Genomic DNA, 84,974 nt, shown 5'->3' on the forward strand with positions numbered 1-84,974 from the left:
TACGAGCCGCGCAGCGAGCCGCGTCCGGCACCGACGCCGCGTTACGAGCCGCGCAGCGAGCCGCGTCCGGCACCGACACCGGCGCCGACACCACGCTACGAACCGCGCTCCACGCCGACGCCGGCGCCGGCACCGACGCCGCGTTACGAGCCGCCGCGGCGTGAATCGGGAGGTGAAACGAGACGTGGGTCACAGAATCGGGAACGCGAGGACTGAGCGGCTCGCGATGGCCTCGTTTCGTATTGCGAAGCGTATCCGTGCGGCGCATTCTTGGGCCGCCAACTGACCTTATGCGTCGCTAAGTGACGCTGGCGCGCCGCCCCCCTTTGGCGCGCACCCTGTTCGGCGCCCGGCATCAGGTCCCCTGGATTCCCCCTGTTCCAAGACCCGCCGGGCGCCGACTTTTTTCGAGTCGCGGCACCGCCGACACGCCACCGACGCACGACGCGCAACGCCCGTCGAGGCGACAGCGCTGCTTACCGTTGCGCGAGGCGACGCGGGCACGCGTTCGCGGCGAGAATAAAAAAGGGCCGGCAATTCCCCCCGGAATTGCCGGCCCCAGGCGACCCTGCCACGCGCCTGACCAGCCCCTGTTCAGTCTGGTCGACGCCCCCCGGCGTTGGCCGTGGCAGGTGCCCTCTTGGGAATGCAGGAAGCGTGCCAAGCTCTGCACGTCGTCTTCACGCCGATCCGCGCAGGCGACGCAGTCACCGATAATCACCCCGGTTCCAGGGATCGAGTCATGCAGGAATACGACGTCATCGTCATCGGCGGGGGGCATGCCGGTACCGAGGCTGCGCTCGCCGCGGCGCGTGCCGGCGCGCGCACGCTGCTGCTGACGCACAGCATCGAGACGATCGGGCAGATGAGCTGCAACCCGGCGATCGGTGGCATCGGCAAGGGCCACCTGGTGCGCGAGATCGACGCCCTCGGCGGGGCGATGGGGCGCGCCGCCGACCGCGCCGGCATCCAGTGGCGCACGCTCAATGCCAGCAAGGGGCCGGCGGTGCGCGCGACCCGCGCCCAGTGCGACCGCGTGCTCTACAAGGCCGCGATCCGCCGGATCGTCGAGAACCAGCCGAAGCTGCAGCTGTTCCAGCAGGCGGTCGACGACCTGCTGATCGAGGGTGACCGCGTCGCCGGCGTGGTGACGCAGAGCGGGCTGAGCTTCCGCGCGCCGGCGGTGGTGCTGACCGCCGGCACCTTCCTCGCCGGCCGTATCCACGTCGGCCTGACGAACTACGCCGGCGGCCGTGCCGGCGACCCGCCGGCGACGACGCTGGCGCAGCGCCTGCGCGACCGCGCCGGCGACGGCCTGTTCGCGGTCGACCGCCTGAAAACCGGCACGCCGCCACGCATCGACGGCCGCACGATCGACTACACCGGCCTCGCCGAACAGCCCGGCGACACGCCGATGCCGGTGTTCTCCTTCCTCGGCAGCACCGCCGAACATCCGCGCCAGATCTCGTGCTGGATCACCCATACCAGCGAGCGCACGCATGAGATCATCCGCGGCGCGCTCGACCGCTCGCCGATGTATTCCGGCGTGATCGAAGGCGTCGGCCCGCGCTACTGCCCGTCGATCGAGGACAAGGTCGTGCGCTTCGCCGAGAAGGCCTCGCACCAGATCTTCATCGAGCCGGAAGGACTCGACACCCACGAGATCTATCCGAACGGCATCTCGACCTCGCTGCCCTTCGACGTGCAGCTGGAGCTCGTGCGCTCGATCCGCGGCTTCGAGCACGCGCACATCACCCGCCCGGGTTACGCGATCGAATACGACTATTTCGATCCGCGCGGGCTGAAGGCCTCGCTGGAGACCAAGTCGGTCGCCGGCCTGTTCTTCGCCGGCCAGATCAACGGCACCACCGGCTACGAGGAAGCGGCGGCGCAGGGCCTGCTCGCCGGCCTGAATGCCGCGCGCTTCGTGCAGCAGCGCGAGGCCTGGTGCCCGCGCCGCGACGAGGCCTATCTCGGCGTGCTGGTCGACGACCTCGTCACCCACGGCACCACCGAGCCCTATCGCATGTTCACCAGCCGCGCCGAATACCGGCTGCAGCTGCGCGAGGACAATGCCGATGCGCGCCTGACCCCGGTCGGGCGCGAGCTCGGTGTCGTCGACGACGCACGCTGGGCGGCGTTCGCGCGCAAGTGCGACGCGGTCGAGGCCGAGCGCGCGCGCCTGCAGGCGATCTGGATCAGTCCCGGTTCGCCGGCCGCGCGCGACCTCGAGGCCGCGACCGGCGTGACGCTGAGCCGCGAAGCGACCGCGCTCGACCTGATGAAGCGGCCGGAGCTGGACTACGCCACGATCACCGCGCTGCCCGCGCTGCAGCCGGCGGTGGCCGATGCCGCGGTCGCCGAGCAGGTCGAGATCGGCGTGAAGTATTCCGGCTACGTCGAGCGCCAGCGCGAGGAGATCGAGCGCCAGCGCCGGCACGAGGCGACGCGCATTCCGGCCGATTTCGAATACGCCGGCGTGCCCGGCCTGTCCGCCGAGCTGCAGGACAAGCTCGCGCGCGTGCGTCCGGAAACGATCGGCCAGGCGCAGCGCATTCCCGGCATGACGCCGGCAGCGATCTCGCTGCTGCTGGTGCGGCTGGCGAAGCAGCGCGGCCGCCAGGTCGCCTGAACCGGTGACGCCCCACCGTCCCTGGCAGGCGCGGCGGCTGGCGCGCCGGCGCCGCCTGCGCCGCTGGCTGCGCAGGCTGCCGCGGCGGGCCACGGTCGGCCGCTACCCGGTGATCCGCCGCTTCGCCGACGCCGCCCGCGCGCGGCCCTGGCTGTGGTCGTTCCGGCACCGCGAGGTGATGGTGTCGATCTACGCCGGTTCGGTGCTGGCGCTGCTACCGACCTATGGCTTCCAACTGCTGCTCGGCTTCGCGCTCGCGGTGTGGCTGCGCGGCAATCTCACGGTGATGACGGCGCTGCAGATGGTCGTCAACCCGCTGACGATCGCGCCGATCTACGCCGGGACCTGGGCGCTCGGTTCCTGGCTCGCCGGCGCCGCCGGCGTCGACCTCGGCGACGGCGGCGATCCGCGCACGCATGCCGCGGCGCTGGTGATCGGTGGCATCGTGGCGGGGCTGGGGTTTGCGCTCGTGCTCGATGTGCTCTGGCGGATTGGTGCGTGGGAGGCGGCGGTGTTTCGGGAGCGGGTGCGGGCGGAGGCGGGGGGAGCGTTTGAATCTGAAGGCAAGTAGTGGATAACAAACAGCAAGTAGCAGGCGGGCGGCGCGGCCGCGCCGGGGGGGGGAGAATGAAAGAAAGAAATTCGATGACGTGGCAGGCGCCCGCGACCCGTTCGCCGCGCACCCGCTCACTACTTCTTATTTGTTATCCCTTACTTTTCCTTCTCAACAGCCCCGAAGCCGCCGCCGCCGAGCCCGCCCCCTGGCCACTCCCCGCCCCGGCCACCGCCTCCGCCCCCAACCTCACGCTCACCTCCGACAACGGCCTGCTGCTGAGCTGGCTCGAGCCGTTCGGCAACGGCCACCGGCTGCGCTACGCGATCCATCGCGGCGACGACGCCGGTGCCGGCTGGAGCGACGTCGCCACCGCGGCGGCGGGCGAGGACTGGTTCGTGAACTGGGCCGACGTGCCGTCGATGCTCGCCACCGACGACGGCGCGCTCTGGGCGCACGTGCTGGTGCGCAACGGCAGCGCCACCTACGCCTACGACACCCGCCTGTTCCGCAGCGACGACGGCGTCGCGTGGCAGGCGCTGGGGCCGGTGCACGACGACGGCACCGCGACCGAACACGGCTTCGCGACGCTGTGGCCGCGCCCCGGTGGCGGCCTCGGCATCGCCTGGCTCGACGGCCGCGAAACCCGCGCGGGTAGCGGCCACGACGGCGCCGACGCGCATGCCGGCCACGGCGAAGGCGGCGGCCTCGAACGCGCGATGACGCTGCGCGCCGCCAGCTATCGCGGCGCCGCGAAGCTCGGCGACGTACGCCTGGACGCCGCCACCTGCGACTGCTGCCAGACCGACAGCGCGGTCGACGGCGATACCGTCTGGCTCGCGTGGCGCGATCGTGCCGAAGGCGAGGTGCGCGACATCCTCGTGATCCGCAACGACGACGGCCGCTGGGACGCGCCGGTCGTGGTGCACGCCGACGGCTGGGTGACCCCGGGCTGCCCGGTGAACGGGCCGGCGGTGACCGCCCGCGACGGCACTGCCTGGGTCGGCTGGTACACCGAAGCCGGCGGCGAGCCCGAGCTGCGCGTCGCCCGCAGCGCCGACGGCGAAACCTTCGCGCCGCCGCGCACGGTGACCGCCGGCGCGCATGTGCTCGGCCGCGTCGACATCGCCGCGGATGCCGACGGCGTCTGGTTCGCGTGGCTCGAGGAAGAGGCCGGCGCGCAGTCGCTGTGGCTCGCGCGCTTCGACCCCGCGCTCGGTAGCGAAACCTTGCGCGTGAAGGTCGCCGACATCGCCGGCCGCGGCCGCGCCACCGGTGTGCCGCGGCTGCAGGTACGCGACGGCGCGGCGTGGCTGGCTTGGACCGAGGTGGTCGACGGCAAGCCGCGCCTGCGCGGCGCCCGCGTGCGTCCCTGAGCCGTACCCGCTAGTACGGTTTCGGGCTTTGTTTTAAGGTGACGCGGTTCCGCAGGGACCCAACAAGGAGTTACCGATGCCCCGCTTCCACCGTCTGGCCGGCGCCGTCGCGCTCGCCCTCGCCTGTGCCGGCACTGCCCAGGCGCAGCAGTTCAGCAGCTTCGTCGTGTTCGGCGACAGCCTCAGCGATTCCGGCAACATCGCCGCGTTCCAGGGCCTGCCGCCGGGCAACAGCTTCACGACCAATCCGGACGCGGTCGCGGCCGAACTGATCGCCGCCGCCTACGGCCTGCCGGGCGGCCCGTCGCTGGCGGGTGGTCCGAACTTCGCCTGGGGCGGTTCCTGCGTGAATCCGGTCGGCCCCTGCCTCAACCCGGTGCCGCGCATCCCGACCCAGATCGACCAGTACCTGGGCCTGACCGGCGGCCGCGCCGACCCGAACGCGCTCTACAGCATCTGGGGCGGTGCCAACGACATCTTCGCGACGCTCGCGCTGGATCCGCTGAATGCGCAGGCGAACACGCTGGCGGCGGCCTCGGCCTACGTCGGCCAGATCGCCCGCCTGCAGGCGGCCGGCGCCAACTACGTGATCGTCTACAACCTGCCGAACCTCGGCATCACCCCGCAGTTCGGTCCGACGGCGAATGCCGCCGCGGTCACCCAGATCACCTACCTGTACAACACCGCGGTGAACACCGGCCTCGCCCAGCTCGGCGACGGCATCATCCCGATCAACACGTTCGGGCTGATCGAGGAGATCGTCGCGAACCCGTCGCTGTACGGCTTCACCAACGTCACCGGCCAGGCCTGCGGCGCCGGCTCGAGCTCGGTGGCCTGCGGCCCGGCCGGTTCCGGCCTGCCGTACACCTACGCCCCGGGCAGCGCCACCTGGCTGTTCGCCGACGGCGTGCATCCGACCGGTTACGCGCACCGCATCCTCGCCAGCGTCGTCGTCTCGACGATCGCCGCGCCGATCCAGGTCTCCTACGCCGGCGAAGCGGGCGTGCAGGCGGCCGACGACCATTCGCGTGCCGTCAGCGACGAGCTGATGGCCGACTTCGCCCTCGACCTCGAGGTCGGCAGCGTGCGTGGTTACGCCACCGCGCAGTTCGGCGAGCAGGACTTCGAAGGCCAGCCGGGCGTGAGCGCCGGCAGCGCCGACATCGTCTCGCTGACCCTCGGCGCCAACCAGCGCATCAGCGAGAACGCGTGGTGGGGCGCGGCGCTGACGATGGGCCGTCACGACAACGACATCGCCGGTGCCAACCTCGACAGCCGGCCGGTGATCGCCTCGCTGCACGGCGCCCTGCAGTTCGGCGGCGGCGGCTGGGTCAGCGGCTCGATCGGTGGTGGCAGCACCGACATCGACATCAGCCGCTTCATCGAGATGGGCGCCACCGTGCGCACCGAGCGCGGCTCGACGAGCGCCTCGCAGTGGAATGCCGAGATCGGCCTCGGCTGGCTGTTCGGCCAGCCCGGCGGCTTCCAGCACGGTCCGTTCATCGCCGGCCGCTGGGTGAACCAGGACATCGACGGCTACGCCGAGGAAGCGGCGACCTCGACCTCGCTGAACTACGCCGAGTTCAGCCGTGACTCGATGGTCACCTCGTTCGGCTACCAGCTGTTCGGTGGCGGCAACAGCACGGTGCGCCCGTACCTGCGCGTCGCCCACAACGAGGAATCGGAAGACGGCCAGATCTGGGTCAACGCCGGTTCGAACTCGATGAACGGTCGTTTCACGATGCCCGGCTTCACCCCGACCCAGGACTGGATCAGCGCCGACCTCGGCCTGAACTGGGCCTTCGGCGAGTCGTCGTCCTTCTTCGCGTCCTACAGCGGCATCTTCAGCAACGACGATCAGGACCGCTCCAGCATCAGCATCGGTCTGCGCACCACGTTCTGACCGCTGCGGGTTCGTGTCTCATCGGAAAGGCCGCCTCCGGGCGGCCTTTCTCTTTGCCCTTCGCGTGTGGTGCGTCCCGCGCGTGCGGCCGCTCCGGTGCATCGGCGGCGTCGCCGCGCTGCAGGGCAGCTTCCGGCGGATGCGGACGCCGGGGTGAGGGTTCTCGCGCCGGCCTCGCCGAGGACCACGAGCTCGTTTCCTCCTCGCGGCTCGGAAAGCGACTCGTGGCCCTCGACGAGGCCGGCCCGGAATCGCGTCACCCGGCGACGGCTTCGCCGGAAGCCGCCACGCAGCGCCGCCACGCCTCGATGCCCGGCCGTGGCCGCAAGCGCGGGAGATCCGCAGGCGAAGGACAAAGCGAAACGCCGTCCGCATGCGCCTTCGCGCGCACGCGCAGCAGCGCCCGGAACGTCGTGCAGTCTTGTGGTCGTTCGTCCGCGCGGTTCGTCATTCGCGTGTCGCGGGACGATTTGCGACATCGCGATCGCGAGCGTCGTCACGACCGAACGGCGGCTCGCTCGGCTGGTGACGTGAGTTCGGGTGTACACGTGCTCTTGCGTGGCCGTCTGGCTGTTTTCCGGGCGGGATGACCGCCGGGGGAAATCGGGGCGCCGCCGTGATGCATGGTCGTTGCCTTGAGCGGAGGCAGGATGCCGGAGCGCACCCGCCTGAGCTGGCCAGGGATGGCGCTCGCGACGGCGGGGCAAGGTAACGAGCATGCAGCGCGGTGGCGCGGCCTCGGATGTCGCTGCGGTCGCGCCCGCCCGGAAAACAGCCGGACGGCCACGCAAGCCGCAGCGGGGGCTAGCGTTCGCGGCGCCAGTTGAGGGAGGCGGCGTTTTCGGCGCCGGATTCGATGCTGATGTCGAAGTCGCGCGTGAGCAGGTATTTGAGCGTGACGACCTGCCCCGTCCCGATCAGCGACACCCCGTAACTGAGGAAGAGCCGCGGCGACACGTACTTGCCGACCGTCAGCGTGGCGCCGCCGAGGTTGCGCGAATCGGCGACACCGGCCTCGTCGAGGCCGAGCTTGGCGCCGAGCTGCTGGGCGACGAGGTTGCCGCCGGCGCCCAGCGCCAGCGCGGCGGCGCCGAGCTGTTCGCTCTCGCCGCTGGTCGTGGTGCGCAGCGGCCGGCCGAACACCAGCCAGCTCAGTGCCTCGCTGGTCGACATCGCCGGCGTCGAGGTGATCGTCGTCTGCGGCCGGCGCGCGGTGCCGCGCACCTGCACGCCGACGGTGACGCTGTCGAACTCGCGCTCGGCGCGGATGTCGAGGGTCGGATCGTCGTAGGGCGAATCGGCGAATCCGAGGCGGGCCTGGGTGATGCGCAGCGACTGGCCGTAGGCGCGGTAGTCGCCGCTGACGGTCAGCGTGCCGGAAGCGGTGGCGCGGCGGCCCGGGCGCTCGCTGAGCGCGAGGTTGCCGGCGATGCGGCCGTCGAGGCCGAAGCCGAGCAGTTTCACGTCGTCGCCGAGACGCACCTGGAACTGCAGGTCGAGCGGGCGGCTGCGTTCCCCGGCCGGATCCACCGGGTCGACCACGATGACGTCGGCCGAGGTGCCGACGCTGCCGTCGAGCGCCTCGAGGTCGATTCGGGCTTCCGGCACCGTCAGCGAGCCGCGCACTTCCAGCCGGTCCGGCAGCCAGCGCAGCGCCAGGTCCGGGGCCGCGACCGCGTACAGCTCGGCGGTGCTGGCCAGGGTCACATTCTCGCCGCGCAGCGTGAGCACCAGCGGCACGGTGTCGTCGTCGACATCGAGGCTGCCGCCGACGTGCAGCACACCTTCGCCCGAGCTCACCCGGCCGTCGAGCACGACGCTGCCGTCGGGGGCGCCGGTCAGGCGGATATCGCCGTCGTGCAGCTTCACGCCCAGCGCCGGCAGTTCGGCGGCGAAGCCGGCGAGGCGGGCATCGCCGGACAGCAGCGGCGTGGCGCGCGTGCCGGCGAGGCGCAGCTGCCCGCTCAGCGTGCCGACCGGTACCGCGACGTCCTCCGAGAACAGTTCCAGCCAGGTGAGGTCGCGCACGTCGAGGTTGAACTCGCCGGTGAGCGCCGCGTCGTCGGCGAGGCCGGCGCTGAGGTCCGCGCCGAGGCTGCCGTCGTCGGCGAGGCCGGCGCGCAACCCGGCCTGCAGGCGGCCGCCGCCGTCCGGGCTCAGTTCGGCGGTGAGCACGAGGTCGCGCCAGCCGAAGACTTCGCGCTCCAGGTCCTCGGCCAGACGCAGGCCGGCGCTTGCGGACGTGAGCGTCAGGCGGCCACCCCAGCCGGCGGCGGTCTGCTGCAGCCGACCCTCGAGGTCGAGCGTGCCGACCGCCTGCAGGGCCACGCCGGTGTCGTCCGGCAGCCAGGGCTGGACCAGCGCCAGCGGCAGACCGTCGCCGTCGACGTCGATGACGCGGCCCTCGGCGCGCGCGCACAGGCGGCCGCCGGGGTCGGAGGCGAGCAGGCAGGTGCGCTCGAGCTGGACCTGGTCGCCCGCGAACCGGAAGCCGGCTGGTGCTTCCAGACGCAGGCTCGGTCCGCGCTGCGGGACCAGCTGCAGGCGGTCGAGGCGGCCGCGCCAGCCGTCGGCGGCATCGACGAGCAGGCCGGCGAGGGCCAGCCGGCCGGCGGCCGCTTCGGCTTCCGCGGCCAGTTGCAGTTCGGCGCGGCTGCCGCGGCCTTCGACGTGCAGGCGCTCGACGGCGGTGCCGGCCAGCTGGAGACCTTCACCATCGAGGCGGAGCTGGCCGTCGCCGCCGCGGGCGGGCAGGGTCCCGGCCAGGCGCAGGGCCGTGGCGCGGTGGTCGCCGAAGGCCAGGTCCTGCGCCTGCAGGTCGGCGTCGATCGCCAGCGCCGCGCTGGCGCCGTGCAGGCGGAGATCGCCTTCGAGCCGGCCGGCGAGGTCGCCACGCGCGTCGACGAGCTGCAGCGGCGACGCGCTGATCGCCAGGTCCCAGCGCGCACCGAAGACGCCGCGCGCCCGCAGCTGCGAGTCGCCCAGACGCAGGTCGGCCTCGCCCTCGCCGCGGTCGCCCCGCCAGTCGACGTGGACGTGGCCGGCGAGCGGGCGCTCGCGCAGCGTGCCGCCGAGATCGTCGAGGCGCAGCGTGGCAGCCCAGTCGCCGCCGGCGTCCTGCTGCATGCGCAGCTGCGCCCGGCCGTCGACGTGGCCGGGGAAGTCGGGCGCGAAGAAGCCGGGGTCGAAGCCCGCCAGGCCGGCCTCCAGCGCGATCTCCGGTGCCGGTGCCCAGCGGTAGCCGCCGCTGCCGTCGAGGCGGCCGTCCGGGGTCGTCGCGCGCAGGGTGTCGAGGCGCAGGTGCTCGCGGTCGCCTTCGCCCGCGGCGACGACCTCGGCGCGCAGGCCGGCGCGCGCGGCGACGAGTTCGGCCTGCAGGGTCCAGGCATCGAGCGTGCCCTGCACGTTCGCGCTGCCGGCCAGGTCGACGGCGGGCTGCGCCGGATCCCCCGGCTGCAAGTGCAGGCCGGGCGTCGTCGCGCGCAGGTCGACGACGCCGGCATCGGCGAAGGCCAGGGTGCCGGCGATTTCGAGCGGCCCCTGCGCCAGTTCCAGCGCCAGCGGCGCGGCGGTCACCGCGGTTTCGGCCAGCACCAGGCGCGAAGGCGCGATGCCCGCGACGAAGCCGCCGAGGTCGACGTCGCCGTGCAGGTCGAGCGCGGCGCCGGTCCCGTCGACGGTCAGGTGGCCGCGCCAGCGCGTCGCTTCCGAAGGCTCGCCGGTCGGGTCGAGCAGCGCCGGGTCGAGGCCCTCGACATCGGCGCGCAGGGTCCAGCGCGGTGCGTCGCTGTCGCCGTCGCGCACGACCGCCTGCAGCACGACCGGCTCCGGCAGGGCGCCGCCGATGTCCAGTTGCAGCGCGCTGTCGAGGTCGCCATGCAGGCGCAGGTGCAGTTCCGGCGCCGTCGTGCCGTCGCCGGCCGGCAGCCTGAGGTCGACCTGCAGGTCGCTGGCGAAGCGGCGTGCCGGCCGGTAGTGGCCACGCAGCACGGCGTCGCCGCGGTCGCTCGCCAGCCGTGCTTCCTCCAGTTCGAAGCCGTCGTCGCGCAGGCGCACCGCGCGGGCGTCGAGGCGGCGGATGTCGACCAGCTCGTCGTCGCCGCGGCGCACGGCGAGGCCGTCGATCGCCAGTACCGTGGTGTCGATGGCCAGGGGCATCGGCAGGCGCGGCAGCAGGTCCGGCCAGGTCGGCAGCGTGAACGGCGCGGGTTCGGCCTCCGGCGGCAGCACGAGTTCGGCGTCCTCGACTTCGAGCCGGTCGAGCTGCAGGCGGCGGCCGAGCACCGGCAGCAGGTCGGGGTCGAGCAGCAGGCGCTCGGCACGGAAGACCACGCCGTCGTGGTCCCAGACCACGCCGCGCAGTTCCAACGGGCCGCTGACGACGCCTTCCGCGGATTCCCAGCGCAGCGCCCCGGGTGGCAGCCGGGAAACAATCTGGCCGAGCAGGGTGTCGCGGCCACCGGTGGTCGCCAGCAGCCAGAACAGCAGCGCGCAGGCCAGTACCAGCACGCCGCCGACGAAGACCGCCGCCCAGTTCAGGCCACGGCGCAGGCGGCTGCGCGGCGGCCGCGGGGCAGGGGCGGGGGCGGTGTTCGCGGCGTTCACAGGTCCGGCCCGATGTTCAGGTGCAGCTGGATCGCGCCCTGCGCCTGGTCGCCGAAACCGTGCGCGATGTCGATGCGCACCGGCCCGACCGGCGAGCGCCAGCGCAGGCCGATGCCCGCCGCCGGCTGCACGTCGAACGCCTCGTCCCAGGCGCTGCCGGCGTCGACGAAGACCGCGCCGCCCCAGGAGCGGTTGAACATGCGCTCGAACTCGACGCTGGCGACGAACAGGTGCTTGCCGCCGAGCACGTAGCGGCGCTGGTCGGCCGGGTCGGTCACCGATTCGCCGATCTCGCGCCAGCCGTAGCCGCGCACGCTGCGGTCGCCGCCGGCGTAGAAGCGCAGCGACGGCGGGAAGGCCGCGAAGTCGTCGCTGAGCGTGGTGCCGGCCTCGGCGCGCAGCAGCAGGCGGTCGCGGCGGCCGAAGGCGTGGATCCAGCGGCCTTCGGCGCGCAGCTGCACGAAATCGATGTCGGAGCCGATGCCGGTGTGGCCGGCGCGCAGCTCGACGGTCAGGGCGCGGGCGTTGCGCGGGTAGAGGATGTCGTCGCTCTCCGACCACTGCGCCAGCAGCGACGGGAACACCAGCGAGCTGTAGCGGGTCTCGAAGCCGGTGCTGAAGTCGGCCCAGCGCTCGCGGCGCAGGTTCAGCGCCGCGCTCAGGGTCCAGTCGCCGAGCTTGCCGCTGCGGCCGCCGACCACTTCCAGCAGTTCGGTGTCGAGGCCGTCGATCTGTTCCTGGCGCAGGCTCAGGCCGAAGGTGTACCAGCCGTCGAGCCAGGTGAAGGCCGGGATCCGGTACTGCGCGCTGAGGTCGTTGCGGCGCTCGGCGAGGCTGGCCTGGGCACGCAGCTTGTGCCCACGCGCATTCACCCAGCGCCGCTCCAGGCCGCCGGTCAGGCCCAGGCCGGTGTCGGTGCCGTAGCGCACGCCGGCGCTCCAGATGTCGCGCCTGGCCGGCGCCAGCTCGACCCGTATCGGCACCTGGCGATCGGCGCCGGCGTTCCCGGGTTCGGCGTGGATGTCGATCGCGCCGAAGTAGTCGAGCTCGGCCAGCGAGGTGTGCAGGCGCAGCAGTTCGCCCTGGTCGAACAGTTCGCCGGGCGTCCACGGCACCAGCTTCTCCAGCAGCTCGGGCACGAAGGGATGGCCGCTGAAATGCGCCTCGCCGAGCCGGTAGCGCTCGCCGCTGGTCCAGGTCAGGGCGATGTCGGCGCGGTGGTCGGCGCGGGTGACCCGGACCTCGTGCACGGTCTGTTCGGCGTCGAAATAGCCGCGTTCGGCCAGCGCGCGGTCGATCGCCGCCTTGCTGTCCTCGTACTGGCCGTGGTGGAAGGGCTGGCCGATGCCCGGGCGGAAGCGCTGCAGGCGGCGTTGCAGGGCCGCGTCCCCGCCGGCGGCGCCGAGCAGGTGCAGGTCGTGCGCGGCCACCCGCACCGGTTCACCGGGGTCGACGGTGACGACGACATCGACCGCGTCGCCGTCGCGGACCACCTCCGGGGTGACCACCGGGTCGTAGTAGCCGAATGGTTCGAGCGCCCGCCGGGCCTCGTCAGGGGCCTGCCGCAGCAGGAAGGCCAGGCGGCTTTCGGTGAGCTGGCGGCGGCGGGCCGGGTTCAGGCGCTGCAGGGACAGGGCGTCGTCGACGTTGTCGAGCATCGCCTCGTCCTCCAGCCCACGGACCTCGACCGTGCGCAGTTCCAGCGCGGCGGCCGGCAGCGGCGCCAGCAGGAGGACGAGGGCGACGGCGGCCGGGGCGGAGGCGGGGGCGGGGGCGGGGGACGGCATCGGCAGCAGGATAACCGCTGCGGTGGTTGCTCCAGATGAGAAAGGTTCTTGTCATTCGGGTGGCATGCCAATAAGATTGATTCGCATTAGCCAGTCGCCCCGACCGAGCGAACAACAACAACAAGGGTTTCCCCATGCCTTCCGTCCCGTCTGCCGGCCGCGCGCCGGCGCGTCGCCTCGTGTGCCTCTCGATCGCCGCCGCCCTGGCCGGCGCCGCCGTACCGGCCTTCGCCGCCACTGGAACCTGGGACGAGGCCTACGCCGGGCTGGCCCCCGACGGCGCCGACCGCGCCACCCGCCTGGACGGGGTGGAGGTCACCGGCGACCGCGTCGACGGCCCGAGCAGCGTGAAGTACACCGAGCCGCTGCTCGACACCCCGCAGACGATCACCGTCGTCGACCGCCAGACGATGGACCAGCAGGGCCTGCTGTCGCTCAACGACATCCTGTCGACCCTGCCGGGCATCACCTTCGGCGCCGGCGAAGGCGGCGGCGGCTATGGCGACAGCATCAACCTGCGCGGCTTCAACGCCAACGCCGACATCACCGTCGACGGCGTGCGCGACGCGGCGCAATACTCGCGCACCGACAACTTCAACCTCGAGTCGCTGGAGCTGGTGAACGGCGCCAACTCGGTGCACTCCGGCGCCGGCGCGGTCGGCGGCAACATCAACCTCGTGAGCAAGGCGGCGCAGCTGGCCGAGTTCCACCAGCTGCAGCTCGGCGCCGGCAGCGACGACTACGGCCGCGCGACGGTCGATTCGAACTGGGTGCTGGGCGACGGCGAGGCGCTGCGCCTGAACGCGATGGTCCACCGCAACGACGTGCCGGGCCGCGACCACGAGCGCTTCGAGCGCTGGGGCGTGGCGCCGTCGTTCGGCTTCAACCTCGACGGCGACACCCGGCTGACGCTGTCGGCGTTCGTGCAGCGCGACGACAACGTGCCGCAGTACGGCGTGCCGTACTTCCCGCTCGTCGGCGGCCTGCCGGCCGGCGCGCGCATGGATGCCTACTACGGCTACCGCAACGTCGACACCCAGGAAGTCGACGCCGACATCGCCACCGCGGTGCTCGAGCACGACTTCTCCGACGCGGCGACGCTGCGCTCGCTGCTGCGCTGGTCCGACATCTCGCAGCACCTGATCGTCAATCCGCCGCAGGGCACGTTCTGCACCGTCGACGGCATCAACCCGGCCACCGGTGGTGCCTGCACCGGCGGCCTGCTGCCGGGCCAGTACCAGCCGAGCGGTCCGCGCGGCACCCTGCGCGACACCGACACCACCCAGCTGGCCAGCCAGACCGACCTGGTCGTCGACTTTTCCACCGGCGGCGTCGAGCACGCGCTGGTCGCCGGCGTGTCGCTGAACCGCGAGGACTACGCGCTCGACAACGGCAACGTGCAGCGCAACGCCGACGGCAGCACGCCGGTGTATCCGGTGATGGATCTTGCCGATCCGGACAATGTGTACACCGGCCCGCTGAACTACATCCGCAGCGGCCGCACCGAAGGGTCGCTCGACACCACCGCGCTGTACGTATTCGACACCCTGAAGTTCTCCGGCCGCTGGCACGTGAACCTCGGCGCGCGCTGGGAGAACGTCGACGGCGACCTGCGCGTGCGCACCTTCGCCGCCGACGGCACGGTCACCGCCGACACCCGCTTCGAGACCGACGAGGACCTGTTCTCGTGGCGCGCCGGCGTCGTCTTCAAGCCGGCGGCGCAGGGCACGATCTACCTGGCGTGGTCGAACGCGCTGGTGCCGTCGCGCGCCGCCGCCAACGGCAGCTGCACGGCGCTGACCTGCGCGACCGATCCGGAAGAATCCGGGCTGGTCGAGCTCGGCACCAAGTGGGAACTGCTCGACGGCCACCTGGCGCTCACCGCCTCGGCGTTCCGCAACGAGCGCGAGAACTATCGCGTGCGCGCCTGGGACCCGGTGAGCGGGCTGGAGATCGAGCAGCAGAACGACGGCCGCGCCCGCGTCGACGGCGTGAGCCTCGGCCTCGCCGGCAACCTCGGCGAGCGCTGGTCGGTTTTCGCGAACGCCACCTGGCTCGACAGCGAGGTGCTGCAGGGCGTCTCCGACGAATGCCTGGCGAACCCCGGCACCGGCGCCTGCGGCAATACCCCGGCCGATCCCGACCCGACCCGCGGCGACCGCATCGAGAACACCCCGGAACGCGCCGCCAGCCTGTGGACGACCTATGCCGTCTCCGACGCCTGGACCATCGGCTACGGCATCACCTACCAGGGCAGCTTCAACGGCGGCCGCGGCGCCTATCCCGACGTGCCTTCGTACACCACGCACCGGGCGATGGTCGCCTGGCAGGCCGGCGACCGCCTGACCCTGCAGCTGAACATCGACAACCTCACCGACGCCGAATACTTCACCCGCGTGCGCAACAACGGCTGGGCCACCCCCGGCGAGGCGCGCTCGGTGACGCTCACCGCCAACTGGCTCTTCTGACCTTCCACCGATGACCACCGGAACCAGGAATCCGTCCCGCGGGCGGGCGACAACGGCGCGCCTGCCGGCCGCCCTGCTGCTCGCCCTCGCCAGCGCGGCCCAGGCCGCGCCGGATCCGGCGGGCGACACGACCGAACTCGACGAGATCGTCGTCACCGCCGCCGGCTTCGCGCAGGTGATCCGCGAGGCGCCGGCGAGCATCTCGATCATCACCCGCGCCGAACTCGAGGCGAAGCCCTACCACGGCCTCGCCGAGGCGCTGGCCGACGTCGAAGGCGTCGACGTCGGCGATGCCGTCGACAAGACCGGTGCGCCGAGCATCGCGATCCGCGGCATGCCGGCCGAGTACACGCTGATCCTGATCGACGGCCGCCGCCAGAACGCCGCCGGCAACGTCACCCCCAATGGTTTCGGCGGCACCGCCAACAACTTCATCCCGCCGCTGTCGGCGATCGAGCGCATCGAGGTGATCCGTGGCCCGATGTCGACGCTCTACGGTTCGGATGCGATGGGCGGCGTGGTCAACATCATCACCCGCAAGGTCGCCGACGACTGGGGCGGCAGCGTCGGCGCCGACCTCACCGTGCAGCAGCACGGCGAATTCGGCGACATGGGCAGCGCGACCTTCTACGCGAATGGCCCGCTCTCCGCCGACCGCCTCGGCCTGGCGCTGTGGGGCGGCTACTTCACCCGCCGCCCGACCGACATCACGTATGTCGAGGACGACGGCGACGAAGTCTTCCCGTGGATGGGCGGCAATCCGGTCGCCTACGACAACTTCAACCTCGGCGCCCGCCTGAGCCTGCGCGCCGGCGACTACCACGACCTCTGGCTCGAGGCGACGACGAACCGGCAGAAGTACGACAACCGCGCCGGCCAGGTCGGCACGCTCGGCAGTGGCGGCTATGCGGAGGAACAGCGCTACGACCGCGACCAGGCGACGCTGGCGTGGACCGGCCGCTTCGAGGCGGTGACCGTCGACGCCAGCTGGATGGACAGCCGCACCGAAACCATCGGCCGGCTGATCCCGCCGGGCGTGCCGGGCGCGGGCGCGCCTCGACGGCTCGAAACACAGAACCGGGTGTTCGACCTCAAGGCGGTGACCGGCTTCGCCGACCACACGCTGTCGGTCGGTGGCCAGCACTGGGACGCGGAAATGGTCGACGGCGTCGCGCCGGCGCCGTTCGCGTTCACGCAATGGGCGCTGTTCGCGGAAGACGAATGGCGCTTCCACGAGGACTTCAACCTGACCCTGGGCCTGCGCCACGACGACCACAGCACCTTCGGTTCGCAGCTGAGCCCGCGCGCCTACCTGGTCTGGAACGTTTCGGCGCACTGGGTGGTCAAGGGCGGCGTCAGCCAGGGTTACAAGACGCCGCGGCTGGAACAGCTGGCCGAGGGCATCAACGGTTTCGGCCAGCAGGGCCGGCTGCCGCTGATCGGTACCCCGGGCCTGAAGCCGGAAACCAGCCGCACCGCCGAGATCGGTGTGTACTACGCGGCCGACGACGGCTTCAGCGCCAGCGCGGGCCTGTTCCACAACACCTTCGAGGACAAGATCGCCACCGGCGTGCCGGTGCCGAACTGTACGTTCGCGGCCTCGCCGAACCGTCCGGGCTGTGTCGACGTCGGCTGGTGGCCGCTGGTCGACAGCTTCGGGCAGAGCGTCAACATCGACGAGGCGGTGACCCGCGGCGGCGAGTTCTCGCTGCGCCTGCCCTTCGCCGACGTCTGGTCGTGGTCGGCGAACTTCACCTACACCGACAGCGAGCAGAAGTCCGGCGCCGCCGCCGGCCAGCCGCTGACCAATACCCCGGCGCGGATGCTCAACAGTGCGCTGGAGTGGCGACCCGACGCGGCGTGGTCGTTCTACCTGCGCGGTGAATACCGCAGCGCGCGCTACCGCGGCGTCGGCCCGGCCCAGGACCAGCTCGGCGACTACGCGGCGTACTCGGTCTTCCATCTGGGTGCCCAGTTCCGGGTGAACGAGCGCCTTCGCTTCGGCGCCGCGATCTACAATCTGCTCGACCGCGACTTCATCGATTACCGGCCCTACGTCAGCAATCCGGCGACGGGCGAGGTCGCCTACAGCAACACCTACGTCAACAACGAGGACGGCCGCCGGCTCTGGCTGTCGGTCAATATGGACTTCTGATGCCCGTGGATCCGCGCCGTCGCGCCTGGTGGCTGAAACAGCTGCACCAGTGGCACTGGATCAGTGCCGCGGTGTGCCTGGTCGCGATGCTCGGCTTCAGCATCACCGGCATCACCCTGAACCACGCCGGGCAGATCCCGGCGCGTCCGGCGGTGACCGAACGGAGCGCGACCGTGCCGGCGGAACTGCTGCGGTCTTTCGCCGATATCGCCGTCGAAGACGATGTGCAGGCACCGCTGCCGCCGGCGCTGCGCGACTGGATCGCCGACGCGCTCGACGTGCGCACCGGCGCGGGTGCGGCGGAATGGAGCGCGGAGGAGATCTACCTGTCGCTGCCGCGCCCCGGCGGCGATGCCTGGCTGAGCATCGACCGCGATACCGGCGCGCTGGTCTACGAGCGCACCGACCGCGGCTGGATCGCCTACTTCAACGACCTGCACAAGGGCCGCCACACCGGCGCGGCCTGGGTGTGGTTCATCGACGTGTTCGCGCTGGCCTGCATCGTGTTCACCGTCACCGGTCTGTTCCTGCTGCAGCTGCATGCGCGGCAGCGGCCCTCGACCTGGCCGATGGTCGGCCTCGGCCTGGTACTGCCGGCGGTGCTGGCCCTGATCTTCATCCACTGACCCGAGCGAGAAGCCCATGTCCCGGAAGTTCCTGCTGTCCGCCGCCGCGCTCGCGGCCGCATTCGCCGCCGGCAACGCCGCCGCGGCCGATGTGCGCGTCGAGGTCGAGATCCCGCGCCTGGACGTCGCCGAATACCACCGCCCCTACGTCGCGGTCTGGCTCGAGACCGCCGACGGCCAGGTCGTCGCCGACCTCGCGCACTGGTACCAGCAGGAGAACGGCCGCGAGGACGGCCGCAAGTGGCTCAAGGACGTGCGCCAGTGGTGGCGGCGCAGCGGCCGTGCCCAGGAATTCCCCGTCGACGGCGTCAGCGGCGCGACCCGGCCGGCCGGCCGGCACACGCTGCGCTTCGACGATCGCAGCGGCCCGTTCGCGAGCCTCGCCGCCGGCGACTACCGCCTGGTGGTCGAAGCCGCGCGCGAAGTCGGCGGCCGTGAACTGCTGCAGCTCGACTTCGCCTGGCCGGGCAGCGCGGCGCAGCACGCGGAGGCCGCCGGCGGCAGCGAGCTCGGCAAGATCACTCTCGACATCACCCCCTGAGGACTCCGCGCATGAAGACGTCACTGAAGCTCGCCACGCTGGTGCTCGCCGCCGCGCTGCCGTTCGCCGCCCAGGCGCACAAGGCCTGGCTGCATCCTTCGGCGACGGTGCTGTCGTCGAACGACTGGATCACCGTCGATGCCGCGGTCTCCAACGACCTGTTCCATTTCAACCACGTGCCGCTGCGCGCCGAATCGCTGCGGATCACCGCGCCCGACGGCAGCACGGTGCCGGCGCAGAACCTGCAGACGGGCCAGCTGCGCACGGTATTCGACCTGCAGCTGGTGCAGGACGGTACCTGGCGCATCGCTTCGGTGAACCAGGGCCTGTTCGCGAGCTGGGAGGAGAACGGCCAGCCGAAGCGCTGGCGCGGCCATGCCGAGGCGTTCGCGCGCGAGGTGCCGGCGAATGCCGAGAAGCTGCAGGTCGTACAGTCCGCCGGCCGCAACGAGACCTATGTGACCGCCGGCGCGCCGACGACGGCGGTGTTCGCGCCGACCGGTGTCGGCCTCGAGCTGCAGCCGGTCACGCATCCGAACGACCTGTACGCCGGCGAGGAAGCGCGCTTCCGCCTGCTGATCGACGGCGCGCCGGCGGCCGACCTCGAGGTCACCGCGATCCGCGGCGCCCAGCGTTACCGCGACGGCCAGGACGAGATCGTCGTGCGCACCGGCGCCGACGGCGAATTCCGCATCACCTGGCCGGCGCCGGGCATGTACTGGCTCGAAGCGACGCTGCAGGACGACAAGGCATCGCTGCCGCAGGCGAGCCAGCGCCGCGCCAGCTACGTCGTGACCCTGGAAGTGCTGCCGCAGTAAGTCGATGCGCGCCCTTTCCCCGCGGCCGGACGCGACGGACCGGCGCCGGCCGCGGTGGTTCATCGTTTCCGCGTGCCTGTTGCTGGCAGCGCTGCTCGCCGGCTGCGCCTCGTTGCCGCCGGCGCCGGCGACGCTGCAGGGCGAGAGCATGGGCAGCGTCTGGACGGTGAAGCTCGCCGCCGACCTCGACGACGCGACGCGCGCGCGGCTGCAGCGGGCGATCCAGCAGGAGCTCGACCGCGTCGTCGCGCAGATGAGTCCCTGGGAAGCGGATTCCGACATCAGCCGCTTCAACCGCGCCCCGGCCGGCAGCGTGCAGGTGCTGGCGCCCGGGTTCGCCCACGTGCTGGCGGCGGCCCTCGAACTGGCGCGCGACACCGGCGGCGCCTACGACCCGACGATCGGGCCGCTGGTCGACCTGTGGGGCTTCGGCCCGGCGGGGCGGCGCTCGGCGCCGCCCCCGGAAGACGAGATCGCCGCCGCGCGCGCCCGCGTCGGCTGGCAGCGCCTCGCCTTCGATCCGGCGACGCGTGAGCTGGGGCAGCCCGGCGGTGTCGGTCTCGACCTGTCCTCGATCGCCACCGGCTTCGGCGTCGACCAGGTGGCGCGGCGGCTGCAGGCCGAAGGCTTCGCCGATTTCCTGATCGAACTCGGTGGCGAGCTGCGCGCGGCCGGCACGCGAGGCGGTGCGCCATGGACAGTCGGCATCGAGCGGCCGCCGCTCGACCTCACCGCCGGTGCCGACGATGCGGCGGCGTTGCTCACGGCGATCCCGCTGCGCGACATGGCGATCGGCAACTCCGGCGATGCCCGCAACTTCTTCGTGCGCGACGGCGCGCGTTATTCGCATCACCTCGATCCGCGCACCGGTGTGCCGGTCGACAGCCGGCTGGCGATGGTCACCGTGCTGCATCCCGAATGCATGCAGGCCGACGCGCTGGCGATGGCGATCACCGCGCTCGGCGCCGATGCCGGCTATGCATGGGCGGAGGCGCGCGGGCTCGCGGCGCTGCTGGTCGTGCGCGAGGGCGATCGCCTGGTCGAACGCGCGACCCCGGCCTTCGCGGCGGTGCTGCCGCGGTGACCGACCTGCGCGCCCTCGCCGGCAATCTCGCGGTCGGCGTGCTGCTGCTGGCCGCGGCGCTGGCGCTCGCTGCCTGGCAGGCGCAGCCCTGGGCCTGGACCGCGCCGGCGCCGGCACGGCTCGCCGCCGCGATCGTGCTGGTCGCGTGCTATGCCGGCGCGGTGGTGCTTGCCGTGCACCGGCGGCGTGCGCGGCGCACGGCCGCCGTCGCCACCGATGTCATGCCGGTCGTGCATGCCAGCCAGACGGGTTTCGCGCTGCAGCTCGCCGAGCGCACGGCCGAGGCACTGACGCGGGCCGGCTTGCCGGCGCGGCCACTGGCGATCGCCGACCTCGATGCCGCGACGCTCGCGGAGCATCCGCGGCTGCTGTTCATCGCCGCGACCACCGGCGAGGGCGACGCGCCCGACACCGCCGCCGCCTTCCTGCAGCGGGTGATGGCGGCGGCGCCGTCGCTGGCGCCGCTGCAGTACGGCCTGCTCGCGCTCGGCGACCGCAGCTATGCGGAGTTCTGCGCGTTCGGTCGCCAGCTCGACCACTGGCTGCAGCAGCAGGGCGCGACGCCGCTGTTCGACCGCATCGACGTCGACGACGGCGACCCCGGCGCCCTGCGCCACTGGCAGCACCATCTGCGCCAGCTCACCGGCGGCGAGATGGCCGACTGGGAAGCGCCGGCCTACGCGGCGTGGACGCTGCGCGCGCGCCGCCTGCTGAATCCCGGTAGCGCCGGCGGCCCCTGCTTCCACCTCGAACTCGCGCCGCCGCCGGGCGCCATGCCGCAGTGGGAGGCCGGCGACATCGCCGAGATCGGCCCGCGCGATCCGGCGGATCCACAGGCGCCGCCGCTGCCGCACCGCGAGTACTCGATCGCCTCGCTGCCGGCCGATGGCGCCGTGCATCTGCTGGTGCGCCTGCAGCGGCATCCCGACGGCCGCCCCGGCGCCGGTTCCGGCTGGCTGTGCGACTACGCGCCGATCGGGGGCCGTATCGACCTGCGCCTGCGCAGCAATCCCGGTTTCCATCCGCCGGCCGACGACCGCCCGCTGCTGCTGATCGGCAACGGCACCGGCCTGGCCGGCCTGCGCGCGCTGCTGAAGGCGCGCGTCGCCGCCGGCCACCGGCGCAACTGGCTGCTGTTCGGCGAGCGCCATGCCGCCCACGACGCCTTCCACGGCGACGAACTCGAGGTCTGGCGGAGCCAGGGGTGGATCGAACGCCTCGACCGCGTCTGGTCGCGCGACCTCGGCGGCCCGCGTTACGTGCAGGACCGCCTGCGCGAATGCGCGCCGGAACTGCGGGCCTGGGTCGAGGACGGCGCCGCGGTCTACGTCTGCGGCAGCCTCACCGGCATGGCGCCGGGCGTCGATGCGACGCTGCGCGGGATCCTCGGCGACGCGGAGATCGCGGCGATGCTGGCCGAAGGCCGCTACCGCCGCGACGTCTACTGACCTCCCCTTCCCCTGTAGGAGCGCCTTCAGGCGCGATCCGGATCCGGATGGCCGGGCCGGCGCGGTTCGGGATCGCGCCTGAAGGCGCTCCTACAGCGGAGGGGGCTCAGGCGCTCAGCTGTTCGACGGCGGCGACTGCGGCGAAACGATCGGCGATCTGCTGCAGCAGGGCGAGGCGGTTGTCGCGCACCCCGGGGTCGTCGGCCATCACCATCACGTCGCGGAAGAAGCCGTCGACCGCCAGCTGCAGCGAGGCGAGGCGCTTCAGCGTGCCGACGTAGTCGCGCCTGGCCAGCAGCGGCGCGGTGTCGGCGAGCACGGTCTCGAGTTCGCCGTGCAGGCGCTTCTCGGCGTCCTCGTCGAGGCGGTTCGGATCGACCGCCGCCGGCACCTTGCCCTCGACCTTGCGCAGGATGTTGCGGATGCGCTTGTTCGCGGCGGCCAGCGCGGTCGACTCGCGCATGCGCGCGAACTCGGCGATGGCCTTCAGGCGGCGATCGAAGTCGAGCAGCGAACTCGGGTTCACCGCCGCGACGGCCTCGAAGTGGCTCGCCGGCACCCCGCGGTCGGCGTAGTAGCCGCGCAGGCGATCGGTGATGAATTCGCGCAGCTCGCGCACGTCGAGGTTCAGGCCTTCCGGCAGCGCACGGCCGGCGGCGACCAGCAGGGCGACGAGGTCGAGTTCCAGCCCGCCCTCGATGATCGTGCGCGCCAGGCCGAGCGCGGCGCGGCGCAGCGCGAACGGATCCTTGTTGCCGGTCGGCTTCAGGCCGGCGGCGAACCCGCCCGCCAGCGTGTCGATGCGCTCGGCGACGGCCAGCACCTGGCCCAGCTTCGACGGCGCGATCGCGTCGGCGGCGAAGCGCGGCATCCAGGCCTCGTCGATCGCCGCGGCGATCTCGGCCGGCTGGCCACCGGCGGCGGCGTAGTGGCGACCGGCGATGCCCTGCAGTTCCGGGAACTCGCCGACCAGGCGGCTCTGCAGGTCGGCCTTGCCGAGCTCGGCGGCGGTACGCGCCTGGCCGGCGTCGACGCCAACCTGGCCGGCGATCTGCTGCGCCAGCACGGCGACACGCGCCGACTTGTCGGCCAGGGTGCCGAGCTTGCCGTGGTAGGTCACCGAGGCGAGGCCTTCGGCCATCGCCGCCAAGCCCTGCTTCAGGTCCTCGTCGAAGAAGAAGCGGGCATCGGCGAAGCGCGGGCGGATCACCCGCTCGTAGCCCTTGCGGATCTCGTCCGGGTCCCTGCTCTCGAGATTGGCGATGCCGATGAAGCGGCTGGTCAGCCGGCCGTCGTTGTCGAGCACCGGGAAGAACTTCTGGTTGCCTTCCATCGTCGAGATCAGCGCTTCCTGCGGCAAGCGCAGGAACTCTTCCTCGAAACCGCAGAGGATCGCCTTCGGCCACTCGACCAGGCAGTTGACCTCGGCGAGCAGCTCGTCGCGCACGCGCGCCTGGCCGCCGGCCTGGCGGGCGGCGCCGGCGATCTCGCTGCGGATCGTGTCGATGCGCTCGCGCGGGTCGACGAGCACGAAGGCGCCGCGCAGGGCCTCGACGTATTCGCCGGCGTGGTTGAGCCACACGCCCTTGTCGTGGTGGAAGCGGTGGCCGCGGCTCATGCGGTCGGACTTCAGGCCGAGCACTTCGCCGGGGGCGACCTCGCGGCCGAACAGGATCACCAGCCAGTGCGCCGGGCGCACGAAGGCGACATCGCGGTCGCCCCAGCGCATCGGCTTCGGGATCGGCAGCGCCGCGACCGCCTCGGCGACGATCTCGGCGAGCAGTTCGCGGGTGGCCGCGCCCGGCTTCGTGCTGCGGGCGACGAAGCGCATGCCCTTGGCGTCGGTGACGCGGTCGAGCTTCTCCCAGTCGATGCCGTTCTTCTGCGCGAAGCCGAGCAGGGCTTGGGTCGGCTGCTTCTTCTCGTCGAGGGCGATGTTGACGTAGGGCCCCATCACCTCGACGTGCTGGATCGGCTGCTGCACGGCCACCGCCGGCAGGTAGCTGGCCAGGCGCCGCGGCGAGTACAGCGGTCGCGCGGGCAGGTCGCCGGCGGTTTCCTGCACCTGGATCCGGCGGGCCGCCAGGCCCTTCAGGATGCCGTCGTGGAAGGCCTGGGCCAGCTCGGGGAGGGCCTTCGGCGGCAGCTCCTCGGTTCCCAGTTCGATCAGCAGCGGCAGGAAGTCAGCCATGGGACGTTGCCTCGGTGGTCTTCAGTCCGGGGAATCCCAGCTTCTCACGCTGGGCGAAATAGGCTTCGGCCACGCTGCGCGACAGCGTGCGCACGCGCAGGATGTAGCGCTGGCGCTCGGTGACGCCGATCGCGCGACGGGCATCGAGCAGGTTGAAGCTGTGCGAGGCCTTGCAGACCTGGTCGTAGGCCGGCAGAGGCAGCCCGAGTTCGACCAGCTTCTGCGCCTCGGCCTCGCAGGCGTCGAAACGGTGGCGCAGCTCGGCGACGTCGGCGTGCTCGAAGTTGTAGGCGCTCTGCTCGACCTCGTTCTGGTGGTAGACGTCGCGGTAGGTGACGGTGCCGCGCGGGCCGCGCGTCCACACCAGGTCGAACACGTCGTCGACGTTCTGCAGGTACATGCACAGGCGCTCGAGACCATAGGTGATCTCGCCGGTGACCGGCCGGCACTCGAGGCCGCCGGCCTGCTGGAAATAGGTGAACTGGGTGACTTCCATGCCGTTGAGCCAGACCTCCCAGCCCAGGCCCCAGGCGCCGAGGGTCGGCGATTCCCAGTTGTCCTCGACGAAGCGCAGGTCGTGCACCAGCGGGTCGATGCCCAGCGCCTTCAGCGAGCCGAGGTAGCGCTCGAGGATGTCGTCCGGGTTCGGCTTCAGCACCACCTGGTACTGGTAATAGCGCTGCAGGCGGTTGGGGTTCTCGCCGTAGCGGCCGTCGGTCGGGCGGCGGCAGGGCTGCACGTAGGCGGCGCTCCACGGCTCGGGGCCGAGCGCGCGCAGGAACGTGGCGGGATGGAAGGTGCCGGCGCCGACCTCGAGGTCGAGCGGCTGGATCAGCACGCAGCCCTGTTCCCCCCAGTACGCATTGAGTCGCTGGATCAGTTCCTGGAAGGTCGGGGCGGTCATGCGCGGGGCCGTGATTTCGGAAGCGGGGTAGTATAGCCGGCCGTTTTCAGCCCCGACCCGCCGATGCCCAGCGCCCTGCCCGTGACGATGTCGTCCCCGTTCCAGTGGCTGCTCGCCGGCTTCGCGAGCCTGCGCCGCGACCCGCGCACGGCGATCGGCGCCTTCCTGCTGATCGCCGTGGTCGTGCTGGTGCCGAGTGCGCTGCAGCTGATCGCGACGATCGTACTGCCCGGCAGTCACGACGCGACGATGGTCGCGATGGGCCTCGGCCTGCTGTACGCGATGCTGGTCGTGCCCCCGGTCTTCGGCGCCGGCTTCCGGCTGGTGCACGCGTTGCAGGTCGGCGCGCCGGCGCGCGCCGGCGACGTGCTCGCGGCCTGGCGCGACGGCGACCATGCGCGGCGGATGATCCTGACCTCGCTACTGCTGACCGTGGTGCAGCTGGTGCTGCTGCTGGTGCTCTACGTGCTGATGCCGGGCAGGGATTTCCTGGTCGAGGTCTTCCAGCGCGCGCTGGCGACGCCGCCCGGCACGCCGATGGACGTCACCGGCCTGCCGCCGGTGCCGCCGCCGGGCTTCCTGCTGTGGCTGCTCGCGGTCGCTTTCGTGCTGTTCGTGCTCGGCAATGCCTGGAGCTTCGCGAGCGCGCGCGCGGCGCTGGACCGGCGCCCGCCGGTGGCCGCGTGCATCGACGGTCTCGCCGCGACCTTCCGCTGCTTCCTGCCGCTGTGCGGCTTCGCGATCGTCGGCAGCGTGTTCATGTGCCTGTTGGGCGCCGTGCTGGGCATGGTCTTCGCGGTCGTCATCGCGGTGGCCAGCCTGGTCGGACCGGACGCGGTGCAGCTGGCGACGCTGCCGCTGAACCTGCTGGTCGCGGTGCCGATGTACGCGGTCGTGTTCGGCTTCTACTACCACGGCTCGCGGCAGGTGTTCGGCGCCGCGCCGGAGCCGCCGGAAGACGCGATCGCCGTCTGAGCCCGGCCTCAGCCGGCGACCAGCGCCGCCGCCTCGGCGTAGCGGTACATCACGAAGGCGAGCAGCGCGAAGAACGCCGCGCCCTGCAGCAGCAGCCACGACACCGCCCAGCGCGGCAGCGTCGCGGGCGCGTCCTCGGCGAGCACCACCCGGGTGCCGGCGACGAAGTCGTGGAAGGCGCGGCGGTCGCGGTTCCAGCCGGCGAGCGCATGGCCGAGGTGCAGCAGCAGCCACGAGGGGATGCCGGCGGCGAAGCGCAGGCCGATGCGCCACGCCGGCGCCTTCGCGAAGTCGGTCCCGGTGACGCGCAGACCGAGCAGGCGCTTGCCGGGCGTCGCCTGCAGGCGCGAGGCCTCGAAGCCGACGAACCACAGCGCACCGGCGACCAGCAGCAGGCCCGCGGCCGCCAGCAGGGTCACCAGCAGCGTCGACGCCAGCGCCGCGATGCCGGCCTGCAGCTGCGGGTCGCCGGCCCAGTCGCGGGCCATCGCCAGCGGGTCGGGCAGGGCCAGGGAGTCATCGGTGGCGATCGCGGCGTCGAACAGTTCGAGCATCCGTGCCTGCAGCCCGGCCATCCCGCGTTCGAGTTCGTCCCAGCCGCGCCGCAGCCGCGGCAGCAGCAGCGGCGAGGCCAGCACCGTCACCGCCAGCGCATCGATGCTGTAGGCGGCGTAGCGGCGCCAGAAGCCGGCCGGGCGCATCAGCGCGCCTCCGCCGCCCCGCGCCGCAGCAGGGCGCCGGCGACGATGCCGAGTTCGTAGAGCAGGCACATCGGGATCGCCAGCATCAGCTGCGACAGCACGTCCGGCGGCGTGATGATCGCGGCGACGATGAACACGCCGACGATCACGTAACCGCGGAACTCGCGCAGCTGCGCCGGCGTCGCGACCCCCGTCAGCACCAGCACGACCACCGCCACCGGCAGTTCGAAGCTCAGCCCGAACGCCAGCAGGATCACCATCACGAAGTCGAGCACCCCGGCGACGTCGGGCAGCAGCGTGACGACGTCGGACGCGAAGTTCGCCAGGAAGCCGAACACCGTCGGCAACACGAGGAACCAGGCGAAGGCGCCGCCGAGATAGAACAGCACCACCGCCGCCAGCAGCAGCGGCAGCGCCAGCCGCTTCTCGTTGCGGTACAGGCCCGGCGCGACGAAGGCCCAGGCCTGGTAGAGCAGGTAGGGCATCGTGATGAACAGGGCCACGAAGAACGCCAGCTTCATCAGCGTGAAGAACGGCGACACCATCTGGGTCGCGATGATCTCGCTGTTGCCCTGCAGCTTCTCGACCAGCGGCGCCGCGAAACGGGTGAACATCGTCTTCGCCAGCGGCACCAGCGCGAAGAAGACCAGCAGCAGCACGACCACGCCGCGCAGCAGGCGCGTGCGCAGTTCGAGCAGGTGGCCCATCAGGGTCTCGGGCGGATCGACCTCGCTCATCGCGGGTCCGCCGACGGGTCACTGGGCAGCGGCGGCGCCGGGTCGGCAGCAGCCGGGCCGGTGGGGGCCGGGGTTTCGTCCGGGGCCGGAGCGGACGTGGCGCCGTCGACGCCGGCGCGTGTCGCCGCGGCGAGGTCCTGGCCGGCCTGCGCGACCTCGCGGCCGGCGTCGGCGATGTCCGTGCGCACGCCGTCGAGGTCGCGGCGGACCTCGTCCGCCTGCGCCAGCAGGCTGCGCCGCAGTTCGTCGGCGGCCATCTCGCGCTCGAATTCCGACTTCACCGAATACCACTGCGCGCGGGCGCGCCGCACCCACAGGCCGGCGAAGCGGGCCGCCTTCGGCAGCCGCTCGGGCCCGAGCACGATCAGGGCGACGATGGCGATGACCGCCATCTCGAAAATGCCGACGTCGAACATCGCGCTGGCTCCGGACGCGCGGCCCGGTCAGCCGTCCTTGCGCCGGGCTTCCTCACGCGCGGCTTCGGCGGCGTCTTCCCGCTTCTCGCTGCCGAGCTGGCCGGGCTTCTCGTCGCCCTTCAGGCCTTCCTTGAAGCCCTTGATGCCTTCGCCGAGGTCCTTGCCGACGTTGCGCAGCTTGCTGGTGCCGAACACGACGACGACGACAACCAGGACGATGATCCAGTGCCAGATGCTGAAGCTGCCCATTGCGAGGCGTCCTGCGTGAATGCGATGCGGCAGGATAACGCAGGCGGCCGCGGGCCGCCCTGCGCCATCAGTCCTGCGGCACCGTGTTCTCTTCGAGGCGGTCGCGGAAATCGACCAGCGGCGACGGCGGCGCCTCGGTGCGGCCCTCGAAGATCGCCCGCGGCGTGGTGTTGCGGCCGTAGACGGACTGGTTGGCGCGGTGGTCGATGCGCAGCACCGTGCCGTCGAGCGCGACGCCGGCGAACAGGCCGCGCGAGCGCGAATAGCTGTAGATCTCGGCCTGCAGCTGGCCGTCGGTCGCGGCCTGGGCGGTGCGGCCGACCGGGCCGGCGGCCACCGAGGCATCGGCGCCGAGGGTGAACTTGCCGTTGACGATGCTCTCGACGCCGCGGGGGCTGCGGAAGACCAGGATCACGTCGGTCGACGAGACGCCGGCCTGGAAGCCGAAACTGCCGCCGCCGAGGCGGATGAAGCTCGGGTTCGACCAGGTGCCGTCCGCTGTCCGCACCGAGATCAGCCCGCGGCCACCGCGGCCGCCGAGCACGAGGCCGGCCTTGACGACGTCCGGGATCACCGCGATCGCGTAGGCGTCGGAGAACATCTTCTCCGGCACCGCCGTTTCGGGAATGCGCATGATCTCGCCGAGCACGCGGGCGGCATCGGCGGCCTTCTGTTCTTCGCGGACGCCGGCGGAGGCCGGCAGCGCCAGTAGCAGGATCAGCAGGGCGGAGAACGTGGCGAGCAGTCGCTTCATCGGGAGGGCTCCGGAACGCGGGGGACGACCGAGTATCGCGCGGGGCAATGAACCGGCAGTGAGCCGGGCGATGATAGTTTGTGCGCCGACGCGATGGACAGATCCGCATGAGCTCCCGATTCCGTGACGCCCCGACCGCGGCCGGCCCCGGCCGCACCGGCCTGCTGCTGGTCAACCTCGGCACCCCCGACGCGCCGACCCCGGCGGCGGTGCGTCGCTACCTCGGCGAATTCCTCTCCGACCGCCGCGTCGTCGAGCTGCCGCCGCTGCTCTGGCAGCTGCTGCTGCGGCTGGTGATCCTGCCGGTGCGCGGCGGCCGGTCGGCGGCGAACTACCGCAAGATCTGGCTGCGCGAGGGTTCGCCGCTGCTGGTGTACACCGCCCGCCTGGCCGGCGAACTGCAGCATGCGCTGCCGGAACTGATCGTGCGACCGGCGATGCGCTACGGCACGCCGTCGATTCCGGCGGTGCTGCGCGAGATGCAGGCGGCCGGCATGACCCGGCTGCTGGTGTTGCCGCTGTACCCGCAGTACTCGGCCAGCACCACCGCCTCGGTCTTCGACGCGGTCGCCGCGGAACTGAAGACCTGGCGGCGGGTGCCGGCGCTGCGCCTGGTCGCCGACTACCACCTCGACACCGGCTGGCTCGACGCCCTCGAGGCGCGGGTGCGGGCGCACTGGGACCTGCATGGCCGCGCTGCCCACCTGCTGCTGAGCTTCCACGGCATCCCGCAGCGCTTCGAACGGGCCGGGGATCCGTATCCGCGCCAGTGCGAGGCCGGTGCGCGCGCGCTCGCGCAGCGGCTCGGCCTCGCCGATGCCGACTGGACCCTGACGTACCAGTCGCGCTTCGGCCGCGAGCCCTGGCTGGAGCCGGCGACCGACCGCGTGCTCGACACCCTCGCCCAGTCCGGCATCGACACCGTCGACGTGATCTGCCCGGGCTTCGCGGTCGACTGCCTGGAGACGCTGGAAGAGATCGCGATGCAGAACGACGAAGCCTTCCGCACCGCCGGCGGCCACGCGCTGCGCTACATCGGCGCCCTGAACGAGTCCGCCGGCCACGTGGCCGCGCTCGCCGGCATCGCCCGCCGCCACCTGCAGGGCTGGCCGGCGTGATGCGGGAGATCCGCCTGCCGGCCCCGCGTGGCGAACTGGCGGCGCTGCGCGGCGGCGATCCCACCGGTCCGAAGTTGTTGTGCCTGCACGGCTGGCTCGACAACGCCGCCAGCTTCCTGCCGCTGGCGCCGCATCTGGCCGGCTTCGACCTGGTCGCGCTCGACCTGCCCGGGCACGGCGCCTCGGCGCACCGCGCGGCCGGCTACGACTACGCCTTCGTCGACTGGATCCACGACGTGCTCGACGCGCTGGACGCCCTCGGCTGGGACAGCGCCCGGCTGCTCGGTCACTCGATGGGGGGCGCGATCGCCTGTGCGGTCGCCGCCGCGGCGCCGGCGCGTGTGCACAAGCTGGCCCTGGTCGAGGCGCTCGGCCCGATCGCCGGCGACCCGGGGGCCGCGGTGACGCGGATGCGCGACGCGGTGGCGGCGCGACGCCGGCTCGAGGCCGCGCAGCGCGAGGCGCGCCCGCCACGCCGCATCGCCCGCATCGAGGACGCCGTCGCCGCGCGCCTGCAGGCCTCGGCGATGGCGCCGGAGGCGGCGAGGCTGATCGTCGAACGCAACCTGCGCGCGGTCGACGGCGGTTGGGCCTGGCGCAGCGATCCGCGCCTGAAACTGCCCTCGACCCTGCGCCTGACCGAAGAGACCGTGCACGCGCTGCTGCGCGGCATCGAATGCCCGGTGCTGCTGCTCGCGGCGGAGCCTTCGCCGCCGTATTTCCCGCCGGCCGCGCGCATGGCGCGGGTGGCCTGCGTCCGCGAGATCCACGTGCGCGTGCTGGCGGGTGGGCACCATCTGCACATGGAGCAGGCGGAGCGCGTGGGGCCGCTGGTCTCGGAATTCCTCGGTTCGTAGGCGGACGAACTACGACCCCAGCAGCGCTGCCAGCCGCGACTTCAGGGCCATGCCCTCGGCGCTGCGCAGGTAATCGCGCTCGCCGCGCCACTGCGGCCAGCGCGCCTCGACCTCGCGCCAGAACGCGCGCGAGTGGTTGGCCTGGATCAGGTGGCAGAGCTCGTGCACCAGCACATACTCGAAGGCCTCCGGCCGGCCGAGCACCAGCGACAGGTCGAGGGACACCGCGCCGGACGGACTCAGCGAACCCCAGATCGACGACAGCGCGCGGAAGCCGAAGCTGCGCGGCGCACGCGGCAGCCCGGGCAGGTAGCGCGGCAGCCAGGCGCCGAGATCGGCGCGAGCCTGCTGCAGGTAGAAGTCGCGCAGCGCCGCACGCGCCTGCGCGGCGCTCGCGCGCGCCGGCAGCTGGAAAGCGATGCCGTTCTCGCCGACGCCGACGCGGGCGTAGCGGCCTTCGCACCAGGCCACCGGCAGGTCGGCGCCGCGCAGCGGCAGCGTCGCGGTGATGCCGGCCTGCAGCGGCGGCGGCGGCGCCGGCCGCCGCGCCAGCTGCATCGCCAGCCAGTCGCGATGCTCGTGCAGGAAGGCGGTGGCGGCGCGCTGCGACACGCCGCGCGGCAGGGTCAGGCGCGGGCCGCGGTCGGTGACCAGCAGACGCAGCCGGCGCGCGCGCGGGTCACGCACCCAGCGCACGTCGACGGACCGGCCGTCGGCGAGCTCGAGCGGGTGCAATGCCTCGACCGGTGCCGGCTTGGGGGCGCGGAAGAACATGCGATGACTCTAGCGGCTCGGGACGGGCGCGATGTCGACGCGGTTCAGGCCTCGACCCTGCTGAGCTTCAGCGCCGGCTCCAGCACCGCGAACAGGCGCTTGAGCTCGCCGGCCATCAGCGCATAGCGGGCGTCGAGTTCGGCGGCGAGCGAATCGCGTTCGGTGTTCTCCAGCGACTCGACGGCGCCGTCGAGGAACTTGAGCTTGCGCACGATCACGTCTTCGCCGAGCACGAACGACACGTGCTCGTCGAGCACCAGCGCCAGCTTCGTCGCCTGCTTGCCGGATTCGAGGTGCTTGCGGATCTCGTCGCTCTGCAGCTCGTGCTTGCTGCAGCGGACGACGGCGCCGCCGTCGACCGGATCCTTCAGCTCGCACTCGTCGCCGAGGCTCAGCCCCGGCGGCAGCGGCTCGCCGGCCAGCCAGCCGGTCATCAGCGCGCGCACCGAGGTCTCGGCGTTCAGCGGCAGCGCCGGGAAGCTGCCGAGCGCGTGCCGCAGCTCGGACACCAGGTTCTCGGCCGACTTGCGCGAGCTGGTGTCGACGGCGATGAAGCCGTGCTCGAGGTCGATCGTCGCGCCGGTGCGGACCGGGCGAACGAACGCGCGCGGCAGCAGCTCGAGCACGATGTCCTCCTTCAGCCGCTTGCGCGCGCGGCCGCCGGGGCGCCGGCCCTCCTTCTCCTCGATCTCGGCGACCTTGCGCGCGAGCATGTCGTTGACGACCGAGGACGGCAGCAGCCGGTCCTCGCCGCCGAGGCTGATCCAGATGCCGTCGCCGACGCGGTGGCTAAGCAGCGGCTCGTCGCGACCGAACGGCGAGATGAAGCCGCGCGAGCTGAGCTCCGACGGCCCGACCGGCTTCAGCCGGCAGGCGTCGAGCAGCGTCTCGAGCTCGTCGAAGCTCCTGGCGAGGCTGGTGGGAAAGCGGAAAAACGTCAGATTTCTGAAGAACATGGTGTCGTTATCGCCTCGCAGAATGTAGGAGCGGCTTCAGCCGCGATGCGTTCATCACCGGATCCAGGCCGGCGTCGGGAATGGATACGGAATGGCGCGCGGGTACTCCGCGCAGGCCGTCGTCGCAAGCGACCGTCGCACCAGGCGCGACGACTACCTCGTACCTCGTGCGAACTACGAACCGCCGTCATCCCCCGCCAGCCAGGAATGCACATCCGGCAGTTCACCCTCACCCCGCCGCCCCAGCGCCAGGAAATCGAATAGCTTCGGATCGGCGAGCTGCGAAGGGCGCACGTCGGCGAGGGCGCGGGCGATGGTGTCGACGCGGCCCGGCGTCTCCTTCTCCCACTCGGCCAGCATGCGCCCGACCTGCTTGCGCTGCAGGTTCTCCTGCGAGCCGCAGAGCGTGCAGGGAATGATCGGGAACTGCTTCCAGTCGGCGTAGTCGACGATGTCGGCCTCGCGCACGAAGGCCAGCGGGCGGATCACCACGTGCTCGCCGTCGTCGCTGCGCAGCTTCGGCGGCATCGTCGCGATCTTCGCGTGGAAGAACAGATTCATGAAGAAGGTCGCCACCAGGTCGTCGCGGTGGTGGCCGAGCGCGATCTTCGTGAAGCCCTGTGCCTTCGCATGCGTGTACAGGGCGCCGCGGCGCAGGCGCGAGCACAGCGAGCACATCGTCTTGCCCTCGGGCACGACGCGCTTGACCACCGAATAGGTGTCCTGCTCGAGGATCGTGTACGGCACGCCGAGCGACGCCAGGTACTCCGGCAGCACGTGCTCCGGAAATCCCGGCTGCTTCTGGTCGAGGTTCACCGCGACGAGCTCGAAGCGCACCGGCGCCTTGCGCTGCAGCTGCAGCAGGATGTCGAGCATCGTGTAGCTGTCCTTGCCGCCGGACAGGCACACCATCACCTTGTCGCCGTCCTCGATCATGCCGTAGGTGGCGATCGCCTCGCCGACCTGGCGGCGCAGCCGCTTGGCCAGCTTGTGGCGTTCGTGCGCTTGCTTGCGCGGCACCGGGTCTTGCAGCAGCAGGGTCATGGTCGGGCGACGGCGGAAATGGCCGGCAAGTTTACCCCTGTCGCGACCGCGCCCGGCGTGGCAAGCTCCTCGACGAACGTGAACGCCCCGGAACGGAGCCGCGCATGATTCCGGAAGATCCCGCCCGCATCGCCGCCCAGCTGGTGGAGCTGCGGGTGGAGCATCGCGACCTCGACGTCGCGATCGCCCGCATGAGCGCCGACACCACCGCCGACGAGCTGGCGATCAAGCGCCTGAAGAAACGCAAGCTGCGGATCAAGGACATGATCGCGGCGCTGGAGAGCCGGTTGATCCCGGACCTGGACGCATGAGGGCGGCCGGTCTCGCGACCAGGTTCGCGGGGATCACCCTCGCCGCGATGACCCTCGCGGCCTGCGCCCACCGGCCACCACCGGCGCCGGCCGATCCACTGGCGCGTGTCGCCACCTGGCTGCAGGGCGACTTCGACAACCGCGCCCAGGCCGCCGCCGATCCGCGCTTCCTGCCGCTGCGCCTGCGCTGGACGCCGCTGTGGCCCGAGCGCGACGACGGCCGCTGGTTCCTCGTCGAACAGGCACTCGCTGGCGCCGCGACGCCCTATCGCCGCCGCATCCAGCGCCTGCAGGCCGAGCGCGACGGCGTGCGCATCGACGTCTTCCTGTTGCCGCGCGGCTTCCCCGACGCTGCCGCTGCCGACGCGCTGGCCGCACTCGATCCCGAGACGCTGCGCCCGCAGCCCGGCTGTGCGGTGTACCTGCACGCGGAGGCCGACGGCCGCCTGCGCGGCGGCACCGCCGGTCGTGACTGTCCCTCGCGCCTGCGCGGCGCCAGCTGGACGCGCGCCGACGTCGAGCTCGACGGCGAGCGCGTGCGCAGCTGGGACCGCGGTTTCGACGCCGACGGGAACCAGGTGTGGGGATCGGAGATCGGGGCCTACGAGTTCCGCCGCGCGGGGAACCCGCAGGAGCGCCAGGTCAGGAACTGACCTCGCGCACGGCTTCCGGCGACAGCTTCGCGATCGTGTGCCGCAGCTCGCGGCCGAGCACGACCTTGGCGTCCTTCTCCCACAGCGCCAGCTGCTCGTCGAAGTCGAGCTTGCCGTTCTCGGCGACCCAGACCAGCTTGAGCTCGCGCAGTTTCTGGATGAAGCCGCGGAACAGCGACTTGTCGAAGAACTCCGGCGCCGCCGGCGCGTAGAGCAGGCTCAGGCGCTGGGCAGTGAGCTGGCAGAGGGTCTCGAGCTCGCCGGCGCTGAGCATGCGCGGACCGTTCTTCACCAGCGTCGTGATCGCGATGAAGTAGCGCTCGAAGGCCTGCTGCAGGCTGTGCGCGACCGCGCGCAGGCGGAACACCTCGTCGGTCTGGCCGGGTCCGCGCGAGATGATGCCGCCCTCGTCCTCGCTGGCGACGCTCAGCAGCCCTTCGCCGACGAACAGGTCGATCGTCGCGTTCAGCTGCGCCGCGAAGCCCTCGGCGTCCCAGGTCAGGAACAGCTCCTCCTGCACGAACGGGTAGATCGTGCGCCCGAGCCGCAGCAGGCCGGCACGACTCATGCGGCGGTTGTTCTGGAAGCACAGCGCGACCCAGGCCGCCGCCGAGAACAGGTGCAGCACGTTGTTGCGGAAGTAGCTCTGCAGCACCGCCGTCTCGCCTTCCATGCCGAGCACGTCGCCGAGCGGGTGCACGGTGCGGCTGAGCACGCCCATCTTCTCGCCGTAGGCGATGATCTCCGCCGGCGACAGCGTGGTGACGGTGACGCGCTCGGAATAGGGCAGGGTGGCGAGCAGCTTCTTGTTCAGCGCCAGCTGCGCCAGCAGGTCGGCTTCCGACATCGCGTGCTTCGGCGTCGACAGCACCGACAGCGCGAGCAGGTTCACCGGGTTCACGTCGGCGGCGCGGTTGATGTTCACCTGGATGCGGTGGGCGATGTCCTCGACCGCGTCGTTGAGCCAGACCGGGCGGTCCTCGGCGGCCTGCGCCTTCCAGTCCGGCGCGTGCGTCTCGAGCACGCGGTCCAGGAAGATCGGTTCGCCGAAGTTCACCGCGACCTTGCCGTAACGCTGGCGCAGGATGCCGGCGCCGGCCTTCACCAGCGCCCAGATCGTCTCCTTCTCCTTCGGCTGGCCGCTGAGCTCGTCGAGGTAACTCTTGCCCTCGATCAGCTTCTCGTAGCCGATGTAGATCGGCTGGAACACCACCGGCCGCCGCGGCGCGCGCAGGAAGGCCTTCAGCGTCATCGCGATCATGCCGCCTTTCGGCGCCAGCAGGCGGCCGGTGCGCGAGCGCCCGCCCTCGATGAAGTACTCGAGCGAAAAACCCTCACCGACCAGCTGCGCGACGTATTCGGCCAGGACCGCCGCGTACAGGGCATTGCCGCGGATGCTGCGGCGGATGAAGAAGGCGCCGCCGCGGCGCAGGATCGGCCCGATCACCGGCATGTTCAGGTTGATGCCGGCGACGATGTGCGGCGGCACGATGCCCTTGGTGTAGAGCAGATAGCTCAGCAGCAGGTAGTCCATGTGGCTGCGGTGGCTGGGCACGTAGATGATCTCGTGCCCGGGCGCGACCTGTCGCAGCGAATCCAGGTGGTTGACGACGACGCCGTCGTAGATGCGGTTCCAGAAGCCGGTCAGCGCGAACGAGGCCGAGCGCACCACCGGGTTGGAGTAGTCGGCGGCGATCTCCCAGGCGAAGGCATGCGCCTTCTTCCACGCCTCCAGGTACTGGCTGTTGTCGCGCCGCGCCTGGTCGGCGATCGCCTTGCGCACAGGCTCGGCGTCCAGCACGTGGTCGACCAGCAGGCGCCGCGTCGACAGGTCGGGGCCGATCACGGCGGTCTTGATGCGGCGGAAGTGCGCGCGCAACACGCGCGCGACCTTGCGGACCTGGCGCTCGTGCGGGATCTGCTCGTCGAGGATCTCCCAGACGCGCACGCTCGGCGAGAACTGCACGACGGTGTCGCGGCCGTTCAGCAGGATCGCCAGCAGGCGGCGGAAGCGGCCGACGAGCGCCCAATTCTCCGAGAACAGCACCGAGAACCAGCCCGACTGCCGCGCCGGCGCGCGGCCGACGAAGATCGACACCGGCACCAGCTGCACGTCCTGGTCCGGATACAGGCGGTGCGCCATCAGCAGCCGGCTCAGGCCGTCGGAATGGCGGCGGTTCTTCGGCCGCCGGAACAGGCCGCCCTGGCGGCGCGACAGCGCCACGTAGGCGCGCTTGCGGCCGAGCGGGTCACCGGGCAGCGGCGCCAGCGGCGACGGCAGCCCGGCCTCGCGGCAGGCGCGGTCGAGGATCAGGGTGTTCGACAGGCCGTAGTGCTCGATCACGTAACAGACCGGGCGGTCGAGCTGGAACGGCGGGATGTCCGGCTCGCGGTGGATCTCGATCCACGGCTGCAGCAGCTTCTCCATCAGCCGCGCCCACAGCGGCGGCCGTGCGGTCTGCAGCGATGGGCGTGGCGCCGGCGGCGACGGTGAGTCCATGCGGATCAGCGGGCGTCGTCGGCTTCGGGCGCGGGCACCGCGGCGTCACCGGCGGCGTCGGCGTCCGTGGTTTCGGCGTCCGTGGCTTCGGCGATGGCGTCGTCGGCTTCCGCCTCGACTTCGCGCAGGTCCGCCTCGATGTCGCGGACCGTGCTGGCGCTGTACCAGCCGCCGTCGAAGCGCTGCATCGGCATCTCGAAGCGCAGGTCGCGGCCGAACAGCGGATAGCCGACGCGAACGACCGCGCCGTCGCCGTCCACCGAGACCGCCTCGACCCGCACCGCGTCGAGGGCGGCGTCGAGATCGACGTCGTAGACCTTCGCGACCCGCTTCAGGCCGGCGAACACGATGCCGGCCTTCGCCAGCGCCTCGTCGAGCGGCAGCGCCTGCACCTGCTCGAGCGTCGGCAGGTCCAGCGCACGGGCGGTCGCGGTCACTTCGGCGATCGCCCTGCGCGCGCGCTCGCGGTCGGCCACCAGCGTCGGCTTGATCCAGTAGACGAAGCCGCCGGCGAGGTCGCGCGCATGCGCCTTCTCGCTGGCCTCGATGTCGCCGTTCGCCTCGATCGCCGCCTGGATGAACATCGCCATCGCCGCCTGCATCAGCGGCCACTGGTCGCCGACCTCGGCCTCGAACTCGGCGAGCTTCGCGTCGACGTCGCGCATCAGCGCGGTTTCGGCATCCGGCGCGGTCAGCCGCGCCATCCACTCGGCGTACTCGCGCGCGTCGTCCTCGTCGACCGGCTCGGTCGCGGTCCGTCGCCGCTGCGCGTCGAGGCGCGCGTACAGCGCCGGCGGCATCGCCAGCTTCGCCCAGCGCACCAGGTCGTCGTCGCGCAGCGCCTGCGCCTGCGCCTCCACCGCCGCCACCGGATCGTTCGGCGCCCGCGTGACCGGCGCCTGCGGCTCGTCGCGCCGGCAGCCGGCGACCGCGAACACGAGCAGCAGGACGCTGACGATGAGGAACCTGGCGATGGATCGATTCATGCGTGGGTCGGGGATGGGTTGGGCCGAGAATCTAACAGACGAGCGGAGAACAGAGAGCAACGAGCGCAGCGCAGGCCCCCGCGTTCGGCGCGGGCTTCGGCTCCCACTCGCTCCACTGTCCTTGCTAAGTGCTTCGCGCCGCCGCGATCTGCGCCTGGATCGCCTCCGCCGCCGCACGCGGATCGGCGGCATTGCGGATCGGGCGGCCGACGACGATGTAGTCGGCGCCGTCGGCGAAGGCGGTCGGCACGTCGACGGTGCGCTTCTGGTCGTCACCGCCGGGACCGGCGGGGCGGATGCCGGGGCAGACGATCAGGCAGTCCGCGCCGGCGGCAGCGCGGATCGCCGCGGCCTCCTGGCCGGAAGCGACGACACCGTCGAGGCCGGCGGCGCGCGCCATCAGGGCGCGGTCGACGACCACCTCGCGTGGTTCATGGTCGATGCCCATGCGCTGCAGGTCGGCGGCATCCATCGAGGTCAGCACGGTGACGCCGAGCAGGCGGATGTCGCCCTTCTCGTCGGCGGCGGCGCGCATCATCGCCTCGTGCTGCGCATGGATCGTGCACAGCGAGACCGGATACCGGCGCAGGCCGCGGATCGCCGAGGCGACCGTCGCCGGCACGTCGTGGAACTTCAGGTCGACGAAGACCTGCTTGCCGCGTTCGGCGAGTTCACCGAGCACGCGGAAATAATCGCCGCTGGTCAGCAGCTCCATGCCGAGCTTGTAGAAGGCGACGCTGTCGCCGAGGCGGTCGATCCACTGCCGCGCCTCGTCGGCGGTGGCGACGTCGAGGGCGAAGATCAGGCGGTCGCGGGACATGGCGGCTCAGTAGCGCAGGTGGTCGAGCTTGCGCTGGCGACGGCCGGCCTCGTCGAGGCTGCGGTCGTTGTCGTAGAGCGCCGACTCCCAGCTCCCGTAGGTCGGCCCCGGCAGCACGAACCAGCGCTCGCCGATCCAGGGCGCGAACGGCGCCACTGCCTGCTCGCGACCCGACAGCGAGTTGTCGGTGATCGAGACCATGTCGCCGATCTGGTCGCCGATCTGCAGCAGCACGCGGTGGCTGCGGCCGACGTGGCGGCGGCGGCAACCCTTGTCGGACGGCTTCGGATCGACGCAGTCCTCGACCTGGTAGCCCATGCCCAGGTACTGCGCCGGATCGGGGATCGGGAAGCCGAGCGCACGCAGGTTGTCGACGGTCGCCGGGCCCTGCGCGTCGGTGCGGTTGCTGACGTAGAAGATCGTCACCCCCTGGGCGGCGGCGATGCGCGCGAACTCCAGCGCGCCGGGCACCGGCTTCGCCCGCCGCTGCTGCACCCAGGCGTCCCAGCTGGCGTCGTCGTAGACGGCGCCGTCGCGGACCAGCGCGGCCTGGTAGGGCGAGTTGTCGAGCATGGTCTCGTCGACGTCGACGATCACCGCCGGCGGCAGGCCGGTGGCGGGATTGCCGCGGTCGGCCGGCGCCAGCGCATCCCAGGCCGGATTCTTCAGCGCGCGATCGAGCTGCAGCAGGGCCTGGCGCCAGGTCTGGCCGGCGACCAGGCGGTATTCGAGCGAACCCTGCACCCAGGCGACGGCATTGAGGTTGTCGTTGGCGGCCGGGCCGGTGGCGACCGGCGCACCCTCACGCGGCGCGGTGGTCTGGCAGGCGGCGAGGGCGAGCACCAGCGGCAGCAGCCGCAGCGGGCGGGAAAGGGTCATCGTCGGTTCCTGGTGTTGTCCGGGGCGCAGTTTAGCCGGCCATGACGACCGGCACGGAGACCTGACTGGACTCTGAGCCCGGGCTGTCCCGTAACCTGCGTGGGCGGCGTGTCTGCGGGCTCGTGACCCTCACCGGCAGGCCTCCCATGTTCGTCCAGCCCCTGAAGATCCGCGCCGCCGCCGCCCGCGCCGCCTGGAGCCGCCTGCCGCGCGCGCTGCGGTTCGGCCTGCTCGGTGGCCTGCTGCTGCCGGTCGGCGCCCTGGCGGCGGTCGCCACCGTCGGCGCCTTCGGCGGCGGTGGCGGCGTTCCCGCCGGCCTGTCCGCGGCGGCGCCGGACGCCGGCACCGGCACGATGCTGCGCGGCATCGCCGCGGTGATCCCGGTCGATCCGGCCGACCTGCTCGCCGAATTGCGCGACGCCGGTCCACGCGTGGACCCGGTCGAGGCCGCGAAGGCCCCGGCCGCCGCCGACCCCGCCTGGACCGCCGCCGCGACCGCGCTGATGGAGGGGCTGCCGAAGGACGCCGCGGGCAATCCCGACTGGGCGCGCATCGACATGGACGCCTACTCCCGGGCGATCCAGGACCTCGGACCCGCACCCACCGCGCCCGCGCCGACCGGCCCGGTCGACTACACCCCGCTCGACCTCGACGAGGCGCTGGCGCTGCTGCGCGAGCGTATCGACGCCGAAGACGACGCGGTCCTCGCCCGACTGCGCGGCGCCGACCATGGCGACCAGCCGTCGGTGCTGCTCGCGCACAGCCTGGCGCTGATGCTGCACGGCGACGTCTGGGGCGCCGCCGCGAACCTGCTGGTCGCGCACGAGGCCGACGAGGACGACGCCACCCCGCTGGTGAACCTGGCGGCGATCGCCAACGGCCAGAACCTGCCGGCGGTGGCGCTGGCCCTGCTCGACGCCGCCGCCGGGCGCGACATCGGCGACGACGACTCGCCGGTCGGCATCCGCGAAGCCGCCGCCATCGCCAACAACCGCGGCCACGCACTGCTGCTGCTGCGCCGCCACGACGAGGCCGAGGCGCCGCTGCGCGCGGCGCTGGCCGCCAATCCCGAGCTGTCCGAGGCGGCGCGCAACCTGATGCACCTGCTGCTGAAGACGGATCGCGAGGACGAGGCGCGCGCGCTCGTCCCGCGCGCGGTCTGGCGCCTGCGCGGGAACCCGGCGCAGCCGGTGACGCAGCGCGCGGGCGATCCGGAAGCGCCGGCACCGGCGGAACCGCCGGGCGGTAGTCCGGAGGCGATCGCGCAGTGGCTGCAGGCGCCATGGGTCGAGGAGCGCAGCGGCCTCCTCGCGCTGCCGTTGTGGATCAGCCTGGACCTGTCGAAACAGGGCCAGATCGCGTGGCCGGAAGTGCGCTATCCGACGGCCGACGCCAGCTACGGCAGCTATTTCGCGCGCGCCGCCGCCGACTACGTCGCCGAACACGACGAGGCGCAGGCCCTGCGCGAACGCATGGGCGCGGCGATGCGGGCGATGGGGCCACGCCGGCCGAACCTGTCCGACCGCATCCAGCAGCTGATCGAGGTGAAGGCGACGACCCAGTCGGGGCTCGAGCCCGTCGACCGCGAGATGCACCGCCTGCAGGCCTGGAAGGAGACCCTGATCCTCGGCTCGCCGCAGCTCACCCGCTTCGCCGCGCTCGATGTCGCCCGCGGCGAGTTCCAGATGGAAGAGGCCGCCGAACGCCTGTACCAGCATTACCGCCGCGAGTCGGCCTGCCCGGTGAACAGCAGTCACGAGGAATGCTGCGCGATCCACCGGCGCGCGATCGCGAACGGCGTCGCCGGCATGACGCCCATCGCGCACGAATATGAAGACCGCATGCGCGTCTTCTTCCGCGAGTTCTACGGGCTGTCGACCGCGATCGCGGCCAATCTTCCGTCCGGCGGCTGGCACGACCTCGCGCGGCTGGGCATCGAGCACGACGTGCGCATCGTGCACGCGCGGGCACAGCAGGAGATCGCCTTCGCGTTCGCGCATGCGGCGCCGGCGGGCGGAGGCTGCTACGGGAATCCCGGCCGGCCGGAGGCGGCGATCGCCGACATCGTCGTCGACGCGCCCGCGTGCAGCGCCGGCGCGCAGTGGGGCTCGGGCAAGTGGGCGTTCTCGAACAACTTCAGCATGGAGGTCACCTGCGGCAAGGTGAAGTTCGTCGCCGAGGTCGACGTCATCGGCACGAAGAAGCTGAAGCTGCCGCGCGAGAGCGAACTCGGCGGCGCGATCGGCATGCATGCGGAGGTCGAGTTCTCGATCGACGGCACCGTCACGGTGTTCGCCGGGCCGAAGGCGAGCGCGGCCGGCAAGGTCGGTCACATCGGCGCGGACTTCGGCGTCAAGGACGGCATCTACGCGGTGATCGGCCGCGACGGCGTCCGGGACGTCGGCATGCGGGTGGTGGTCGGCGGCGGTGTCAATGCCGGTCCGCTCGGCGGTACCCACGATGCCGAGGTGATGGATTTTTCCTTCGTATCGGCGCTGTAGCGGCTTGCTGCACGCGCCAGGGAGAGGCGGAACGATGGTGATCAGGGAAGGCGCGGCGCAGGCCGCGCGCGAGGGGCTGCGACTCCTGCAGCGGCTGCCGGGCAAGGCGAAGGTGGTGATGGCCGCCGGCGTGATCGGGTTGCCGGTGATGGCGATGATCTTCTCCGGCGGCGACGCGGATCCGCCGGCGGACGTCGCGGTCGGGCCGCAGGCGCCGGGCCACTACCGCAGCGTCGCGGCGGTGCTGCCGGTGGACATGGAGTCGCTGGTCGCGGACATCGTCAATGCCCGCGACCAGCCGCATTTCGCGATCGACGACGACACCCGGGACCTGGACGACGCGCTGGCGCTGTTCGCCGAGCGCGTCGACGCGGCCGCGCCGGCGCTGCTGGGTACATTGCGCGACGGCGACCTCGAGGCGCCGGTGCTGGTCGCGCACGCGGCGGCCCTGCTGGCGGCCGGCGACGTCTGGGGCGCCGCCGGCAACCTGCTGGTCGCGCACGAGCGCGACGAGCGGCTGCCGGCGCCGCTGCTCGGCCTCGCCGCGATCGGCAACGGCCAGGGCCTGCCGGGCGCGGCGCTCGCTTTCGCCGACGCCGCAGGACGGATCGCCGGCAGCGATCGCCTGCACCACGCCGCGGCCGCCAACAACCGCGGCCACGCCCTGCTGCTGCTCGGTCGCGACCTCGCCGCCGAGGCGGCACTGCGCGAGGCGCTGGAGCTCGATCCCGAGCTGTCGGAAGCCGCCCGCAATCTCGCCCACCTGCTGATGCGCCGGGGCGACGACGAGGCCGCGCGACCGCTGCTGCCGCGCGTGGCCTTCCGCCTTCCGGGAACGAAGGCGCCGGAGGTGCGGGACCCGGTCGCGAAGCCACCGGCCGACGGCGGCCCGGTCGACACCGGCAGCCCGGAGCAGATCGCCGCGTGGACCCGGGCGCCGTGGCTGGAACGCGACAGCGACGGCGACTCGTCGCTGCGGCTGCCGCTGTGGATCGCGCTGGACCTGTCGCGGCAGGGACAGATCGCCTGGCCGGGCATCGAGCTGCCGCAGGCGGGCCCCGGCTACGTCGACTTCGCCCCGCGCGCGACCGCGCGCAGCATGGCCAACTGGCAGGCCTCGCAGGAGCGCGGCATGGCGGTGGCGCAGGCGCTGTCGCCGACCTTCACCCGGGCGCAGACCGGTGCCGACAACGTGCAGTCGGTGATCCTGTCGATGATCCCGCTCGAGTGGAACGTGCACCCGATGGACGGCGAGATGTTCGACGTGTCCAGCGCCGAATCGGCCGCCGTATACGACCGCCACCGCACCCGCTTCCAGTCGCTCGAGGTCGCGCGCGCGGAGTTCGCGATGGTGCGCAAGGCGCAGGCGCAGGCGGAAGAGGCCGCGGCGTTCCGCTGCAGTGCCGAGGACTACGAGGCCTGCTGCCGCCAGAGCCGCGAGTTCACCGCCGGCCAGGTCGATGCGCTGCTGCCGCTGGCGCGCGAGTACGAGGACCGGATGCGCATCCTCTTCCGCGATGCCTACGGGGTGAGTTCGGCCTACCTCGCCAACCTGCCGGAAGGGCCCTACCTGGACGCGGCACGCGCCGATCTGCAGGCCAAGGCGCTGGCGCACGTCGCGCACGGCCAGGCGCGGGTGATGGCCGCGTTCGAGATCGGGGCGCCGCGCGGGGGCATGTGCCTGGCCGACGGCCCGGCGGACGGGCAGGCCGCGGACGTCGCCGGCGACCTGCCGGGCTGCGGCCCGGGCAGCACCGACTACTCCGGCAAGTGGAGCGTCGGCGGCGGCTTCTCGGTCGAGGCCACCTGCGGAAAGATCAAGTTCGTCGCCGAAGCCGACGTGCTCGGCACCCGCAGCACCGCCTTCGGCAACGGCCGCGCCTGGGAAGCATCGATCGGCATGCATGCCGAGGCGGAGTTCTCGCTGATCGACGGCACGGTGACGGTGTTCGCCGGGCCGAAGGCCGGCGTCGCCGGAAAGGTCGGCGAGTTCGGCGGCGATTTCGGCATCAAGGACGGCCTCTACCTGGTCGTCGGCAGCGACGGCGTGCGCGACGCCGGCATGCGCGTGGTGGTCGGCGGCGGCGTCACGGCCGGCGCGTTCGGTGCGACGCACGACGTCGAGGTCATGGACTTCTCCTTCGTCTCCGCGCTCTGAACCCTGTAGGAGCGCCTTCAGGCGCGATGCCCTTCTTCCCTGCGCGAAGCGCAGGGAAAGCATCGCGCCTGAAGGCGCTCCTACGGGAAGGAAGGGGGTTAGTCGTCGAAGAGGGCGGCGATGGCGGCCATGTGGGCGCGACCGCGCTGCTTCTTCTCGGCGGTCTCGCGCTCGGGGTCGAGGCCGTCGCGCAGCAGGTCGCCGGCCGGCAGTTCGTCGAGGAAGCGGCTCGGCAGCAGATGCTCGATCGCGCCCCAGCGCTTCACCTCGGCGCTGTGCGCCAGGTACAGGCGTTCCTTCGCGCGGGTGATGCCGACGTACATCAGCCGGCGTTCCTCCTCGAGCCGGCCTTCCTCGAGGCTGGCCTCGTGCGGCAGGTTGCCGTCCTCGCAGCCGACCACGAAGACCGTGCGGAACTCGAGGCCCTTGGCCGCGTGCAGGCTCATCAGCCGCACCGCATTGCCGGGTTCGCCGCGATCGGCATTGCTCAGCAGCGCCAGCTGCGCCGCGAGCTCGCCGGGGCCACCGCCGCGTGCGCCCTCGAACCACGAGGCGAGTTCGTCGAGATTGCCCTTGCGGCGCAGGAAGGACGCCTCGTCCTTGCACTGCGCACGCACCATCGCCAGCAGGCCGGAGCGTTCGGCGAGCACCGGCACCAGCTCGGCCGGGGTCAGGCGCTCGGCCTCGTCACGCAGCGCGTTCACGATGCGGTTGAAGTCGTCGAGGCCGGCGGCGGCGCGCGGCGTCAGCTGCTTCAGGAAACCGATCTGGCCGGCGGCGCGCGCCAGCGACATGCCGGCGGTCTGCGCCATCGCCGCCAGTTTCTCCAGCGTGGTCGCGCCGACTTCGCGCTTCGGCGCCGCGATCGCGCGCAGGAAGGCGGCGTCATTGTCCGGATTGGCCAGCACCTGCAGCCAGGACAGCAGGTCCTTGACCTCGGCACGGTCGAGGAAGCGGGTGCCGCCGGTCAGGTGGTAGGGAATGCGCAGCAGCTGCAGCGCCTTCTCCAGCGGCCGGCTCTGGTGGTTGCCGCGGAACAGGATCGCGAACTCGCCGAAGGGGATTTCCTTGGCCTGGTGCAGATAGTGGATCTCGGCGGCGACGCGTTCGGCCTCGTGCTCGCCGTTGCGGCACTGCCAGACACGGATCGGCTCGCCGTCGCCGTGCTGGCTCCACAGCTGCTTCAGGTGCGCGTGCGGGTTCTTCGCGATCAGGGTGTTGGCGCAGCGCAGGATGCGGCTGGTGCAGCGGTAGTTCTGCTCGAGCTTGATCACCTTCAGCTGCGGATAGTCGACGCCGAGCTGGTCGAGGTTCTCCGGCATCGCGCCGCGCCAGGCATAGATGCTCTGGTCGTCGTCGCCGACGCAGGTCATCGCGCCCTTCGGTCCGGCCAGCTGCTTCAGCAAGCGGTACTGGGCGCCGTTGGTGTCCTGGCATTCGTCGACCAGCAGGTAGCGGATGCGCTCGCGCCAGCCGGCGGCGAGGTCGGGCTCGGCCTCGAGCAGCTGCAGCGGCAGCCGGATCAGGTCGTCGAAATCGACCGCATTGAAGGCCTGCAGTCGCGCCTGGTACTTCGCGTACACCGCCGCCGCCTCGTGTTCGCGCACCGAGCGCGCGGCCGCGGCCGCCTGTTCCGGTGACAGGCCGGCGTTCTTGGCGGCGCTGACCAGGTTGTGCAGCGCATACAGGGCGTCGTTCTTCGCTCCCGGCGGCGCCAGGTCCCTGATGATCGCCATCTGGTCGTCGCCGTCGAAGATCGAGAAGCCGCGGCGCAGCCCGGCGCGGTCGTGCTCGATCTGCAGGAAGCGCAGGCCCAGCGAGTGGAAGGTGGTGACGGTCAGCGCCTCCGCAGCCTCGCCCTTGACCCGCTTGCCGACACGCTCGCGCATCTCGCGTGCGGCCTTGTTGGTGAAGGTGATCGCGGCGATGTGGCGCGGCTCGACCCGGCGCGTCGCGACCAGGTGGGCGATCTTCTCGGTGATCACCTTCGTCTTGCCGCTGCCGGCGCCGGCGAGCACGAGCAGGGGGCCGTCGACGTACTCGACGGCGGCCTGCTGCTGGGGGTTCAGGGGGGAGGACGACATGGGGGCGCGATCTTACTCCAGGAGATAGTTCGTACGAGGTAGTTCGTAGTCGCCGCAGGCGGGTTGCCGTTGCTGCGGCCAAGCCGTCGCGGCGGGCGTATGCCGACAGCCAGCGCCTCCACCCGTAGAGCGCCGGACCTGCGCCCGCGACGACTACGAACTACCTCGTACGAACTACCTCCTGTCGTTAGAATCCGCCCATGTTGCGCATCACCGCCACCCTCGCCATTCCGGACGACGAACTGGTCGAGCGTTTCGTGCGTTCGGCGGGGCCCGGCGGGCAGAACGTGAACAAGGTGGCGACGGCGGTGGAGCTGCGTTTCGACGTCGCGCGCTCGCCGTCGCTGCCCGACGCCGTGCGCGAGCGCCTGCTGGCCCGGCGCGACCGCCGGCTGACCGATGACGGCGTGCTCGTGCTCAACGCGCAGCGCTTCCGCACCCAGGACCGCAACCGCGAGGACGCCCGCGAGCGCCTCGCGGCGGTGATCGCCGCGGCGACGCAGGCACCGAAGAAGCGGGTCGCGACCAAGCCCTCGCGCGCGGCGAAGGAACGCCGCCTCGGCGCCAAGCGCGAGCGCGCCACGGTCAAGCGCCAGCGCAGCGCCGCCGCCTGGGATCGCGAATGACGCCGGATCGCCGCGCATGAGCCTGGTCCCGCCGCTGTCGCCGCTCACGCCGGGCGACGGCAACCGCTTTTCCCGCTGGTTCGGCCGGACCCTGCTCCGGCTCGGCGGCTGGCGGGTGATCGGCGCCTGGCCGGCGGAACCGCGGCTGGTGGTGATCGTCGCCCCGCATTCCTCCGGCTGGGATGCCTACTGGGGTCTGGCGGCGAAGCTGGCGATGGGGGTCGACATCGCCTTCATCGCCAAGGCCGAGCTGTTCGTCGGCCCGCTCGGCTGGCTGCTGCGGCTGCTCGGTGGCCGGCCGGTGAACCGCAAGGCGCCCGGCGGCATCGTCGAGCAGACCGCGGCGCAGATCCGCGACAGCGAGCGGTTGTACTTCGTGCTCGCGCCGGAAGGCACGCGCAAGCGGGTCGAACGCTGGAAGACCGGCTTCTGGAAGATCGCCCGCAGTGCCGACGTGCCGGTGCTGTGCGCCTGGTTCCACTATCCGGACCGCACGATCGGGCTCGGCCCGCTGTTGCACCTGAGCGGCGACCCGGACGCCGACATGGCGCGCATCCGCGAGATCTACCGGCCGTACGTCGGCAAGAACCGCGGCACCGTCTAGGAGGCCGCCGTGAGCAGCGTCCCGCGCATCGCCGCCGTGATCCCCTGCTACCGGGTGACCCGGCACCTGCTGCCGCTGCTGGCGGCGATCGGCCCCGAGGTCGAGCGCATCTACGTCGTCGACGACGCCTGCCCGGACGGCAGCGGCGACCTCGTCGCGCGCGACTGCCGCGATCCGCGCGTGCGCGTCGTGCGCAACCCGCGCAACCTCGGCGTCGGCGGCGCGGTGATGGCGGGCTACCGCGCCGCGATCGACGACGGCATGCAGGTGCTGGTGAAGCTCGACGGCGACGGGCAGATGGATCCGGCATTGCTGCCGCGCTTCGTCGCGCCGATCCTCGCCGGCGAGGCGGACTACACGAAGGGCAACCGCTTCCACGACCTCGACCTGATCGGCCGGATGCCGCGCGTGCGCATCTTCGGCAATGCGGTGCTGAGCTTCATGAGCAAGCTGTCGACCGGGTACTGGGACATCTTCGACCCGACCAACGGCTACACCGCGATCCACGCCGACGTCGCCCGCCGGCTCGCTCCTGGCAAGCTCAGCGAGCGCTGGTTCTTCGAATCCGACGTGCTGTTCCGCCTCGGCACCCTGCGCGCGGTCGTGGTCGACGTGCCGATGGTGCCGCGCTACGGCGACGAGGACAGCGGCCTGAAGGTGTCGCGCGTCGTCGGCGAGTTCGCGTTCAAGCACGCGCGCAATTTCCTGAAGCGGGTTTTCTACGGCTATTTCCTGCGCGACATGTCGGTGGCGTCGCTGGAGCTGGTCGCCGGCGTCGCCCTGCTGGCCTTCGGCACCGTGTTCGGCATCGTCAACTGGATCGAACTCGCCGGCACCGGCCGCGCCGCGCCGGCCGGTACGGTGATGCTGGCGGCGCTGCCGGTGATCCTGGGGCTGCAGTTCGTGCTCGCGTTCCTCGCCTACGACATCGCGGCCATTCCGCGCCGGCCGCTGACCAGGCAGGTAGCAAGTAGCAGGTAACAAGTAGCAGGGAGCAAGGAGTGGGAGCGGCTTCGGCCGTGATCCCTGCCCGCCTTTCCGGAGCGGCAACCCGGTCCCGGTACAATCCCGGCCGTGGACACGCTGCGCGCCTTCTACGACTCCATCCTCCCGCATCCCTGGCTGCTGCTCGCGACGACGCTCGCGGTGCTGGCGCTGCTGGCCTGGCTGGCGGACCTGCTGACGCACCGGCTGCTGCTGCGGGTCGTCGGCGGACTCGTCCGACGGTCGCCGATGAAGTGGGACGACATCCTGCTCGGCCGCGGCATCCTGCGCCGGCTGGCGCATGCGGTGCCGGCGCTGATCTTCTTCCATGGCGTGGCGGTCGTGCCGGGCCTGCCGCCGGTGGCGGCGCAACTGCTGCGCAACCTCGCCGCCGCGCTGATCGTGCTGGCGATCGCGCAGGCGATCAGCGCCCTGCTGCGGGCGATCCAGGACGTCTACGAGCAGCGCGATCCCGAACGTGCCCGCGTCCGCCCGATCAAGGGCTACCTGCAGGTTGCGCGCATCGTCCTGTACCTGATCGCCGCGGTGCTGATGATCGCGGTGCTGATCGAGCGTTCGCCGGTGCTGCTGCTGTCGGGCGTCGGCGCGCTGGCGGCGGTGCTGATGCTGGTGTTCAAGGACACCCTGCTGTCGCTGGTGGCGAACGTGCAGATCTCGTCCAACGACATGGTGCGGGTCGGCGACTGGATCGAGATGCCGAAGTACGGCGCCGACGGCGACGTGATCGACATCGCCCTGCACGTGGTCAAGGTCCGCAACTGGGACAAGACGATCACCACGATCCCGACGTATGCGCTGGTCAGCGAGAGCTTCCGCAACTGGCGCGGCATGCAGGAAGTCGGCGGCCGCCGGATCAAGCGGGCGCTGCCGATCGACCAGTCCACGGTGCGCTACCTCGGCGACGACGAGGTCGTGGCGCTGCGCCGCTTCACCCTGCTGGCGCCCTACCTCGACGCCAAGGCCGCCGAGCTCGCCGCCTGGAACGCCGCCCGCGACGGCCAGGCACCGGTGAACCTGCGGCGGCTGACCAACATCGGCTGCTTCCGCGCCTACGCGCTGGCCTGGCTGCGCGCGCATCCGCGCATCCACCAGGCGATGACCCTGCTGGTGCGGCAGCTGCCGCCGGGTCCGCACGGGCTGCCGCTGGAGATCTACTGCTTCACCGCGACGACCGCCTGGGGCGAGTACGAGGGCATCCAGGCCGACGTGTTCGACCACCTGCTGGCGATCCTGCCCGAATTCGGCCTGCGCGCTTACCAGGCGCCGTCCGGCGCGGACGTCGTGCGGATCGGTGCCACCCTGCGCGACGGTTCGGGGGCGGCGCCGTTCGCGGTCGGCGAGGGCGGCCCGGACACCGCGCGGCCGGCCCCGGAGCCTCAGCGCTCGGAGTGACCGCTGTCGAAGTAGTCGCGGCGCTCGAACAGTCCCGGCTTCACCAGATCGATGAAGGCGCGCGCCCGCGGGCTCAGGTACTTGCCTTTGCGCACGACCACGCCGTAGCTGCGCGGCGGGAAATACTCGCCGAGGCTGCGCGCGACCAGCCGGCCCTGGTCGGCCCCGGTCAGGCAGATGCCGGTGACGATGCTGATGCCCAGGCCCATCGCCACGTACTGCTTGATCACCTCCCAGCCGCCGACCTCGAGCGCCACCGTGTAGGGCACGCGGCGCTGCTGGAACACCAGGTCGACCAGGCGCCAGGTCGTCAGCCGGCGCGGCGGCAGGATCAGGCCGTAGGGCGAGAGGTCCTCCAGCCGCAGGTCCGGCTTGTCGGCCAGCGGATGCCCCTTCGGACAGATCAGCATCGGTTCGAAGGAATAGACCGGGGCGTAGGACAGGTCGGTGGGCACGTCGAGCATCGAGCCGACCGCCAGGTCGCAGCCGTCGCCGCGCAGCAGGCCGAGGCCGTCCTTGCCGGTGACGTTGTGCAGCACCAGCTGCACCTCCGGGTGGCGCTCGCGATAGGCCTGCACCAGCGGCGGCAGCAGGTAGAGGATCGTCGAGGTGCCGGCCGCGACGTGCAGTTCGCCGGCCTGCAGGCCCTTGATCCGGTTGCGGAATTCCCCGTCCAGGCCGTCGATGCCTTCGACCAGCGGGCGCGCCAGTTCATAGAGCACCGTGCCTTCCCGGGTCAGGCTGAAGCGGCGGCCGATGCGCTCGAACAGGCGGTGGCCGACGTCGCGTTCCAGTGCCTGCAGCTGCAGGGTCACCGCCGGCTGGCTCAGGAACAGCGCCTCCGCCGCGCGCGACACCGAACCGAGCCGGGCGACCTGGCAGAAGGCCCGCAAGGGCTTCAGGCGGTCGCCCTTGTAGTAGTAGCGGGGCGGAATCTCGCTCATAACACCATGATCCGGCGTCAGTATTTGCCAGACTTATAGCAGCTATCAAAACATTTGTTTTGGCAAAGGGAAAGGTGCGCACCTAGGGTCGAAGCCCCAGACCGAGGAGCATCGCCATGGCAGACGCCGCCCGCACCCTCCCGACCGAACCCGCGTCCGGACTGGTCGTCGCTGCCGACGCAGCCGGCCAGCAGGAGGTCCTGACCCCGGCCGCGCTCGCCTTCCTCGAGGGCCTGCACCGCCGCTTCGACCCGGTCCGCCAGGCCCGCCTCGCCGATCGCCGGGCCCGCCAGGCCCGCTTCGACGCCGGTGAACTGCCCGATTTCCGCGCCGACACCCGCGCGATCCGCGAGGGCGACTGGACGGTGGCTCCGGTGCCCGCCGCGCTGCAGGACCGCCGGGTCGAGATCACCGGCCCGGTCGATCCGAAGATGGTCATCAACGCGCTCAATTCCGGCGCGAACTGCTACATGGCCGACTTCGAGGACTCGACCAGCCCGACCTGGGCCAACCAGATCACCGGCCAGCAGGCCCTGATCCGCGCCGTCGCCGGCGACCTCGAATGGACCGCGCCGGGAACCGGCAGGCAGTACCGCCTCGACCCGGCCGCGAACACCGTGCTGATCGTCCGCCCGCGCGGCTGGCACCTCGACGAGAAGCACGTGCAGGTCGACGGCCAGCGCCTGTCCGGCAGCCTGTTCGACCTCGGCCTGTTCGCCTTCCACAATGCCGCCGCGCTGCACGCCCGTGGCCGCGGCCCCTACTTCTACCTGCCGAAGCTGCAGTCGATGGAAGAGGCGGCGCTGTGGGATGCGGTGCTGGGCCACATCGAGACGACGCTCGGGCTGCCGGTCGGCACGATGAAGGTGACCGTGCTGATCGAGACGCTGCCGGCGGCGTTCGAGATGGACGAGATCCTGCACGCGCTGCGGGGCCGCATCGCCGGCCTGAACTGCGGCCGCTGGGACTACATCTTCAGCTACCTCAAGACCTTCCGCCGGCACCGCGACCGCGTGCTGCCGGAGCGTGGCCAGGTCGGCATGACCCAGCCCTTCCTGAAGGCCTATTCCGAGCTGCTGATCCGCACCTGCCACCGCCGCGGCGCGCATGCGATGGGCGGCATGGCGGCGCAGATCCCGATCGCCGGTGACCCGGTCGCGAACAACGAGGCGCTCGAGCGCGTGCGCCGCGACAAGGTGCGCGAGGCCGAGGCCGGCCACGACGGCACCTGGGTCGCGCATCCGGCGCTGATCCCGGTCGCCCGCGAGGTGTTCGATGCCCGCATGCCCGGCCCGAACCAGCTGCAGCGGCGCCGCGACGACGTCGCCGTCGACCGCGATGCGCTGCTGCGGCCGAGCATCGGCACGATCACCCGCAAGGGCTTCGACGACAACGTCGAGGTCTGCGTGCGCTACCTGGCCGCCTGGCTCGACGGCAACGGCTGCGTGCCGATCCACTGGCTGATGGAGGACGCCGCCACCGCCGAGATCGCCCGCGCCCAGCTCTGGCAGTGGCTGCACTGGGGCGAGCGCTGCGGCGACCACGGCGAACGTCCCTGCCTGCACCTCGACGACGGCACCCCGATCGACGGCTCGCTGTTCGACCGCGCCCTGCTCGGGCTGCCGGCGCGCCTGGCCGGGCAGAACGTCGCCGCCGCGGGCCGCATCGCCGAGGCGATCGAACTGCTCGACCGGCTGACCCATGCCGACGACATGCCCGAGTTCCTGACCCTGGCCGCCTACGAACGGCTGGCCTGAACGGACGGGCGCAGGCTGCAGGCGCCGTTCCGGATCCAGATTCCGGTCCGGATCCCGATTTACCGCGATCGCGCCTGAAGGCGCTCCTACAAGACCCCCACGACGAAGGTGAAGACGATGACCAGCAAGCTCCCGACCGCCGAACAGCTCCGCCAGCAGTGGGAAACCGACCCGCGCTGGGCCGGTGTCCGCCGCGGCTACTCCGCCGAAGAGGTCGTGCGCCTGCGCGGCACCGTCGCCGTCGAGCATTCGCTGGCCCGCCTCGGCGCCGGGAAGCTGTGGAAGTCGCTGAACACCGAGCCCTTCGTCAACGCGCTCGGCGCGCTGACCGGCAACCAGGCGATGCAGCAGGTCAAGGCCGGCCTGAAGGCGATCTACCTCAGCGGCTGGCAGGTCGCCGCCGACGCCAACCTCGCCGGCGAGATGTATCCGGACCAGTCGCTGTACCCGGCGAACTCGGTGCCGCAGGTGGTCAAGCGCATCAACAACACGCTGTTGCGTGCCGACCAGCTGCACCACGCCGAGGGCGACGATTCGATCGACTTCCTGCAGCCGATCGTCGCCGATGCCGAGGCCGGTTTCGGCGGCGTGCTCAATGCCTTCGAGCTGATGAAGGCGATGATCGAGGCCGGCGCCGCCGGCGTGCACTTCGAGGACCAGCTGGCCTCGGTGAAGAAGTGCGGGCACATGGGCGGCAAGGTGCTGGTGCCGACCCGCGAGGCGGTCGAGAAGCTGGTCGCCGCGCGCCTGGCCGCCGACGTCTGCAATGTGCCGACCCTGCTGGTCGCGCGCACCGATGCCGAGGCCGCCGACCTGCTGACCAGCGACGTCGACCCGAACGACCGGCCGTTCTGCACCGGCGAGCGCACCGTCGAGGGTTTCTTCAAGACCCGCCCGGGCATCGACCAGGCGATCAGCCGCGGCCTGGCCTATGCGCCCTACGCCGATCTGGTGTGGTGCGAGACCGGCAAGCCGGACCTGGCTTTCGCGAGGAAGTTCGCCGAGGCCATCCACGCGAAGTACCCGGGCAAGCTGCTGGCCTACAACTGCTCGCCGTCGTTCAACTGGAAGAAGAACCTCGACGACGCCACGATCGCGAAGTTCCAGAAGGAACTCGGCGCGATGGGCTACAAGTTCCAGTTCATCACCCTGGCCGGCTTCCACGCGCTGAACTACGGCATGTTCGACCTGGCGCACGGCTACGCCCGCCGGCAGATGAGCGCCTTCGTCGAGCTGCAGGAGAAGGAGTTCGCGGCGGCCGATCGCGGCTTCACCGCGGTCAAGCACCAGCGCGAGGTCGGCACCGGCTACTTCGACGCGGTCACCCAGACCATCCAGGGCGGCCAGAGCTCGACCGTGGCGCTGAAGGGCTCGACCGAAGAGGAGCAGTTCACCGCCGAGACCGAGACGGCCACTGCCTGAGTGAAGATTCCTTAACACCTCCTGGGCACGGCGCTACACTCGGGCGCATCCATGACCTCGGGTGCGCCGTGACTCCAGCCGATCTCACCGGCCGAGCAGCCGGAACCGGGCCCATCTCGGGCCCGGACCACCGCCTGCCGTCGCTGTTGTCGCCGGAAGAGTTCCGGGTGCTTTCCGGCGCCGGGGTCAGCCGGGCGATGCTGCCCGGCGAGGAACTGTTCCGGCTCGGCGAAGCGGCGGCCAGCATGTTCCTGATCGACACCGGCGAGGTGCGGCTGAGCTTCGACGACGGCCTGGCCGACAAACTGCTCGGTCCGGGGCAGTACTTCGGCGAACTGGCGGTCTTCATCGGCCGCCACCAGCGTTTCGCCCGCGCCGTCGCCGATACCCCCGGCGTGCTCTACGAAATCAGCCAGGCCGCGTTCAACGAGCTGCTGCAGCGCGAGCCGCGGGTGGTCGCCCGCTTCATGCAGCGCAGCTTCGCCTACCTGGTCGCCGGCGAGCACCAGCTGGTCCAGCACCTGCGCCGACGCAACGAGGACCTGCTGCAGACCCTCGACACCCTGCGCCAGACGCGGACCGAACTGACCGTCGCCCAGCAGCTGGTGCGCACCGACGACCTGACCGGGCTGGCCAACCGCCGCGGCCTGTACCGCTACCTCGACGAACTCGGCTCGCAGCCGCTGAACGACCTGAAGCTGGCGCTGCTGCTGATCGACATCGACCACTTCAAGCAGATCAACGACCGCAGCGGCCACCTCGCCGGCGACGCCGCCCTGCGCGCGGTCGCCGAGGAAGTGCGTCGGCTGGCCGGACCGCTGGAGCTGCCGTGCCGGCTCGGCGGCGACGAGTTCGCGATGGTGCTGCGCGTCAGCGACGACGGCGAACTCGCCAACCGCGCGCTCGGGCTGATGGGCGCGGTGCGTTGCCTGCGCCTGCCGAGCCTGCGCGAACATCGCCTGTCGGTGAGCATCGGCGGGGCGTTCTGCGCCGATCCCGGCGGCTGGTCGATCTGGTACAGCCAAGCCGATCGCGCCCTGTACGACGCCAAGCGACTGGGCGGCGATCACTGGCGACTGGCGCGCTGACCACGCATGGCCGTGGACCTTCAGGGCCTGCGTTCCGATCGAAAGAACGTTTTCATGGCGTCCCGATGAACCTCGACGAGTCCGGTCCCGGCGACAGCGCCGCGCCGCAGGTCAAACCCCTGCTGCGCACGGTGCTGCTCGCCGACATCGTCGACTCGACGGCGCTCGTCGAGCGCCTCGGCGACATGCGTGCGGCGCTGCTGCTGCAGAAGCACGACCAGCTGCTGCGGCAGTCGATCCAGTTCTGCCACGGCCAGCTGATCGACAAGGCCGACGGCGTGCTGGCGCTGTTCGAACGGCCGATCCAGGCGCTGGATTTCGCGCTGCGCTACCAGCGCGGCCTGCGCGAGCTCGGGCAGGCCGAGGGCATGTCCCTGCGCGTCCGCATCGGCGTGCACGTCGGCGACGTCATGATGTGGGCGAACGAGCCCCAGCACGTGCGCGCCGGCGCCAAGCCCTTCGAGGTCGAGGGCCTGGCCAAGCCGGTCGCGGCGCGGCTGATGAACCTGGCGCTGCCGGGACAGATCCTGATGTCGGGCATGGCGCAGAACCTGTGCCAGCGCGCCGTCGGCGAGCTCGGCGAGGCCGGCCGCGAGCTGCGTTTCGTGCTGCACGGCCGCTACCGGTTCAAGGGCGTGCCGGCGCCGATGCTGGTGCACGAGGTCGGCGAGCCGGGGCTGTCGCCGCTGCGGGCACCGGATTCCGGGCCGAAGGCCTGGCGCGAGCTGCCGCTGTGGCGGCGGCCGCCGGTGCTGGCGCTGGAGCTGTTGCTGGTCGGCGTGCTGGTGCTCGGCGGCGTGTGGTCGACGCTGCGGGCGCCGCCGGCGATCGCGTTCGCCGAGCGCGACTGGGTCGTCGTCGCCGACCTGCAGAACCGCACCGGCGAGGCGCTGTTCGACGACTCGCTCGACACCGCGCTGCGCGTCGGCCTCGAGCAGTCGCGACACATCAACCTGGTGTCGGAACTGCAGATCGACCGCGCACTGGCCCGCATGCAGCGGCCGGGGCAGCCGGTCGACCGCCAGCTGGCGACCGAACTCGCGCTGCGCGAGGGCGCGCGGGCGGTGATCCTGCCGACGGTCGCCGAGGTCGGCGGCGTGATCCGGGTGAGCCTGGAAGTCATCGACCCACGCAGTGGCGTCACCGTCTACAGCGAGAGCGCCGACGCCCGCGACGCGGCGCAGGTGCTCGACGCCCTCGACGACAACACCCGCCGCATCCGTGGCCACCTCGGCGAGGCGATCGCCGCGATCGACGCCACCAGCGAACCGCTCGAGCAGGTCACCACCGGCAATCTCGAGGCGCTGCGGGCGTTCTCGCTGGGGGTGCAGGCGCGCTACCGCGGCAGGCTGGACGAGGCGCGCCAGCTCTTCGAGGAAGCGATCCGGCTCGACCCGAGCTTCGCGATGGCGCACCTGCAGCTGGCCTTCATGCGCTATGTCGACAACGATGCCACGGGCACCCGCCACTTCGTCGACCTGGCCGCGCAGAACCGCACCCACCTGACCCGGCGCGAGCAGCTGTTCCTCGACGCCGCCGCGGCGACCCTCGACGAGCCGGAACTGGCGCTGGAAAAGTTCCGCCTGCTCGCCAGCCTGTATCCGGAGGAATTCCGCGCCTACGGCAACTACGCCTGGTTCGCGCACTACGACCTGCTGCAGACCGAGAAGGGCCTGGCGCAGCTGACGCCGGCGCTGACGCCGCGCAATCCGCGCGCCGGGCAGGCGCACTACACCGCCGGCGTGCTGAACCTGGCGCTCGACCGCTACGCCGAGGCGCAGAACCATTTCGAGCAGGCCAGCCTGCTCGGCGTCGGCGGCTTCAACCGCGAGCACGCCGAGACCTTCGTCGCCCAGCGCCGCTACGCCGACGCTGCGCGCGTGCTCGCGCTCGACAGCGCGACCGGCTCGGACGTCGTCGACCTGGAGATGCGGCTGATCGACATCAGCCTGCCGCTGGACCAGGGCGACATCGCCCAGGCGACGGCGGTCGCCGGCCAGCTCGCCGCCGCGGCCGCCGGCGCCAGCGAACTGCACCGCTGGAACCTCGAGGGCATCCGCCTTTCGGTGCGTGCGCTGGATCCGGACCCGGAATTCGCCGCCGACCTGCGAGCCCATGCCGCCGCCCAGGCCGGCCGCCTCGCCGATGGCGACGTGCTGCTGCAGCGGCATGTGCTGTTCCAGGCCCTCGCCGCCGGCTGGATGGCGGCCAACAGCGGCGACACCGTCACTGCACAGGCGATGCTCGACGTCGTCGCCGGCAACCGGCTCGTCGACACCTACCCGGCCAATGCGGGCATGCGCCGGGCGCTGGAAGCCGAACTGGCGTTGGCCGCGGGCGATCCCGGCAAGGCGGTGGCCTTGCTGAAACGGGCGGTGACGCTGCCCGGCGCGAGCTATTTCGAACGCGCGGTGCTGGCGCGCGCCCAGTACGCCGCCGGAGACTGGGAGGGCGCGGCCACCACCGCCGCATGGCTGGCCGACAACCGCGGTCGCGCCTTCGCCGAAAGCACCAGCATCGGCCATTGGCAGCCGATGAACGTCGTCGAGAGCACGCTCGCGCTGAAGCTGCGGGCGATGGCGCTGACCCGGGCGGGGCGTGCGAAGGAAGCGGGGGAGGCGGCGGCACGTTTCGCCGCGGCCTGGCCCGACGGGGAGAACGCCGCGATCGTGCAGCGGCGCTTCCCTGCCGACTGACTCAGCGGCGCGGCATTTCCAGCAGGATCGGGCTGTGCGCCGACTTGGCGGACAGCAGTTGCGCGCGCAGCGCGTCGCGGCTGGCGGCGATCGCGTCCTTGCTCGCCAGCTGGCTGACCGCCAGGCACATCCACGCGCCGCGCTGCACGCCGGCATCGGCGGCCGGGCCGTACCCGAGCGAGGCCAGCGCCTGGCGCGGATCGTTCTGGAAGGCGGCGCGGAAATCGTCGTCGGTCGCGAGCTTGTCGAGCAGCTTGTCGACGAGGCTGTCGGAAAGAGTCATGCGTTGTTCCCCTGGCTGGCGCAAGGCGCCTGAAAACGCCGGTTCGCCACGCGGCCACCGCGGTCGCGCCGCGCCGGCGGCGCCTTGCACGATATCGCGCGTCGCTGGCACTGTCACCGCCCGTCCGGCGAGGGAAAGCGCATGCGCGTGCGTCGTTGTGCCCATCTGATGCTCGAGCTCGACGAGGAGCCGCGCTTCGCGTTCGCGAGCCTGCTGTCCGGCGGCGACGGCCTCGATCGCAGCCCGCGCTGGCGGGCCTTCGCGGCGCATCTTCCGGCGCCGGTCACGATCGACGCGTCGCTGCTGCCGGCACTGCAGGCGGTGTCGCGCGACGACTGGACGACGGCCGATGCGCTCGCGGAACGCTTCGGCGACGCGACCGCGCAGGCGCTGCTCGCCAGCGGCCTGCTGGTCGGCGACGACGCCGGTCCGGACGGAGGCGAGAGCGAAATCGCCCGCGACGCTCAGCGCCGCGACGCCGCCGCGCGCGACGTCGCCTGGTGGACGCCGGCGCTGGTCGCGCAGGCACACGGCGGCTGGCACGACGTCGACATCGAGGCGCGCAACGAGGAAGGCCTGACCCTCAACAGCGAAGAGCTGGTCGACGCCTTCGGGGTTGCGCCGACGCACGACTTCCGCCGCGTTCCGGCAATGTCGCCACAGCACTTGCCGCCGCCGCGGCGCAGTGGTTTCGACGATCTGCTCGCGGCGCGCCGCACCTGCCGCAACTTCGACCCGCAGGCGGCGCTCGACGGCGCCGCGTTCGCGACGATGCTGCGCCGGGTCTGGGGCGCCCTGGGCACGAAGACGCTCGCCCCCGGCGCGGTGGCGGTGAAGAAGACCAGCCCGGCCGGCGGTGGCCTGCACGCGGTCGAGGCCTATGTGCTCGTGCAACGCGTCGACGGCGTCGCCCCGGGTCTGTACCACTACCTGGCGCTGGCGCACGCGCTCGAGCCGCTGCAGGCACTGGCGCCGGACGCGGCGAACGCGCTGGCGCACCGCTTCGTCGCCGGCCAGCACTGGTTCCGCGACGTGCCGGCGATGGTGGTGATGGTCGCCCGCTTCGACCGGCTGTTCTGGAAATACCGCCGCCACACCAAGGCCTGGCGCGTCGTCCATCTCGATGTCGGCCACCTGTCGCAGACGATGTACCTGTCCGCGGCCGAGCTCGGACTCGGCGCCTTCGTCACCGCCGCGATCAACGACCGGGCCGTCGACGCCGCCCTCGGCCTGCCGCCGCTGCGCGAAGCGGCGATCGCGATCGTCGGCTTCGGCGCCCGCTCGGCGGAGACGACGGTGATGGAACTCGACGACTACGACGAGGTGCGAATAACGAGGGAAGAGTAACGAGTAACGAGGGTGGCCGGCGCTGCGCGCGAAGGGCTCGTCTGCCGCCTGCCTCGTACGGACTAGCCCGGGGCACTCCGGTCGAGCATGCGGTAGCCGATCGCCTCCGCCAGGTGATCCGGGCCGATGTCGGCCGAGTCCGCGAGGTCCGCGATCGTGCGGGCGACGCGCAGGATCCGGTGCATCGCCCGCGCCGACAGTCGCAGGTTGGCCATCGCCCGTTCGAGCAGGCGCTGTTCGCGATCGGCGAGGTGGCAGGCCGCGTCCATCGCCGGCTGCGGCGCACGCGCGTTGAGGTCGCCGGCACGGGCGAGCTGGCGTTCGCGGGCGGCGAGCACGCGTTCGCGCACCACCGCGCTCGCCTCGCCGGGCGGCGCGCCCGGCCGCAGCTGTTCCGGTGGCAGGCGCGGCACCGCCAGCTGCAGGTCGATGCGGTCGAGTAGCGGCCCGGACACCTTCGCGCGGTAGCGCAGCACCTGTTCGGCGCTGCAGGTGCAGCGCCCGGACGGATCCCCGGCCCAGCCGCAGGGGCAGGGATTCATCGCCGCCACCAGCTGGAAGCGGGCAGGGAATTCGGCCTGGCGGGCGGCCCGCGACACCCGTACCAGGCCTTCCTCGAGCGGCTGCCGCAGCACCTCCAGGGTGTGCCGTCCCCATTCGCCGAGCTCGTCGAGGAAGAGCACGCCGTTGTGCGCCAGCGAGAGTTCGCCGGGGCGCGGATTGGCGCCGCCGCCGGCGACCGCGATCGCGCTGGCGAGGTGGTGCGGGGCGCGGAACGGGCGCTGCCGCCAGCGTGCGAGGTCGATGCCGCGGGCGCCGACCGAATGGATCGCGGCGGTCTCCAGCGCCTCGGCCTCACTGGCCGGCGGCAGCAGGCCGGGCAGGCGGGAGGCGAGGAGCGTCTTGCCGCAGCCGGGTGGGCCGACCAGCAGCAGGTGATGGCCGCCGGCCGCGGCGATTTCCAGCGCCCGCCGGCCACCGGCCTGGCCGCGTACATCCGCGAGGTCGGGCAGCGGCAGCGGTGCCAACTCGGCCGCCGTCACCGCGCGCGGCAGCTCGCGCTGCAGGCGCAGCCAGGCCACGACTTCCGCCAGCGTGCGCGCGGTCCAGGCGCGCCCGCTGCCGGCCAGCGCGGCTTCGGCGCCATTACCGGCAGGCAGCAGCAGCCGGCGGCCCTCGGCGGCGACGGCCAGCGCCGCCGGCAGCACACCGTCGACCGGCTTGAGTTCGCCGGTCAGCGCCAGTTCGCCGAGCAGCTCCAGATCGGCCAGCCCCTGCACCGGCAACTGGCCGCTGGCGGCGAGGATGCCGAGCGCGATCGCCAGGTCGAAGCGGCCGCCCTCCTTCGGAAGGTCGGCCGGCGCGAGGTTCACGGTGATGCGCCGCTGCGGGAAGTCCAGCTGGCTGTTGACGATCGCCGCCCGCACGCGTTCGCGGCTCTCGCGCACCGCCGCGGCCGGCAGCCCGACCAGGGTGAAGTTCGGCAGGCCGCCACCGAGGTGCACCTCGACCCGGACGGCGGGCGCGCGCACGCCCGTCCGGGCGCGGCTGTGGGCCAGCGCCAGGTTCATCGCGGTGGCGGAACGCTCAGCCGGCGCCGGGATCGGGCGCGGCGCGCTTCGTTTCGAGTTCGGCGAGCTGGCGCTCGAGGGCGTCGAGTTTCTCGCGCGTGCGCAACAGCACCGCGCGCTGCACCTCGAACTCCTCGCGCGTGACCAGGTCGAGCTTGCCGAGACCGGCCTGCAGCGTGGCACGGAAGTTCTGCTCGAGATCGGAACGCGCATCGCGCAGCCCGGGCGGCACGAGATCGCCGAGCTTGCGCGCGAGGTCGTCGATGGTCTTGAGGTCGATCATTGCTGCGGCTCCATCCATGGTCTTCGCGACCACATTGCCGCGGAAATTCGCCTGCCGGAAGCGGCGACGGCGTGAATCCCGTGTAGGAAATCCGCGCGCCCCGGCCGCGTCGGCACGGTTCGTCGCGGGGATCGACATGAAAACATGTCCGCCCGCGAGCAATCAATTGCCCTTCGCTGGGGCAGCTTCGGTTTCGTCCCCGACGTCTTCCCGATACCTGATTCCAGGAGGTGTTCCCGATGGCCACGGAAATGTTCGCGACGGCGGCGGCTGCCGTCGCTACCACGTTCGACTCCGGCGACACCGCCTGGATGCTGACGTCGACGGCGCTGGTGCTGTTCATGACCCTGCCCGGGCTGGCGCTGTTCTACGGCGGCATGGTCCGTGCGAAGAACCTGCTCTCGGTGCTGATGCAATGTTTCGCGATCACCGGCGCGATCAGCGTGGCCTGGGTCGTCTACGGCTACAGCCTGGCCTTCGGCACCTCCGGCATGGAGGAAGGCGTGGTGAACCTGCATTCGTTCGTCGGCGACTTCGGGAACGTGATGCTGGCGAACCTCGCGAAGGAAGCGGCGGTCGCCGAATTCCCGGAGAGCGTGTTCGTCACCTTCCAGATGACCTTCGCGATCATCACCCCGGCGCTGATCGTCGGTGCCTTCGCCGAGCGCATGCGTTTCGCGGCGATGCTGGTGTTCTCGCTGCTGTGGTTCACGGTGGTGTACACGCCGATCGCGCACATGGTCTGGGCCGGCCCGGGTGGCCTGATGTGGGACTGGGGCGTGCTCGACTTCGCCGGTGGCACGGTAGTGCACATCAATGCCGGCATCGCCGGCCTGGTCGCGGCGGTGGTGCTCGGCAAGCGCAAGGGCTATCCGACCACGCCGATGCCGCCGCACAACCTCGGCTACACCCTGACCGGCGCGGCGATGCTGTGGGTCGGCTGGTTCGGCTTCAACGCCGGTTCCGCGGCCGCGGCGGATGAAACCGCCGGCATGGCGATGCTGGTGACCCAGGTCGCCACGGCCGCCGCCGCCCTCGCCTGGATGGCGGTGGAGTGGATCCGCCATGGCAAGCCGAGCGCACTCGGGATCGCCTCGGGCGTGGTCGCCGGCCTCGTCGCGATCACCCCGGCCGCCGGCACCGTCGGTCCGGGTGGCGCGCTGGCGATCGGCGCCGCGTCCGGTGTCGTCTGCTTCTTCTTCGCGACCGCGGTGAAGCGCCGGCTGGGCTACGACGACGCCCTCGACGTGTTCGGCGTGCACGCCATCGGCGGCATCGTCGGCGCGATCCTGACCGGCGTGTTCGCGGCGCCGGCCCTCGGCGGCTTCGGCGAGGTCACCGACATCGGCGCCCAGGTGATCGCCCAGGCCGGGAGCGTCGGCTTCACCATCGCCTACACTGCCGTCCTGAGCTGGCTGCTGCTGAAGCTGATCGGGCTCGTCATTCCGCTGCGTGTCGACGAAGAGCAGGAAGCGGTCGGCCTCGACCTCGCCCTGCACGACGAACGCGGCTACAACCTCTGAACCTGCGGGAGCGCATGCGATGAAAATGGTCATGGCGATCATCAAGCCGTTCAAGCTCGACGACGTCCGCGAGGCGCTGAGCGAAGTCGGCGTCACCGGCATCACCGTCACCGAGGTCAAGGGCTTCGGGCGGCAGAAGGGCCACACCGAGCTCTACCGCGGCGCCGAGTACGTGGTCGATTTCCTGCCGAAGATCAAGCTGGAGGTCGCCGTCACCGGCGACCAGGTCGAGCGCGTGGTCGAGGCGATCCAGACCGCGGCCAACACCGGCAAGATCGGCGACGGCAAGATCTTCGTGTACGGGCTCGACAAGGTGCTGCGCATCCGCACCGGCGAGCTGGACGGGGACGCGCTGTAAGCGGCCAGCGGCCGCGGCGGGCTCAGGCCGCCGCGGCCGCGCTTCGCGTTTCGATCGGGAGCCGCCTCAGCCGAGCGCCTTCGCCATGATCGGCGGCATCGCCAGTGCACCCTGGTGCACGTCGGCGGTGTAGTACTGGGTTTCGAAGGGCTTCGCCGCGGCATCGGCCTTGCGGAACGCGGTGAGGTCACGCGCTTCCTTCGCCGCGATCGTGCAGCTCCACCAGCCGGTCGGGTAGCAGGGCTGCGGGAAGGGCAGGGTGCGGAAGGCGACGAAACCGGCGTCGCGCATCGCCTCGCGCATGTCCAGGATCAGCGGCATCAGCGCCAGCGGCGATTCACTCTGCTGCACCAGCAGGCCGCCCGGACGCAGCGCCTTCAGGCAGGTTTCGTAGAACGCGCGGTTGAACAGGCCCTCGGCGGGGCCGACCGGGTCGGTCGAGTCGACGATGATCACGTCGATCGATTCCGGCGCGGCGTTCTTCATGTAGGCGATGCCGTCGTCGAACATCACCGTCGCGCGCGGGTCGTCGTTGCTCTCGCACAGCTCCGGAAAATATTTCTCGGCCATGCGCGTGACCTGCTCGTCGATGTCGCACTGCACGGCGCTGCGCACGCCGGGGTGGCGCAGCACTTCGCGCAGGGTGCCGCAGTCGCCGCCGCCGATGATCACCACGTCCTTCGGGTCGGCGTGGGTGAACAGCGGCGCGTGCGCCATCATCTCGTGATAGAAGAAGTTGTCGCGCGTGGTCACCATCATCGCGCCGTCGATGAGCATGACGTTGCCCCAGTCGGTGCTCTCGTACATCTCGATCTTCTGGAACGGCGACTGCACTTCCTCGAGTTTGCGCTTCACGCGCAGGCCGAAGGCCGAGCCGGTGTGCTCGAAGTTCTCGTGCAGCCAGGTGGGGTTGTCGGTCATCGGGGCGGTCCGGGGTTTCTGGGCCCGACAGTTTAGGGCAGGCGGCACCAGCCTGTAGGAGCGGCTTCAGCCGCGATTCCTACCTCCCGGTGCGAAGCGTGCGCGTCTTCACCCAGCCTGCACCGCATGCCGCAGGAAGAGGCGGAATCACGCCGCCGGTAGGGATCGCGGCTGAAGCCGCTCCTACAGGATCGGGGGGTACAATTCGTGCCCCTTTCGCCCCTCCCCGGGGAGACCGATGACCGACTGGACTTCCGACCGCGCCCGCCGCGCCTACTCCATTCCCTACTGGAGCGACGGCTATTACGACGTCGACGACGCCGGCCGCATGGTCGTGCGCCCGCGCGGCGCCGGCGGACCGGCGCTGCCGCTGCCGGAGGTGGTCGACCGCGCCACCGCCGCCGGCCTGAAACTGCCGCTGCTGCTGCGCTTCTCCGACATCCTCGGCGACCGCCTCGGCAAGCTGCAGGCGGCCTTCGCGCGGGCGATGGCCGAGCTCGACTACCAGGGCGGCTACACCGCGGTCTACCCGATCAAGGTGAACCAGCACCGTGGCGTCGCCGGCGAACTCGCCGCGGCCGGTGGCGAAGGCTTCGGCCTCGAGGCCGGCAGCAAGCCGGAGCTGATGGCGGTGCTCGGCCTCGCCCGCCCGGGCAGCCTGGTGATCTGCAACGGCTACAAGGACCGCGAGTTCATCCGCCTGGCACTGATCGGCCGCAAGCTCGGGCTGGAGACCTTCATCGTCGTCGAGAAGCCGTCCGAACTGGCGATGGTGATCGAGGAATCGCGCGCGCTCGGGGTACGTCCCGGTCTCGGCGTGCGCCTGCGCCTGGCCTCGCTCGGCGCCGGCAAGTGGCAGAACAGCGGCGGCGACAAGGCCAAGTTCGGGCTGTCGCCGCGGCAGGTGCTCGACCTGGTCGAGAAGCTGCGCGATGCCGGCATGCTCGACAGCCTCGAGCTGCTGCATTTCCACATGGGCTCGCAGATCTCCAACGTGCGCGACATCGCCAACGGCATGCGCGAGGCGGTGCGCCACTTCGTCGAGCTGTCGAAGATGGGCTGCGGCATCCGCTTCATGGATTCCGGCGGCGGTCTCGGCGTCGACTACGAAGGCACCCGTTCGCGCGGTTTCTGCTCGGTGAACTACGGCCTCGACCAGTACGCGCACACGCTGCTGCAGCCGCTGGCGGAAGCTTGCGCCGAACACGGGCTGACGCCGCCGCGCATGGTCACCGAGGCCGGCCGCGCGATGACCGCACACCACGCGGTGATGGTCGTGAACGTCTCCGAGGTCGAGCCGGCGCCGCAAGGCGCGGTGCCGCCCGCCACCGCCGGCGAGCCGGCGGTGGTGCGCCACCTGCGCGAGACCCACGCCGCGCTGGGCCAGCGCCCGGCGCTCGAGCTCTTCCACGAGGCCCAGCACCATCTCGCCGAAGGCCTGGCGCTCTACGCGCTCGGGCAGCTGACGATCGTGCAGCGGGCGCAGCTCGACGACCTCTACTACGCGATCGCGCACGGCGTGCGCGCGCGCCTCGACGGCAGCGAGCCCAGCCATCGCGAGGCGCTCGACGACCTCAACGCGCGCCTGGTCGACAAGTACTTCGTGAACTTCTCGGTGTTCGAATCGATCCCGGACGTGTGGGCGATCGACCAGGTGTTCCCGATCGTGCCGATCGCCCGCCTCGACGAGGCGCCCGAGCGGCGCGGCGTGATCGCCGACCTCACCTGCGATTCCGACGGCCGCATCGACACCTACGTCGTCGCCGAGACGCTGGCGACGGCGATGCCGCTGCACGCGCCGCGCGCCGGCGAGAGCTACCGGCTCGGCGTGTTCCTCGTCGGCGCCTACCAGGAAACGCTCGGCGACATCCACAACCTGTTCGGCGACACCGACACCGCCAACGTGCAGCTCGACGCCGACGGCGGCTGGACCCTGGAGCGCCAGCGCCGCGGCGACACCACCGACGTGATGCTCGACTACGTCGGCTACGACCTCGCCGAGTTGCGCCGCACCTACCGTGACAAGGTCGACGCCGCGAACCTGCCCGGCGACGAAGCGGGGATGCTGCTGGTCGCGCTGGAGGCCGGCCTGACCGGCTACACCTACCTGCACGAGGAACACGCCACGCCGGGAGCGTCGTCGTGAAGGCCGGATTCATCGGCCTCGGCGCGATGGGCGCGCCGATGGCGGGCCACGTCGCCAGTCGCGAGCTGCTCGGCGTCGTCGGCAACCGCACCCAGGCGAAGGCCGACGCCCTCGCCGCGAAGCTCGAGGTGCGCGCGGCGCACGTGCCGGCCGATTTCGCCGGTTGCCGCGTCGTCGCGCTGTGCGTGTCGATGGACGCCGACGTGCTCGCGAACGTCGCCGCGCTGGCGCCGGTGCTGGCACCGGGCAGCGTCGTCGTCGACCACTCGACGGTATCGGTCGACACCGCGCGCACCGCGCATGCGCTGCTGGCGGCGCGTGGCATCGGCTTCCTCGATGCGCCGGTGTCCGGCGGCGTCGAAGGCGCCCGCACCGGCCGGCTGTCGGTGATGGTCGGCGGCGACGCCGCCGATCTCGAGATCGCCCGTCCGGTGCTCGAGGCCTATGCCGCGCGCATCACCCTGATGGGTGGCACGGGGGCCGGCCAGGCGACGAAGGCGGTGAACCAGGTGCTGGTCGCCGGCATCAACGAGGCGGTCTGCGAGGGCCTCGCGCTCGGCGAGAAACTCGGCCTCGACGCGGAGCGCCTGCTGCCGACGCTGATGGCCGGCGCCGCCGGCAACTGGTTCCTCGACAAGCGCGGCGCGACGATGCTGCGCGACGAGTTCGTGCCCGGTTTCAAGTGCGCGCACATGCTGAAGGACCTGCGCATCGTCGACGGCATCGCCCGCGCCGCCGGCGTCCGCGCGACCGTGATCGCGCAGGCCCTCGCCGACTACGACGAGCTCGTGCGGATGGGGCAGGGGGAGGCGGACACTTCGGCGCTCATCACCCTGAAGCGAGTAAAGAGTGGAGAGTAACGAGTAACGAGTGACGGCTCGCGCTTCGCGCGGGCGTGCTGCGCACGAGTGGTGAGTTCGCGGCTGAAGCCCGCTCCTACTCGTTACTCGTTACTCTTCACTCGTTACTCGCCTTCGGCGCGAGCCAGTCCACCGCCGATTCCTCGTCGAGGAACAGGCGCAGGAAGTGGATGCCGAGATTGCCGCACTGGATCGCGTAGAACTCGAAGTCGGGGCGCGACGGCGAAGCGGGGTCGATCAGGATCGCGATGCGCAGGTCGGGGCCGAAGCCGCCGTCCTCGCCGCGGCGCGGCATGTCGAAGATCTCGGCGGTGCCCAGCGCCAGCGTCGTGCGCCGGTGGTCGATCAGGAAGCGGCTGCAGCCGTTGGCGTGACCGGTGGCCATCGCCTCACGGGTGAGTTCGCGCAAGGCGGCGCGATCGGCCTCACCCTGCGCGGTCACCCGCACGAAGCCGTTCGCCCGCTGGTATTCGACGACCCACGCCATCGTCCACCGCCTCCTGCCACCGCGCCTACTGGGCGCGGATCGCGACCGCCTCGATGCCCTGACCGTCGAGCGCCGCCTTCGCGCTCGCCAGCGAACTCGCATCCGGATACGGCCCCAGCCGCACGCGGTAGATCGTAGCGCCGTCGACCGTCACCGGTTCGACGCGGGCGATCTGGCCGGTCATCGCGATCAGCGCCTTGCGTGCCTCGGCATCGGACGCGTTGCGGAAAGCGCCGGCCTGGATCAGCAGGCTCTGGCCGGCGGCGGGCGCCGGTGCCGGCGGGGTGGTTTCCGGCGCGGTATCGGCCGGCGGCGTCGCGCCGTCGGTGGCCGCTGCGCGTGCATCGGCCTCGGCGGCCGCCTGGGCCTCGAGCTCGGCGTCCGGGAACACGACCTCGTTGTCGCGCAGCACATCGTAGAAGTCGTAGCGGGTGCGCCGCGGCGTCGGTTCGGGAGCGTCCTGCGCCACCGGCGGCTCGGACGCCGCCGGCGGCCGCGCCTGCGGGTTCGGCTGCGGCAGCAGGTCGTTCACGTCGCCGCCGCTGCGGAAGTACACGAAGCCGGCGATGGCCAGACCCACCAGCACGCCGCCGGCCGCCCAGACGATGCCCGGGACGCCGCGGTTGCCGCTGCGCCGGGCCTGCTTCCTGCCACGCCGGGCTGCCATCACATCGTCTCCGGGGCCGACACGCCGAGCAGGGCGAGGCCGTTGGCGAGCACCTGCTGGGTCGCTTTCGCGAGGCCGAGGCGGCCGGCGCGCAGCTCGTCCTCGGCCGTGAGGATCGGCTGCGCGTTGTAGAAGCCGTGGAAGGCCGCGGCGACCTCGCGCAGGTAATTGGCGACGATCTGCGGCGCGCGGTTCTCGGCGGCGGACTCGAGCACTTCCGGGAAGCGCATCAGCTCGTCGAGCAGGTCAAGTTCCTGCAGCTCGCCGAGGCGGTTGCGCGCGGCCTCGGCGGCGCTGCGGTGATACGGGATCTGCTTCTCGGCCAGCTGGCGGAACAGCGAGCAGATGCGCGCGTGCGCGTACTGGATGTAATAGACCGGGTTGTCGTTGCTGCGGCTCTTGGCCAGCTCGAGGTCGAAGTCGAGGTGCTGGTCGTTGCCGCGCATCACATAGAAGAAGCGGGCGGCGTCGGTGCCGACCTCGTCGCGCAGCTCGCGCAGCGTCACGAAGCTGCCGGCGCGGGTCGACATCTGCACGCGCTCCTCGCCGCGGTAGAGGATCGCGAACTGCACCAGCTGGATCTCGATCTTCGCCGGATCCAGGCCCAGGCCCTGCGCGGCCGCCTTCAGACGGGCGATGTAGCCGTGGTGGTCGGCGCCGAAGATGTACAGCGCGCGCTCGTAGCCGCGCTCGAACTTGCTCAGCAGGTAGCCGAGGTCGGAGGCGAAATAGGTGGTGACGCCGTTCTCGCGGCGGACGACGCGGTCCTTGTCGTCGCCGAAGGTGGTGGCGCGGAACCACAGCGCACCTTCCTTCTCGTACAGGTGGCCCTGCTCCTGCAGCGTGCTGATCGCGCGATCGACGTAGCCGTCGGTCATCAGCGAACGCTCGGAGAAGAAGTTGTCGTGGTGCACGCCGAAACCGGCGAGGTCGTCACGGATGTCGGCCAGGCACCAGCTGAGGCCCGCCTCGAACACGCTGCGGTAGCCGGCGTCGCCGAGCAAGGCCTTGGCGCGGGCGATCAGGGCGTCGACATGGACTTCCTTGTCGCCGCCCGGCTCGCCCTCGTCCGCCGGCAGGCCGTCGGTGATCTCGATGGCGCTGCGGCGCAGGGCGTCGCCGGTCTTCGCGCGCAGGGCGCGGGCGATCTCGACGACGTAGTCGCCCTTGTAGCCGTTGACCGGGAACGGCACGGTGACGCCGCCGAGTTCGTGGTAACGCAGCCACACCGACACCGCCAGGATGTCCATCTGGCGACCGGCGTCGTTGACGTAGTACTCGCGCTGCACCGCATAGCCGGCGGCATCGAGCAGGGCGGCGACACTGGCGCCGTAGGCGGCGCCGCGACCGTGGCCGACATGCAGCGGCCCGTTCGGGTTCGCCGACACGAACTCGACGGTGATCGAGCCGCGGCTGCCGGCGGGCTGCCGGCCATAGTCGCGGCCGGCCTCGAAGATGCGCCGGATCGTGCCGAGGCGGCAGCCGCGGGCGAGAGTGAAATTGAGGAAACCCGGCCCGGCGACCGCGACCGCATCGACGTGCTGCGACTTCGGCAGGCTGTCGGCCAGCATCTGCGCGAGGTCGCGCGGCTTCATCCCGGCCGGCTTCGCCAGCAGCATCGCGACATTGCAGGCGTAGTCGCCGTGTTCGCGCGAACGGCTGCGCTCGATCACGAAGTCGGGGGTCGCCAGGTCCTGCGGCAGGCGGCCGAGGCGGCGCAGGTCCAGCAGGGCTTGGGCCACCAGTTCGCGCAGATGCTCTTTCACCGGATATCCGTTCGGCGTAGGGGTAGCCGCGTATTGTAGCCCGCCGTTCCCCTCCCGCCGCCGTCGGCGCGGCCCGCCGGTTCAGCCGGTGGCCGCGCAGAGCGCCGCGAAGGCGTCGATCACGGCCTGGCCGTTGCCGGGCGGCTGGTCTTCGAACCGGTCCTGCAGCTGCTGGCTGACCTGGCGCACGACCGGGCCGTTGCGGGCTTTCTGCGGTCCGAAGGCGCGTTCGCCTTCGCGCGAGCAGAAGCGGTGCAGGTCGAAGAAGTAGACGGTCTGGCCCCGGCTCAGGAAGCCGAGGCAGGTCAGCGCGCTGGACGCCTTGGCGAGCGCGCGGCCGGCGCGGCGTTCGCGTTCCCGGCAGAGGCGGACCGCGCTGTCGGCCAGCAGCGGGAAGGGTTCGCCGACGTTGGCGGTGTCGAGGTCGGCGGCCAGCCGGGCGAGGCGCTCGCCGCGGCGCGCATCGGGGTCGTCGCGCCAGTCCGGCCGCTCGCCGTCCAGCCACAGCGCCAGCCCGCGCGCTAGCGAGCCGCCGGGGGCGGCCGGCACGTCGGGGTCGTCGGAGCGCTGCGGCGGGCGGGCATCGAAGGTGCTGCCGGCGATCATCAGTTCGAGGGCGATGTACAGCGGCCGCTCGGCCACCGGATCGAGGCCGCAGGCGGCGAGGATGCGGAAACCCTCGGCGATGCTGGCCGCCTCGTTGCCGCCGACCGGGCCGGGCACGTCGAAGGCCTCGCGCTGGCGCAGGTCGTGACAGGCGGCGAACAGCATCAGCGCCAGCCAGTCGTCGGCCGGCAGCGCCGGTTCGCCGATCGCATCCATCAGCGCACCGAGCCGGCGCTCGGCGAGCTCGAGCACGTGTTCCTCGTTGTGGTAGTCGTGCGGGTCGTCGCCGAAGCTGCCGTGGCGGCGGCCGATGCGGGCAATCCCGAGGAGGATCGCGTCCAGATGGCGCGGTGCGCCGGCGCCTGCGGTCGCGCGCGCGACCATGCCTTCGATCCGCGTGACGATATCGGGCCGGCGGCCGGCGAGCAGGGCGCGTGCTTCGGCCGGGCCGGGCAGGTCGCGCTCGCTCGCGTCCGCGGGGTAAAGGGACGAATAGCCCAGGATCACGCCCGTCTCCGCCGGCGGCGGATCGCCGCGCGGCGAGTATAAGCAGAGGCTCGGGGGCCTTCGCCACGCCGACGGTCGGGTATTTCATACCGCCCCCAGGCGTGCCATCGAGCAGGGCGGCCCGTCGCCGATCACGAAATGGTCGAGCACGCGCACGTCGACCAGGGCCAGCGCCTGCTTCAGCCGGCTGGTCACCGCGCGGTCGGCGGTGCTCGGCTCGGCACTGCCCGACGGGTGGTTGTGGCCGAGGATCACCGCGGCGGCGTTGTGCGCCAGGCAGCGCTGCACGACTTCGCGGGGATGCACCTCGGCACCGTCCAGGGTGCCGCGGAACAGTTCCTCGAAGGCGATGACCCGGTGCCGGGTGTCCAGGAACAGGCAGGCGAAGACTTCGTAGGGCAGGGCGCGCAGCCGCCGCGCCAGGTAGTCGCCGGCCCGCGACGGGTCGGTCAACGCCTCGCCGCGGGCGAGGCCCTGGGCGAGGTGGCGGGTGCCCAGCTCGAGCGCCCCGGACAGCAGGCACGCGCGCGCCGGGCCGATGCCCGGGCGTGCCGCCAGCGTGGCCGCCGGCAGGTCGAGCAGGGCGCGCAGGTTGCCATGCTGCTCGAGCAGGCGGCGGCCGAGATCCACCGCGGTGAGCCCGCGCGTGCCGGAACCGAGGAACAGCGCCAGCAGCTCGGCATCCGACAGCTGGTTGGGGCCGCAGGCGAGCAGCTTTTCGCGGGGACGTTCGGATTCGGGCCAGTCGCGCAGTCGCATGCCGACAGCGTGCCGGTGGCGGCGACCGCCGGCGTCGGGGCGATTCCGGGCATCGGGTAAGCTGGGCGCCGACGTGACGGTAGGGAAATTCCGCATGCCTGCATTGCAGGGACAGCGTGTGCTGCTCGGGGTGAGCGGCGGCATCGCCGCCTACAAATCGGCGGACCTCGTGCGCCGCCTGCGCGACGCCGGCGCCGAGGTCCGGGTCGTGATGACCGCCTCCGCGCTGCAGTTCGTCGGCGCGCCGACCTTCCAGGCGCTGTCCGGGAATCCGGTGCGCAGTTCGCTCTGGGACGAAGCGGCGGAAGCGGCGATGGGCCACATCGAGCTCGCGCGCTGGGCGACCCGGGTGCTGGTCGCACCGGCCAGCGCGAACACCCTGGCGAAGCTGGCGCATGGCCGCGCCGACGACCTGCTGTCGACCCTGTGCCTGGCCACCGAGGCGCCGCTGCTGCTGGCGCCGGCGATGAACCGGGTGATGTGGGCCAATCCGGCGACGCAGGCCAACGTCGCCACCCTGCGCAGCCGCGGGGTCGCGATCCTCGGCCCGGCCGCCGGCGGCCAGGCCTGCGGCGAGACCGGCGAAGGCCGCATGCTCGAGCCGCTGGAACTGGTCGCGGCCCTGGCCGACGGCCTGGCGCCGCCGCGGCTCGCCGGGCGCCGGCTGCTGATCAGCGCCGGCCCGACCTTCGAAGACCTCGACCCAGTGCGTTTCGTCGGCAACCGCAGTTCCGGGAAGATGGGTTTCGCGCTGGCCGCCGCGGCACGGGCGATGGGGGCCGACGTCACCCTCGTCGCCGGCCAGGTGGCGCTGGCGACCCCGCCCGGGGTCCGCCGCATCGACGTTCGCCGCGCCGCCGAGATGCAGGCGGCGGTGCTCGCCGCGCTTCCCGGCCAGGACGCCTATATCGGCGCCGCCGCGGTCGCCGACTACGCCCCGGCGGAAACCGCCAGGCAGAAGATCAAGAAGAAGGAGGAGCGGCTGGCGCTGGAACTGGTGCGCACGCCCGACATCCTCGCCGCGGTCGCGGCGCACCCGCAGCGGCCGCGGCTCGTCGTCGGCTTCGCCGCCGAGACCGCCGACCTCGAGACCTACGCGCGCGGCAAGCTCGCGGCCAAGGGGCTCGACCTGATCGCCGCCAACGACGTCTCCCGCGCCGACCGCGGCTTCGAAGCCGACGACAACGCGCTGACCGTGTTCTGGCGCGACGGCCGGCACGAGATCGCGCATGCGCCGAAGGCCCAGGTCGCGCGCGCGCTGCTGTCGCTGGTCGCCGACCGGCTGGAGACGGGACGATGAACCGCGAGGTCGAGTTCCGCCTGCTCGATGCGCGCCTGGGACGCGATTTCCCGCTGCCGGACTACGCCACCGCGCAGTCGGCCGGCATGGACCTGCGGGCGATGGTGGACCAGTCCCTGGAACTCGCGCCGGGCGAGGCGCAGCTGGTCCCCTCGGGCCTTGCGATCCATCTCGGCGACCCGGCGATGTGCGCGGTGATCCTGCCGCGCTCCGGCCTCGGCCATAAGCAGGGGCTGGTGCTCGGGAATCTCGTGGGCCTGATCGACGCCGACTACCAGGGCCCGCTGATGGTGAGCCTCTGGAATCGCGGCCGCTTACCCGTCACCATCGCGCCAGGGGATCGAATCGCCCAGCTGGTGTTCCTGCCCGTCGTCCGGGCGGTGCTGCGCCAGGTGGACGCGTTCGCGGAAAGCGGACGCGGCCAGGGCGGCTTCGGCCATACGGGCGTGCGCTGAGTCCGGGCGCCATCCGAATCCAGGGGGAAGCATGAAATTGTCCGGGGTACCCGCGCTGAAACTGCCGCTGCTCGGCGCCGTGCTGGCGCTGCTCGCCGCCGGCTGGTTCGGCTGGATGGGCTGGCTCACCGCATCGAGCGAGAACGCGGCCGCACAGGCGGGACTGGCGCGCGCCCAGCTCGCCGAGACCTTGATGGCCAAGGTGCAGGCGGAACGCTCCCGGCTCGACGCCGTGCGCGAACGCATCGCCCTGACCACGGCGCTGCGCCGCGGCGACCGGGTCGCCGCCGAGCAGGTCGTCAACAGCGGCTGGGAAGGGCTGGAAGTGGTCGAGTGGCACGACGTCGGCCTGGACGCCGCCTATGCCGACGCCGCGAAGTTCGGTTACGGCAAACTCGGCCTGCTCGAGGAGGCGCTCGACCAGAACGGTGCGGTGGCCGCGGTGATCCTCGACGGCGGTGGCCCGCGCTTCGCGCTCGCCGCGCCGGTGTCGGACGCGGGCCGGGTGCTGACGCTGGTCTACCTGCGCATGCCGCTGGAGACGCTCACCGCGCCGATCAACCAGCACGATCCCGGTCCGGGCTATTACGCGCTTCGCCTGGGCCGCCACAACGTCGTCGAAATCGGCGACACCGGGCTGTCGGGCGCCGCCGAACAGGGCGCCGTGCGCGTGCCTGGCACGACGATGCGGGTCGTGTCGACGGTGCCGCCGCCGCCGAGCAATCTCGGCGCGTTCCCCAATTTCCTGCTCGCCGCGCTGTGCCTCGTGGTCGCGTTCGCGCTGCTGATGCTGCCGCGGCTGAAGGGCCTGCGCCTGCAGCGCGTCGCCACCGAGGAACCCGCGGCGGTGACCGCGCACGAACCGACGCTGGCCGAGCTGGCGGCGCAGCCGCCGCCGGAGCCGGCGAAGCCCGTCGCGCGCGCCGACACCGCGCCGGTGGTGGTGCGGGCGATGCTCGACCGCGGCATCTTCCGGGCCTACGACATCCGCGGCATCGTCGGGAAGACCCTGGATGCCGAGACCGCGCGCCTGATCGGCCAGGCCATCGGTACGGTCATGCACAAGCAGGACGCGAAGACGATCGTCGTCGGCCGCGACGGCAGGCTGTCGTCGCCGCAGATGGCCGCGGCGCTGATCGAAGGCCTGCAGGCCGCCGGCCGCGACGTGATCGACATCGGCGAGGCACCGACGCCGGTGACCTATTTCGCCGCCTACCAGCTGCGTGCCGGCTCCTGCGTGTCGGTGACCGGCAGCCACAATCCGCCGGACTACAACGGCTTCAAGATCGTGGTGGAGGGCGAGACCCTCGCCGGCGACGCCATCCAGGACCTGTACGAGCGGATCGCCGAGAACAAGCTGCACGCGGCCCGTGATCCGGGCCTGGTGACCCGCCGCGACGTCGCCGACGACTACGTCCAGCGCATCGCCGGCGACATCCAGATCGAACGCCGCCTGCGCGTGGTCATCGATTGCGGCAACGGCATCGCCGGTGCGATCGCGCCGCGCCTGCTGACCGAGATCGGCGCCGACGTCGAGGAGCTGTACTGCGAGGTCGACGGCACGTTCCCGAACCACCATCCGGACCCGAGCGAGCCGGACAACCTGCACGACCTGATCCAGGTCGTGAAGCGCACCGGTGCCGACCTCGGCCTGGCCTTCGACGGCGACGGTGACCGCCTCGGCGTGGTCACCCGCGACGGCGAGATGATCTTCCCCGACCGGCTGCTGATGCTGTTCGCGGCCGATGTGCTGGAGCGCAACCCCGGCGCCTGCGTGATCTACGACGTGAAGTGCACCGGCCATCTGGCGATGCACATCCTGCGCCACGGCGGCAGCCCGCTGATGTGGAAGACCGGGCACTCGCTGATCAAGGCGAAGATGCGCGAGACCGAAGCCGAGCTCGCCGGAGAGATGAGCGGTCACTTCTTCTTCCGCGAGCGCTGGTACGGCTTCGACGACGGCATCTACGCGGCGGCGCGCCTGCTCGAGATCCTGTCCTCGCGGCCGGAGACGCCGCAGGAGATCTTCGACACTCTGCCGAAGGGCGTGTCGACGCCGGAACTGAAGATCCCGATGGCCGAGGAAGGCGCGCAGTACGACTTCATCGATCGCTTCCTGAGCGTCGCGAAGTTCGACGGTGCCCGCATCGCGACCATCGACGGCCTGCGTGCCGACTGGCCGGATGGCTGGGGCCTGGTGCGCGCGTCGAATACGACGCCGGTGCTGGTGCTGCGTTTCGATGCGCGCGATGGCGACGCGCTGGAGCGGATCAAGTCGGCCTTCCGCGAGCAGCTGCTCGCGGTGGATCCGGAACTGCAGCTGCCGTTCTGAGCCGACCGCTGCGGGCCACGACGGCGACCGCCGTGGCCTGGCCCCCGACCTGGCCTCAGCCGGACGTCGGCGGCGTCGCGCCGGCCGCGGAACGCGTCGGCGGCGCGTCCTCACCACGCAGCTCGTGGAAGCGCGTCACCAGGCGCTCCACCTCGCCGTCGAGGTCGACGAGCTCGGCCTGCTTCACGATCAGCATCTGCTGCTGCTTGCCGATTTCCCGGTGCAGTTCCCGGATGGTGTTGACCTGGGTCGCGCCGACGGCGCGCCCGGCCAGCTCGGCCTCGGCCGCCTGCGCGAGCAGGCTGGTGAGGCTGTCGCGCTGGCCGGCGATCGCGGCCTCGATCGCCTCGAGCGTCTGGTTCAGCAGCTCCTGGCGCAGCCGGAACGAGCGGCGCAGGTCGTCCTCGGTCTGGAAGGAGCCCAGCATCGCCTGTTCGGTCTGCAGCGCCTTCTCGGCGGCGGCGCGTTCGGCGGCGGCCGCGGCTTCCTGCGCCTCGAGCGCGGCGCGCTCCTCGGCGGTCAGCGCGCGGTCGATCGTCGCGGTGACACGGCCGCTGGTGGCGCTGATCTCGGAGCGCGCCTGGTCGACCGCTTCGGGCGGCAGCGCGTCGCTGAACTGCACCTTCCCGTCCTTGTCGACCCAGCGGTAGAGCTTGCGCTGCTGCGCATCGGCGGTGCCGACCAGCACGAGCGCCGCGACCAGGGCGGCGAACAGCTTCTGCGGTTTCATCGGCGTCTCCCCTTCATTCCCCGGGCTGGCTGCCATAGCGGGCACGATACCCCTCGAGCGCCGGCTTGTGCGCGGCCAGGTCCGGCCGCTCGTCGGCGCGCGCGAGCAGGTCGTCGAGACCCGCGATCGCCAGCACCGGAATCCCGAACTCCGCCGACACTTCCTGGGCCGCCGAACGGCTGCCCTGCTGGCCGCGCTCCTGCCGGTCCAGCGCGATCAGCACGCCGCAGGGCTCGCCGCCGGCGGCGCGGATGATCGCGATCGATTCCCGGATCGCGGTGCCGGCGGTGATCACGTCGTCGACGATCAGCACCCGTCCGCGCACCGGCGCGCCGATCAGCTGGCCGCCCTCGCCGTGGTCCTTGGCTTCCTTGCGGTTGAAGGCCACCGGCACGTCGTGGCCGCGGCCGGCGAGCGCCACCGCGACCGTCGTCGCCAGCGGGATGCCCTTGTAGGCAGGCCCGAACAGCATGTCGAAGCCGAGGCCCGAGGCGAGCAGCGCGTCGGCATAACACTCGCCCAGATGCGCCAGCGCGGCGCCGGTGTCGAACAGCCCGGCATTGAAGAAGTAGGGGCTGGTGCGTCCCGACTTCAGGGTGAATTCGCCGAAGCGCAGCACGCCGCGCTGCAGGGCGAGGTCGAGGAAACGGCGCTGGTGGTCGAGCACGTGGGCGATCCGCGATGGGTCGCGCGCATTGTGCAACACGCGGCGATGCACGCGCAGCGCGGCGCGCGTTTCGGCTAGGCTTCACCGGTCGCGCCTGCCGGACCGTTCCCCCAGTGAAGATCGTCAGTTTCAACGCCAACGGGCTGCGCTCGGCGGCGAACAAGGGCTTCCTCGAATGGCTGCCCGGGCTCGACGCCGATTTCGTCTGCATCCAGGAGACCAAGGCGCAGGAGCACCAGCTGCGCGTGCCCGAGCTGCTGCCGCCCGGCTACACCGCCTTCTTCCGCGACGCCAGCACGAAGAAGGGCTACAGCGGCGTCGGCATCTACACCCGGCGCGAACCCGACGAAGTGATCACCGGCCTCGGCTGGGAACCCTTCGACGAGGAAGGTCGCTGGCTGGAGCTGCGCTTCGGCAAGCTCAGCGTGGTGTCGATGTACTTCCCGTCCGGCAGCTCCGGCGACGAACGCCAGAACTTCAAGTTCGCCTGCATGGACTGGATCCTGCCGATCTTCGATGCGTACCTGGCCTCCGGCCGCGACGTCGTCATCTGCGGTGACTGGAACATCGTGCACACCCGCAAGGACATCCGGAACTGGACCTCGAACCAGAAGAACTCCGGCTGCCTGCCGCAGGAGCGCGCCTGGCTCGACCTGCTGTTCCACGACCGCGGCTGGGTCGACAGCTACCGCCACCTGCGTCCGGACGGCGAGGACTACACCTGGTGGAGCCAGCGGGGCGCCGCGCGCGCCAAGAACGTCGGCTGGCGCATCGATTACCAGGTGGTCACGCCCTCGCTGCGGCCGCGGCTGAAATCCTGCGCGATCTTCCCGGAGCCGCGCTTCTCCGACCACGCGCCCTACCTGGTCGAATACGAATGAGCACATCGACCCCGGGGCGCGCCGCCCGCCTGCGCGACGGCATCCGCCCCTACCTGCAGCGGGAGCCGCTGGCGGCGCTGATGCTCGGCATCTCCTCGGGTTTCCCGTACGCGATGATCGGCGCGACGCTGACCACGCGGCTGGCCCAGGACGGCATCGACAAGAAGAGCATCACGACCTTCTCGCTGGCCTTCCTCGTCTACAACATCAAGTTCCTGTGGGCGCCGCTGGTCGACGGCGCCCGGCTGCCGCTGCTCGGCCGGCTCGGCCAGCGCGTGTCCTGGCTGGTGTTCGCCGGCGCGCTGGTGATGGCGGCGGTGGCGTGGCTGGCCCTGCTCGACCCGCGCGCCGACCTCGTCACCTTCGCCTTCGCGGCGGTGGCGGTGGGCGCGGCCGGCGCGACCTTCGACATCGTCATCGACGCCTACCGCATCGAGCTGTTGCGGCCCGAGCAGCTGGGCGTCGGTTCCGGCATGTCGCAGTACGGCTGGCGCATCGGTTCGGTCGCCGCGGGGTCGCTGGCGCTGTTCCTCGCCGCCGACCACGGCTGGCAGCTGGCCTACCTGGCCTGCGCGGTCTTCGCGTTGCCGGCGATGCTGACCGGGCTGGTCGTCGGCGAACCGCCGCGGCGCAAGGTCGTGATCGTCGCGCAGGGCCTGCGGCAGATGCTCGATTCGGTGGCCGGGCCGCTGCTGGAGTTCTTCCGCCGCCGCGGCGCGCTGCTGGTGCTGCTGTTCGTGCTGGTGCACAAGATCGGCGACACGCTGGCGAACCTGACGCTGCGGCTGCTGCTCGACGACCTCGGCTTCAGCAACCAGGAGATCGCCACCTGGGATGTCGGCGTCGGTTTCTTCGCGCTGCTGGCCGGCATCTTCGTCGGCGGCTTCCTGTACTCGTGGCTCGGCATGAAGCGCTCCGTGCTGATCGCGCTCGTGCTGATGGCGGTGTCGAACCTGAGCTTCGCCTGGCTGGCGCTGCAGGGGCATTCCAACCTGCTGCTCGGCTTCACGATCGGCTTCGAGAACCTCGCCAGCGGCATCGGCGGCGTGGTCGTGGTCGCCTACCTGTCGGCGCTGTGCAACCTGGCGTTCACCGCGACCCAGTTCGCGCTGCTGTCGGCGGCGTCGAGCGTCGTCGGCCGCTTCGTCACCGGCACCACCGCGGGCGCGCTGATCGAGGCGCTCGGCTACGTGCAGTTCTACCTGCTGACGACGTTGATCGCGCTGCCGGGCGTGCTGCTCTACCTGTTCATGCTGCGCGCGGGGCTCATCGAACGCTCGCTGGGCGACGCCGGCAGCGGCCACGGCGGCCAGCGTTGATCACGTTCGCGTGAAGGAAGCGGGCTTGCAGTCGGTGTCGCCGCACGTATCCTGAGCCTCCCCCGAAGGCGCTTTCCCATGGCCGATTTCCTGCTTCGCGACATCGACGAGCGGGTCGCAGAGCGCGTCAAGGAACTGGCGCGCCAGAAGGGATGGCCGCTCAACGACGTGCTGCTGCACCTGATCAAGCAGGCACTGGGCCTGGTCGAACCGGAACCGCCGCCGGTACCCGGCGACATCGCCCGGCTGTCGGGCGCATGGAACGACGAGGAGGCGCGCGCCTTCGAGGCCGCGATGGCCGCCCTCAGCGGGCTGCCCGACGATGCGCCGGCCTACGTCGGCGAGGAGCGCCGTCTCGGGCCGGACCGCCGCAAGTTCCCGCGCGACTAGGCGCGCCAGATCCCGCCGAGTACCCGCGGCCCCGCCGCGCCGGTGACCGAGGGCCGGTTGCCGGGGCGGCCGGCGAGCGTTTCCCGCGCCAACCACGCGAAGCCGGCCGCTTCGACGAAGTCGGGATCGACGCCGGCGGCCGCGGTGCTGGTGACCGCGACGTCCGGCAGCCGAGCGGCGAGCCGCCGCAGCAGCAGCGGGTTGTGTACACCGCCGCCGCAGACCAGCAGCCGGCGGGCGGTCGGCAGGGTCGCGCGCAGGGCCTCCGCGACGGTGGCAGCGGTCAGTTCGCAGAGGCTTGCCTGCACGTCTTCCGGCGCCGGCAGCGGCGCACCGCGGCTGCGCAGCCATGCGAGCTGGAACTGGTCACGGCCGGTCGACTTCGGTGGTGGCGCAGCGAACCAGGGGTCGGACCGCAACCGCCCCAGCAGCGCCTCGTCGACGCGGCCGGTGGCGGCGAACGCGGCATCGCGGTCGTAGGCTTCGCCACGCTGTTCGCGGATCCACGCGTCCATCAGCGCGTTGGCGGGGCCGGTGTCGAAGCCGCGCACGTCGCCGGAGCGCGGCAGCAGCGTCAGGTTGGCGATGCCGCCGAGGTTGAGCACCGCGCGGTCCTCGCCGGCATCGGCGAACAGCGCGGCATGGAAGGCCGGCATCAGTGGCGCGCCCTGGCCGCCGGCGGCCACGTCGCGGCGGCGGAAGTCGGCGACGACGGTGATGCCGGTGCGTTCGGCGATCACGTTCGGGTCGCCGAGCTGCCAGGTGAACGGGGCGGCGCCGCGCGGATCGTGGCGCAGCGTCTGGCCGTGCGAGCCGATCGCGCGCACCGCCGGGGCGGCGATGCCGGCTTCGGCCAGCACGCGCATGGCGGCGTCGGCGAAGGCGTGGCCGAGGCGGGTGTCGAGGCGTCCGAGATCGTCCGGGTGCACTTCCGCCTGCGCCTGCGACCACGCCAGCACGTCGCGGGCGACGTCGTCCGGCAGCGGCAGCGTGCGTGCATGCAGGAGTCTGGCGCCGTCGGCGAAATCCATCAGCGCGACATCGATGCCGTCGGCGCTCGTGCCCGACATCAGCCCAAGAAAAAGCCCGCCGGGTTCGCCGGCGGGCAACGCATCCGCGGGGTGCTGCGGTCCTGTCATGCGTCAGCGGGAGGCGAGACGAACGCCTCCGATGCGACGCAGCTGGGCCATCGCCGGCGCCGTCGCCGCCTGGAAGCGGGCGAGCTCGGCACCGGTCAGCGGTTCGGGCTTGGGCATCGTCACCGTCAGCGGATCACGGTGAGCGCCGTTGACGCGGAATTCGTAGTGCAGGTGCGGGCCGCTGGCGAGGCCGGTGGAACCGACGTATCCGATCACGCCGCCCTGCTGCACCTGCTGGCCGACCTTGTACGAACCGAAGCGCGACATGTGCGCGTACAGGGTCGTGTGGCCGCGGCCGTGGTCGACGACGACGGTGCGGCCGTAGCCGTTCTGCCAGCCGACGAAGCTGACGCGGCCGTCACCGGCGGACATGATCGGCGTGCCGGGGCTGGCGGCGTAATCGACGCCGCGGTGCGCGCGCACCGTACCGAGGATCGGATGGCGGCGATTCGGGTTGAAGCGCGACGACAGCCGCGCGAACTCGATCGGCATGCGCATGAAGCTCTTCTTCAGCGGCCGGCCGGTGTGGTCGAAGAACTCGTACTTGCCGTTGCGCTCGAAACGCAGCGCGGTGTACTCGGTGCCGCGGTTGACGAAGCTGGCGGCGACGACATCGCCGGCGCGCACGCGCTCGCCGTCGCGCCACAGTTCCTCGTAGACGACCTGGAACTGGTCGCCGTCGCGCAGGTCGCGGCTGAAGTCGATGTCGTAGGAGAACGCGTTCGCCATCTGGTTGATGGCGTTGTTGCTCAGGCCGGCGCGGGCGCCGTCGGCGTACAGCGAGCTGGTGATCTCGCCGCTGGCGATCATGATGCGGCGCTCGAGCGGGCGCTCGATAAGGGTCTGGGTGATGGCCTCGGCGTCGATGCGCAGTTCGATCCGGTTGGCTTCGTCGCGGTCGAAGCGCAGACCGCGCAGCTGGCCGTCGTCGCCGAACTCGAACGCCAGCTCGGCGCCTTCGCGCAGCCGGCTCAGCGGACCTTTCGCCGCGGGGATCTCGAGCACGCGGTGCATCACCGTCGCCGGCACGCCCATCTCCTCGAACACCGCGCCGAGCGTCTGCCCGCTGCGCACGTGCACCGTCTGCCACAGCGGGCCGGTGTCGGCGGCGTCGGCATCGACGGCCGCAAGCGGCGGCAACGGCAGGGCGAGGGTGGTGCGGGCGTCGACGTCGTGTGACGTGCCTTCGACAGCGTTGGCGAGACCGGGGACGATGGTCGCCACGAGGGCGCCGAGAGAGAGGCCGAGGCCGGCGAGGATCCAGTGCTCGCGGGACCAGCGGCGGAGGGGAGAAACGCGATACGGCAAGGGATTCTCCCCCATGTGTACGAAAAGTCGCGGTACGATAACCAGCACGAAATCCGCGCGTCAAACCCTTGTCTCCATTCAGTTTTTTGATCTTCGCGGTTTAACATTCCATTAACCTGGGTTTAACGTTGCGAGCCTGCAACGCCCCTCTCACCTGAACCAGAGCGCGGTCCTGTTCATGTCCGACACCTCCCTCGACAACGCGCTGGCCGTCATCGGCCGCGGCGCCGACGAAATCCTCAAGCGCGAAGAGCTCGCCGCACGGCTCGCGGCCGGGCGACCGCTGCGCGTGAAGGCGGGGTTCGACCCGACCGCGCCCGACCTGCACCTGGGTCATACCGTGCTGCTCAACAAGATGCGGCAGTTCCAGGACCTGGGGCACCAGGTGATCTTCCTGATCGGCGACTTCACCGGAATGATCGGCGACCCGACCGGCAAGAACGCCACGCGCAAGCCGCTGACCCGCGATGACGTGCTCGCGAACGCGCAGACCTACGCCGACCAGGTGTTCAAGGTGCTCGATCGCGAACGCACCGAGGTTCGCTTCAATTCGGAGTGGTTCGGGCAGATGGGCGCGGCCGACATGATCCGGCTCGCCGGCCAGCACACGGTCGCGCGCATGCTCGAGCGCGACGACTTCGCCAAGCGCTATGCCGCGCAGCAATCGATCGCGATCCACGAATTCCTGTATCCGCTGGTGCAGGGCTACGACTCGGTCGCGCTGAAGGCCGATGTCGAGCTCGGCGGCACCGACCAGAAGTTCAACCTGCTGATGGGTCGCGGCCTGCAGGAGCATTACGGACAGCCGCCGCAGATCGTGCTGACGATGCCGCTGCTCGAGGGCCTCGACGGCGTCAACAAGATGAGCAAGTCGCTCGGCAACTACATCGGCATCGCCGAGCCGGCGATCGACATCGTCAACAAGACGATGAAGATCGGCGACGCGCTGATGTGGAAGTGGATCGAACTGCTGAGCTTCGACATCTCCGCAGGGGAGGCGCACAAGCTGCGCGAGGAGGTCGCGTCGGGCCTCAATCCTCGCGACATCAAGCTGCGCCTCGCGCGCGAGCTGGCGACGCGCTTCCACGATGCGGCTGCTGCGGAGAAGGCGATCGCCGGCTGGCATGCCGCGGTCACCGGCCAGGGCGATACGTCGTTGCTGCCACTGCAGGACGTCGCGGTACCGGCCGACGGGCTGCGCATCGCCGCACTGCTTTCCGCCGCCGGTCTCGTGCCGAGCAATTCCGAGGCGATGCGCAAGCTGCGCGAACGGGCGGTGCGCGTCGACGGCGAGGTGTTCGAGGATCCGCAGCGGCTCTTCACGCCGGGCTACGAGGGTGTGCTGCAGGTTGGCAAGCGCAATTTCGCCCGCGTGAGGTTGACGCCGGGCGCCTGACCGCCCGGAGGACGACGTGGAGGAAGTGCTCGGTGACTGGCGTGTGCAACTGCAGGCGCTGTTCGCCGTGGGCTGGGCGATGCTGCTCGGCGGCGCGATCGGTGTGGAGCGCGAACTCAAGAACCGCCCCGCCGGATTCCGTACCCATATGCTCGTCGCGGGCGCCGCGGCGCTGCTCGTCGGGCTGGTCGACCTGATCGTCGCGCGCTACGCGGGCGAGTCGCACCGCGGCCTCGTGCAGATCGATCCCGTGCGCCTCGTCGAGGCGGTGGTCGCCGCGGTGGGCTTCATCGGCGCCGGCACGATCTTCAGGGCGGGCCGCGACGGCGGCATCTCCGGCATCACCACCGCCGCGTCCCTGCTCATGGCGGCGGTGATCGGCATTGCTGCCGGCCTGCGTGCGCACGTACTCGCGCTCGGTGCGACGCTGCTCGCACTCTCGGTGCTTCTGATGCTCGCGTGGTTCGAGCGACGCTCGCAGTTCCCGCGCTGAACGCAGTCGCGAAGCACGGTCCCGAGGCAAGCTTTTCCTGCGCTGAACACGACCGCGCGATTCCCCCTTTGCAAAACGGCGGGTCAGGGCTATTCTTCGCGCCCCTTGCAGCGGCGTGCCGCGGCGGGGGCGGCAGGAAGCGGTGAACAGGGTGTTGACGTTCCCGGAAAGTGCTGTAAGATGTGCGGCTCGGTCGGACGAGATGTCCGGCGGAACGCGGAGACCGAAACGGCCCGCGACGCGAACGATCTTTGACAGTGTGCGCAGGAAATTTGTGCGGGCGCCTGGCGGGTGATGGACGAGTCCATTACTTGCAGACGTCTAGCCAAACAAGCTTTTAGTTGTATTGCTATGCAAGCGACGTGAAGCCTGGTCGGACATC

Annotated in this window: 68 protein-coding genes and 2 pseudogenes; 39 read left to right on the forward strand and 31 right to left on the reverse strand. The window is 71.5% G+C overall.

Going from position 1 to position 84,974, the window contains the following annotated elements:
* The first annotated feature begins 742 nt into the window (after positions 1-742).
* The 4 genes from mnmG (at position 743) to K311_RS0111340 (ending at position 6,464) form a co-directional block, all read left to right on the forward strand.
* Positions 743-2,632, forward strand: coding sequence for a tRNA uridine-5-carboxymethylaminomethyl(34) synthesis enzyme MnmG (mnmG, locus tag K311_RS0111325; protein WP_026817407.1), 1,890 nt, complete (start codon positions 743-745; stop codon positions 2,630-2,632).
* A gap of 4 nt (positions 2,633-2,636) precedes the next feature.
* On the forward strand, positions 2,637-3,203 hold the full coding sequence (locus tag K311_RS17820) for a DUF2062 domain-containing protein (RefSeq protein ID WP_051240021.1): 567 nt from the start codon (positions 2,637-2,639) through the stop codon (positions 3,201-3,203).
* A 56-nt stretch (positions 3,204-3,259) separates the two neighbouring features.
* Positions 3,260-4,561, forward strand: a complete 1,302-nt coding sequence (locus tag K311_RS18460) for a hypothetical protein (RefSeq protein ID WP_154659544.1) — start codon at positions 3,260-3,262, stop codon at positions 4,559-4,561.
* Between the two features lie 76 nt (positions 4,562-4,637).
* On the forward strand, positions 4,638-6,464 hold the full coding sequence (locus K311_RS0111340) for an autotransporter domain-containing protein (RefSeq protein WP_026817408.1): 1,827 nt from the start codon (positions 4,638-4,640) through the stop codon (positions 6,462-6,464).
* Between the two features lie 804 nt (positions 6,465-7,268).
* Here K311_RS0111340 and K311_RS0111345 read toward each other — a convergent pair.
* The gene (locus K311_RS0111345) at positions 7,269-11,069 is read right to left on the reverse strand and encodes a translocation/assembly module TamB domain-containing protein (protein ID WP_026817409.1); all 3,801 of its coding nucleotides are present in this window, start codon (positions 11,067-11,069) and stop codon (positions 7,269-7,271) included.
* Positions 11,066-12,856, reverse strand: coding sequence for an autotransporter assembly complex protein TamA (locus tag K311_RS0111350; protein WP_051240026.1), 1,791 nt, complete (start codon positions 12,854-12,856; stop codon positions 11,066-11,068). The genes K311_RS0111345 and K311_RS0111350 overlap by 4 nt, the downstream gene beginning before the upstream one ends.
* A 134-nt stretch (positions 12,857-12,990) precedes the next feature.
* On the opposite strand from K311_RS0111350, the gene K311_RS0111355 reads away from it, so the two are divergent.
* From K311_RS0111355 to K311_RS0111385, 7 genes are read left to right on the forward strand one after another with little or no spacing between them, the layout of a single operon-like run.
* Complete coding sequence (locus K311_RS0111355; RefSeq protein ID WP_051240028.1) at positions 12,991-15,324, forward strand: TonB-dependent receptor; 2,334 nt, start codon at positions 12,991-12,993, stop codon at positions 15,322-15,324.
* Between the two features lie 10 nt (positions 15,325-15,334).
* Positions 15,335-17,479 carry a TonB-dependent receptor domain-containing protein gene (locus tag K311_RS0111360; protein WP_026817412.1) on the forward strand — a complete coding sequence of 715 codons (2,145 nt, stop codon included), beginning with the start codon at positions 15,335-15,337 and terminating at the stop codon, positions 17,477-17,479.
* Positions 17,479-18,105, forward strand: coding sequence for a PepSY-associated TM helix domain-containing protein (locus K311_RS0111365; RefSeq protein WP_026817413.1), 627 nt, complete (start codon positions 17,479-17,481; stop codon positions 18,103-18,105). The genes K311_RS0111360 and K311_RS0111365 overlap by 1 nt, the downstream gene beginning before the upstream one ends.
* Positions 18,106-18,121: 16 nt before the next feature.
* Positions 18,122-18,646, forward strand: a complete 525-nt coding sequence (locus K311_RS16655; RefSeq protein WP_043797704.1) for a DUF2271 domain-containing protein — start codon at positions 18,122-18,124, stop codon at positions 18,644-18,646.
* An 11-nt stretch (positions 18,647-18,657) separates the two neighbouring features.
* Positions 18,658-19,464, forward strand: coding sequence for a DUF4198 domain-containing protein (locus K311_RS0111375; protein WP_026817414.1), 807 nt, complete (start codon positions 18,658-18,660; stop codon positions 19,462-19,464).
* A gap of 4 nt (positions 19,465-19,468) precedes the next feature.
* Positions 19,469-20,548 (forward strand): FAD:protein FMN transferase, encoded by a 1,080-nt coding sequence (locus K311_RS0111380; protein ID WP_081683426.1) that lies wholly within the window; start codon positions 19,469-19,471, stop codon positions 20,546-20,548.
* Positions 20,545-21,996 (forward strand): sulfite reductase subunit alpha, encoded by a 1,452-nt coding sequence (locus K311_RS0111385; RefSeq protein WP_245570658.1) that lies wholly within the window; start codon positions 20,545-20,547, stop codon positions 21,994-21,996. The genes K311_RS0111380 and K311_RS0111385 overlap by 4 nt, the downstream gene beginning before the upstream one ends.
* A 106-nt stretch (positions 21,997-22,102) precedes the next feature.
* On the opposite strand, the gene glyS is transcribed toward K311_RS0111385, so the two are convergent.
* Together glyS and glyQ are read right to left on the reverse strand one after the other, a co-directional pair.
* Complete coding sequence (gene glyS, locus K311_RS0111390; RefSeq protein WP_026817417.1) at positions 22,103-24,187, reverse strand: glycine--tRNA ligase subunit beta; 2,085 nt, start codon at positions 24,185-24,187, stop codon at positions 22,103-22,105.
* Complete coding sequence (gene glyQ / locus K311_RS0111395; protein ID WP_026817418.1) at positions 24,180-25,091, reverse strand: glycine--tRNA ligase subunit alpha; 912 nt, start codon at positions 25,089-25,091, stop codon at positions 24,180-24,182. The genes glyS and glyQ overlap by 8 nt, the downstream gene beginning before the upstream one ends.
* A gap of 63 nt (positions 25,092-25,154) precedes the next feature.
* Between glyQ and K311_RS0111400 the strand changes: the two genes are divergently transcribed.
* The gene (locus K311_RS0111400) at positions 25,155-26,066 is read left to right on the forward strand and encodes a hypothetical protein (protein WP_026817419.1); all 912 of its coding nucleotides are present in this window, start codon (positions 25,155-25,157) and stop codon (positions 26,064-26,066) included.
* Positions 26,067-26,074: 8 nt separating this feature from the next.
* Here the strand turns inward: K311_RS0111400 and K311_RS0111405 are convergent, their stop codons facing one another.
* The 5 genes and pseudogenes from K311_RS0111405 to K311_RS0111425 all read right to left on the reverse strand — a co-directional run.
* Positions 26,075-26,767 carry an RDD family protein gene (locus K311_RS0111405; protein WP_026817420.1) on the reverse strand — a complete coding sequence of 231 codons (693 nt, stop codon included), beginning with the start codon at positions 26,765-26,767 and terminating at the stop codon, positions 26,075-26,077.
* On the reverse strand, positions 26,767-27,504 hold the full coding sequence (gene tatC, locus K311_RS0111410; RefSeq protein WP_026817421.1) for a twin-arginine translocase subunit TatC: 738 nt from the start codon (positions 27,502-27,504) through the stop codon (positions 26,767-26,769). The genes K311_RS0111405 and tatC overlap by 1 nt, the downstream gene beginning before the upstream one ends.
* Positions 27,501-27,920 (reverse strand): Sec-independent protein translocase protein TatB, encoded by a 420-nt coding sequence (tatB, locus tag K311_RS0111415; protein WP_026817422.1) that lies wholly within the window; start codon positions 27,918-27,920, stop codon positions 27,501-27,503. Before tatB ends, tatC begins: the two co-directional genes overlap by 4 nt.
* Before the next feature lie 27 nt (positions 27,921-27,947).
* Positions 27,948-28,169: a Sec-independent protein translocase subunit TatA gene (gene tatA / locus K311_RS0111420; protein ID WP_026817423.1), complete on the reverse strand. Its 222-nt coding sequence runs from the start codon at positions 28,167-28,169 to the stop codon at positions 27,948-27,950.
* Between the two features lie 82 nt (positions 28,170-28,251).
* A pseudogene (locus tag K311_RS0111425) lies at positions 28,252-28,923 on the reverse strand (lipid-binding SYLF domain-containing protein); the annotation flags it as partial.
* A 107-nt stretch (positions 28,924-29,030) separates the two neighbouring features.
* On the opposite strand from K311_RS0111425, the gene hemH reads away from it, so the two are divergent.
* On the forward strand, positions 29,031-30,041 hold the full coding sequence (gene hemH / locus K311_RS0111430; RefSeq protein ID WP_026817425.1) for a ferrochelatase: 1,011 nt from the start codon (positions 29,031-29,033) through the stop codon (positions 30,039-30,041).
* Positions 30,041-30,898: an alpha/beta fold hydrolase gene (locus K311_RS0111435; RefSeq protein WP_043797708.1), complete on the forward strand. Its 858-nt coding sequence runs from the start codon at positions 30,041-30,043 to the stop codon at positions 30,896-30,898. Before hemH ends, K311_RS0111435 begins: the two co-directional genes overlap by 1 nt.
* Positions 30,899-30,907: 9 nt before the next feature.
* Here K311_RS0111435 and K311_RS0111440 read toward each other — a convergent pair whose 3' ends face one another.
* The 3 genes from K311_RS0111440 to ttcA form a co-directional block, all read right to left on the reverse strand.
* Positions 30,908-31,672 (reverse strand): M48 family metallopeptidase, encoded by a 765-nt coding sequence (locus K311_RS0111440; protein ID WP_026817427.1) that lies wholly within the window; start codon positions 31,670-31,672, stop codon positions 30,908-30,910.
* 44 nt (positions 31,673-31,716) lie between these two features.
* Positions 31,717-32,628 (reverse strand): recombination-associated protein RdgC, encoded by a 912-nt coding sequence (locus K311_RS0111445; RefSeq protein ID WP_026817428.1) that lies wholly within the window; start codon positions 32,626-32,628, stop codon positions 31,717-31,719.
* Between the two features lie 174 nt (positions 32,629-32,802).
* On the reverse strand, positions 32,803-33,672 hold the full coding sequence (ttcA, locus tag K311_RS0111450) for a tRNA 2-thiocytidine(32) synthetase TtcA (protein WP_051240030.1): 870 nt from the start codon (positions 33,670-33,672) through the stop codon (positions 32,803-32,805).
* Positions 33,673-33,776: 104 nt separating this feature from the next.
* Here ttcA and K311_RS0111455 point away from each other — a divergent pair, with 104 nt between their 5' ends.
* Both K311_RS0111455 and K311_RS17825 read left to right on the forward strand, forming a co-directional pair.
* A complete protein-coding gene (locus tag K311_RS0111455) occupies positions 33,777-33,983 on the forward strand; it encodes a YdcH family protein (RefSeq protein ID WP_026817430.1) in 207 nt (68 codons plus the stop codon).
* The gene (locus K311_RS17825) at positions 33,980-34,636 is read left to right on the forward strand and encodes a chromophore lyase CpcT/CpeT (RefSeq protein ID WP_081683428.1); all 657 of its coding nucleotides are present in this window, start codon (positions 33,980-33,982) and stop codon (positions 34,634-34,636) included. The genes K311_RS0111455 and K311_RS17825 overlap by 4 nt, the downstream gene beginning before the upstream one ends.
* Here K311_RS17825 and plsB read toward each other — a convergent pair.
* The 4 genes and pseudogenes from plsB to K311_RS0111480 form a co-directional block, all read right to left on the reverse strand.
* Positions 34,626-37,185 (reverse strand): annotated as a pseudogene (plsB, locus tag K311_RS16665) (glycerol-3-phosphate 1-O-acyltransferase PlsB). The gene K311_RS17825 and the pseudogene plsB overlap by 11 nt on opposite strands.
* Positions 37,142-38,122, reverse strand: coding sequence for a hypothetical protein (locus K311_RS0111470; protein ID WP_026817432.1), 981 nt, complete (start codon positions 38,120-38,122; stop codon positions 37,142-37,144). The pseudogene plsB and the gene K311_RS0111470 overlap by 44 nt, the downstream one beginning before the upstream one ends.
* A 124-nt stretch (positions 38,123-38,246) precedes the next feature.
* Positions 38,247-38,942, reverse strand: a complete 696-nt coding sequence (gene pyrF, locus K311_RS0111475) for an orotidine-5'-phosphate decarboxylase (protein WP_026817433.1) — start codon at positions 38,940-38,942, stop codon at positions 38,247-38,249.
* A gap of 6 nt (positions 38,943-38,948) precedes the next feature.
* Positions 38,949-39,821, reverse strand: coding sequence for a 5'-nucleotidase, lipoprotein e(P4) family (locus tag K311_RS0111480; RefSeq protein ID WP_051240034.1), 873 nt, complete (start codon positions 39,819-39,821; stop codon positions 38,949-38,951).
* A 146-nt stretch (positions 39,822-39,967) separates the two neighbouring features.
* On the opposite strand from K311_RS0111480, the gene K311_RS0111485 reads away from it, so the two are divergent.
* Both K311_RS0111485 and K311_RS0111490 read left to right on the forward strand, forming a co-directional pair.
* Positions 39,968-42,322 carry a tetratricopeptide repeat protein gene (locus K311_RS0111485; protein ID WP_026817435.1) on the forward strand — a complete coding sequence of 785 codons (2,355 nt, stop codon included), beginning with the start codon at positions 39,968-39,970 and terminating at the stop codon, positions 42,320-42,322.
* A 34-nt stretch (positions 42,323-42,356) separates the two neighbouring features.
* Positions 42,357-44,480, forward strand: coding sequence for a hypothetical protein (locus K311_RS0111490; protein WP_026817436.1), 2,124 nt, complete (start codon positions 42,357-42,359; stop codon positions 44,478-44,480).
* 98 nt (positions 44,481-44,578) lie between these two features.
* Here K311_RS0111490 and K311_RS0111495 read toward each other — a convergent pair whose 3' ends face one another.
* Positions 44,579-46,564: a UvrD-helicase domain-containing protein gene (locus K311_RS0111495; RefSeq protein ID WP_026817437.1), complete on the reverse strand. Its 1,986-nt coding sequence runs from the start codon at positions 46,562-46,564 to the stop codon at positions 44,579-44,581.
* Positions 46,565-46,764: 200 nt separating this feature from the next.
* Between K311_RS0111495 and arfB the strand changes: the two genes are divergently transcribed.
* The 4 genes from arfB to K311_RS16670 all read left to right on the forward strand — a co-directional run bounded on the left by arfB (position 46,765) and on the right by K311_RS16670 (position 50,191).
* Entirely contained in the window at positions 46,765-47,190 is a 426-nt protein-coding gene (arfB, locus tag K311_RS0111500; protein ID WP_026817438.1) for an alternative ribosome rescue aminoacyl-tRNA hydrolase ArfB, read from the forward strand.
* A 16-nt stretch (positions 47,191-47,206) separates the two neighbouring features.
* On the forward strand, positions 47,207-47,794 hold the full coding sequence (locus K311_RS0111505; protein ID WP_051240036.1) for a 1-acyl-sn-glycerol-3-phosphate acyltransferase: 588 nt from the start codon (positions 47,207-47,209) through the stop codon (positions 47,792-47,794).
* A 9-nt stretch (positions 47,795-47,803) separates the two neighbouring features.
* Entirely contained in the window at positions 47,804-48,775 is a 972-nt protein-coding gene (locus K311_RS0111510) for a glycosyltransferase family 2 protein (protein ID WP_026817440.1), read from the forward strand.
* Positions 48,776-48,868: 93 nt separating this feature from the next.
* Positions 48,869-50,191, forward strand: coding sequence for a mechanosensitive ion channel family protein (locus K311_RS16670; RefSeq protein WP_245570659.1), 1,323 nt, complete (start codon positions 48,869-48,871; stop codon positions 50,189-50,191).
* On the opposite strand, the gene K311_RS0111520 is transcribed toward K311_RS16670, so the two are convergent.
* Positions 50,176-51,135, reverse strand: a complete 960-nt coding sequence (locus K311_RS0111520; protein WP_026817441.1) for a LysR family transcriptional regulator — start codon at positions 51,133-51,135, stop codon at positions 50,176-50,178. The two genes, K311_RS16670 and K311_RS0111520, sit on opposite strands and share 16 nt — an antisense overlap.
* 116 nt (positions 51,136-51,251) lie before the next feature.
* On the opposite strand from K311_RS0111520, the gene aceB reads away from it, so the two are divergent.
* From aceB to K311_RS16680, 4 genes are all read left to right on the forward strand, one after another.
* Positions 51,252-52,892: a malate synthase A gene (gene aceB, locus K311_RS0111525; RefSeq protein WP_043797710.1), complete on the forward strand. Its 1,641-nt coding sequence runs from the start codon at positions 51,252-51,254 to the stop codon at positions 52,890-52,892.
* 117 nt (positions 52,893-53,009) lie between these two features.
* Entirely contained in the window at positions 53,010-54,314 is a 1,305-nt protein-coding gene (gene aceA / locus K311_RS0111530; protein WP_026817443.1) for an isocitrate lyase, read from the forward strand.
* Positions 54,315-54,460: 146 nt separating this feature from the next.
* A complete protein-coding gene (locus K311_RS16675) occupies positions 54,461-55,402 on the forward strand; it encodes a GGDEF domain-containing protein (RefSeq protein ID WP_211223658.1) in 942 nt (313 codons plus the stop codon).
* A gap of 65 nt (positions 55,403-55,467) precedes the next feature.
* Complete coding sequence (locus K311_RS16680) at positions 55,468-58,098, forward strand: putative peptide modification system cyclase (protein ID WP_051240040.1); 2,631 nt, start codon at positions 55,468-55,470, stop codon at positions 58,096-58,098.
* Between the two features lies 1 nt (position 58,099).
* On the opposite strand, the gene K311_RS0111545 is transcribed toward K311_RS16680, so the two are convergent.
* Complete coding sequence (locus K311_RS0111545; RefSeq protein ID WP_026817444.1) at positions 58,100-58,381, reverse strand: NHLP-related RiPP peptide; 282 nt, start codon at positions 58,379-58,381, stop codon at positions 58,100-58,102.
* 141 nt (positions 58,382-58,522) lie between these two features.
* Here K311_RS0111545 and K311_RS16685 point away from each other — a divergent pair, with 141 nt between their 5' ends.
* Positions 58,523-59,728 (forward strand): putative peptide maturation dehydrogenase, encoded by a 1,206-nt coding sequence (locus tag K311_RS16685; protein ID WP_043797711.1) that lies wholly within the window; start codon positions 58,523-58,525, stop codon positions 59,726-59,728.
* A gap of 62 nt (positions 59,729-59,790) precedes the next feature.
* Here K311_RS16685 and K311_RS0111555 read toward each other — a convergent pair whose 3' ends face one another.
* Both K311_RS0111555 and ubiK read right to left on the reverse strand, forming a co-directional pair.
* Positions 59,791-61,299 (reverse strand): YifB family Mg chelatase-like AAA ATPase, encoded by a 1,509-nt coding sequence (locus tag K311_RS0111555; protein ID WP_026817445.1) that lies wholly within the window; start codon positions 61,297-61,299, stop codon positions 59,791-59,793.
* A 16-nt stretch (positions 61,300-61,315) separates the two neighbouring features.
* The gene (gene ubiK, locus K311_RS0111560) at positions 61,316-61,582 is read right to left on the reverse strand and encodes a ubiquinone biosynthesis accessory factor UbiK (protein WP_026817446.1); all 267 of its coding nucleotides are present in this window, start codon (positions 61,580-61,582) and stop codon (positions 61,316-61,318) included.
* 239 nt (positions 61,583-61,821) lie between these two features.
* On the opposite strand from ubiK, the gene K311_RS0111565 reads away from it, so the two are divergent.
* Both K311_RS0111565 and K311_RS0111570 read left to right on the forward strand, forming a co-directional pair.
* On the forward strand, positions 61,822-63,105 hold the full coding sequence (locus K311_RS0111565; protein ID WP_026817447.1) for an ammonium transporter: 1,284 nt from the start codon (positions 61,822-61,824) through the stop codon (positions 63,103-63,105).
* 19 nt (positions 63,106-63,124) lie between these two features.
* Positions 63,125-63,463, forward strand: coding sequence for a P-II family nitrogen regulator (locus K311_RS0111570; RefSeq protein WP_026817448.1), 339 nt, complete (start codon positions 63,125-63,127; stop codon positions 63,461-63,463).
* A gap of 66 nt (positions 63,464-63,529) precedes the next feature.
* Here the strand turns inward: K311_RS0111570 and speE are convergent, their stop codons facing one another.
* Entirely contained in the window at positions 63,530-64,384 is an 855-nt protein-coding gene (gene speE / locus K311_RS0111575) for a polyamine aminopropyltransferase (RefSeq protein WP_026817449.1), read from the reverse strand.
* A 238-nt stretch (positions 64,385-64,622) separates the two neighbouring features.
* Here speE and speA point away from each other — a divergent pair, with 238 nt between their 5' ends.
* A complete protein-coding gene (gene speA, locus K311_RS0111580; protein ID WP_026817450.1) occupies positions 64,623-66,530 on the forward strand; it encodes an arginine decarboxylase in 1,908 nt (635 codons plus the stop codon).
* Positions 66,527-67,390, forward strand: coding sequence for an NAD(P)-dependent oxidoreductase (locus K311_RS0111585; RefSeq protein WP_026817451.1), 864 nt, complete (start codon positions 66,527-66,529; stop codon positions 67,388-67,390). Before speA ends, K311_RS0111585 begins: the two co-directional genes overlap by 4 nt.
* A gap of 97 nt (positions 67,391-67,487) precedes the next feature.
* Here K311_RS0111585 and K311_RS0111590 read toward each other — a convergent pair whose 3' ends face one another.
* From K311_RS0111590 to radC, 5 genes are all read right to left on the reverse strand, one after another.
* On the reverse strand, positions 67,488-67,877 hold the full coding sequence (locus K311_RS0111590) for a hypothetical protein (RefSeq protein ID WP_026817452.1): 390 nt from the start codon (positions 67,875-67,877) through the stop codon (positions 67,488-67,490).
* A gap of 25 nt (positions 67,878-67,902) precedes the next feature.
* Positions 67,903-68,544, reverse strand: a complete 642-nt coding sequence (locus K311_RS0111595) for an SPOR domain-containing protein (RefSeq protein ID WP_026817453.1) — start codon at positions 68,542-68,544, stop codon at positions 67,903-67,905.
* Positions 68,544-70,310 (reverse strand): arginine--tRNA ligase, encoded by a 1,767-nt coding sequence (gene argS / locus K311_RS0111600; RefSeq protein ID WP_026817454.1) that lies wholly within the window; start codon positions 70,308-70,310, stop codon positions 68,544-68,546. The genes K311_RS0111595 and argS overlap by 1 nt, the downstream gene beginning before the upstream one ends.
* An 81-nt stretch (positions 70,311-70,391) precedes the next feature.
* Positions 70,392-71,423: a hypothetical protein gene (locus K311_RS0111605; RefSeq protein ID WP_026817455.1), complete on the reverse strand. Its 1,032-nt coding sequence runs from the start codon at positions 71,421-71,423 to the stop codon at positions 70,392-70,394.
* Between the two features lie 84 nt (positions 71,424-71,507).
* Positions 71,508-72,182, reverse strand: coding sequence for a RadC family protein (gene radC / locus K311_RS0111610; protein ID WP_026817456.1), 675 nt, complete (start codon positions 72,180-72,182; stop codon positions 71,508-71,510).
* 94 nt (positions 72,183-72,276) lie between these two features.
* On the opposite strand from radC, the gene coaBC reads away from it, so the two are divergent.
* Genes coaBC through K311_RS16690 form a run of 3 tightly spaced genes read left to right on the forward strand, consistent with a single transcriptional unit; the run spans position 72,277 to position 76,269 of the window.
* On the forward strand, positions 72,277-73,482 hold the full coding sequence (coaBC, locus tag K311_RS0111615; protein WP_043797714.1) for a bifunctional phosphopantothenoylcysteine decarboxylase/phosphopantothenate--cysteine ligase CoaBC: 1,206 nt from the start codon (positions 72,277-72,279) through the stop codon (positions 73,480-73,482).
* The gene (dut, locus tag K311_RS0111620; protein ID WP_026817458.1) at positions 73,479-73,937 is read left to right on the forward strand and encodes a dUTP diphosphatase; all 459 of its coding nucleotides are present in this window, start codon (positions 73,479-73,481) and stop codon (positions 73,935-73,937) included. The genes coaBC and dut overlap by 4 nt, the downstream gene beginning before the upstream one ends.
* 31 nt (positions 73,938-73,968) lie before the next feature.
* The gene (locus K311_RS16690; protein ID WP_043797716.1) at positions 73,969-76,269 is read left to right on the forward strand and encodes a phosphomannomutase/phosphoglucomutase; all 2,301 of its coding nucleotides are present in this window, start codon (positions 73,969-73,971) and stop codon (positions 76,267-76,269) included.
* Between the two features lie 55 nt (positions 76,270-76,324).
* Here K311_RS16690 and K311_RS0111630 read toward each other — a convergent pair whose 3' ends face one another.
* Both K311_RS0111630 and pyrE read right to left on the reverse strand, forming a co-directional pair.
* Positions 76,325-76,999, reverse strand: coding sequence for a DUF4124 domain-containing protein (locus tag K311_RS0111630; protein ID WP_051240043.1), 675 nt, complete (start codon positions 76,997-76,999; stop codon positions 76,325-76,327).
* Positions 77,000-77,012: 13 nt separating this feature from the next.
* A complete protein-coding gene (gene pyrE, locus K311_RS0111635; protein WP_026817460.1) occupies positions 77,013-77,666 on the reverse strand; it encodes an orotate phosphoribosyltransferase in 654 nt (217 codons plus the stop codon).
* Between the two features lie 113 nt (positions 77,667-77,779).
* On the opposite strand from pyrE, the gene K311_RS0111645 reads away from it, so the two are divergent.
* From K311_RS0111645 to K311_RS16695, 3 genes are all read left to right on the forward strand, one after another.
* Positions 77,780-78,547 (forward strand): exodeoxyribonuclease III, encoded by a 768-nt coding sequence (locus tag K311_RS0111645; protein WP_026817461.1) that lies wholly within the window; start codon positions 77,780-77,782, stop codon positions 78,545-78,547.
* On the forward strand, positions 78,544-79,866 hold the full coding sequence (locus K311_RS0111650; protein WP_026817462.1) for an AmpG family muropeptide MFS transporter: 1,323 nt from the start codon (positions 78,544-78,546) through the stop codon (positions 79,864-79,866). The genes K311_RS0111645 and K311_RS0111650 overlap by 4 nt, the downstream gene beginning before the upstream one ends.
* Before the next feature lie 78 nt (positions 79,867-79,944).
* Positions 79,945-80,256, forward strand: a complete 312-nt coding sequence (locus K311_RS16695; protein ID WP_051240046.1) for a hypothetical protein — start codon at positions 79,945-79,947, stop codon at positions 80,254-80,256.
* Here the strand turns inward: K311_RS16695 and K311_RS0111660 are convergent.
* The gene (locus K311_RS0111660; RefSeq protein WP_245570660.1) at positions 80,253-81,326 is read right to left on the reverse strand and encodes an anhydro-N-acetylmuramic acid kinase; all 1,074 of its coding nucleotides are present in this window, start codon (positions 81,324-81,326) and stop codon (positions 80,253-80,255) included. The two genes, K311_RS16695 and K311_RS0111660, sit on opposite strands and share 4 nt — an antisense overlap.
* A 72-nt stretch (positions 81,327-81,398) precedes the next feature.
* Positions 81,399-82,703 (reverse strand): peptidoglycan DD-metalloendopeptidase family protein, encoded by a 1,305-nt coding sequence (locus K311_RS16700; protein WP_051240052.1) that lies wholly within the window; start codon positions 82,701-82,703, stop codon positions 81,399-81,401.
* Between the two features lie 178 nt (positions 82,704-82,881).
* Between K311_RS16700 and tyrS the strand changes: the two genes are divergently transcribed.
* Positions 82,882-84,099, forward strand: a complete 1,218-nt coding sequence (tyrS, locus tag K311_RS0111670; protein ID WP_043797718.1) for a tyrosine--tRNA ligase — start codon at positions 82,882-82,884, stop codon at positions 84,097-84,099.
* A gap of 16 nt (positions 84,100-84,115) precedes the next feature.
* On the forward strand, positions 84,116-84,592 hold the full coding sequence (locus K311_RS16705) for an MgtC/SapB family protein (RefSeq protein WP_425476585.1): 477 nt from the start codon (positions 84,116-84,118) through the stop codon (positions 84,590-84,592).
* The last annotated feature ends 382 nt before the right edge of the window (positions 84,593-84,974 follow it).

It is taken from the genome of Arenimonas composti TR7-09 = DSM 18010 (assembly GCF_000426365.1).
Taxonomy (GTDB): Bacteria; Pseudomonadota; Gammaproteobacteria; order Xanthomonadales; family Xanthomonadaceae; genus Arenimonas; species Arenimonas composti.

Coding starts and splice junctions, on each gene's coding strand:
- K311_RS0111360 (WP_026817412.1), top strand. CDS start 15,335: ATGACCACCGGAACCAGGAATCCGTCCCGCGGGCGGGCGACAACGGCG.
- tatC (WP_026817421.1), bottom strand. CDS start 27,504: ATGAGCGAGGTCGATCCGCCCGAGACCCTGATGGGCCACCTGCTCGAA.
- K311_RS0111455 (WP_026817430.1), top strand. CDS start 33,777: ATGATTCCGGAAGATCCCGCCCGCATCGCCGCCCAGCTGGTGGAGCTG.
- K311_RS0111400 (WP_026817419.1), top strand. CDS start 25,155: ATGCCCAGCGCCCTGCCCGTGACGATGTCGTCCCCGTTCCAGTGGCTG.
- radC (WP_026817456.1), bottom strand. CDS start 72,182: ATGCGACTGCGCGACTGGCCCGAATCCGAACGTCCCCGCGAAAAGCTG.
- tyrS (WP_043797718.1), top strand. CDS start 82,882: ATGTCCGACACCTCCCTCGACAACGCGCTGGCCGTCATCGGCCGCGGC.
- K311_RS0111445 (WP_026817428.1), bottom strand. CDS start 32,628: ATGTTCTTCAGAAATCTGACGTTTTTCCGCTTTCCCACCAGCCTCGCC.
- K311_RS0111380 (WP_081683426.1), top strand. CDS start 19,469: ATGCGCGCCCTTTCCCCGCGGCCGGACGCGACGGACCGGCGCCGGCCG.
- K311_RS0111485 (WP_026817435.1), top strand. CDS start 39,968: ATGTTCGTCCAGCCCCTGAAGATCCGCGCCGCCGCCGCCCGCGCCGCC.
- K311_RS16685 (WP_043797711.1), top strand. CDS start 58,523: ATGCGCGTGCGTCGTTGTGCCCATCTGATGCTCGAGCTCGACGAGGAG.
- K311_RS0111660 (WP_245570660.1), bottom strand. CDS start 81,326: ATGTCGGGCACGAGCGCCGACGGCATCGATGTCGCGCTGATGGATTTC.
- dut (WP_026817458.1), top strand. CDS start 73,479: ATGAACCGCGAGGTCGAGTTCCGCCTGCTCGATGCGCGCCTGGGACGC.
- K311_RS0111565 (WP_026817447.1), top strand. CDS start 61,822: ATGGCCACGGAAATGTTCGCGACGGCGGCGGCTGCCGTCGCTACCACG.
- K311_RS0111490 (WP_026817436.1), top strand. CDS start 42,357: ATGGTGATCAGGGAAGGCGCGGCGCAGGCCGCGCGCGAGGGGCTGCGA.
- K311_RS0111480 (WP_051240034.1), bottom strand. CDS start 39,821: ATGACCCTTTCCCGCCCGCTGCGGCTGCTGCCGCTGGTGCTCGCCCTC.
- K311_RS16680 (WP_051240040.1), top strand. CDS start 55,468: ATGAACCTCGACGAGTCCGGTCCCGGCGACAGCGCCGCGCCGCAGGTC.
- K311_RS0111545 (WP_026817444.1), bottom strand. CDS start 58,381: ATGACTCTTTCCGACAGCCTCGTCGACAAGCTGCTCGACAAGCTCGCG.
- K311_RS0111435 (WP_043797708.1), top strand. CDS start 30,041: ATGCGGGAGATCCGCCTGCCGGCCCCGCGTGGCGAACTGGCGGCGCTG.
- glyS (WP_026817417.1), bottom strand. CDS start 24,187: ATGGCTGACTTCCTGCCGCTGCTGATCGAACTGGGAACCGAGGAGCTG.
- aceB (WP_043797710.1), top strand. CDS start 51,252: ATGGCAGACGCCGCCCGCACCCTCCCGACCGAACCCGCGTCCGGACTG.
- hemH (WP_026817425.1), top strand. CDS start 29,031: ATGAGCTCCCGATTCCGTGACGCCCCGACCGCGGCCGGCCCCGGCCGC.
- glyQ (WP_026817418.1), bottom strand. CDS start 25,091: ATGACCGCCCCGACCTTCCAGGAACTGATCCAGCGACTCAATGCGTAC.
- speA (WP_026817450.1), top strand. CDS start 64,623: ATGACCGACTGGACTTCCGACCGCGCCCGCCGCGCCTACTCCATTCCC.
- K311_RS0111520 (WP_026817441.1), bottom strand. CDS start 51,135: ATGAGCGAGATTCCGCCCCGCTACTACTACAAGGGCGACCGCCTGAAG.
- K311_RS0111440 (WP_026817427.1), bottom strand. CDS start 31,672: ATGTTCTTCCGCGCCCCCAAGCCGGCACCGGTCGAGGCATTGCACCCG.
- K311_RS0111350 (WP_051240026.1), bottom strand. CDS start 12,856: ATGCCGTCCCCCGCCCCCGCCCCCGCCTCCGCCCCGGCCGCCGTCGCC.
- K311_RS0111495 (WP_026817437.1), bottom strand. CDS start 46,564: ATGTCGTCCTCCCCCCTGAACCCCCAGCAGCAGGCCGCCGTCGAGTAC.
- K311_RS0111630 (WP_051240043.1), bottom strand. CDS start 76,999: ATGAAACCGCAGAAGCTGTTCGCCGCCCTGGTCGCGGCGCTCGTGCTG.
- pyrF (WP_026817433.1), bottom strand. CDS start 38,942: ATGTCCCGCGACCGCCTGATCTTCGCCCTCGACGTCGCCACCGCCGAC.
- K311_RS16655 (WP_043797704.1), top strand. CDS start 18,122: ATGTCCCGGAAGTTCCTGCTGTCCGCCGCCGCGCTCGCGGCCGCATTC.
- K311_RS0111405 (WP_026817420.1), bottom strand. CDS start 26,767: ATGCGCCCGGCCGGCTTCTGGCGCCGCTACGCCGCCTACAGCATCGAT.
- tatB (WP_026817422.1), bottom strand. CDS start 27,920: ATGTTCGACGTCGGCATTTTCGAGATGGCGGTCATCGCCATCGTCGCC.
- mnmG (WP_026817407.1), top strand. CDS start 743: ATGCAGGAATACGACGTCATCGTCATCGGCGGGGGGCATGCCGGTACC.
- arfB (WP_026817438.1), top strand. CDS start 46,765: ATGTTGCGCATCACCGCCACCCTCGCCATTCCGGACGACGAACTGGTC.
- K311_RS0111595 (WP_026817453.1), bottom strand. CDS start 68,544: ATGGCAGCCCGGCGTGGCAGGAAGCAGGCCCGGCGCAGCGGCAACCGC.
- K311_RS0111470 (WP_026817432.1), bottom strand. CDS start 38,122: ATGAATCGATCCATCGCCAGGTTCCTCATCGTCAGCGTCCTGCTGCTC.
- K311_RS0111375 (WP_026817414.1), top strand. CDS start 18,658: ATGAAGACGTCACTGAAGCTCGCCACGCTGGTGCTCGCCGCCGCGCTG.
- K311_RS0111650 (WP_026817462.1), top strand. CDS start 78,544: ATGAGCACATCGACCCCGGGGCGCGCCGCCCGCCTGCGCGACGGCATC.
- ttcA (WP_051240030.1), bottom strand. CDS start 33,672: ATGACCCTGCTGCTGCAAGACCCGGTGCCGCGCAAGCAAGCGCACGAA.
- K311_RS0111355 (WP_051240028.1), top strand. CDS start 12,991: ATGCCTTCCGTCCCGTCTGCCGGCCGCGCGCCGGCGCGTCGCCTCGTG.
- K311_RS16695 (WP_051240046.1), top strand. CDS start 79,945: ATGGCCGATTTCCTGCTTCGCGACATCGACGAGCGGGTCGCAGAGCGC.
- speE (WP_026817449.1), bottom strand. CDS start 64,384: ATGACCGACAACCCCACCTGGCTGCACGAGAACTTCGAGCACACCGGC.
- ubiK (WP_026817446.1), bottom strand. CDS start 61,582: ATGATCGACCTCAAGACCATCGACGACCTCGCGCGCAAGCTCGGCGAT.
- K311_RS0111555 (WP_026817445.1), bottom strand. CDS start 61,299: ATGAACCTGGCGCTGGCCCACAGCCGCGCCCGGACGGGCGTGCGCGCG.
- K311_RS0111570 (WP_026817448.1), top strand. CDS start 63,125: ATGAAAATGGTCATGGCGATCATCAAGCCGTTCAAGCTCGACGACGTC.
- aceA (WP_026817443.1), top strand. CDS start 53,010: ATGACCAGCAAGCTCCCGACCGCCGAACAGCTCCGCCAGCAGTGGGAA.
- coaBC (WP_043797714.1), top strand. CDS start 72,277: ATGCCTGCATTGCAGGGACAGCGTGTGCTGCTCGGGGTGAGCGGCGGC.
- K311_RS0111590 (WP_026817452.1), bottom strand. CDS start 67,877: ATGGCGTGGGTCGTCGAATACCAGCGGGCGAACGGCTTCGTGCGGGTG.
- K311_RS0111340 (WP_026817408.1), top strand. CDS start 4,638: ATGCCCCGCTTCCACCGTCTGGCCGGCGCCGTCGCGCTCGCCCTCGCC.
- K311_RS17825 (WP_081683428.1), top strand. CDS start 33,980: ATGAGGGCGGCCGGTCTCGCGACCAGGTTCGCGGGGATCACCCTCGCC.
- K311_RS0111365 (WP_026817413.1), top strand. CDS start 17,479: ATGCCCGTGGATCCGCGCCGTCGCGCCTGGTGGCTGAAACAGCTGCAC.
- K311_RS0111505 (WP_051240036.1), top strand. CDS start 47,207: ATGAGCCTGGTCCCGCCGCTGTCGCCGCTCACGCCGGGCGACGGCAAC.
- tatA (WP_026817423.1), bottom strand. CDS start 28,169: ATGGGCAGCTTCAGCATCTGGCACTGGATCATCGTCCTGGTTGTCGTC.
- K311_RS18460 (WP_154659544.1), top strand. CDS start 3,260: ATGAAAGAAAGAAATTCGATGACGTGGCAGGCGCCCGCGACCCGTTCG.
- K311_RS16690 (WP_043797716.1), top strand. CDS start 73,969: ATGAAATTGTCCGGGGTACCCGCGCTGAAACTGCCGCTGCTCGGCGCC.